The sequence below is a fragment of the Kitasatospora sp. NPDC051170 genome (assembly GCF_044455705.1).
Taxonomy (GTDB): Bacteria; Actinomycetota; Actinomycetes; order Streptomycetales; family Streptomycetaceae; genus Kitasatospora.
This window is the reverse complement of sequence record NZ_JBITFA010000017.1, coordinates 115,344-211,267: the sequence shown is the minus strand read 5'-3', so window position 1 is coordinate 211,267 and position 95,924 is coordinate 115,344. Positions and strand designations below refer to the sequence as shown.

The 95,924-nt window shown below is 73.1% G+C and carries 87 protein-coding genes, 2 tRNA genes and 1 pseudogene (1 of these 90 only partly in view); 41 read left to right on the top strand and 49 right to left on the bottom strand.

Going from position 1 to position 95,924, the window contains the following annotated elements; translation table 11 throughout:
• Positions 1 to 136 precede the first annotated feature (136 nt).
• Positions 137 to 589 (bottom strand): GNAT family N-acetyltransferase, encoded by a 453-nt coding sequence (locus ACIBCA_RS30920; RefSeq protein ID WP_396286339.1) that lies wholly within the window; start codon positions 587 to 589, stop codon positions 137 to 139.
• 149 nt (positions 590 to 738) lie between these two features.
• Here ACIBCA_RS30920 and ACIBCA_RS30915 point away from each other — a divergent pair, with 149 nt between their 5' ends.
• Positions 739 to 1,992: an RNA-guided endonuclease InsQ/TnpB family protein gene (locus ACIBCA_RS30915; RefSeq protein ID WP_396286338.1), complete on the top strand. Its 1,254-nt coding sequence runs from the start codon at positions 739 to 741 to the stop codon at positions 1,990 to 1,992.
• A 27-nt stretch (positions 1,993 to 2,019) separates the two neighbouring features.
• Here ACIBCA_RS30915 and ACIBCA_RS30910 read toward each other — a convergent pair whose 3' ends face one another.
• Positions 2,020 to 2,808, bottom strand: a complete 789-nt coding sequence (locus ACIBCA_RS30910) for a VOC family protein (RefSeq protein ID WP_396286337.1) — start codon at positions 2,806 to 2,808, stop codon at positions 2,020 to 2,022.
• 150 nt (positions 2,809 to 2,958) lie between these two features.
• On the opposite strand from ACIBCA_RS30910, the gene ACIBCA_RS30905 reads away from it, so the two are divergent.
• From ACIBCA_RS30905 to ACIBCA_RS30895, 3 genes are all read left to right on the top strand, one after another.
• Positions 2,959 to 5,193, top strand: coding sequence for an ATP-dependent RecD-like DNA helicase (locus ACIBCA_RS30905; protein ID WP_396286336.1), 2,235 nt, complete (start codon positions 2,959 to 2,961; stop codon positions 5,191 to 5,193).
• 226 nt (positions 5,194 to 5,419) lie between these two features.
• On the top strand, positions 5,420 to 6,709 hold the full coding sequence (locus ACIBCA_RS30900) for a citrate synthase (RefSeq protein WP_396286335.1): 1,290 nt from the start codon (positions 5,420 to 5,422) through the stop codon (positions 6,707 to 6,709).
• Between the two features lie 543 nt (positions 6,710 to 7,252).
• A complete protein-coding gene (locus ACIBCA_RS30895) occupies positions 7,253 to 7,972 on the top strand; it encodes an SDR family NAD(P)-dependent oxidoreductase (protein ID WP_396286334.1) in 720 nt (239 codons plus the stop codon).
• A 54-nt stretch (positions 7,973 to 8,026) separates the two neighbouring features.
• Here the strand turns inward: ACIBCA_RS30895 and ACIBCA_RS30890 are convergent, their stop codons facing one another.
• Both ACIBCA_RS30890 and ACIBCA_RS30885 read right to left on the bottom strand, forming a co-directional pair.
• A complete protein-coding gene (locus ACIBCA_RS30890; RefSeq protein ID WP_396286333.1) occupies positions 8,027 to 10,267 on the bottom strand; it encodes a heavy metal translocating P-type ATPase in 2,241 nt (746 codons plus the stop codon).
• 64 nt (positions 10,268 to 10,331) lie between these two features.
• Positions 10,332 to 10,550: a heavy-metal-associated domain-containing protein gene (locus tag ACIBCA_RS30885; RefSeq protein ID WP_396286332.1), complete on the bottom strand. Its 219-nt coding sequence runs from the start codon at positions 10,548 to 10,550 to the stop codon at positions 10,332 to 10,334.
• Positions 10,551 to 10,687: 137 nt separating this feature from the next.
• On the opposite strand from ACIBCA_RS30885, the gene ACIBCA_RS30880 reads away from it, so the two are divergent.
• Positions 10,688 to 11,857, top strand: coding sequence for a PP2C family protein-serine/threonine phosphatase (locus ACIBCA_RS30880; protein ID WP_396286331.1), 1,170 nt, complete (start codon positions 10,688 to 10,690; stop codon positions 11,855 to 11,857).
• Here ACIBCA_RS30880 and dhaL read toward each other — a convergent pair.
• Together dhaL and dhaK are read right to left on the bottom strand one after the other, a co-directional pair.
• Positions 11,841 to 12,521: a dihydroxyacetone kinase subunit DhaL gene (dhaL, locus tag ACIBCA_RS30875; protein WP_396286330.1), complete on the bottom strand. Its 681-nt coding sequence runs from the start codon at positions 12,519 to 12,521 to the stop codon at positions 11,841 to 11,843. The two genes, ACIBCA_RS30880 and dhaL, sit on opposite strands and share 17 nt — an antisense overlap.
• Positions 12,522 to 12,530: 9 nt before the next feature.
• Positions 12,531 to 13,526 (bottom strand): dihydroxyacetone kinase subunit DhaK, encoded by a 996-nt coding sequence (gene dhaK, locus ACIBCA_RS30870; RefSeq protein ID WP_396286329.1) that lies wholly within the window; start codon positions 13,524 to 13,526, stop codon positions 12,531 to 12,533.
• A gap of 132 nt (positions 13,527 to 13,658) precedes the next feature.
• Between dhaK and dhaM the strand changes: the two genes are divergently transcribed.
• Positions 13,659 to 14,051, top strand: coding sequence for a dihydroxyacetone kinase phosphoryl donor subunit DhaM (gene dhaM, locus ACIBCA_RS30865; RefSeq protein ID WP_396286328.1), 393 nt, complete (start codon positions 13,659 to 13,661; stop codon positions 14,049 to 14,051).
• Positions 14,052 to 14,079: 28 nt separating this feature from the next.
• Here the strand turns inward: dhaM and ACIBCA_RS30860 are convergent, their stop codons facing one another.
• Complete coding sequence (locus ACIBCA_RS30860; RefSeq protein WP_396286327.1) at positions 14,080 to 15,807, bottom strand: bifunctional 3'-5' exonuclease/DNA polymerase; 1,728 nt, start codon at positions 15,805 to 15,807, stop codon at positions 14,080 to 14,082.
• Between the two features lie 139 nt (positions 15,808 to 15,946).
• Between ACIBCA_RS30860 and ACIBCA_RS30855 the strand changes: the two genes are divergently transcribed.
• Positions 15,947 to 17,971, top strand: a complete 2,025-nt coding sequence (locus tag ACIBCA_RS30855) for a M3 family metallopeptidase (protein WP_396286326.1) — start codon at positions 15,947 to 15,949, stop codon at positions 17,969 to 17,971.
• A gap of 102 nt (positions 17,972 to 18,073) precedes the next feature.
• On the opposite strand, the gene ACIBCA_RS30850 is transcribed toward ACIBCA_RS30855, so the two are convergent.
• Entirely contained in the window at positions 18,074 to 18,727 is a 654-nt protein-coding gene (locus ACIBCA_RS30850) for a TetR family transcriptional regulator (RefSeq protein WP_396286325.1), read from the bottom strand.
• Positions 18,728 to 18,952: 225 nt separating this feature from the next.
• On the opposite strand from ACIBCA_RS30850, the gene ACIBCA_RS30845 reads away from it, so the two are divergent.
• On the top strand, positions 18,953 to 20,173 hold the full coding sequence (locus ACIBCA_RS30845) for an acyl-CoA dehydrogenase family protein (protein WP_396286324.1): 1,221 nt from the start codon (positions 18,953 to 18,955) through the stop codon (positions 20,171 to 20,173).
• Positions 20,174 to 20,181: 8 nt separating this feature from the next.
• On the opposite strand, the gene ACIBCA_RS30840 is transcribed toward ACIBCA_RS30845, so the two are convergent.
• From ACIBCA_RS30840 to ACIBCA_RS30830, 3 genes are all read right to left on the bottom strand, one after another.
• Entirely contained in the window at positions 20,182 to 20,802 is a 621-nt protein-coding gene (locus ACIBCA_RS30840) for a hypothetical protein (protein ID WP_396286323.1), read from the bottom strand.
• 107 nt (positions 20,803 to 20,909) lie between these two features.
• Complete coding sequence (locus tag ACIBCA_RS30835; RefSeq protein ID WP_396286322.1) at positions 20,910 to 21,719, bottom strand: enoyl-CoA hydratase/isomerase family protein; 810 nt, start codon at positions 21,717 to 21,719, stop codon at positions 20,910 to 20,912.
• Between the two features lie 12 nt (positions 21,720 to 21,731).
• Positions 21,732 to 22,403 (bottom strand): TetR/AcrR family transcriptional regulator, encoded by a 672-nt coding sequence (locus ACIBCA_RS30830; RefSeq protein WP_396286321.1) that lies wholly within the window; start codon positions 22,401 to 22,403, stop codon positions 21,732 to 21,734.
• A 169-nt stretch (positions 22,404 to 22,572) separates the two neighbouring features.
• Here ACIBCA_RS30830 and ACIBCA_RS30825 point away from each other — a divergent pair, with 169 nt between their 5' ends.
• Positions 22,573 to 24,126, top strand: a complete 1,554-nt coding sequence (locus ACIBCA_RS30825; protein WP_396286320.1) for an MFS transporter — start codon at positions 22,573 to 22,575, stop codon at positions 24,124 to 24,126.
• Positions 24,127 to 24,253: 127 nt separating this feature from the next.
• Here the strand turns inward: ACIBCA_RS30825 and ACIBCA_RS30820 are convergent, their stop codons facing one another.
• On the bottom strand, positions 24,254 to 24,847 hold the full coding sequence (locus ACIBCA_RS30820) for a GNAT family N-acetyltransferase (RefSeq protein ID WP_396286319.1): 594 nt from the start codon (positions 24,845 to 24,847) through the stop codon (positions 24,254 to 24,256).
• A gap of 34 nt (positions 24,848 to 24,881) precedes the next feature.
• Between ACIBCA_RS30820 and ACIBCA_RS30815 the strand changes: the two genes are divergently transcribed.
• Positions 24,882 to 25,496 carry a TetR/AcrR family transcriptional regulator gene (locus ACIBCA_RS30815; RefSeq protein WP_396286318.1) on the top strand — a complete coding sequence of 205 codons (615 nt, stop codon included), beginning with the start codon at positions 24,882 to 24,884 and terminating at the stop codon, positions 25,494 to 25,496.
• A gap of 226 nt (positions 25,497 to 25,722) precedes the next feature.
• Here the strand turns inward: ACIBCA_RS30815 and ACIBCA_RS30810 are convergent.
• Positions 25,723 to 25,798 (bottom strand) — tRNA-Arg (locus ACIBCA_RS30810).
• A 641-nt stretch (positions 25,799 to 26,439) separates the two neighbouring features.
• Here ACIBCA_RS30810 and ACIBCA_RS30805 point away from each other — a divergent pair.
• The 5 genes from ACIBCA_RS30805 (at position 26,440) to ACIBCA_RS30785 (ending at position 31,957) form a co-directional block, all read left to right on the top strand.
• Positions 26,440 to 26,997 (top strand): single-stranded DNA-binding protein, encoded by a 558-nt coding sequence (locus tag ACIBCA_RS30805; protein WP_396286348.1) that lies wholly within the window; start codon positions 26,440 to 26,442, stop codon positions 26,995 to 26,997.
• 325 nt (positions 26,998 to 27,322) lie between these two features.
• Positions 27,323 to 28,768 carry a Cys-Gln thioester bond-forming surface protein gene (locus ACIBCA_RS30800; RefSeq protein WP_396286317.1) on the top strand — a complete coding sequence of 482 codons (1,446 nt, stop codon included), beginning with the start codon at positions 27,323 to 27,325 and terminating at the stop codon, positions 28,766 to 28,768.
• Positions 28,769 to 28,945: 177 nt separating this feature from the next.
• On the top strand, positions 28,946 to 30,610 hold the full coding sequence (ettA, locus tag ACIBCA_RS30795) for an energy-dependent translational throttle protein EttA (RefSeq protein WP_031077191.1): 1,665 nt from the start codon (positions 28,946 to 28,948) through the stop codon (positions 30,608 to 30,610).
• Between the two features lie 127 nt (positions 30,611 to 30,737).
• Positions 30,738 to 31,181: an acyl-CoA thioesterase gene (locus tag ACIBCA_RS30790; RefSeq protein WP_396286316.1), complete on the top strand. Its 444-nt coding sequence runs from the start codon at positions 30,738 to 30,740 to the stop codon at positions 31,179 to 31,181.
• Between the two features lie 38 nt (positions 31,182 to 31,219).
• A complete protein-coding gene (locus tag ACIBCA_RS30785) occupies positions 31,220 to 31,957 on the top strand; it encodes a hypothetical protein (protein WP_396286315.1) in 738 nt (245 codons plus the stop codon).
• Between the two features lie 42 nt (positions 31,958 to 31,999).
• Here the strand turns inward: ACIBCA_RS30785 and ACIBCA_RS30780 are convergent, their stop codons facing one another.
• From ACIBCA_RS30780 to ACIBCA_RS30735, 10 genes are all read right to left on the bottom strand, one after another.
• Entirely contained in the window at positions 32,000 to 32,404 is a 405-nt protein-coding gene (locus ACIBCA_RS30780; RefSeq protein WP_396286314.1) for a globin, read from the bottom strand.
• A gap of 240 nt (positions 32,405 to 32,644) precedes the next feature.
• Positions 32,645 to 33,754: an ABC transporter permease gene (locus tag ACIBCA_RS30775; RefSeq protein WP_396286313.1), complete on the bottom strand. Its 1,110-nt coding sequence runs from the start codon at positions 33,752 to 33,754 to the stop codon at positions 32,645 to 32,647.
• Complete coding sequence (locus ACIBCA_RS30770) at positions 33,751 to 34,668, bottom strand: ABC transporter ATP-binding protein (RefSeq protein WP_396286312.1); 918 nt, start codon at positions 34,666 to 34,668, stop codon at positions 33,751 to 33,753. The genes ACIBCA_RS30775 and ACIBCA_RS30770 overlap by 4 nt, the downstream gene beginning before the upstream one ends.
• Before the next feature lie 180 nt (positions 34,669 to 34,848).
• On the bottom strand, positions 34,849 to 35,919 hold the full coding sequence (locus ACIBCA_RS30765) for an FHA domain-containing protein (RefSeq protein WP_396286310.1): 1,071 nt from the start codon (positions 35,917 to 35,919) through the stop codon (positions 34,849 to 34,851).
• Between the two features lie 82 nt (positions 35,920 to 36,001).
• Positions 36,002 to 37,360 carry a VWA domain-containing protein gene (locus ACIBCA_RS30760; protein ID WP_396286309.1) on the bottom strand — a complete coding sequence of 453 codons (1,359 nt, stop codon included), beginning with the start codon at positions 37,358 to 37,360 and terminating at the stop codon, positions 36,002 to 36,004.
• 103 nt (positions 37,361 to 37,463) lie between these two features.
• Positions 37,464 to 38,855 (bottom strand): protein phosphatase 2C domain-containing protein, encoded by a 1,392-nt coding sequence (locus ACIBCA_RS30755; protein ID WP_396286307.1) that lies wholly within the window; start codon positions 38,853 to 38,855, stop codon positions 37,464 to 37,466.
• A gap of 3 nt (positions 38,856 to 38,858) precedes the next feature.
• A complete protein-coding gene (locus ACIBCA_RS30750; protein ID WP_396286306.1) occupies positions 38,859 to 41,411 on the bottom strand; it encodes a tetratricopeptide repeat protein in 2,553 nt (850 codons plus the stop codon).
• A 5-nt stretch (positions 41,412 to 41,416) separates the two neighbouring features.
• On the bottom strand, positions 41,417 to 42,808 hold the full coding sequence (locus ACIBCA_RS30745; RefSeq protein WP_396286305.1) for a hypothetical protein: 1,392 nt from the start codon (positions 42,806 to 42,808) through the stop codon (positions 41,417 to 41,419).
• Positions 42,809 to 43,071: 263 nt separating this feature from the next.
• Entirely contained in the window at positions 43,072 to 44,016 is a 945-nt protein-coding gene (locus ACIBCA_RS30740) for a glutamate ABC transporter substrate-binding protein (protein ID WP_396286304.1), read from the bottom strand.
• A gap of 18 nt (positions 44,017 to 44,034) precedes the next feature.
• Positions 44,035 to 45,423 carry a hypothetical protein gene (locus ACIBCA_RS30735; RefSeq protein WP_396286303.1) on the bottom strand — a complete coding sequence of 463 codons (1,389 nt, stop codon included), beginning with the start codon at positions 45,421 to 45,423 and terminating at the stop codon, positions 44,035 to 44,037.
• 481 nt (positions 45,424 to 45,904) lie between these two features.
• On the opposite strand from ACIBCA_RS30735, the gene ACIBCA_RS30730 reads away from it, so the two are divergent.
• Entirely contained in the window at positions 45,905 to 46,480 is a 576-nt protein-coding gene (locus ACIBCA_RS30730) for a nucleosidase (protein WP_396286302.1), read from the top strand.
• A gap of 28 nt (positions 46,481 to 46,508) precedes the next feature.
• On the top strand, positions 46,509 to 47,036 hold the full coding sequence (locus ACIBCA_RS30725; RefSeq protein ID WP_396286301.1) for a DinB family protein: 528 nt from the start codon (positions 46,509 to 46,511) through the stop codon (positions 47,034 to 47,036).
• A gap of 10 nt (positions 47,037 to 47,046) precedes the next feature.
• On the opposite strand, the gene ACIBCA_RS30720 is transcribed toward ACIBCA_RS30725, so the two are convergent.
• Positions 47,047 to 47,940: a sigma-70 family RNA polymerase sigma factor gene (locus ACIBCA_RS30720; RefSeq protein ID WP_396286300.1), complete on the bottom strand. Its 894-nt coding sequence runs from the start codon at positions 47,938 to 47,940 to the stop codon at positions 47,047 to 47,049.
• Positions 47,941 to 48,303: 363 nt separating this feature from the next.
• Here ACIBCA_RS30720 and ACIBCA_RS30715 point away from each other — a divergent pair, with 363 nt between their 5' ends.
• From ACIBCA_RS30715 to ACIBCA_RS30705, 3 genes are all read left to right on the top strand, one after another.
• A complete protein-coding gene (locus ACIBCA_RS30715) occupies positions 48,304 to 48,753 on the top strand; it encodes a MarR family winged helix-turn-helix transcriptional regulator (RefSeq protein WP_396286299.1) in 450 nt (149 codons plus the stop codon).
• Between the two features lie 133 nt (positions 48,754 to 48,886).
• The gene (locus ACIBCA_RS30710; protein ID WP_396286298.1) at positions 48,887 to 49,207 is read left to right on the top strand and encodes a DMT family transporter; all 321 of its coding nucleotides are present in this window, start codon (positions 48,887 to 48,889) and stop codon (positions 49,205 to 49,207) included.
• Between the two features lie 46 nt (positions 49,208 to 49,253).
• Positions 49,254 to 49,625 carry a DMT family transporter gene (locus ACIBCA_RS30705; RefSeq protein ID WP_396286297.1) on the top strand — a complete coding sequence of 124 codons (372 nt, stop codon included), beginning with the start codon at positions 49,254 to 49,256 and terminating at the stop codon, positions 49,623 to 49,625.
• A gap of 6 nt (positions 49,626 to 49,631) precedes the next feature.
• Here ACIBCA_RS30705 and ACIBCA_RS30700 read toward each other — a convergent pair whose 3' ends face one another.
• The 4 genes from ACIBCA_RS30700 to ACIBCA_RS30685 all read right to left on the bottom strand — a co-directional run bounded on the left by ACIBCA_RS30700 (position 49,632) and on the right by ACIBCA_RS30685 (position 52,410).
• The gene (locus ACIBCA_RS30700) at positions 49,632 to 50,252 is read right to left on the bottom strand and encodes a histidine phosphatase family protein (protein ID WP_396286296.1); all 621 of its coding nucleotides are present in this window, start codon (positions 50,250 to 50,252) and stop codon (positions 49,632 to 49,634) included.
• Between the two features lie 22 nt (positions 50,253 to 50,274).
• Positions 50,275 to 50,646, bottom strand: coding sequence for a VOC family protein (locus tag ACIBCA_RS30695; protein ID WP_396286295.1), 372 nt, complete (start codon positions 50,644 to 50,646; stop codon positions 50,275 to 50,277).
• A 427-nt stretch (positions 50,647 to 51,073) separates the two neighbouring features.
• Positions 51,074 to 51,667 (bottom strand): LysE family translocator, encoded by a 594-nt coding sequence (locus tag ACIBCA_RS30690; RefSeq protein WP_396286294.1) that lies wholly within the window; start codon positions 51,665 to 51,667, stop codon positions 51,074 to 51,076.
• A complete protein-coding gene (locus ACIBCA_RS30685; RefSeq protein ID WP_396286293.1) occupies positions 51,664 to 52,410 on the bottom strand; it encodes a phosphodiesterase in 747 nt (248 codons plus the stop codon). Before ACIBCA_RS30685 ends, ACIBCA_RS30690 begins: the two co-directional genes overlap by 4 nt.
• Before the next feature lie 104 nt (positions 52,411 to 52,514).
• Between ACIBCA_RS30685 and ACIBCA_RS30680 the strand changes: the two genes are divergently transcribed.
• The 7 genes from ACIBCA_RS30680 to ACIBCA_RS30650 all read left to right on the top strand — a co-directional run bounded on the left by ACIBCA_RS30680 (position 52,515) and on the right by ACIBCA_RS30650 (position 56,134).
• A complete protein-coding gene (locus ACIBCA_RS30680; protein WP_396286292.1) occupies positions 52,515 to 53,120 on the top strand; it encodes an ABATE domain-containing protein in 606 nt (201 codons plus the stop codon).
• A gap of 86 nt (positions 53,121 to 53,206) precedes the next feature.
• The gene (locus tag ACIBCA_RS30675; RefSeq protein ID WP_396286291.1) at positions 53,207 to 53,548 is read left to right on the top strand and encodes a hypothetical protein; all 342 of its coding nucleotides are present in this window, start codon (positions 53,207 to 53,209) and stop codon (positions 53,546 to 53,548) included.
• Positions 53,549 to 53,697: 149 nt separating this feature from the next.
• On the top strand, positions 53,698 to 54,225 hold the full coding sequence (locus ACIBCA_RS30670) for a hypothetical protein (RefSeq protein WP_396286290.1): 528 nt from the start codon (positions 53,698 to 53,700) through the stop codon (positions 54,223 to 54,225).
• A gap of 142 nt (positions 54,226 to 54,367) precedes the next feature.
• Positions 54,368 to 54,751 carry a VOC family protein gene (locus ACIBCA_RS30665; protein ID WP_396286289.1) on the top strand — a complete coding sequence of 128 codons (384 nt, stop codon included), beginning with the start codon at positions 54,368 to 54,370 and terminating at the stop codon, positions 54,749 to 54,751.
• Between the two features lie 240 nt (positions 54,752 to 54,991).
• Complete coding sequence (locus tag ACIBCA_RS30660; protein ID WP_396286288.1) at positions 54,992 to 55,279, top strand: hypothetical protein; 288 nt, start codon at positions 54,992 to 54,994, stop codon at positions 55,277 to 55,279.
• A complete protein-coding gene (locus ACIBCA_RS30655) occupies positions 55,276 to 55,623 on the top strand; it encodes an antibiotic biosynthesis monooxygenase family protein (RefSeq protein ID WP_396286287.1) in 348 nt (115 codons plus the stop codon). Before ACIBCA_RS30660 ends, ACIBCA_RS30655 begins: the two co-directional genes overlap by 4 nt.
• 151 nt (positions 55,624 to 55,774) lie before the next feature.
• On the top strand, positions 55,775 to 56,134 hold the full coding sequence (locus tag ACIBCA_RS30650; RefSeq protein WP_396286286.1) for a hypothetical protein: 360 nt from the start codon (positions 55,775 to 55,777) through the stop codon (positions 56,132 to 56,134).
• Between the two features lie 105 nt (positions 56,135 to 56,239).
• Here ACIBCA_RS30650 and ACIBCA_RS30645 read toward each other — a convergent pair whose 3' ends face one another.
• Together ACIBCA_RS30645 and ACIBCA_RS30640 are read right to left on the bottom strand one after the other, a co-directional pair.
• Positions 56,240 to 58,459 (bottom strand): hypothetical protein, encoded by a 2,220-nt coding sequence (locus ACIBCA_RS30645; protein WP_396286285.1) that lies wholly within the window; start codon positions 58,457 to 58,459, stop codon positions 56,240 to 56,242.
• 39 nt (positions 58,460 to 58,498) lie between these two features.
• Positions 58,499 to 58,924: a hypothetical protein gene (locus ACIBCA_RS30640; RefSeq protein WP_396286284.1), complete on the bottom strand. Its 426-nt coding sequence runs from the start codon at positions 58,922 to 58,924 to the stop codon at positions 58,499 to 58,501.
• 348 nt (positions 58,925 to 59,272) lie between these two features.
• Here ACIBCA_RS30640 and ACIBCA_RS30635 point away from each other — a divergent pair.
• Positions 59,273 to 59,356: transfer RNA gene (locus tag ACIBCA_RS30635), tRNA-Leu, on the top strand.
• A 62-nt stretch (positions 59,357 to 59,418) separates the two neighbouring features.
• Positions 59,419 to 59,943, top strand: a pseudogene (locus ACIBCA_RS30630) (aldo/keto reductase); the annotation flags it as partial.
• A 135-nt stretch (positions 59,944 to 60,078) separates the two neighbouring features.
• On the opposite strand, the gene ACIBCA_RS30625 reads toward ACIBCA_RS30630, so the two are convergent.
• Both ACIBCA_RS30625 and ACIBCA_RS30620 read right to left on the bottom strand, forming a co-directional pair.
• The gene (locus tag ACIBCA_RS30625; RefSeq protein ID WP_396286283.1) at positions 60,079 to 61,362 is read right to left on the bottom strand and encodes an MFS transporter; all 1,284 of its coding nucleotides are present in this window, start codon (positions 61,360 to 61,362) and stop codon (positions 60,079 to 60,081) included.
• 95 nt (positions 61,363 to 61,457) lie between these two features.
• The gene (locus ACIBCA_RS30620; protein ID WP_396286282.1) at positions 61,458 to 61,832 is read right to left on the bottom strand and encodes a hypothetical protein; all 375 of its coding nucleotides are present in this window, start codon (positions 61,830 to 61,832) and stop codon (positions 61,458 to 61,460) included.
• A 77-nt stretch (positions 61,833 to 61,909) separates the two neighbouring features.
• Between ACIBCA_RS30620 and sigJ the strand changes: the two genes are divergently transcribed.
• A complete protein-coding gene (gene sigJ, locus ACIBCA_RS30615; protein ID WP_396286281.1) occupies positions 61,910 to 62,806 on the top strand; it encodes an RNA polymerase sigma factor SigJ in 897 nt (298 codons plus the stop codon).
• A gap of 76 nt (positions 62,807 to 62,882) precedes the next feature.
• Here the strand turns inward: sigJ and ACIBCA_RS30610 are convergent, their stop codons facing one another.
• The 3 genes from ACIBCA_RS30610 to ACIBCA_RS30600 all read right to left on the bottom strand — a co-directional run bounded on the left by ACIBCA_RS30610 (position 62,883) and on the right by ACIBCA_RS30600 (position 65,759).
• A complete protein-coding gene (locus tag ACIBCA_RS30610) occupies positions 62,883 to 63,839 on the bottom strand; it encodes a DUF4232 domain-containing protein (RefSeq protein ID WP_396286280.1) in 957 nt (318 codons plus the stop codon).
• Positions 63,840 to 63,923: 84 nt separating this feature from the next.
• Positions 63,924 to 64,259, bottom strand: coding sequence for a cupin domain-containing protein (locus ACIBCA_RS30605; protein WP_396286279.1), 336 nt, complete (start codon positions 64,257 to 64,259; stop codon positions 63,924 to 63,926).
• Between the two features lie 90 nt (positions 64,260 to 64,349).
• Positions 64,350 to 65,759 (bottom strand): amidase, encoded by a 1,410-nt coding sequence (locus ACIBCA_RS30600; protein ID WP_396286278.1) that lies wholly within the window; start codon positions 65,757 to 65,759, stop codon positions 64,350 to 64,352.
• Positions 65,760 to 65,879: 120 nt separating this feature from the next.
• Here ACIBCA_RS30600 and ACIBCA_RS30595 point away from each other — a divergent pair, with 120 nt between their 5' ends.
• From ACIBCA_RS30595 to ACIBCA_RS30570, 6 genes are all read left to right on the top strand, one after another.
• Positions 65,880 to 66,437: a TetR/AcrR family transcriptional regulator gene (locus ACIBCA_RS30595; RefSeq protein WP_396286277.1), complete on the top strand. Its 558-nt coding sequence runs from the start codon at positions 65,880 to 65,882 to the stop codon at positions 66,435 to 66,437.
• A gap of 88 nt (positions 66,438 to 66,525) precedes the next feature.
• Positions 66,526 to 67,809 (top strand): sensor histidine kinase, encoded by a 1,284-nt coding sequence (locus tag ACIBCA_RS30590; RefSeq protein WP_396286276.1) that lies wholly within the window; start codon positions 66,526 to 66,528, stop codon positions 67,807 to 67,809.
• Entirely contained in the window at positions 67,797 to 68,453 is a 657-nt protein-coding gene (locus ACIBCA_RS30585) for a LuxR C-terminal-related transcriptional regulator (RefSeq protein ID WP_396286275.1), read from the top strand. Before ACIBCA_RS30590 ends, ACIBCA_RS30585 begins: the two co-directional genes overlap by 13 nt.
• A 61-nt stretch (positions 68,454 to 68,514) precedes the next feature.
• A complete protein-coding gene (locus ACIBCA_RS30580) occupies positions 68,515 to 69,576 on the top strand; it encodes an RNA ligase family protein (protein WP_396286274.1) in 1,062 nt (353 codons plus the stop codon).
• A 169-nt stretch (positions 69,577 to 69,745) separates the two neighbouring features.
• Positions 69,746 to 70,108, top strand: a complete 363-nt coding sequence (locus tag ACIBCA_RS30575; RefSeq protein ID WP_396286273.1) for a YciI family protein — start codon at positions 69,746 to 69,748, stop codon at positions 70,106 to 70,108.
• Complete coding sequence (locus ACIBCA_RS30570) at positions 70,105 to 71,400, top strand: RNA polymerase sigma factor (RefSeq protein WP_396286272.1); 1,296 nt, start codon at positions 70,105 to 70,107, stop codon at positions 71,398 to 71,400. Before ACIBCA_RS30575 ends, ACIBCA_RS30570 begins: the two co-directional genes overlap by 4 nt.
• A gap of 10 nt (positions 71,401 to 71,410) precedes the next feature.
• Here the strand turns inward: ACIBCA_RS30570 and ACIBCA_RS30565 are convergent, their stop codons facing one another.
• Positions 71,411 to 72,322 carry an NAD-dependent epimerase/dehydratase family protein gene (locus ACIBCA_RS30565; protein ID WP_396286271.1) on the bottom strand — a complete coding sequence of 304 codons (912 nt, stop codon included), beginning with the start codon at positions 72,320 to 72,322 and terminating at the stop codon, positions 71,411 to 71,413.
• Between the two features lie 103 nt (positions 72,323 to 72,425).
• On the opposite strand from ACIBCA_RS30565, the gene ACIBCA_RS30560 reads away from it, so the two are divergent.
• The 3 genes from ACIBCA_RS30560 to ACIBCA_RS30550 all read left to right on the top strand — a co-directional run bounded on the left by ACIBCA_RS30560 (position 72,426) and on the right by ACIBCA_RS30550 (position 76,232).
• Entirely contained in the window at positions 72,426 to 73,394 is a 969-nt protein-coding gene (locus ACIBCA_RS30560) for a GlxA family transcriptional regulator (protein WP_396286270.1), read from the top strand.
• A gap of 124 nt (positions 73,395 to 73,518) precedes the next feature.
• Complete coding sequence (locus ACIBCA_RS30555; protein WP_396286269.1) at positions 73,519 to 74,517, top strand: diiron oxygenase; 999 nt, start codon at positions 73,519 to 73,521, stop codon at positions 74,515 to 74,517.
• A gap of 44 nt (positions 74,518 to 74,561) precedes the next feature.
• Positions 74,562 to 76,232 (top strand): FAD-dependent oxidoreductase, encoded by a 1,671-nt coding sequence (locus ACIBCA_RS30550; RefSeq protein WP_396286268.1) that lies wholly within the window; start codon positions 74,562 to 74,564, stop codon positions 76,230 to 76,232.
• Positions 76,233 to 76,629: 397 nt separating this feature from the next.
• Here the strand turns inward: ACIBCA_RS30550 and ACIBCA_RS30545 are convergent, their stop codons facing one another.
• The 8 genes from ACIBCA_RS30545 to ACIBCA_RS30510 form a co-directional block, all read right to left on the bottom strand.
• Positions 76,630 to 77,592, bottom strand: a complete 963-nt coding sequence (locus ACIBCA_RS30545; RefSeq protein WP_396286267.1) for an aromatic ring-hydroxylating dioxygenase subunit alpha — start codon at positions 77,590 to 77,592, stop codon at positions 76,630 to 76,632.
• A gap of 8 nt (positions 77,593 to 77,600) precedes the next feature.
• Positions 77,601 to 78,458 carry a class I SAM-dependent methyltransferase gene (locus ACIBCA_RS30540; protein ID WP_396286266.1) on the bottom strand — a complete coding sequence of 286 codons (858 nt, stop codon included), beginning with the start codon at positions 78,456 to 78,458 and terminating at the stop codon, positions 77,601 to 77,603.
• Positions 78,459 to 78,742: 284 nt separating this feature from the next.
• A complete protein-coding gene (gene tgmC / locus ACIBCA_RS30535) occupies positions 78,743 to 79,885 on the bottom strand; it encodes an ATP-grasp peptide maturase system methyltransferase (RefSeq protein WP_396286265.1) in 1,143 nt (380 codons plus the stop codon).
• Positions 79,882 to 80,844, bottom strand: a complete 963-nt coding sequence (gene tgmB / locus ACIBCA_RS30530) for an ATP-grasp ribosomal peptide maturase (RefSeq protein WP_396286264.1) — start codon at positions 80,842 to 80,844, stop codon at positions 79,882 to 79,884. Before tgmB ends, tgmC begins: the two co-directional genes overlap by 4 nt.
• Positions 80,844 to 81,116: a putative ATP-grasp-modified RiPP gene (tgmA, locus tag ACIBCA_RS30525; RefSeq protein ID WP_396286263.1), complete on the bottom strand. Its 273-nt coding sequence runs from the start codon at positions 81,114 to 81,116 to the stop codon at positions 80,844 to 80,846. The genes tgmB and tgmA overlap by 1 nt, the downstream gene beginning before the upstream one ends.
• 155 nt (positions 81,117 to 81,271) lie before the next feature.
• Positions 81,272 to 82,129: a helix-turn-helix domain-containing protein gene (locus ACIBCA_RS30520; RefSeq protein WP_396286261.1), complete on the bottom strand. Its 858-nt coding sequence runs from the start codon at positions 82,127 to 82,129 to the stop codon at positions 81,272 to 81,274.
• 194 nt (positions 82,130 to 82,323) lie between these two features.
• Positions 82,324 to 82,920 (bottom strand): hypothetical protein, encoded by a 597-nt coding sequence (locus ACIBCA_RS30515; protein WP_396286260.1) that lies wholly within the window; start codon positions 82,918 to 82,920, stop codon positions 82,324 to 82,326.
• Positions 82,921 to 82,933: 13 nt separating this feature from the next.
• Complete coding sequence (locus tag ACIBCA_RS30510) at positions 82,934 to 83,374, bottom strand: ATP-binding protein (RefSeq protein ID WP_396286259.1); 441 nt, start codon at positions 83,372 to 83,374, stop codon at positions 82,934 to 82,936.
• 574 nt (positions 83,375 to 83,948) lie between these two features.
• Between ACIBCA_RS30510 and ACIBCA_RS30505 the strand changes: the two genes are divergently transcribed.
• A complete protein-coding gene (locus tag ACIBCA_RS30505; protein ID WP_396286258.1) occupies positions 83,949 to 85,124 on the top strand; it encodes a hypothetical protein in 1,176 nt (391 codons plus the stop codon).
• A gap of 10 nt (positions 85,125 to 85,134) precedes the next feature.
• A complete protein-coding gene (locus ACIBCA_RS30500; protein ID WP_396286257.1) occupies positions 85,135 to 85,656 on the top strand; it encodes a GNAT family N-acetyltransferase in 522 nt (173 codons plus the stop codon).
• Here ACIBCA_RS30500 and ACIBCA_RS30495 read toward each other — a convergent pair.
• From ACIBCA_RS30495 to ACIBCA_RS30475, 5 genes are all read right to left on the bottom strand, one after another.
• Positions 85,637 to 88,156, bottom strand: coding sequence for an FtsX-like permease family protein (locus tag ACIBCA_RS30495; RefSeq protein WP_396286256.1), 2,520 nt, complete (start codon positions 88,154 to 88,156; stop codon positions 85,637 to 85,639). The two genes, ACIBCA_RS30500 and ACIBCA_RS30495, sit on opposite strands and share 20 nt — an antisense overlap.
• A complete protein-coding gene (locus ACIBCA_RS30490) occupies positions 88,150 to 88,896 on the bottom strand; it encodes an ABC transporter ATP-binding protein (RefSeq protein WP_396286255.1) in 747 nt (248 codons plus the stop codon). The genes ACIBCA_RS30495 and ACIBCA_RS30490 overlap by 7 nt, the downstream gene beginning before the upstream one ends.
• A 79-nt stretch (positions 88,897 to 88,975) precedes the next feature.
• On the bottom strand, positions 88,976 to 93,790 hold the full coding sequence (locus tag ACIBCA_RS30485; RefSeq protein WP_396286254.1) for a DNA repair ATPase: 4,815 nt from the start codon (positions 93,788 to 93,790) through the stop codon (positions 88,976 to 88,978).
• Between the two features lie 26 nt (positions 93,791 to 93,816).
• The gene (locus ACIBCA_RS30480) at positions 93,817 to 95,832 is read right to left on the bottom strand and encodes a flotillin family protein (protein WP_396286253.1); all 2,016 of its coding nucleotides are present in this window, start codon (positions 95,830 to 95,832) and stop codon (positions 93,817 to 93,819) included.
• Between the two features lie 54 nt (positions 95,833 to 95,886).
• Positions 95,887 to 95,924: the final stretch of a hypothetical protein gene (locus tag ACIBCA_RS30475; RefSeq protein WP_396286252.1), read on the bottom strand. Its footprint extends 691 nt past the window's final position; the window shows 38 of its 729 coding nt (coding positions 692–729); its start codon lies beyond the right edge, outside the window — the gene reads right to left on this strand; the stop codon is at positions 95,887 to 95,889.

The window sequence follows — 95,924 nt, the reverse complement described above, 5'->3', positions numbered from 1 at the left end:
GGAAGCTAAGCCTCATAGCGCCGATGGTACTGCAGGGGGGACCCTGTGGGAGAGTAGGACGCCGCCGAACAATTCTTCTGAAAAGCCCCTGATCCGATTCGGATCAGGGGCTTTTCGCATGTCCGGGCCCCGCGACCTAGAGCATGAGCTTGAATCCGTAGTGCGAGCGCTCGAAACCCAGGCGCTCGTAGAAGCGGTGGGCGTCGGTGCGGGTCGCGTCGGAGGTGAGCTGGACCAGGGCGGCGCCGAGGTTGCGGGAGCAGGAGACGGCCCACTCGATCAGGTGGGTGCCGAGGCCGTTGCCGCGCTCGTCGGCGTGGATGCGGACGGCCTCGATGGTGGCCCGGCTGGCGCCCTTGCGGGCGAGGCCCGGGGTGACGGTGAGCTGGAGGGTTCCGACGACGCGGCCGGCGCGTTCGGCGACGACCAGGTGCTGGTGGGGGTCGGCGTCGATGCGGGTGAAGGCGACGCGGTAGGGGGTGAGGTCGTCGGGGTCTTCCCGGGTGGCGCCCAGGGGGTCGTCGGCGAGCATGGCCACTATGGCGGGCAGGTCGTTGACGGTTGCCTGGCGGATCGTGAGGTCACTCATGGTCCCGGGAGTCTAGACCCACTCACGTCGGGCGCTCAGGGGCCCTCCAGGGCCGCCATGGACCCCTGGCTCGGAGCCGCGAAGCGGCGGAGCGGGCTTCGGAGGTTTGGACGTGGGCCGTTGTCGGTGGCTCCCGTTAGGTTGACCTCGTGCACCTTCGGTACTCGTATCGCATCTACCCGACGGCTGGTCAGCGTTCTGCGCTGGCCCGGACGTTCGGGTGTGCGCGGGTGGTGTACAACGATGCCCTGGCGGCTCGGAAGCAGGCCCGTAAGGACGGCCTTCCGTATCCCAAGAGCACTGGCTTGCAGAAGCTGGTGATCACAGCGGCGAAGAAGACCGCTGAGCGGGCGTGGCTCGCCTCGGTCGGTGTGGACCCTCTGATCCAGTCCCTTCGGGACCTGGACACCGCGTACCGGAACTACTTCGACTCGGTGTCCGGCAAGCGCCAGGGTCGCCCGGTGGGGCTGCCCCGGTTCAAGTCCCGCAAGGACAATCGGCAGAGTCTCCGTTTCACCCGTAACGGGTTCCGTATCCGGGGCAACGGGAAACTGAACCTGGCGAAGATCGGTGATGTGCGGGTGAGATGGTCGAGGTCGCTGCCCGCCGATCCCTCCTCGGTGACGATCCTGCTCGATCCGTCGGGCCGATACCACGCGAGCTTCGTCGTGGACGTCGAACCGAGCCACCTGCCCGAGTTGGACACCGAGATCGGGATCGACCTCGGCCTGGCCACCTACGCCGTCCTGTCCGACGGCCAGGTGATCGACAACCCGCGTTTCCTGCGCAAGGCGGAGAAGAAGCTCAGGGCCGCGCAGCGGGAGCTGTCCCGCAAGGCGAAGGGGTCGAAGAACAGGGAGAAGGCCCGGCGCAAGGTCGCCAGGGCGCATGCCAAGGTGGCCGACACCCGCCACGACTGGCTGCACAAGCAGACGACCCGGATCATCCGCGAAACCCAAGCGGTGTACCTGGAGGATCTGAATGTGCGGGGCCTTGGTCGTGGTCGGCTGGCCAAGTCCGTCCACGACGCCGGATGGTCCACCTTCCGGCGCCTCCTGGAGGAGAAGGCTGCCCGGTACGGGCGCACCGTCGGCATCGTGCACCGTGCGTTCCCGTCGTCCCAGCTCTGCTCGCAGTGCGGGCACCGGGACGGCCCCAAGCCCCTCGCGGTCCGCGAGTGGGCGTGTGGCGCGTGTGGTGTGCTGCATGACCGTGACCTCAATGCTGCTCGCAACATCCTGGCCGCCGGGCAGGCGGACAGGCTAAACGCCCCTGGAGGGCCGGTCAGACCAGGTGTGGCGATCCCACATCGGGCACGGCCCGATGAACGGGGAACCCACCTCGGCGACCTGCCGCGCACGGATGTCCGTGCCGCAGGCGCGGGAGGAATCCCCGCCCGCTAGGACGGGGAGGATGCCAAGAACGGTCCGTCACCCAGGCTTCTCGCTCGTGATGACCGCGAAGGCGGCGCCGTGGCGGTCGAGCAGCTGGGCGAGGCGGCCCATGCCGGGGAGGTCCGTGGCGGGGGCGCGGACGGTGGCGCCGAGGTGCTGGGCGGTGGCGAGGGCGGTGTCGACGTCCGGGACCTCGAAGTAGGGGAGCCAGTGGGAGCCGGTGCCGCGGGCGGTGTCTTCGGGGTCGAGCTGGACGAGGTCGCCGTGGGCGTCGTCGCTGCCGCTGCCGGCGGGGGTGAGGACGGTGAAGGTGCGGCCTGCGAAGGGGACGTCGTGCTCCTGCCAGTCGAAGACCGTCCGGTAGAAGGTCTTGGCGCGTTCGGCGTCGACGCTGTGGCACTCCGTCCAGCAGAGGCTGCCGGGTTCGTCGACGACGTCCAGGCCGCGGGTGTCGTGGGGCTGCCAGACGGAGAAGTCGGCGCCGGTCGGGTCGGTGCAGTGGGCGGTGCGGCCCGCGGTGAGGACGTCGTGCGGGCCGTGGCGGACGCGGCCGCCGGCGTGGCGGACGAGGTCGGTGGTGCGGTCGGCGTCGGCGGTGGCGAAGTGGAGGGTCCAGGCGGGCGGGGTGTCCGGGGTGGGGAGGGGGCCGAGGGCGGCGGCCGTGCGGCCGTGCAGGTGGAAGAAGCCGTAGTCGCCGGTGCCGGGGCCGTCGGTGGCGTGGGTCCAGCCGAAGAGGGCGGTGTAGAAGTCGGCGGAGGCCCGGGTGTCGGCGGTGGCGAGGTCGAGCCAGACGGGGGCGCCGGGGCGGTAGGTGGTGTCGAGCATGGCGGGTGCTCCCGGAGCGGCGGAGGGGCGGGCCCCGTCCAGCCTGGCACCGGGCCGGGGGCCGTGCACGCGGGGTTCCCGGGGTGTCGGAGGCGGGCGGTACGGTGCGTACCGGATAGGTCCACCCGTACCGGTCGAAGGGGGGCTCGGGTGAGCACGCAGGCGCAGTCGGGGCAGCAGGCCAGCCGCCAGCTGGCGCAGGTCGAGGGCGTGCTGGAACGGATCACGTACGCCAACGAGGAGACGGGCTACACGGTGGCCCGGGTGGACACCGGCCGGGGCGGGAACGACCTGCTGACGGTGGTGGGCGCGCTGCTGGGGGCGCAGGTCGGGGAGTCGCTGCGGCTGCACGGGCGGTGGGGTTCGCACCCGCAGTACGGGCGGCAGTTCACGGTGGAGAACTACACGACGGTGCTGCCGGCGACGATCCAGGGCATCCAGCGCTACCTGGGCTCGGGGCTGATCAAGGGGATCGGGCCGCGGTTCGCCGAGCGGATCGTGGAGCGCTTCGGGGTGGACACCCTGGAGGTGATCGAGAACGAGCCGGGCCGGCTGATCGAGGTGCCGGGGCTGGGGCCGAAGCGGACGAAGAAGATCGCGGCGGCCTGGGAGGAGCAGAAGGCCATCAAGGAGGTGATGGTCTTCCTGCAGGGCGTGGGGGTGTCGACCTCGCTGGCCGTGCGCATCTACAAGCAGTACGGCGACGGCTCGATCGGGGTGGTGCGCAACGAGCCGTACAAACTGGCCTCCGACGTGTGGGGCATCGGTTTCCTGACGGCGGACCGGATCGCGCAGGCGGTGGGGATCCCGCACGACAGCCCGGAGCGGGTGAAGGCGGGCCTGCAGTACGCGCTGTCGCAGAGCAGCGACCAGGGGCACTGCTTCCTGCCGGAGGAGCGGCTGATCGCGGACGGGGTGAAGCTGCTCCAGGTGGACGTGGGGCTGGTGATCGACTGCCTGGCGGAGCTGGTCGCGACCGAGGGGGTGGTGCGCGAGCCGGTGCCGGGGGAGGGCGGGGAGCCGATCACGGCGGTGTACCTGGTGCCGTTCCACCGGGCGGAGATCTCGCTCGCCAACCAGCTGCTGCGGCTGCTGCGTTCGGACACCGACCGGATGCCCTGGTTCGCGGACGTGGACTGGCCGGTGGCGCTGGAGTGGCTGGCGAAGCGGACGGGGGCCCAGCTGGCGCCGGAGCAGGAGCAGTCGGTGCGGCTGGCGCTGACGGAGAAGGTCGCGGTGCTGACGGGTGGCCCGGGCTGCGGCAAGTCGTTCACGGTGAAGTCGATCGTGACGCTGGCGCTGGCGAAGCGGGCCAAGGTGGTGCTGGCGGCGCCGACCGGGCGGGCGGCGAAGCGGCTGTCGGAGCTGACGGGGGCGGAGGCGTCGACGGTGCACCGGCTGCTGGAGCTGAAGCCCGGCGGGGACGCGGCCTACGACCGGGACCGGCCGCTGGACGCGGACCTGGTGGTGGTGGACGAGGCGTCGATGCTGGACCTGATCCTGGCGAACAAGCTGGTCAAGGCGGTGCCGCCGGGCGCGCACCTGCTGTTCGTGGGGGACGTGGACCAGCTGCCCTCGGTGGGTGCGGGCGAGGTGCTGCGGGACATGCTGGCCGAGGGCGGGCCGATCCCCTCGGTGCGGCTGACCAGGATCTTCCGGCAGGCGCAGGAGTCCGGGGTGGTGACCAACGCGCACCGGATCAACGAGGGGCTGGTGCCGCGGACGGACGGCCTGCCGGACTTCTTCCTGTTCGCGGAGGAGGACACGGAGACGGCGGCCGGGCTGACGGTGGACGTGGTGGCGCGCCGGATCCCGCAGCGCTTCGGCTACGACGCGCGCCGGGACGTGCAGGTGCTGGCGCCGATGCACCGGGGCCCGGCGGGCGCGGGGAACCTGAACACCCTGCTCCAGGCGGCGGTGACGCCGGCCCGGGAGGGGCTCGCTGAACGCCGCTTCGGCGGCCGTACGTTCAGGGTGGGGGACAAGGTCACGCAGGTCCGCAACAACTACGACAAGGGGCGCAACGGCGTCTTCAACGGCACAGTGGGAGTGGTGACGGCCCTCAGCGTCGACGACCAGCGGCTGACGGTGCTCACCGACGAGGACGAGGAGGTGGGGTACGACTTCGACGAACTGGACGAGCTGGCCCACGCGTACGCGGTGACGATCCACCGCTCGCAGGGCAGTGAGTACCCGGTGGTGGTGATTCCGGTCACTATGTCCGCCTGGACGATGCTCCAGAGGAATCTGCTCTACACCGCTGTGACCAGGGCCAGGAAACTGGTGGTGCTGGTCGGGTCACGGAAGGCGATTTCGCAGGCCGTGCGGGCCGTCAGTGCAGGTCGGCGGCACGCGGCCCTCGATCATAGGCTCTCGACTGGATGATTATCCAACCGGATGGTTGCCTCTAATGTTCTCTTGACGTGAAGAGATTTACGGCAGAGCCTAGAGTGGTGCCGATCTTGTCCGGTTCGTACCGGCTGCGGCGAGAGGTTTTGTAGGGGCGGGCCCTTTCGGGCCACCCCGGGTGCGCGGTCGTCCTCCGGATGGGGGATCGTGGAGGATGGTCAGGGCACCTTGGAAGAGGATTCATTTCGTCGGTGAGGAAGACGTGAGCGACAACTCGGTAGTACTGCGGTACCAGGACGGCGAGTACGAGTACCCCGTCGTCGAGAGCACTGCGGGCAACGCCGGCTTCGACATCTCGAAGCTGCTCCCGCAGACCGGCCTGGTCACCCTGGACAACGGCTTCGGCAACACCGCCGCCTACAAGTCCGCGATCACCTTCGTGGACGGCGACAACGGCATCCTGCGGTACCGCGGCTACCCGATCGAGCAGCTCGCCTCGCAGGGCGGCTTCGTCGAGACCGCCTACATGCTGATCAACGGCGAACTGCCCAACGCCTCGCAGCTGGAGACGTTCAACCGCGAGATCACCCAGCACACCCTGCTGCACGAGGACGTCAAGCGCTTCTTCCAGGGCTTCCCGCGGGACGCCCACCCGATGGCGATGCTGTCCTCGGTGGTCGGCGCGCTGTCGACGTTCTACCCGGAGAGCCACAACCCGTTCGACGCGGACCAGCGCCACCTGTCGACCGTGCGTCTGCTGGCCAAGCTCCCGACGATCGCCGCCTACGCGTACAAGAAGGCGATGGGCCAGCCCTTCGTCTACCCGCGTAACGACCTGAGCTACGTCGAGAACTTCCTGCGGATGACCTTCGCCGTCCCCGCCGAGGACTACGAGCTCAACCCGGTCATCGTCAACGCCCTGGACAAGCTGCTCATCCTGCACGCGGACCACGAGCAGAACTGCTCGACCTCCACCGTGCGTCTGGTCGGCTCCAGCCACGCCAACCTGTTCGCCTCCATCTCGGCCGGCATCTCGGCCCTGTGGGGCCCGCTGCACGGTGGCGCCAACCAGGCCGTGCTCGAGATGCTGGAGAGCATCCAGAAGGACGGCGGCGACGTCGACGCGTTCATCACGAAGGTGAAGAACAAGGAAGCCGGCGTCAAGCTCATGGGCTTCGGCCACCGCGTCTACAAGGCGTTCGACCCGCGCGCCGCGCAGGTCAAGCAGCTCGCGCACGAGGTCCTCGGCCAGCTCGGCAAGAACGACGAGCTGCTGAACATCGCGCTCAAGCTGGAGGAGCACGCCCTCAAGGACGACTTCTTCATCTCGCGCAAGCTGTACCCGAACGTGGACTTCTACACGGGCCTGATCTACCGCGCCATGGGCTTCCCGACCAGCATGTTCACCGTGCTGTTCGCCCTCGGCCGCCTGCCGGGCTGGATCGCCCACTGGCACGAGATGATCGACGACCCGACGAGCCGCATCGGCCGTCCGCGCCAGATCTACACCGGCGTGGCCATCCGCGACTACGTCGAGCTCGAGCAGCGCTGACCCGGGCGCCCGCCTGACGCACGTCGAAGGGGCCCGGCCGCGAACCGCGCGGCCGGGCCCCTTCGCGTCCGCGCGTGGGCCCGGGGGCTCACGCGCGGACGGAACCGAACGGCGCACGACTCCGGGGCCGGCGTGACCGGGAACGGCCGCTCAAAGCGTTCCCAGTCCGCCGGCAGCCCGGTGCCGTGCGCGAAGGCCGCCGAGAACGACGACCGTCCCGGGGCCCGCCGGAGCCCCGTCGGCGACAGCCGCTGGAAGTGCCGGGACGCGTTGCCGTTCGCCGCCCAGGCCCATCGGAAAAAACTGCCGCACTACCAACCTAAGACGTATCAGGGTGCGAGAAGTTACGCCAGGGGGGTGTGAGCTGCCTCTCGCCACGCTCCGTGTGCACCGCGTTCCGGGCTCATATCACACCTTCCCTCGCGCACGACGTCACCCTCCCCGCAGTCACGGCAACCGAGCGTGATAGGAATCGTGGCATTCCGGTACGGACCGCCGCGCACCCTCGTAGCGCGGCGGCGGAACCAGGGAGGGAGTGCGCGGATGGCCAGGAACGTCGTCGTCACCGGCGGTGGCACGGGAATCGGGTACGAAGTCGCCCGGCGGTTCGTCGAAGAGGGCGAACGGGTCATGATCGTGGGCCGCCGCCGTGCGGTCCTGGAGAAGGCCGCGGCCGACCTCGGGCCGGACGTCACCCCACTGGTGTGCGACCTCGCCGATCCGGACGCCGTGGAGGCCGCGCTCGCCGAACTGCCCGAGCGGATCGACGTGTTGGTGAACAACGCGGGCAGCCGGGAGACCGTCGTCGGGGTCGGGCCGCACGCGCTGCTGGCCCGCTGGCGCGGGGACTTCGAGCGCAACGTGCTCACCGTGGTGCTGCTCACCGAGACCGTCCGAGACCGGCTCGCCCCCGGCTCAGGCCGGGTCGTCACCGTCAGCTCGATCGCCGCCCTGCGCGGGGCCGGCTCCTACGGCGCGGCCAAGGCCTCGCTGCACGCCTGGAACCACTTCCTGGCGGCGCAGTTGGGCACCTCGGGGATCACGGCGAACATCGTGGCGCCCGGGACGGTCAGCGGCACCGAGTTCTTCGGGCCCCGGCTGGACGAGCCCGAGGTGGCCCGCCGGGCGGCGCGCACGCTGCTCGGGCGGATCGGGGACGCGGGGGAGGTCGCGGCGGCGGTGCACTTCCTGGCCTCGGCCGAGGCCGGGTTCATCACCGGCGAGATCCTGCACTGCAACGGCGGCGAGCTGCTGGGGCGTTGAGCTGCGGGCGTCGGGCCCCCGAGGTCTTCGCAGGGGGCCCGACGCATGTCCGGCTCAGGACGGCCGGAAGCGGCGCAGGCGCAGGCTGTTGGTGACGACGAAGACCGAGGAGAAGGCCATCGCGGCGCCGGCGATCATCGGGTTGAGCAGGCCCGCGGCCGCCAGGGGGATCGCGGCGACGTTGTAGCCGAAGGCCCAGACCAGGTTGCCCCGGATGACGGCCAGGGTGCGGCGGGAGAGGCGGATGGCGTCGGCGGCGGTGCGCAGGTCGCCGCGGACGAGGGTGAGGTCGCCGGCCTCGATGGCCGCGTCGGTGCCGGTGCCCATGGCGAGGCCGAGGTCGGCCTGGGCGAGGGCGGCCGCGTCGTTGACGCCGTCGCCGACCATGGCGACGACCCGGCCCTCGGCCTGGAGGCGCTTGACGGTGTCGACCTTGTCCTGCGGCATGACCTCGGCGAACACGTGCTCCGGCGCGATGCCGACCTCGGCGGCGACGGCCTCGGCGACCGCCCGGTTGTCGCCGGTGAGCAGCACCGGGGTCAGACCCAGGGCGCGGAGCCGGGTGACGGCCTCGGCGCTGGTGGGCTTGACGGCGTCGGCGACCTCGAGGACGGCCCGGGCCTCGCCGTCCCAGCCGACCGCGACGGCGGTGCGCCCGGCAGCCTCGGCGGCGGCCTTCGCGGCCAGCAGGGCCGGCGGCCAGACGGTGAGCAGGGCCTCGCGTCCGGCGGTCACCGTACGGCCGTCCACGACGCCCTGCACGCCCAGGCCGGGCAGGCTGCGGAAGTCCCGTACGGGCGGGAGCTCGCCGGTGCGCTCCAGGGCGGCGGCGGCGATGGCGGCGGCGACGGGGTGTTCGGAGGCGTGCTCGACGGCGCCGGCCAGGCGCAGGGCCTCGGCTTCGGTGACGCCCTCGGCGGTGTGGACGGCGAGCAGGGTCATCCGGCCGGTGGTGATCGTGCCGGTCTTGTCCAGGACGACGGTGTCGGCCTTGCGGGTGGTCTCCAGGACCTCGGGGCCCTTGATGAGGATGCCGAGCTGGGCTCCGCGCCCGGTGCCGACCATCAGCGCGGTCGGGGTGGCCAGCCCGAGGGCGCAGGGGCAGGCGATGATCAGCACGGCCACGGCGGCGGTGAACGCCTCGGTGGAGCTGTCGGTGGCCAGCAGCCAGGCGACCAGGACGGCCAGGGCGAGCAGGACGACGGCGGGGACGAAGACGGCGGAGATCTTGTCGGCGAGGCGCTGGGCCGCCGCCTTGCCGTTCTGGGCGTCCTCGACCAGCCGGGCCATCCGGGCCAGCTGGGTGTCGGCGCCGACCCGGGCGGCCTCGACGACCAGGCGGCCGCCCGCGTTGACGGTGGCGCCGGTGACGGGGTCGCCGACCCCGACCTCGACGGGGACGGACTCGCCGGTCAGCATCGAGGCGTCCACGGCGGAGCCGCCCTCGACCACCGTGCCGTCGGTGGCGATCTTCTCGCCGGGGCGGACCACGAAGCGCGTCCCCACGGTGAGCTCCCGGACGGGCACGCGGACCTCGCGTCCGCCGCGCAGCACCGTGACGTCCTTGGCGCCGAGGTCGAGCAGGGCGTGCAGGGCGGCGCCCGCCCGGCGCTTGGCGCGGGCCTCCAGGTACCGGCCGAGGAGGATCAGCACGGTGACCCCGGCAGCCGTCTCCAGGTAGAGCGAGCCGGCCGGGTCGGTGGCGCCGACGGAGAGGGCGAAGGAGTGGTGCATGCCGGGCAGGCCCGCGTGGCCGAGGAACAGGGCCCAGCAGGACCAGCCGAAGGCGGCCAGGGTGCCGAGGGAGACCAGGGTGTCCATGGTCGCGGCGCCGTGCCTGGCGTTGGTCCAGGCGGCGCGGTGGAAGGGCAGACCCCCGTACACCACGATCGGGCCGGTGAGGGCGAAGGCCAGCCACTGCCAGTGGGTGAACTGGAGGGCCGGGACCATGGAGAGCAGGACCACCGGGAGGCCGAGGACGGCGCTGATCAGCAGCCGGTCGCGCAGGGCGTCGGGTTCGCGGGCTTCGGCGGGCTCCGGCTCGGGGGCGGCGGGGGGAGGCGGGAGCTCGGCGGTGTAGCCGGTGCGCTCCACGGTGGCGATCAGGTCCTCCACCGCGACCCCGGGGCCGTACGCCACCCGGGCCTTCTCGGTGGCGTAGTTGACCGTGGCCTCCACGCCGTCCATCCGGTTGAGCTTCTTCTCGATCCGGGCGGCGCAGGACGCGCAGGTCATGCCGCCGATCGACAGCTCGACCAGGCCGTCGGCCTCCAGGCGCGGGGCGGAGGTGGTCATGGGGTGGTGCTCCTTGGGGGAGGAGTACGGTGGGCCCGTCGGCCGGGCCCACCGCGTCCGGGGCTCAGGCGCTGCGGCCGACCAGCTCGTAGCCGGCCTCGTCGATGGCGGCGGCGAGGCGCTCGTCCTCGATCGGGGCGAGGGAGGAGACCGTCACGGTGCCGGCGGCGGCGTCGGCGGACACGGCGGTGACGCCGTCGAGGGCGGAGACCTCGGAGTTGACGGCCTTCTCGCAGTGGCCGCAGGTCATGCCGGACACGGTGTAGGTGATGGTGCTGGACATCGGGCCCTCCCGGGGTTGTCGTTCGGAGTCCCGCTCGGACTCCCGCCTCTGACTCAACCATACCCCTCCCGGGTATTTTCCGCGGGGGTGGGGTGCCCGGATGGGTGGGTGTCCTGATCGTCCCGTATGTTCGATATGTGTTCTTGATCCGCCGCGCCCAGTCCCCCTCCGTCCCCACCGACTCGGGACTGCCGCCGGTCCGGCGACGTGACGCGCTGCTGGTCGCCGACCTGCAGGACATCCCGTTCTGGCGGCGGGCCTCGCCCGCCCTGCTGGCCGTCGTGGTCGTCGCACTGGCCGACCTCCTCACCGGAAAGGACCGCTACCTGGCCCCGCTGATGACCGTCGTCCCCGTCATCGCGGCGCTGACCCTCAGGCCGGGCGAGCTGCTCGCGGTGTGCGTGCTGGGGCTGGCGGCGGTGTTCGGGCTGAGCCACTACGACGAGGTCGACAACATCAACGATGCGCGCTTCCTCTACGGTGCGATGGTCAGCTACGTGGTGCTCTCCCTCTTCTCGGCGTGGGTCGCCAGGATCCGCATGCGGCGGGCCGCGGTGTTCGCGGCCGTCAGCTCCGTCGCCGAGGCCGCGCAGCGGGCGCTGCTGAGGCTGCCGGGGCCCGTGGTCGGCCCGCTGCGCTTGGCCGTGCGGTACGTGTCGGCGGCGGACGCCTCCAAGATCGGCGGGGACCTGTACTCCGTGCTGGAGACGCCGCACGGCACCCGGGTCGCGGTCGGGGACGTCCGGGGCAAGGGGCTGGGGGCGGTGCAGACGGCGGCGATCGTGCTCGGCGCGTTCCGGGAGGCCGCGTACGACGAACCCGGGCTGCGGGGGGTCGCGGAGCGGATCGAGGCGAGCGTCGAACGGCACGTGCCTGACGGGGAGTTCACGACGGCGCTGTTCGCGGAGTTCCGGGCGCCGGGGGAGATGGAACTGCTGCAGTACGGGCACGTGCCGCCGATCCGGGTCGACGCGGAGGGGCGGGCGCATGTGCTGGACGCGCCGGAGCCGTGGGTGCCGCTGGGGCTCGGGCGGCTGGCGACGGGGGAGCCGAGCAGCTGGGGGCAGGAGTTCGGGGCGGAGGACGTGCTGGTGCTCTGTACGGACGGGGTGATCGAGGCGCGGCACCGCAGGAGCGGGGAGTTCTACCCGCTGGCGGAGCGGGTGGGGCCGCTCGTGCGGGGGGCCGCGCGCTCGGCGGGGGAGCTGGAGGCGGCGGTGGGGCGGGTGTACGCGGACCTGCTGGCGCACACGGGTGGGGAGCTGCGGGACGACGCGCTGCTGCTGTTGATCACGCGGACGGACTGAGGGGCTTCGCGTCAGGGGCGGTGACGGTCGCGAGGGCGCGGAAGAGGAGGGCGGTGGAGGTGGCGCCGGGGTCCTGGTGGCCGGTGCTGCGTTCGCCGAGGTAGGAGGCGCGGCCCTTGCGGGCCCGCAGGGGGATGGTGTCGCGGGCGCCCTGCTCGGCGGCCTCGGCGGCGGCGCGCGCGGCCTCGGGGAGGGTGGCGCCGGAGGCGGCCGCGGCGCGGAAGGCGGCGAGGGCGGGGGTCCAGGCGTCGACGATGGTCTTGTCCCCGGGTTCGGCCTTGCCGAGGACCCGGACGGCGTCCAGGCCCGCGGCCAGCGCCTCGGCGAGGGCGGTCGGGCCGGTCAGGGCGGCCGGGTCGGTCGGGTCGGTCGGGCCGGTCAGGGCGGCGCCGATGGCGCGGAACGCCTTGCCGTAGAGGGGGCCGGAGGTGCCGCCGACCTTGGAGATCAGGGTGGTGCCGGTCCTGGTGAGGACGGCGCCGGGGCCGTCCGGCTGGAGGCCGTCGAGGGCGGTGACGGCGGCGGTGAAGCCGCGGTGGAGGTTGCTGCCGTGGTCGCCGTCGCCGATCGCGGAGTCCAGCTCGGTGAGGCGGGCCTGTTCCCGCTCGACGGCCGCGGCGATCGCGCGGACCCAGGCGTCGGCGAGGCGGGTGTCGAAGTCCATCGAGAGGTCCTAAGCGCGCTTGAGGGCGGGGGTGTCGACCGGGGCGTCCCAGAGTTCGAGCAGCTGGGTGTCGGCCTTGGTGAGGGTGAGGGAGAAGCCCGCCATGTCGAGGCTGGTGACGTAGTTGCCGACGAGGCTGCGGGCGACGGTGATGCCCCGCTCGGCGAGGCGGGCGGCGACCTCGCCGTAGACCACGTACAGCTCCAGCAGCGGGGTGGCGCCCAGGCCGTTGAGTAGGGCGATCACCTCGTCACCGGGGGTGAGGTGGTGGTCGGTGAGGACGGTGTCGACCACCTCGGCGGCCAGGTCGCGGGCCGGGCGGAGCTTCTCGCGGCGGCGGCCGGGCTCGCCGTGGATGCCGACGCCGACCTCGATCTCGTCCTCGGGCAGGTCGAAGCCGGGCCGGCCGGCGGCCGGGACGGTGGCCGCGGTGAGGGCGATCGCGAAGGAGCGGGAAGCGGCGTTGACGCGCTCGCCGAGGGCGGCGACCTCGTCCAGCGGGGCGCCGCGTTCGGCGAGGGCGCCGGCCGTCTTCTCGACCAGGACGGTCGCCCCGGTGCCGCGGCGCCCCGCCGTCCAGGTGGAGTCCTCCACGGCGACGTCGTCGTTGACCAGGACGGTGCGGACCTCCAGGCCCTCCTCGGCGGCGAGTTCGGCGGCGAGCTCGAAGTTCATCACGTCGCCGGTGTAGTTCTTCACGATGAAGACGACGCCGGCGCCGCTCTCCACGGCCTTGGCGGCGGCGAGCATCTGGTCGGGGACGGGCGAGGTGAACACCTCGCCGGGGCAGGCGGCGTCGAGCATGCCGGGCCCGACGAAGCCGCCGTGCAGCGGCTCGTGGCCGGAGCCGCCGCCGGAGATCAGCGCGACCTTGGGGCCGGACGGGCGGGTGGCGCGGCTGATCACCCGGTTGGGGATGTCCACCGTCAGTTCGGGGTGGGCGGCGGCGACTCCGGCCAGGGCGTCCTCCAGGACGCTCTCCGGGGTGTTGATCAGCTTCTTCACGACGCATCGCTCCCTCGGGCAGACGGCTGCTGACCCGACGCTACGCCAGACGGGGGGCCCCGGCACCGGGTACGACACGCGGGATCGTCGTCACTCTGCCGGAGCAACGGGATCGGTCGTAGGGTCGGTCGCATGAGCGAACACGTGGGCATCGTCCTGGTCTCGCACAGTGCCACCCTGGCCGCCGGGCTGCGCGAGCTGCTCGGTGAACTCGCCTCGGGCGGGGTGCGGGTGGTGGTGGCGGCCGGGACGGAGGACGGCGGGCTCGGCACCAGCTACGAGCTGATCGCGGGGGCGATCGCCGAGGCGGACGCGGGGGCGGGGGTGGTGGTGCTGCCGGATCTGGGCAGCTCGGTGCTCACCGCCGTGACGGTGCTGGAGGACGAGCCGCGCCCGGACGTACGGCTGGTGGACGCGCCGTTCGTGGAGGGCGCGGTGGCGGCGGCCGTCACCGCCTCGGCCGGGGCCGGGCTGGACGAGGTGGTCGCGGCGGCGGAGGAGGCGCGCTCCTTCCGGAAGCTGTAGCGGGCTCGCCCGGCCTACTCGGCGTCGGCTACTTGGCGTCGGCGTAGCTCTCCACCACGGCGGTGGTGAGCGGGAAGCGGACCGGGGTGTCGCCGAAGACCAGGCGGCGGGCCTCGTCGGCGGCCTCGGTGACGGCGGCGACCACCTCGTCGGCGAGGTTGGCCGGGGTGTGGACCACCACCTCGTCGTGCTGGAAGAACACCAGGTGCGGACGGTCGGCGGGCTGGACGGGCAGTTCCTCGAGGCGGCGGCGCAGGGCGGCGAGCAGGGCGAGGGCCCAGTCGGCGGCGCTGGCCTGGATGACGAAGTTGCGGGTGAAGCGGCCCCGGGCCCGGGCGGCGCGCCCTCCCGCCCCGCCCGCGCCGCCCGTGTCCTCGGCGGTCTCGGCCTCGGTGAGGTCGAGGAAGTCCGAGGTGGCCGGCGGGCAGACCCGGCCGAGGCGGGAGGTGACGACCCCGCCGTCCTCGCCGGTGCGGGCGGCGGCCTCGACGTAGCCCATGGCGGCCGGGTAGCGGCGGTGCAGGGTGTTCAGCAGCGGGCCGATGTCGCCGCTGGTCTGGCCGTACATGGCGCCGAGCAGGCCGAGCTTGGCCTTGTCCCGGTCGCCCTGGAAGGCGCTGGCGGCCAGGGCCTCGTACAAGTCCCCGCCGGCGGCGGTGCGGGCGAGCCCGGCGTCCTGGGAGAGCGCGGCGAGGACGCGGGGTTCCAACTGGGCGGCGTCGGCGACGACCAGCAGCCAGCCGGGGTCGGCGACGACGGCGCGGCGCAGGACGCGGGGGATCTGCAGGGCGCCGCCGCCGCGGGTGGCCCAGCGGCCGGAGACCACGCCGCCGACCACGTACTCCGGTCGGAAGCGGCCGCCACGGGCCCAGGCGTCCTGCCAGGCCCAGCCGTGGGCGACGTGGATGCGGGAGAGCTCCTTGTAGCGGATCAGGAGCTTGGCGGCCGGGTGGTCGATCTCCTTGAGCTCCCAGGCGCGGGTGGAGCCGAGCTGCAGGCCCGCCTCGCCGAAGGCGCGCAGTACCTGGGTGTGCGAGTCGGGGTTGAACGGCTTGACGCCGAGGGCGAGTTGGAGCTCGACGGCGAGGTCGGCGAGCAGCTTGGGCTGGGCGCCGGGGACGGTGGGCCGGGGGCCGAGCAGGTCGGTGAGCAGGGCGTCGTGGACGTCGGTGCGCCAGGGCAGGCCGTCGTGGGCCATCTCGGCGGCGGCCAGGGCGCCGGCCGATTCGGCGGCGACCAGCAGCCGGAGGCGGTGCCGGGCGCCCGGGTCGGCGATCGCGCCGAGGCGGCGCTGCTGTTCGGCGTGGACGGCCACCACGGCCGTCAACGGGTCGGCTCCGGGCGGCAGTTGGAGCCGGTCGGGGGCGAAGAGGGTGTCCTGCCCGCCGTCCGCCTCGGCGAGACCGGGCTCGGGCAGGTCTGGCGGGACGGGCAGGGCGCGCAGCCGGGCCCAGGCGGCGCCCAGCGAGCGGGGCGCGCCGAAGCGGCCCTCGTGCGCGAGCAGCAGCGCTTCGACCAGCCGCAGGTCGTGGCAGCGGGCGAGCCGGCCGGGCAGGAGGGGCAGCAGCGGGGCGTACGCGGAGTCGGTGGCGGCCCAGACCCAGCGGGGGTGGTCGGCGGCCTCGCGGTCGGCGACGGCGGCGGCGAGGTCGGGCACCCGCTCGGGCGGGCCGAGCGGGGCGCCGGCGTCGTCCAGCGGTTGGAGGCGGCCGCCGGGGCCGTGCGGGTCGGGTACGAGGGCGCATCTGGGGGCCATGGCGGTGGTCTCCTTCCCGGGGGACTTGTCGGCGGACTTCCTGGTGGTCGGCGGGTACCGGTGTCGACCGTAGCGGGTGGGCCCGACAATCCCCTCAAAAGTGGATGGCAGCGTGCGGCACACGGCGTAGGTTGGCGCAATGACCGAGAACCCGTTCTTCGAGGCCAGCACCCTGGTCTACGAACTGCCGCCCTTCGCCGAGATCCGTGAGGAGCACTACCTTCCCGCCTACGAGCGGGGGATGGCCGAGCAGCTGGCCGAGATCGCGGCGATCACCGAGTCCCCGGACGCTCCGAGCTTCGACAACACCCTGGTGGCGCTGGAGCGTTCCGGCGAGCTGCTGGGCCGGGTCCGCGCGGTGTTCGTCAACCAGGCGGCCTCGGACGGCACCCCGGTGCTGGAGGAGGTGGAGGCGAAGGTCAGCCCGCTGCTGGCCGCCCACCACGACGCGATCCACCTGGACCGCGCGCTGTTCGCCCGCGTCGAGGAGCTGTACGGGCGCCGCGCCGAGCTCGGCCTGGACGGGGAGTCGTTGCGCCTGCTGGAGCGCCGGCACGCCGACTTCGTGCGCTCCGGCGCCCGCCTGGGCGAGGCCGAGCAGGCCCGGCTGCGCGAGCTGAACGCCGAACTCGCCGCCTTGGGCACCACGTTCCAGCAGAACGTGAACGCCGCGAGCCGGGCCGGCGCGCTGGTGCTGGACTCCGCCGAGGAGCTGGCGGGCCTGTCCGAGGGCGAGATCGCCGCCGCCGCGGCCAACGCCGAGGTGCTCGGGCACCCGGGCAGGTACGTGCTGAGCCTGGTGAACACCTCGGGGCAGCCCGAACTGGCCCGGCTGAGCGACCGGTCGGTGCGCGAGCGGCTGATGAACGCCTCGCTGGACCGGGCCGTCGACACCAACGGCCCGCTGGCGATCCGGATGGCCGGGCTGCGCGCCGAGCGGGCCGCGCTGCTGGGCCACGCGAGCCACGCCGCGTACGTGGTGGCGGACGAGACGGCCGGCACGGTCGGGGCCGTGGACGCGCTGCTGCGCTCCCTGGTGGAGCCGGCCGTGGCCAACGCCCGCCGGGAGGCGGCGGAGCTGGCCGAGGCGGCGGCCGCGGACGGGATCACCGAGCTGGCGGCGCACGACTGGGCGTACTACTCGGAGAAGGTCCGCCAGAGCTCCTACCAGGTGGACGAGGCGGCGCTGCGCCCGTACTTCGAGCTGGAGCGGGTGCTGCGCGACGGCGTGTTCCACGCCGCGGAGCTCGCCTACGGGGTGACGTTCACCGAGCGGCCGGAGCTGACGGCGCACCACCCGCAGGCCCGGGTCTTCGAGGTGTTCGAGGAGGACGGCACGCCGCTGGGCCTGTTCATCGCCGACTTCCACGCGCGCGCCTCCAAGCGCGGCGGGGCCTGGATGGATTCGCTGGTCACGCAGTCGGCGCTGACCGGGCGCAGGCCCGTGGTGCTGAACAACCTTAACGTGCCGAGCCCGGCGCCCGGGGAGCCGGCGCTGCTGACCTGGTTCGAGCTGCGCACCCTCTTCCACGAGTTCGGGCACGCGCTGCACGGGCTGTTCTCGGACGTGCGGTACCCGCAGTTCGCGGGCACCTCGGTGCCCCGGGACTTCGTCGAGTTCCCCTCCCAGGTCAACGAGATGTGGGCGACGCGGCCCGAGGTGCTGGCCAACTACGCGCGCCACCACGAGACCGGGGAGCCGCTGCCGGCCGAGGTGGTCGAGCGGATGGCGGCGGCCGAGGGCTTCGGGCAGGGCTTCCGGACGGTGGAGTACCTGGCGGCGACGCTGCTGGACTGGGCCTGGCACACCGTGGCGCCGGGCGAGGAGATCGCCGACGCCCGGGAGTTCGAGGCCCGGGCGCTGGCCGAGGCCGGGCTGGCGGTGGCGGCGATCCCGCCGCGCTACCGGACGACGTACTTCCAGCACGTGTTCTCCAGCGGGTACAGCGCGGCGTACTACGCGTACATCTGGTCGGAGGTGCTGGACGCCGACACCGTGCGGTGGTTCGAGACCAACGGGCTGTCGGTGCGCGAGAGCGGCGAGCTGTTCCGGCGGGAGCTGCTGGCGCGCGGGTTCAGCCGCGACCCGCTGGAGTCCTTCCGCGCGGTGGTCGGCCGGGAGCCGGACACCGCGCCGCTGCTGGCGCGCCGCGGGCTGGTCTGATCGGTCGATCAGCCGTTCAGCCGTTCACGGTGACCGTCACCGGGGTGCCGGGGCGGGCGTGCGGGAGCCTGACGCGAACGGTTCCCGCGCGCCCGGCGGTCGTCAGCCCGCGGTGGGCTCCGGGGCGGCGGGCGGCGGTGCGGTGGGCAGGGGTGTGGTGGGCAGGGGTGCGGTGGGCAGGTCGGCCGCGGCGGCGAGGCGGCCCCAGAGGAGGTCGGCGAGGGCCTGCACCATGCGGGTGCGGGAGCAGGGTCTGGTCTCCAGCCACCAGTCCCCGGCGGCCAGGACCATGCCGGTGATGCCCCGGCCCCACGCCTCGGCGAGCAGGTCGCGGTCGGCGCCGAGGTCGACCTGGTGCTGGACGGCCCGGGTGATCTCCTCGGCGATCTGCCGCAGCGCGGGGGCGAGGGCGTTGCCGGCGCCGGTCGGGCCCCCGGGGTCGGGGTGGGTGAGCAGCCGGTAGACCTGGGGGCGGGACTCGATACCGGCGAGGTAGGTGTCGAGGACGTGCTCGACGCGGTCGCGGCGTTCCAGGGGTTCGGCGAGGGCGGCGCGTACGGCGGCGAGCAGGCCGCTGGTGTGGCGTTCCGTCAGGGCGCCGATGAGGCCGTTCCGGTCGCCGAAGTGGCGGTAGAGGATCGGCTTGGTGATGCCGGCCTCGGCGGCGATGGCGTTCATGCTGGCGCCGGGCCCGTCGCGCTGGATGACCCGGTCGGCGGCGTTGAGCAGCTGCTCGCGGCGGGGCTCTCGGGACATGCGCTTGGCTCCTTCGGTTCGGGGACGGCTGGCGTTCGGGGACGGCGGGTTCGGGGACGGCCGGCGTTCGGGGGTGGCCGGCGTTCGGGGGTGGCCGGCGTTCGGGGGTGGCCGGGGCGCCCCGGCAGGGGCGTTGACACCGGTTACCAATCAGTAGCAGACTCCCACGGTGTTACCCGGGGTAACACTCCGGTAGGTCGTACCACTTCTGCGGAGGCAGCCACCATGAGCAGCACGTTCTCGCTGGACCCGGGCGCGGACCAGCTCGCCGTACGCGACTGGCTGCACGGCTTCGCCGCCGACGTGATCCGCCCCGCCGCCGCCGAGTGGGACGAGCGCGAGGAGACCCCCTGGCCGGTCATCCAGGAGGCCGCCAAGCTGGGCATCTACTCGCTGGACTTCTACGCCCAGCAGTACTTCGACCCCTCCGGCGTCGGCATCCCGATCGCCATGGAGGAGCTGTTCTGGGGGGACGCGGGCATCGGCCTGTCCATCGTCGGCACCACCCTGGCCGCCGTCGCCGTCCTCGCCAACGGCACCGACGAGCAGATCGGCACCTGGACCCCGCAGATGTTCGGCACCCCGGACGACGTCAAGGTCGCCGCCTTCTGCTCCTCCGAGCCGGACGCCGGCTCCGACGTGGGCGCGCTGCGCACCCGGGCCGTCTACGACGAGGCCAAGGACGAGTGGGTGCTCGACGGCACCAAGACCTGGGCCACCAACGGCGGGATCGCCGCCGTCCACGTGGTCGTCGCCTCGGTGGACCCGGCGCTGGGCACCCGCGGGCACGCCTCCTTCGTCGTCCCGCCGGGCACCCCGGGGCTGAGCCAGGGCCAGAAGTTCAAGAAGCACGGCATCCGCGCCTCGCACACCGCCGAGGTGGTGCTCGACGGCGTACGGGTGCCCGGCAGCTGCCTGCTCGGCGGCAAGGAGAAGCTGGACGAGCGGCTGGCCCGGGCCCGCGAGGGTGTGCGCAGGGGCGGCGGCAACGCGGCGATGGCCACCTTCGAGGCGTCCCGCCCGGCCGTCGGGGCGCAGGCGATCGGCATCGCCCGGGCCGCGTACGAGGTCGCCCTCGACTACGCGAAGACCCGGGAGCAGTTCGGCCGCCCGATCATCGACAACCAGGGCGTGGCCTTCCAGCTCGCCGACATGAGGACCCGGATCGACGCGGCCCGGCTGCTGGTGTGGCGGGCCTCCTGGATGGCGGTGAACAACCAGCCGTTCACGGCCGCCGAGGGCTCGATGTCCAAGCTGTACGCGGGGGAGACGGCCAAGTTCGTCACCGCGCAGGCGATGCAGATCCTCGGCGGGAACGGCTTCACCCGGGAGTACCCGGTGGAGCGGATGCACCGGGACAGTGCGATCTACTCGATCTTCGAGGGGACGAGCGAGATCCAGCGGCTGGTCATCGCCCGGGCGATCTCGGGGATGCCGATCCGGTAGCCGGGCTTCTACCGGGCCAGCCAGAAGGTGAGCCCGGCGGTGAGGCCGCCCACCAGCGCGCCGACGATCGTCTGCGCGAGGGTGTGGTCCCGCAGCACCACCCGGGACCAGCCGATCAGGGCGACCCCCGGGTAGAGCAGCAGCCACAGCGGGCTGAGGGCGATGCCCAGGCAGACCACCGCGCCGCTGGCCACCGCCGTGTGGATGGAGACCTTCCACCAGACGGTGATCACCAGGATCGGGACGAGGGAGGCGAACATCGCCGCCACCATCGCGGTCAGGTCGCGCGGGGCGTCGGCCCAGAGCATCACGGCGAAGCTGAGGGCGACCGAGCCCATGATGAACGGGATGACGGTCAGCCGGCGTCGGCGGTGGCCGACGTGGCGGTCCTCCAGGGTGCCCTTGCGGATGCCGCGCTGGATGAACAGGGTCGGGACGACGGCCGCGAACAGCGCGGCGAAGGCGGCCCAGGCCAGGCCCGTCCAGCCGTAGCGGACGGCGCCCATCAGCAGGCAGACCGCGATGATCACGTTCTTCGGCTCGACGCCGTCGGTGACGCGGCGGGCCCAGAGCGTCCGGCTGGTCGGGGCGGTCGTGGCCTCGGTGGCCTCGGTGGCCTCGGTCGTCATCGGGGGTGCTCCAGGCGGGTCCGGGTGATGTTGGCCTGATGATCGTACGGATCTGGAGCGGTCCCCGCTCCGGCGGGCTCAAGGGGACGGGCGGGCTTCGGGGGGATTCAGAAGCGGGGCGGGCGGCCCTCCAGGAAGGCGGCCAGGCCCTCCCGTACGTCCCCCGCCTCGCGGGAGAGGCGCTCCCAGGGGGCCAGCGCCTCGGCCGCCCGCTCCGGGGCCACGCCCAGGGCGGCCTTCACCCCGCCGATGGTCTGCGAGGAGCGGGTGGTCAGTACCCGGGCGAACTCCAGCGCGGTGGCGTCCAGTTCGGTGGCCGGCAGGACGCGCTCGGCCAGGCCCAGCGGCAGGGCGTCCCGGCCGGGCACCAGCTCGCCGGAGAACAGCAGGTACTTGGCGCGGGCCGGGCCCACCAGCCGGGCCAGCCGCAGGGTCGGCACCGCCGAGTAGACCACGCCGAGCTTGGCCGGGGTGATGCCCAGGCGGGCGTTATCGGCGACGAAGCGCAGGTCGCAGGCCACGGCCAGCTGACAGCCGCCGCCCACGCAGGCGCCGTGCACCACGGCGATCGTCGGGTGCGGGAAGGCCGCGAGCGCCTCCTCGGCCGCCACGTTGACCGCGTGGTAGGCGTCCGCGCTCTCCGGGGTCCCGTACACCTCGGACAGTTCGGCGATGTCCGCACCCGCGCTGAACGTGCCGCCCGCGCCGGTCAGCAGCAGGACGCGTACGCCCTTGTGGCCGGCGAGCTGCTCCAGCACCTTGGGCAGGGCCTGCCAGATCTCCAGCGTCACCGCGTTGCGGCGGTGCGGGCGGTCGAACTCCAGCACGGCGACGCCGTCCTCGCCGACGTACGCGTTCAGGCCCTCGGCCTGGGCGGGCAGGGCGGAGCGGTTCCGTACGAGCGGGGACTGGTCCATGCGCCCACTCTCTCAGGCCGGCGAGGTGCAGTAGTCGCCGAGCCCCCGTTCGAGGAGGGCGAAGGCGCGCTCGGTGTCCGCGAGCGCGGTGGGCAGGGCGTCGGCGGCGCGTTCGCCGGCGAGCATCCGGCGGTGGTTGGCGGCGATCAGCGCCGTCCGGACGGCCAGTGCCTGGGCGGTGGCGACTCGGGCGGTCAGGTCGTCGTGGGCCGGGTCCTGGGAGAGCAGTTCGGCGTGGAGGGCGGCCTGGGCGACCCGGTCGAAGCCGTGGGTGGCGCGGGCGGTCAGGGCCGGGGTCCGGTGGATCAGGCGGACGACGTCCAGCACGACCGGGTCGTCGCTGAGCCCGGCGGAGGGGTCGAAGCGCCGGAGGGCGTCGACGAACTGCTCGCGCAGCGCCGTGACGGCCGAGGTGCCGGGGGCGCGGTCGCGCACCGCCCGGGCCGGCTCGTCGAGGTGCTTCTCCATCGGGGCCATGACCAGGTCTTCCTTGGTGGAGAAGTAGTTGAAGACCGTCATCTTGGACACGTCGGCGGCGGCGGCGATCTGGGCCACCGAGACCTGGTCGAAGCCGCTCTCGGTGAACAGGGCGATGGCGGTTCGGAAGATCCGGAAGCCGGTCTGGATCTTCTTGCGCTCGCGCAGGGGGAGCGCGTCGAGGTCCGTGTTGCGGTCGATCTCCATGAGGGGACTGTACCAGGCTCAAATATTGACCAGGGATAGAAATCAGCCGGGCAGAAAAATGGGTCGGGATGAAGAGTTGACCGGGTACAAAAACGCTGCCATGGTGGTGCCGTGCCGCCGAGCCGCTCCGGCCCGGCCCGAACTCCACGAACCCCGGGGGGACTTGACCATGGCCACCGCCGCACCAGCAGCACCCGACACCGACCTGATGACACCGGGCCGACGCAAGGCGGGCATGATCCTCTGCCTGGTCACGATCGTGCTGGCCGTGCTCGACATGAACATCGTGTCGGCGGCCACCGTGCCGATCGTCCGCGACCTCGACCCCGTCCACGGCGTCGACCGGCTGCCCTGGCTGATCAGCGCCTTCGCCCTCGCCGCCACCGCGCTGCTGCCGCTCTACGGCAGGCTCTGCGACTCCTACGGCGCCAAGCGGGTGCTGCTCGGGGCGGTCGCCACCTTCACGCTCGGCTCCGCCCTGTGCGGGGCGGCCCAGTCGATGACCGAGCTGATCGCCTTCCGCGCCCTCCAGGGCATCGGCGGCGGCGGGCTGATGAGCGTCACCATGGTCGTCATCGCCCAGCTCAAGGGGCCGGGCAAGGGCTCCAGTGCCAAGGGCAGCGCCATGGGCGGCATCGTCGCGGGCCTCGGCATGTCGGTCGGTCCGCTGGCCGGGGCGCTGCTCACCGAGCACGTCAGCTGGCGCTGGATCTTCTACGTGAACCTGCCGCTGTGCCTCGTCGTGCTGGTCGGCGTCGCCCTGGCCGTCCGGCTGCCGAGGGCGGCGGGGCGCGGCGGACTGGACTTCCTCGGCTCCGCGCTGGCCGCCGCCTTCGCCGTCGGACTGCTGCTGGTCACCGAGTGGGGCGGCAAGGACTACGCCTGGACCTCCCCGACGATCCTCGGCCTGGCCGCCGCCACGCTGGCCGCCTTCGGCCTCTTCCTGTGGCGCCAGGCCGTGGCCGCCGCGCCGGTGCTGCCGCTGTCGCTGTTCCGCATCCCGACGGTGCGGCTGGGCTTCGCGATCCAGGGCCTGGTCGGGATGGGCATGATCGGCGCGATCGTCCAGGTGATGCTCTACCTGCAGATCGGCCGGGGCGTCGCCCCGACCACGGCCAGCCTCTACCTGATCCCGATGGCGCTGGGCATGACGGTCTCCGGCCTGGGCGTCGGCAAGCTACTCGCCCGGGGCCACTCGGTGGGGATCTTCCTGCTGGCCGGCGCGGGCTTCTCGGCGGCGGCCCTGCTGCTGCTCGGCCTGAGCGGGCCGGACACCCCGCTGTGGACGGTGATGGCCGAACTCGCCCTGCTGGGCGCCGGGTTGGGCCAGCTGATCGGCCAGCTGATCGTGGTGGTGCAGCAGGCGGCGCCGCCGCAGCAGCTCGGGGTGGCGACCACCGGCATCCGCTTCTTCCAGAACCTCGGCAACGCGCTGGGCGCCGCGCTGTTCGGCACCCTGCTGGCCCGGGTCTACGAGAACGGCGAGCCGGGGCGCTCGATGGGCGCCGTCCGCTCGCTGACCGGGGCGGCGCGGGAGCACGCGGTGGAGAGCTTCACCGACGCGGTGGACGTGGTCTTCCTGACGGGCGGCGGGGTGCTGGTGCTGGTGGCGCTGCTGGTGTGGCGGCTGCGGGTGGTGGCCGGCGCGAGCCTGGACGGGGACGAGGGCGGGGACGGGGCGGAGCAGGCCGCCGCCGAGCAGCGGGTGGCGGTCGCGGCCTGATCGGAGGGCGGCAAGGGTGGCCAGCGCGGCGAGGGCGGCGAGGGCGGTGACGGGCGGCGGGGCCGGGTGGGACACGGGGGTGTCCATCCGGCCCCGCCGCGTCGTCGCGCGCCGGTGGGGGCGGGGCTCAGCCCCGGGCGGCCTTCCACTCGGGGGCCAGCATCGACCAGACCTCCTTGTCGTGGCGCACGCCGTTGTGCGGGAACCACTCGCGCAGCACCCCGTCGAGCTTCATCCCGACCCGCTGCGCGACGGCGCCGCTGCGGGCGTTGACGGTGGAGCAGAGCCATTCGGCGCGGTGCAGGCCCCGGGTGAGGAGGGCGTAGTCGAGCAGCAGGCGGACGCCGGCGGTGATCAGCCCGTGGCCCTCGCCGGCCGGCTCCGTCCAGGCGCCGATCTCGCAGTTGCCGGAGGTGGTGCTGAAGGAAACGAACATCACGCCGCCGACGAGGGTGCCGTCGTGCCAGATGCCGTAGATGCGGCCGGTGTCGGACGCCTGGCGGTCCGCGTAGCCCTGGAGGGTGGCGCGGGCGGAGTCCAGGTCGGTGGAGCGGGTGGCCCAGGGGATCCACGGGTCGGTGTGGGCGCGGGCGCGGTCCATGTGCTCCAGGAACTCGGGGGCCTGCCAGGGCTCCAGCGGGCGCAGCTCGGCGTTCTCGGTGAGGGGGACGGTGAACACGGGCAGGGCCTTTCCGGTGGTGCGGGGTGGTGGACAGGTCATTCATAACAAACGTTTGGTATGTACGATAGCCCCCATGACACCGGCCCGTGGAGACCATGAAGCCCGCCGCTCGGAGGTCTCCGAGGGGGTGTGGCGGGTGCTCTCCACCCGGGGCTTCGAGGGGCTGACGCTGCGCGCGGTGGCCGCCGAACTGGGCGCCTCCACCGGGCTCCTGACGCACTACTTCCCCAACAAGAAGGCGCTGCTCAGCCACGCGCTGGAGGAGCTGGACCGCCGCTCCGGCGCCCGCCCCCGGCGTACGGCGCCCGCGGACGGCAGCGCGCCGCCGCCCGCCGGGATGGCCCGGCTACGGGCGGCGCTGCTGGACGTGCTGCCGCTGGACGAGCCGGCCAGGGCCGGCAACCGGATCTGGGTCGGCTCCTGGGACGTCGCGCTGGCGGACCCGGACCTGGCCGCCGCCCACGCGGGCCGCTACGGGCGCTCGCGGGAGGCCATCACCGCGCACCTGGCGGAGGCCCGGCGGCTCGGCGAGGTGCCGGGGGAGTGCGACCCGGTGGAACTCGCGGCGGCGGCGCAGGCTTTCGTCCTCGGTCTGGTGGTGCAGGCGCTGTTCGCGCCGGCGGAGTTTCCGGCCGAGCGGCAGATCGCGTTGGTCGACGGCTTTCTGGCCGGGATCGCCTCGGCCTGACGCGCTCGTGGCCCGACGCTCTCGAAGAGTGCGGGGGATTCGCGCGGAATTCCGGACATTCGACGATGCGGGCGTATTCGCGACGGTCATGACACGTACGGTCACGCGGTGATTGCGGGGAGTACGGGAAGTGCGGGCGGGAAGCGGCCGGTGCCGGTCGTGACCCGTGGAATCGAAACGACTACGCATCGTCGCGATCGGTATCGCCGCCTGCGGAATTGCATGGTGGCGCCCCCAGCAGGATTCGAACCTGCGACCTACCGCTTAGAAGGCGGGTGCTCTATCCGCTGAGCTATGGGGGCGGGACGGTGCCCGCTTCGGCGGGCGTGACCGTGGCCGGGATCGGATGGCGGGCGCCGGGGCGCGCGTGTCCGTCCCCGTACCGGAGGGTGGGGGTGGGGGTTGGTGGACCCTCGACCTGTCGGGGACAGGATAAGGGTGCCCGGTTGCCGGGTCGGGATCGACAGCACCGTCGTTGGTGTGTCGGTTCGGTGGAGCGGTCCGATAATCGCAGGTGAACGCCGTGTGTGCAGCGGTCTGGGAGTCTTCCGAGCCGGACGTTGTGCAGTCGTTACGGGGCTGCCTCCTCACCCGTTATGGATTCGACACGGAGAATGTCCCGCCCTCCGCACGGGTGGGGGGCCGTATTCGGGTTGTCACGGTCGATTGACGTGCGCGGACGCTTCCCGGGGGCGCTTCCGCCGCTGGCCGACGGGTCCTGGAGCGTGCCGTTTGTTGTCATGGCCGCGAAGACTTTTTGTAGAAGTCACGCCACAAGGCCGAAATTCACCCATGAGAGTGACCGAGGTTTTTCCGGGGGGACGGTTATCCACAGATTTCGGAACGTGATGGCCGGTATTTCCTTCCCCGTGCACTCTCGTGTCACGCACCGATCGATTCCGTACGGTGCATCGGCGAGAACGGAGGGTCCGGCGTGAACGAGATGCAGGTGACGGTGCTCGGCAATGTGGCCGGCGAGGTCAGCTACGGGGAAACCTCCAACGGGGTGCCGATGGCGAACTTCCGCCTCGGCTGCACCGAGCGGCGCTACGACCGCCAGCGGGAGTGCTGGGTGGACGGCGACACCCACTGGCTGACGGTGACGGCCTGGCGGGCGCTGGCGGTGAACCTGATCGGCTCGCTCTCCAAGGGCGATCCGGTGCTGGTGAGCGGCCGGCTGAAGGTCCGTGAGTGGGGCGAGGCCGAGGCGAAACGCACCCGGGTGGAGATCGACGCCCGGTCGGTCGGGCACGATCTCACCCGCGGCACCACGGCGTTCCGCCGGGCGACGGGCGTGCGCGGGCAGCCTCCGGGTGCGGGAGGGCGCTCCGGCGCGGAGCCGGAGGCGGAGGCGGTGCCGGAGTGGATCGTCCGGGCCATCCGCTCGCGCCCGGCGCAGCAGGAGGAGGCGGCGTCCGGTGCGTCCGGGGCGATCGGGGCCTCCGGGGTGTCCGAGGGGGAACGGGGAGGTGGCGGTGAGGTGGCGCTGACCGGGCCGTGAGCCCACGGGCGGAGGCGGGGCGATGGCCTTCCCTGTCGACAAATATGTTGATCGAGAAGGCCATTGCGCCCGCTTCCGCATTCCCGCCCCCCGTCGGAAAACGGCCGGGAATCCGACGAAGTGTCAGTTTGTGTGGGACTTGAGAGGGTTGATAACGATCCAGATACGGAATCGTCCTGATTTCGCATGGGGGTTTCGGTGCCTCGGGAGGTTAATAGGATTCGTCTGGTTTCACACCTCGCAACGGCGCCACAGGGGGCGCGTGCGGCACGAAAGTCTGCGGGCTGCTCATCCAGAGACCAGGCCCGCTCCGGAGGGAATCCTGATGGTCCAGAAGCAGGTGCGGAGCCTGTCCCGCATAGCCACTGTCATGCTCACGTCCAGCCTGGCGCTGGGCGGGGGCCTGTTCGCGACCGGTACGGCGGTCGCGGCGGACAACCCGGGCTCGGGCGTCACCGCGGTCGTCCAGCCGGAGATGTTCGGGGAGCGGGTCGACGTCCAGGGCAAGGACAGCGTCGACGCGGGCCTGTTCACCCTCAAGACGGCCTCGGGCGAGCTGCTGCAGACCTACTGCATCGACTTCGACAACCCGGTCTTCCTGAACAGCAAGGCCAAGTACCACGAGGCCGACTGGTCCGCGAGCTCCCTCAACAGCAACGCGAACGCCCCCAAGATCCGCTGGATCCTGGAGAACTCGTACCCGCAGGCGCCGATCGACGCGCTGCGCAAGGCCATCGGTGACAACGAGCTCTCGGAGAAGGACGCCGCCGCCGGCACCCAGTCCGCGATCTGGAAGTTCTCCGACAACAAGACCGCGACCCCGCGCAACGAGCACGCCAAGAAGCTGCGCGACTACCTGACCGGCGACGCCAACAAGGGCGTCGCGGCCGAGCCGAAGCCCTCGCTGACGCTCACCCCGGACTCCGTCTCCGGCAAGTCCGGCGGCAAGCTCGGCCCGTTCACGCTGAACACCAGCGCCAACGAGGTCAAGCTCGCCGTCTCCGGCGACGCCGCCGACAAGATCAAGCTGCTGGACAAGGACGGCAAGCCGGTCAACGGCACGCTGGCCGGCCCGGTCGCCAAGGACACCCAGCTGTTCCTGGACGTCCCCGGCGGCACCCCGGACGGCAAGGCCGTGCTCAACGCCACCGCCGACACCACCGTCCTCAGCGGCCGGGTCTTCATGAGCGGCCTGGACGACCAGGGCAACCACAGCCAGACCATGATCCTGGCCGGCTCCAAGAAGCTCAGCGTCGCGGCCGCGGGCCAGGCCACCTGGAAGCAGGGGCAGGGCGCGATCGTCGACAGCTCCGCCAAGGAGGAGTGCGCCAACGGCGGCGTGCGCGTCTCCGTCACCAACACCGGCGACCAGCCGGCCGAGGTGACCGTGCAGCCGGGCCAGAAGGTCACCGTGCAGCCGGGCAAGACCGAGACCGTGCTGGTCAAGGTCGCCGAGAAGACCAGGTACGACATCGCCGTGAGCGGCCCGAACGGCTACTCCAAGAAGTTCACCGGCGTCCTGGACTGCAAGACCGGCGTGACCCCGACCGCGGCCCCGTCGACCCCGGCCGCCACCCCGTCCACCGCCACCCCGTCCACCCCGGGTGCCGCCCCGAGCAGCACCACCCCGGGCACCGGTGGCCTGGCCCAGACCGGTTCCAGTGACTCCACGCCGATCCTCGCCGCCGTCGCCGGTGGCCTGGTCGTCGCCGGTGGCGCCGCCGTCTTCGTCCTGCGCCGCCGCGGCCGCCACGGCCGCACCACCGCCTGACGACAGGCCCTGAAGTCACGACGGCCCGGCCCCCGCACCTCGGTGCGGGGGCCGGGCCGTTGCGTCATGGCGAGGAGTGATCGGCGGGGCCGACCGGCGGTTCGGGGTGCGCGGGCGGGTGCGGCACAATGGAAGGCTGCAAGCCGAATACTCCCGACGACGCCGGAGCGATCTCACGTGGCGGAATACATCTACACGATGCGCAAGGTGCGCAAGGCTCACGGAGACAAGGTCATCCTTGACGACGTGACGCTCAGCTTCCTCCCCGGAGCGAAGATCGGCGTCGTGGGCCCCAACGGTGCCGGTAAGTCGACCGTGCTCAAGATGATGGCCGGCCTGGAGCACCCCTCCAACGGCGACGCCTTCCTCTCGCCCGGCTTCACCGTCGGCATGCTGCTCCAGGAGCCGCCGCTCGACGAGTCCAAGACCGTCCTGGAGAACGTCCAGGACGGCGTCAAGGAGATCAAGGGGAAGCTCGACCGCTTCAACGAGATCGCCGAGCTGATGGCGACCGACTACTCGGACGCCCTCCTCGAGGAGATGGGCAAGCTCCAGGAGGAGCTGGACCACGCCGAGGCCTGGGACCTGGACGCCCAGCTCGAGCAGGCCATGGACGCCCTGGGCTGCCCGCCCGGCGACTGGGCGGTCACCAAGCTCTCCGGTGGCGAGAAGCGCCGCGTCGCGCTCTGCAAGCTGCTGCTCGAGGCCCCCGACCTGCTGCTCCTCGACGAGCCCACCAACCACCTCGACGCCGAGTCGGTGAACTGGCTGGAGCAGCACCTGGCCAAGTACAAGGGCACCGTCGTGGCCGTCACCCACGACCGGTACTTCCTGGACCACGTCGCCGAGTGGATCCTCGAGCTCGACCGCGGCCGCGCCTACCCGTACGAGGGCAACTACTCCACGTACCTGGAGACCAAGCAGTCCCGCCTCAAGGTCGAGGGGCAGAAGGACGCCAAGCGCGCCAAGCGCCTCAAGGAAGAACTTGAGTGGGTCCGCTCCAACGCCAAGGGCCGCCAGGCCAAGTCCAAGGCCCGCCTCGCCCGTTACGAGGAGATGGCGGCCGAGGCCGACAAGATGCGGAAGCTGGACTTCGAGGAGATCCAGATCCCGCCGGGCCCGCGCCTGGGCAGCGTCGTCATCGAGGTCGAGAACCTCAACAAGGCCTTCGGCGAGAAGGTCCTGATCGACGACCTCAGCTTCACCCTGCCGCGCAACGGCATCGTCGGCATCATCGGCCCCAACGGCGCCGGCAAGACCACCCTGTTCAAGATGCTGCAGGACCTGGAGACCCCGGACTCCGGCAAGGTCAAGGTCGGCGAGACCGTCAAGATCAGCTACGTCGACCAGTCGCGCGCCAACATCGACCCGAAGAAGACCCTCTGGGAGGTCGTCTCCGACGGTCTGGACTGGATCAACGTCGGCCAGGTCGAGATGCCGTCCCGCGCCTACGTCTCCGCGTTCGGCTTCAAGGGCCCGGACCAGCAGAAGCCGGCCGGCGTGCTCTCCGGCGGTGAGCGCAACCGCCTGAACCTGGCGCTCACCCTCAAGCAGGGCGGCAACCTGCTGCTCCTCGACGAGCCCACCAACGACCTCGACGTCGAGACGCTCTCCTCGCTGGAGAACGCCCTGCTGGAGTTCCCCGGCTGCGCCGTGGTCATCTCCCACGACCGCTGGTTCCTCGACCGAGTGGCCACCCACATCCTCGCCTACGAGGGCGAGAGCAAGTGGTTCTGGTTCGAGGGCAACTTCGAGTCGTACGAGAAGAACAAGATCGAGCGGCTCGGCGCCGACGCCGCCCGCCCGCACCGGGCCACGTACAAGAAGCTGACCCGAGGCTGACATCCAGCTGTCACCACGGCCCGGCAGACTGCCCTCCGGGGCGGCCTGCCGGGCCGCGGCCCGTCGCCGGCCTCCGGCGCCGGACGACGGACACTGGACACAGAACCGGACACCGAGGAGAACACCCGTGGCCCGCCACATCTACGCCTGCCCGCTGCGCTGGTCCGACATGGACGCCTTCGGGCACGTCAACAACGTGGTCTTCCTGCGCTACCTGGAGGAGGCCCGGATCGACTTCATGTTCACCCAGGCCGCCGAGGCCGGCGCCGGGGAGTTCGCGGGCGGCTCGGTGGTGGCGCGCCACGAGATCGACTACAAGCGCCCGCTGGTGCACCGGCCGGAGCCCGTGACCATCGAGACCAGCGTGACGAAGATAGGCAACGCCTCGCTGACCGTCTCGTACGAGATCAAGGACGTGCACGCGGACGGCACCGAGACGGTCTACGTCAAGGCGTCCACCGTGGTCGTGCCCTACGACCTGGCCGAGGGCCGCCCGCGCCGGATCTCGCCCGTGGAGCGGGAGTTCCTCTCCCGGTTCATGGACGAGGAGCCCGTGGTCGCCGCGGTCTGAGACAGCAACCCCCCCACGACGATTCGAGCTGAGCCGCGTTGACCGTCACCGCCCGCCTCGCCCTCACCGACACCCGGGAGGCCGCCGACCTCTCCGCCTTCCTGCTGCGCCTGCTGCGCTTCGACAAGGCGGCGGCGGTGCGGCTCCAGGCGGTCGGCCCCGCGGAGTCCGGCGAGTCGGAGTCCGGTGAGTCGGGGTCCAGCGAGTCGGAGCACGGTGGCGTGCTGGCCGTCTTCGGACGACTGCCGCTGGGCACCTCGGGCGCGCTGGCGATCCGCACCGCGCGGCTGGAGGGCCTGGACGCCTCGGTGGACCTCACCGTCTCGGTCGGGCAACTGCTGGACGGCGTCGACGCGGAGACGGGTGCGCTCGCGCTGCCCGCCCCGGTGACCGGCCCCTCCTGGGCCGGGCTGCTGCCGCCCCGCACGGGCTGGCGCCCGGTCGGCACCCCGCCGCCCGCCGAGACGGGCCGCGAACTGATGGCCGCCGTCCGGGAGTTCCGCGAGCGCAGCGAGGCCGTGCCGCCGCACCACCGCACCCGCGCGGTGCTGGACGCCCTGGCGGACGAGATCTGGTCCCGCCCGGTGAGCGCGCTGCCGGAGCTGCCGCTGCGCGCGGTGCACGCCTCGTACATGATCGGCTTCCTGGCCCCCGGGGCCCCGCTCACCGTGCACCGGGCGGGCGGCTGGCTGCGGTTGAGCTCGCCGACGGGCTCGGTGGTGCTGCGCACCGCCGCCGCGCCGGGCGCGGGGCTCGGGCTGAGCCCGCTGCGATAGCCGCCCGATCAGCCCAGGGTGCCGATCAGCCCAGGGTGCCGATCAGCCCTCGGTGTTGATCATCGAGGCGGCGGCGTACGTCAGGTAGTCCAGCAGCTGCTGCTCCAGGTCGGCGGCCAGCCCCAGGCCCGCGACCGCGGCCCGCATGTGCGTCAGCCAGGCGTCGTGGGCGGCCTTGTCGACCTTGAACGGCGCGTGCCGCATCCTCAGCCGCGGGTGGCCGCGCTGCTCGCTGTAGGTGCGCGGGCCGCCCCAGTACTGCATCAGGAACAGTGCCATCCGCTCCTCGGCCGGGCCGAGGTCCTCCTCGGGGTACATCGGCCGCAGCAACTCGTCCCCGGCGATGCCCTGGTAGAACAGCTGGGCCAGCCGCCGGAAGGTCGGCTCGCCGCCGGCCTGCTCGAAGAAGGTCTCCTCGCTGAAGGTGCCACGCCGGATCTCAGTCACCCGACCATGGTCGCAGACGGCGGCGGGGCCGTACACCGAGACCTTCGGCGTACGACCCCGCGCGGGTTCGGGCGGGCCGAGGGCGTGTCTTTCGGCTCACGTCGGGTCAGCGGGCGTCGTTGGGGTGCGTGCATCGGCGGTGCCGAGGAGGGAGCCACTGCGGAGCATTGGTGACCGACGAGAAGCCGTCGAGGTGCGTGCCCCGGCGGCGACCGCCCGGCGTGAGCCGAAAGACACGCCCTAGTCGTCCTCCCACTTGAAGAGCTTCCAGGCGAGGCCGGTGAGCACCGCCGCGAAGAGGAGCAGGCCGCCCATGGTCGGCAGGGCCTCCACGAGGCCGCCGCCGCGGGTGAGGACCGAGCGGGAGGCGTCGACCAGGTAGTGCAGCGGCATGACCTTCGAGATGGCCTGGAGCCACCCCGGGGCGTTGTCCAGCGGGAAGAACGAGCCGGACAGGAACGACATCGGCAGCACGATGATCTGCGAGATGCCGTTGGCCGCCTCCTCGGTCTTGGCGACCGAGCCGGCCACCAGGCCGATCGACATGAAGGCCAGCGTGGCGCAGGCCACCAGCGGGAGGATCAGCCACCAGTTGCCGGTGAGCTTGAGCCCGAAGAAGCTCGTCGCCACCACCACGAACACGGCGGTCTGCAGGAACGCCGTCAGCAGCGAGACCAGGATGCGGGAGCTGACCACCGTCCCCGCGCTGACCGGGGCCAGCCGCAGGCGGCGCAGCACCTTGGACTTGCGCCAGCCGACGAGGGTCAGCGAGGCGCCGAACACCGCGCCGGTGGCGACGGCCCAGCCCAGCAGGCCGGGGGTGAGGTACTGGATCGGCTTGAGCGCCTTGTCCTCGACCTGCTCGGCCTGGAGGACGTAGGCCGGCTTCTGGCCGGTGGCCTTCTGGTTGGCGCTCTGGACGACCGAGTCGAGGATGCCGTTGAGCGCGCCGGAGCGGACCTGGTCGGCGGCGGTGTAGCGCAGCTCGACCGTGCCGTCCGGGCCCTGCTTGATCATCGCGTCGTACTCGCCCTTGCGGACCTTCTCGAGGGTGCCGGCCTCGTCGTCGGTGCGGGTGATCGTGAGGACCTTCTCCAGGCCCTTGCGGTCCTCGCCCTGGATCGAGTCGAACAGCTTCACCGCGCCGACCTGCGCCACCTTGGCGTGCGGGCTCCCGGAGCCGCTGCTGATGGCGCCGAAGAAGACCAGGAAGACCAGCGGGAACAGCAGGAGGAAGAAGGTCGCGGTGCGGTCGCGCCTCATGCCGAGGAGCATCGCGCGGGACAGGCTCCAGAAGGCGCTGACCCGCTCCCGCCCGCCGGTGGAGGCTTCAGTGGTGGGGGCGGTCATGCGCGGTACTCCCGTCCGGTCAGCTGGAGGAAGACGTCCTCCAGGGTGGCGCCGCGGACCTCGAGGCCGCGCAGCGCGTTCTGGTCGGCCAGGACGCTCAGGACCGGGCCCGGCAGGCGGGTGGAGACCGAGAGCGTAACGGTGTCGTCCTCCAGGGCGGCGATGTCGGCGCCGGAGGCGGTGAGCAGTTCGCGGGCCCGCTCGACGGTCAGCTGGCCGGAGGCGATGCTGATCCGGACGGTGTCGTCGATCTCGCGCACGAGGGCCGCGGGGGCGCCGGTGCGCAGGATCCTGCCGTGGTCCATGACCGAGACCCGGTCGCAGAGGATCTCGGCCTCGTCGAGGTAGTGGGTGGTCAGCACGACGGTGCGGCCCTCGGCGTTGATGTCGCGCAGGAGGTCCCACAGGTTGCGCCGGGCCTGCGGGTCGAGGCCCGTGGTGGGCTCGTCCAGGAAGACGAGCTCCGGGTCGTGGGCCAGCGCGCAGGCGATCGACAGGCGCTGGGCCTGGCCGCCCGAGAGCTTCTCGGTGAGCTCCCCGGCCTTCTCGCTCAGGCCGACCCGCTCCAGCATCGCGTCGGCCCGCTTGGGGCCGACCCCGTAGAACGACGCGAAGGTGTGGATCGTCTCGCGGGCCGTCAGTTTCCGGAAGAACGCGGAGGCCTGGAACTGCACGCCGATGCGCGGCAGCAGTTTCGGATTGCGAGGCCAGGGCGACATCCCCAGCAACTCGACCCGGCCCTCGTCGGCCTTCCGGACCCCTTCCAGGATCTCCATGGTGGTGGTCTTCCCGGCGCCGTTCGGGCCCAGGATTCCGTAGAACTCGCCGGCCTCGACGGTGAGGGACACCCCGTCGACGGCCTGCACATCCCCGTACCGCTGGCGGATGCCGTCAGCGGATATAGCAGCAGTCATGTGGCCTGAGCGTAGGGCCAGTCGGGGTGTCCGTGCACATCCCGGAGGCATGATTTGCGGATTCTTTGAGGAAATAGGGAATGGAACGGGCCGGGTGGGGCGTTGAATTATGCCCCACCCGGCCCGAGTTGGTACTGATGATCCCTCAAAGGGCGTTTTATCAGGCGCGCCCCGGGTTTCTCAGGCCCGGTGCACCGTGATCGTCGTCCAGGCGCCGATGTGGATCCGGTCGCCGTCGTTGAGGGGCACCGCGGTGTGCGGGGTGATCGGCTCGGCGCCGCCGTTGACGGTGGTGCCGTTGGTGGAGTCCTGGTCGACCAGCACCCAGCTGCCGTCCGCCTGTTCGGCGAGCAGCGCGTGCTGGTGCGAGGCGCCCGGGTCCTCCGGCGGCACCGACAGGTCGATCTCCGGCACGGTGCCGCGGTGCTGGCTGCGCCGGCCGATCCGCAGCTGGCCGCGGCCGGTCAGCGGGATGCGCCGCTCGGGGCAGTACGGCGGGAAGAACAGGCCGGACGCCTCCGGGCCGCTGCGGGCCATCATGTCGGTGAAGTAGTCGCGGTCGGCCGCGACGACGGCGATCCAGTTGGTCCGGACGGGGACGGGCTCCGCCGGGGGCTGGGGCTGCGGCGGGGCGAGGTGGAAGGACGTCCCGTAGTCGCCGCCGCGGTTGTTGGGGCCGGGGGCGCCGGCGTAGACCGGCCCGGAGGTCTCCTCGCCGAGGCCGCTGTCGGGGAAGGCGCCCTCCGGCGGCGGGTAGCCGTAGGTGTGCGGGTACGCGGTCTCCGGCGCGGGCTGCCCGGTCACGGGCGGCTGCGGGGCCGAGGGCAGCACCGGGGGCTGCGGGGCGCCGCCGTACGCGGACGGGATGTTCAGCGGCGGCGGGTTGTGCGCGGCCGGCGGGGTGTGAGCGGGCGCCGGCTGCCGGGTCGAGGGCGTGGACAGCTCGTAGTCGTAGCCGCACTCCTCGCAGAAGCGGCCGGTCTGCGGGCTGCGGCAGATCGGGCACAGGGCCAGGCCCTCGGTCAGGCCGGGGTGGGCCGCGGCGGGCGGCTGCGGCGCGACGGCACCCGGGAACGGCGGCGGGGCCACCGGCGGCACACCGGGCGTGCCGGGCGGGGGGTAACCGCCGGGCATCCCCGGGGGCACCTGGTGGGCGCCGGGCGGCGCGGGCGGCGGCGGAGTCATCGGGAATCCGCAGAAGTCGCACCAGTCCTCGGCCTGCGACTCATGGCCCCTCGGGCAGATCGGCATCAGGTCCCCCTCACTTCGAGCGCGTCGAGCCGGTATGGGGCGGCGTCGCGCCGGGCGGTCGGCCCGGCCACGTCTTCAGCGGTCACTTCTTCTTCACACGTACCGTCTTGGTGGACCGGGTCTCAAGGGTCATCGAGTCGGCCTCGCTCACGTTCTTACGGAACCGAACCGTACCCTCCTTCGCGTCGACCACGTCGACCACCTTCTGGAGGAGCTTGTAGGTGCCCTCGTTCCCGGTGGCGTGGGCGATGCGCACGGCGGCGCCCAGCTTGGAGGTCGCCCGGTCGACGTCCCCGGCGCGGTGGGCCTCCAGGCCCTCCTGGATGGAGGAGGCCAGCTCGGCCTGCCCGGTGTAGTGGGCGACCTGGGGGCTGATCCGGGTGGAGGAGGCGAGGTCGTCCGTCCAGACGGCCTTGACCAGGCCCTGGGAGAGCACCTCGGGGGTGCCGCCGGAGATCTGCGGGGGCAGCACCAGGCTGATGCGGGCGGCGAGCATCTCGTTGCCGACGGAGGCGGCCGGGACCTCGACGCAGACGTGGTAGTCGCGGCTCTCGTCGCCCCAGGAGCCGGTCGGGTAGTCGCCGGCGCGGGGGCCGGACTCGCTGCGCCGGGCGGTGAGGTCCTCGACGGCGGGGGCGACCTGCTTGACGAACTTCACGGTGGCGTTGGCCGGGGTCCAGATCCGCAGGGCGACGTCCGCGACCTGCTTGCCCATGGCGCCGGCCATCATCGAGCGGAAGTCCTCGGCGAGGCCGGAGGGCTCGGCGACGATGTCGGTGGTGCCGAGCAGGGCGGAGGAGATCCTGCGCAGCTCGTCGATGCGCCAGTCGGTGCCGACGCCGCGGCAGTCGGCGGTGAAGTGGCCCGAGACGCGCTCGACGGTGCGGGCCAGGTCCTCGGCGGACTCGTGCTCGTTGTTGCCGTCGGTGAGCAGGATGGCGTGGCGGATGGAGACGTCCCGGCGGGTCAGGAAGAGCTGGTCGGCCTTGGCCAGCCAGGTGCCCATGGCGGTGCCGCCGGCGGCGGTGAGGCGGCGCAGCGACTCCTTGGCCTGGGCGCGGGTGGCGGGGGAGGCGGTGGCCAGGGTGCCGTCGCCGGGGTAGATGTCGCGGGCCTCGTGGGTGCCGGCGACGACGGCGAAGGCGGTGCCGTCGCGCAGGGCGTCGATGGCGGCGGCGGTGGCCTCGCGGGCGCCGTTGATCTTGGTCTTGGGGTAGTCCATCGAGCCCGAGCAGTCGACCAGGATCACCACGGCGGCCGAGGTGTCGGCACCGGGGGTGCCCGCGTCGGCGATGTTGAGGGGGCGGCCGCCGGTGGTGCCTCCGCCGGTGGCGGTCACGGTGACGATCGCGTTCACCTCGCGGGCGCCGTCCGCGAGGTACTCGTTCTGGAAGATCTCCACGTCGAACCGGGGCAGGTTCGGCTTCGCCAGTGTGGCCATGGGGCGGTGGCTCCCGTCGGGTGCGTGGTGGATGTGAGCGGGTCTGTGGGGCGGTCCGCCGGGCGGGCGCGGGGCCCGGGGCGGCGGACCGTCGGGTGGTCCGTCAGGCCGTCGGCGGGTGCGGGGGCTGGGGAGGCGGCGGCGGCGCGGTGGGCGGCGCGGCCGGGGCCTGCGCGGGCGGCACCGGGCCGGTGGCCGGGACGGCCGGGGGCGCGGGCGGCGTGGGCGGCAGCGGGGTGGAGTGCAGCGGGGCGGCGGGGGAGCCGATCACCGGGAGGTCCGGCAGGGTCGGCTCGTAGTCCTCCTCGTCGCCGTCGAGGGGCGCCGGGGCGGCGGGCCGCCTGAGGATCGGCAGGTCCAGCGCGGTGGGCGTCTGCTCGGCCTCCTCGACGGCCGCGGGCGGCGGATCGATCGGCAGCACGGCGACGGTGATGTTGTCGTGGCCGCCGGCGGCGACGGCGAACTTCACCAGGGTCTGGGCGGCCGCGAGGGGCTCGGTGCGGGCGTCCGGGCGGACGAAGTAGGCCAGGTCGGTGGCCGCCTCGGCGTAGTTCCACAGGCCGTCGGTGCAGACCAGCAGCACGCCGGGCACGTGGGGGGTGAACACCAGGGTGTGCGGCAGGACCTCCTCGGCGTCGGCGCCGAGCCAGCCGGTGATCGCGTGGGCGCGGGGGTCGGCGTACGCCTCGGCCTCGCCCATCAGCCCGGCCTCGACCATCCGGGCCGCCCAGGAGTCGTCCTGGGTGAGCCGGTAGGGCTCGGCGGCGGCGCGGTCGTCCGGGATCCAGTACGCCCGGGTGTCGCCGACCCAGCCGATGGTGACCCGGCCGCCGGCGGCGATGGCGCTGACGTAGGTGCAGGCGGGGGCGTTGATCTCGGGGCGCAGCGGCGCGGAGCCGTCGGTGGCGAGGTCGGCGACGGCCTTGGCGGCGTCGGCGATGGCCTGGCGCATGGCCTCCTCGTGGTCGCGGCCGGCCTCCAGGGAGGAGAGCAGCGACTCGGAGGCGGCGTCGACGGCCGTCTCGGAGGCTTCGTCGGGGCGGTCCGAGGAGGAGACGCCGTCGCAGACCACCGCGACCACGACCGGCTCACCGCCGGGCAGGGAGGTGGCGGCGACGGTGAAGGAGTCCTCGTTGCGGTGGTGGCGCACGCCGCGGTCGCTGACCCCGGCGACGCCCGCGAGGGCCTTCTCCATGTGGTCGCGCGGGCGCGGCTGGGCGCCGCCGCAGCCCTCGCAGTAGCCGTCGGGGGTGACCCGCGGCTGCCCGCAGTGCACGCAGACCGGACCGCGCTGGGCGGGGACGGCCTCCGGAGGGGCGGCGTTCCGGGCGTTCTGGGTGCTCTGGGTGCTCTGGGCGTTCTGGGCGGAGGCCCAGCTCGCGGGCATGGCGCCCGGAGCCGTCCGCCCGTCCCGGCCGGCGCCGCACCGGTTGCAGAAGGCGTCCTCCTGGTCCATCGGCTCGAAACAGTTCGGGCACTCGGTCTGCTGCGGCATCGGCTACACCCACGTCCTGGGGCGGGCGCGGTTGGCCCGTTCCACCATCTCGATCCTCTTCTCCGCCCGCCCGGCCAGCCGGGCGAGTACCCGGTAGGACTGTTCCAGGGCGAAGCGCAGTTCCCTGTCCACCGCCGGCCGCCCGAGGACGGTCGTCGACCCGGCGTTCTGCCGGGCGCTGGGCGATCCGGCGCCGATCCAGCCGAGCGCGGCCTCCAGCACCTCGACGGACAGCTCCTCGCGGCGCAGGTCGTCCAGCCGCAGGGCGGACAGCTGCGCGGAGCCGGCCGTGAGGTCGGCGGTGAGGTCGTCGGTGGCGGGGCGCTCGCGCAGCCGGGCGCGGACGGCGGCGATCCGGGCGGCCGTGTAGTGGCTGGACGTCGCGGGGACGGACTCCAGCACGGCGACGGCGGCGGACCGGTCGTCCTCGCCCAGCCGGACCCGGGCCAGGCCGAAGGCGGCGCCGAGGTAGGAGTGGTCGGTCGTCCAGACCAGGCGGTGGAACTCGGCCGCGTCGCCGCCGTCGCCGAGCAGTTCGGCGCAGACGGCGAGGGCCAGCTTGGGGGCGGCCTCGCCCGGGAAGGCGTCGTAGACGGCGTCGAAGGCCTCGGCGGCGGCGCGCAGCGCGGGCTCGGGTTCGGCGGCCGCGGCGGCGGCGGTGACCAGGGCGTGCAGGCCCCGGTACCAGACGACCCGCCAGTCGTCGGGGTGCTCGCTCTCCAGGGCCCGGAGGGTCTCCAGGGCCTCGGCCGGGCGGCCGAGTTCGAGCCGGGCGCGCAGCTCGCGCAGCCGCTTCTCGACGGAGTCGCCGAGCGGGGCCAGGGCGGCGAGCGCCTCCTCGGGGTCGGTGGCCAGGAGGGTGGCGAGGAAGCCGGCGTTGGGGTCGCCCGGGTCGACCCGGGGGACGGGCAGGGCCAGGGCGGCGCCCGCCGGGTCCAGCGGGGCCAGGCGCAGCTGCCCGGGCTGCTCGGCGGGCAGGACCAACTCGGTGTCCACGACGCGCAGCTCGGGGCCGAAGAGGGTGGAGAGGGCGGGGCGGGGCTGGCCGTCCTGGAGGGCGAGGATCTCGCGCAGCACGCCGGTGAGCTGGTCGGCCATCTCCTCGGCGGAGGAGAAGCGGCGGGCCGGGTCGGGGTCGGTGGCGCGGACGAGGAAGCGGTAGAAGGACTCGTACCGGGCGAACGCCTCGACCTCCTCCGGGCCGGGCAGGGAGTCGCGGTAGGTGGTGCTGTAGCCCTGGAAGTCGAAGGTGAGCACCGCGAGGGTGCGGGCGACGGTGTAGAGGTCGGAGGCGGGGGAGGGGCCGTCGGTGGCGATCTCGGGGGCCTGGTAGCCGATGGTGCCGTAGATCGCGCCCTCGTCGTCGAAGCGGCGGACGGCGCCCATGTCGATGATCTTGAGCGTGTCGCCGCTCTGGATCGCGTTGTCGATCTTGAAGTCGCAGTAGACCAGGCCCCGGCTGTGCAGGTAGCCCAGCGCCGGCAGCGCCTCCAGGGCGTACGCGATCGCCTGCTCGACGGGCAGCGGCTCGCGGCGCCCGTCCGGGGTGCGGCGCTCGTTGGCGATGTCCTTGAGGGACTTGCCGCCGACGTACTCCATGACGATGTAGCCGTCGGTGGAGCCGGTGCGCAGGTCCGGGTGCTCGGCGAAGTTGATGATCCGCACGATGTTGGGGTGGTCGACCTCGGCGAGGAAGCGGCGCTCGGCGACGGCGGCGGCCAGCGCGTCCTCGTCCCCGGTGTCCAGCAGGCCCTTGAGGACCACCCACTTGTCGTTGACCCGGCGGTCCACCGCCAGGTAGATCCAGCCCAGGCCGCCGTGCGCCAGGCAGCCGACCACCTCGTACTGGCCGCCGACCAGGTCGCCGCGGCGCAGCTTCGGGGTGAAGGAGTACGGCGTGCCGCACTTGGTGCAGAAGCCGTCCGGGCGGCCGGGGCGGCCGTTCTTCTCCCGGCCCACGGGGGACTCGCACTTGGAGCAGTACCGCTTGCGCTCGGGCACCTCGGGGTTGGCGAGGACGGCCTGCGCCGGGTCGGCCGTCGCCACGGTGGGGACGGTGACCAGGCCCGCGCCCAGGCGGTTGCGGGTGCCGACGCTGCCGGTGGGGCGGGTGGAGCGCACCGAGACGGAGCGGCTGCTGCCGGTGCGGGTGGAGCGGTGGGAGCGGGAGCGGCCGGACATCGAGCGGGCCGAGCCGGTGCGGGCCGACATCGAGCGGACGGAGCCGCTGCGGGCGGAGTCGGGGGCGACGCGGGCGGAGGGGATGTAGGGCTGGGTGCTGCCGGTCGTTCCCGCGCCGGGGGCGGTGAGGCCGGGGGCGGTGAGGCCGGGGGCGGTGAGGCCGCACTCGTCGCAGTAGCCGTCCGCGTCGATGGTGCCGGAGCAGTCCCTCGGGCAGGGGGAGCCGGCTCCCGTGCTACTGCTGCCGGTGTTCGTGCCGGTGCTGCCCGTGGTGCCGGTCGCGCCCACGGGCGCCAGGCCGCACTCGTCGCAGTAGCCGTCCGCGTCGATGCTGCCGTTGCCGGAGCACTCCGGACGTACGCAGGTCTCGCCCATCAACCTCAGCCCCCCTGAACCTGTCCGTCGACCGGCGTCCAGCCGGTCGCTTCCCCTGCCTGTGCCGCCTGCTGTGCCTGTTGCGCCTGTGCGTCGGCCTCGGTCTGGGCCGGCCGCAGCGACTGCTGGAAGCGGGCCACCGCGGCGGCCGCCGCCCGCAGGTCGCAGGGCGCGCTCCACAGCAGCCAGCGCGCCTTCTCGTACCGTTCGATCACTTCCGGGTCCTCGGCGACCCGCAGCCGGGCCGCCATGGCCTTGTACGCGTCCAGCCGGCCGCGCAGTTCGGCGCGGACGGCCAGCGGCTGGGTCACCTCGGTGAGCGACTGCCGGGCCCGGTCCAGCTCCTTGGCGGCCGCGTCCTCCAGCGCGTCCAGCAGCGGCGCCAGCCGGCCCCACTGCCCGCTCTGGCGCAACTCCAGCGCGGTGACGATCCGTTCGCGCAGCGCCGAGGCCGGGCCGGGGACGGCGGGGACGTCGCTGGAGGCTATCTTCGCCAGCACCTCGCCGCGTGCCCGGCGGGCCTCGGCCAAGGTGGCGTCGGCCCGCTGGAGCAGGTCGCCGACGCCCTGGAGGCGCTCCTCGGCGTCGTCGCGCAGCCGCAGGACGTCCTCGAGCTCCATGCGGACGCCGTCCAGGGCCCGGCCGGCGTTGTCGAAGCGCTCGGTGTCGACGACGCCGGTGGGCGTGGCGAAGGCCGTGCCCTCCGGGACGGTGCCGCGCTGGGCGGGCACCCGGGCCGGGCGCCACAGCGCCAGCGGGTCCTCGCGGACCTCGGTGCGCAGCGCCGTCAGGTCGGCGGCCAGCGCCGTCAGGTCGTCGCCGAGGGGGTGGCTGCCGGCGCGGACGCCGAGCGAGAGGGCCAGGGTCTGCACCCGGCTGAGCTCGGCCAGCAGCAGGTCGATGCGGGCGGGCAGCGCGGACCAGACGGCGTCGGCGGCGCTGACCACCTCCAGCACGCTGGCGTACCAGGAGTTCATCCGGGTCATCAGCGCGTCCAGGCTGATCCGCTCGACCAGCTTGGCGGGCGCGCCCAGCAGCTGCGGCCCGTCCGGCACCGCGCCGCCGGGGACGGTCACCGCGTCGCCCGTCAAGAGCTCGCTCAGCTCGGCGAGTTCGGGCGCGCCGGGCTTGACCTTGCGGGCCCTGACGGCGCGTGCGGAGGCCAGCGCCTCCGAGTAGCGGTCGAACAGCGCCCACAGCAGCGGCAGGCCCTTTCCGGCGACGGCCCAGCGCTCCTGGGTGCGCCCGGTCAGCTCGGCGCCGTCGAGCAGCCGCAGGCCCGGGTGGTCCTGGAGCGCGAGCAGCGCCGACTCGACCGCGTCGCGCTCCGCGCCGAGGCGGGCGAGCGCGCGGTCCACCTCCTCCCGGCTCAGTACCGGGCCAGCCGATGCCGCCACCGCGGTGTCCTTCCTTCCTCACATGCGGCCGTGCGCCCGCGCGTCGGTGACGCGTGGTCGCACGACAACCCCCGTCGTCGTCCACCACGGGCCTGCCCGCGGTGATCGTCCCGAACCCTAGCCGGTGGCCGTCGGGGCGGCGCGGGCGGTGGGCGTCAAGAGCGCGTGAACGCGCCGCCCGCCCGCGCCGGTCCGAGCCCCGGCCGGTGTTCTGCCCGGTGTCCTGCCCGGTGTTCTGCTCAGTGTCCTGCTCGGTGTCCTGCTCAGTGCTGGCCGGGCCAGTAGCGGTCGGCCTCGTTGACCATGTACGGCTTGAGCCAGCGGTCGTAGGACTGCCGCCAGGCGCCGCTGTTGTAGTAGTCGGCGAGCACCTGGTTGACCCTGGCGGTCAGATCGGGGCTGGTCTTGAGCATCGCGACGCCGATGACCTCCGGCTGGACCTCGCCGTCGAGGATCCTCACGGCCTGGTCCTGGGCGGCCTGACCGGCCGCCAGGCCGTTGTCCGTCATGATGGCGTCGACCTTGCCGAGCTCCAGCTGCACCAGGCAGTCCAGCTGGTTCTCGACCGGGACGAGCTTGGCGGCCGTCGCGTCCTTGGTCAGGAAGGCCTCGGCGGTGGAGCCCTTGGCGGCGCAGACCGTGTGGCCCTTGATCGCCTCCTGGAGCGTCTTCGCCGTCGAGGTCTTCGGCACCAGGATGCGCTGGCTGATGTTGAAGTACGGCTTGGAGAAGGCGACCTGCTCCATCCGCTTGCAGTTGATCGTCATGGTGCGCACGATCAGGTCGACCCGGCCCTTCTGGACGGCGTCGACGCGGTCGGCGGTGGCCACCGGCTTGAGGATCACCTTGTCCGGGTCGCCGATGATCGCGGCGCCGATGGCGCGGGCCAGGTCGATGTCGAAGCCCTCGATCTGGCCGTTGTTCGGGTTGCGGGCGCCCCAGCGGAAGCTGTTCTGGTCCACACCGATGACCAGCTGGCGCTTGGCCTTGATGACCTTCACCGCCGGGCCGTCCTCGGTGCTCGGCGGCACGCTCTTGTACACGTCGCAGTTGTCGTCCGTCACCTCCTGAACGGCCTGCGGCGCGCTCTCGGCGACGGGGGTGGTGGGCGCGGCGCCCGAGGGGCCGCTGCCGGCGAGCACGATCGCCCCGGCGGTCAGCAGCGCCAGCGCGGCGGCCGGCCGGGTGCGTGCGGTGGTCCTTCGCATCTGAGTCCGTCCCCCTCTTTAGCGGTACTCGGCCAGTCGGCGGCCCAGGCCCCGCAGCGCGGAGGCCGCGGCGACCAGGGCGAGCACGGCGGCGGCGACGGCGGCGATCCGCAGGTCGTCGCCGGTGCCCTCGGCGGCGTCGGTGAACAGCTTCTGCTCGGCCGTGGCGGCGCGCTCCAGGGCCTCGTCGGTCTGCTTGAAGGCGGCGTCGGCGGTGCCGGTGGTGTCCGTCTCCGACACGGTGGCCTTCAGCGCGCCGTCGTAGTCGGCCCGGTCGACCTCCAGCGCGTGGGCCACGTCGTGCTTCTGCCGCCACTGGTCGTAGGCCGCGATGGCCTCCTCCAGCGGCTTGGCCGAGGCGGTCGGGCCGATCCGGTACGCCTCCGGGATCGAGCCCTTGCGCAGGGCGAGGCGTACGTCCGGGCCGTCCGTGCCGGCCAGGCGCTTGGTCGCCTCGTCCCACTGGGTCAGGTACTTGCCGGTCGAGCCGCGCGCGACCAGGTGCAGGTTCTCCGACAGCCGGGCCGACAGCACGTCCACCCGGGCCGAGTTGAGCGCCCGCAGCGGCGTCGCGCCGTCGTGGTCGCTGCGCTTGAGCGCTGAACTGGTCGTCATCCCGGTGGTGGTGAGCCAGAGCCCGCCCGCGAGGATCGCGGCGCTGGCTGCCAGCAGGCCGATGTTGAACACCCGGTTGGTGCGGCGGTACAGCTGCCGCTGCACCCAGACCAGCGCCAGCAGGGTCACCAGCGCCAGGCCGTACGCGGCGGAGGGCCAGGACTCGGCCTCGGCGTAGTCCGCGGCCAGCTCCTTGTCCTCGATGTCGCGCAGCCGGGCGGCGGCCGGCAGCAGCACCGTCTGCATCTGCTCGGAGGCGTAGCGAAGGTAGGCGCCGCCGAGCGGGATGCCCTGCCGGTTGTCGGCGCGCGCCGTCTCCACCAGGCCCGCGTAGACGGGCAGTTGCTGGTTCAGCTCGGAGAGGGTGTCCCGGGCGGGGGAGGTGGAGGTGGTGCTGGTGCGGGCGGCGGACTCGGAGAGCAGCCGGGAGGCCGTCCCCAGGTCCGCCTCGTAGCGCTCCCGGACGGCCTTCGGCTCGGCGCCGGCCAGCAGGAAGCCGGAGGCGGAGGTGGTGGCGGCGTCGGCCAGGCTGCGGTGGATCTCGGCGGCGTCCCGGCTCAGCGGCTGGCTGTAGCCCACCACGCGGTCGGCGGCCTGGGCGCGGGTCTCCAACTGCCAGGCGGTGAGGGCGCCGAAGGCGATCGTGAGCGTGGCGAGCAGGGCGCCGGCGATCCGCAGGCGGCCGGGCGCGGTGCGGGTCGCCCGGGACAGCCGGGTGCCGACGCCGGTGGCCAGGGCGACGGGGGTGCGGGGGGCGGGGGGTTTGGGCTGCGTGGTTGCCGTGGTGGCCATGGCGGCGGGTGTGGTGGTCGCGGTGGGTGCGGTGCCCCCCGGTACCGCCAGTGCCGTGCTCGATGCCGGGCTCGATGCCGGGCTCGGTGCCGTGCCGTGTGCTGCGTTCGGCGCAGTGTTCGGTGCCGGTCCTGCGGCGCCAGGTGCGCCGTTGCCTGCTGGTGTCGCCACCCGCCTCACCCTCCCCCTCTGCCGGGCCCGCCCTCGGGCACCCGGCCGTTGCCAGCAGTATGGCCGTGACTCCCCCCGGCCACACCCGACTTGCGTGGATCTTGAGCATGTCGCGCACGGTTCGTGTGCCGTGCCCGCACGGTGTCCCTCCCGTGGCGTGCCGTGGCGTTCCGTCCGACGCGGGCTGCACCCTACGCGGTTCCCTGAACCCGCCGGAACATCGGGGTCCGCAACCCGGTTCTGCAATTCGGCTCCGGGATCCGGCTCCGGGATCCGGGGCGCGGCGGCCCCCGCTCCGTACGATGGCCCCATGCGCCTGCTTGGAACGATCGCCCCCGACCGCCCGCTGCTCGTCGTCGCCGTCCGCGAGGAGGCCGCGTACCTCGACGACAGCCTGCCCGTGCTGCTCACGGGGATCGGCAAGGTCAACGCCGCCGTCGCGCTGGCCACCGTCCTCGCCCAGGGCGAGAAGCCCTCCGAGGTGGTCAACCTCGGCACGGCCGGCGCGCTGCGCCCCGGCCTGGAGGGCACCCACCACATCGCCCAGGTGATCCAGCACGACCTGGACACCCCCGCCCTGTACGCCCTCACCGGCCGTAACTACGGCGCCCCGCTGGTCGTCTCCAAGGGTGACGGGCCGGTGCTCGCCACCGGGGACCTGTTCGTCTCCGAGGAGGCCGCGCGCGAGCGGCTGGCGCGGCACGCGGACCTGGTGGACATGGAGGGCTACGCCGTCGCCACCGTCGCCCACCGGGCCGGGGTGCCGGTGCGGCTCGTCAAGCACGTCAGCGACGAGGCGGGCGACGGCGCCGGGCACACCTGGAAGGAGTCGGTCGACGACTGCGCCCGGCACCTCGCCGACTGGGTCTCCTCCCAGGGGTGGTGACGTCCCGTACGCCCTAGGGTGGGCGCTCGTGACCGATGACACGGTGTTCTTCCGCGGCGGCTCCGATGTGCGCCCGCCCTCGCTCAACGCCGATGAGGCGACGACGCTGCTCGGCTTCCTCGGGTACCTGCGCGAGGCGGTGATCGGCAAGCTGGACGGCCTCTCCGAGGAGGACGCCAGGCGCCCCGGCGTCGCCTCCGGCACCAGCCTGCTCTGGCTCGTCCGGCACCTGACCGTCGTCGAGCTCAACTGGTTCGAGTGGGCGTACGCCGGGCTGGGCGAGCGGCCCGAGGAGTCGGACGAACTCCCGCTCGACGGCTGGACGGTGGTCTCGGCCATCGCCGCCTACCGCGACGCGGCCGCCCGTGCCGACGCGGTGGCGGCGGGCGCTCTCGCCCCGGGCCTCGACCGTCCCGGCGTGCGCTCCCTGCGCCCCGACGACGCCGAGGGGCCCTCGATGCGGTGGGTGCTGGTGCACCTGATCGAGGAGACCGGTCGGCACGCCGGGCACGCGGACATCCTGCGGGAGCAGCTGGACGGTTCGGTCGGGCGCTGAGGGGTTTCCGTCAGCGGAAGGCGGACAGGTCCATCGCGGCCAGGCGCTCCTGATCGGTGATGACCTCGATCGAGGTGATCGAGCCCTCCACGACCGTGAACGCCATGATCGACAGGGCCCGCCCGTTGTCGCCGATGACCACCGCGCCCGCGGTGCCGTTGACCAGCGCCGGGCGGGCGAACGGCGACAGCTTGCCCCACAGCACCGCCTGGCCCGCGACCGTCGCGGCGCCGGCGAGCACCACGGTGTGCCGGGCCATGACGGCGCCGCCGTCCGAGCGCAGCACCACGTCCGGGTCGAGGACGGCGAGCAGCCCGTCCAGGTCCCCGGTGCGGGCGGCGGCGAAGAAGGCGTTCACGGCGGTGCGTTGCCGCCCGAGGTCGCGGTCCGGCGCGGGCGCCTGCCCCTGCACCTTGCGGCGGGCCCGGCTGGCGAGCTGGCGGGTGGCGGCGGCGGTCTTCTCGATCAGCGGGGCGATCTCCTCGAAGGGCAGCGCGAACAGGTCGTGCAGGACGAAGGCGACGCGCTCGGCGGGGGAGAGCGACTCCAGCACCACCATCAGGGCCAGGCCCACCGAGTCCGCGAGCAGCACCTCCTGCTCGGGGTCGACGACGCCCTCGCGGCGCAGCAGCGGGTCGGGGATGCCCGTGCCGGGGTCGAGGGGGTCCTCGCGGCGCTGGGCGCGGTCGCGCAGCAGGTTGAGGCAGACGCGGGAGACGACGGTGGTCAGCCAGCCGCCCGGGTTCGTCACCTCGGAGGTGTCGGTGCGGTCGTAGCGCAGCCACGCCTCCTGGAGGGCGTCCTCGGCCTCGGTGATCGAGCCGAGCATCCGGTACGCGACGGCGCGCAGGTGGGGGCGGTGCTCCTCGAAGAGCGCGGTCCGGGAGGGTCTCGTCTCGTCCACGGTGTGACTTCCTTCGTCGGGGTGGTCGTCTCATCCGACTACGGGGGTGGTGGGGAGATCAACTCCTGGCGTGGGTGGGGGAGGTCACCATCGCGATGGTGTGATCGGACGGGGGTTCGGCGGCGGTGTCCGGTGGCGGCGTCCGGTGATGGGGTGGCGGCCCTCAGCGCCGCCACCCCGTTGGCTTCTCGGCAGCCGGTGGGTCGGGTGTTGAGCCAAACCCCACCTTGGGGTGAAAACTCCGGGTCGAGGTGGCAGAGGTAGTCGTCGCTGGACATCCGCCGGACGTCAGGGCCGGAGGCGGGATGTTGTTTGTATGTGCATGTACTCTGGCGGCATTGTCCACAGTGAGGAGGAGGCGCCATGGCGACGGCACCCGACGCACCCGCGCGCACGTCCGACCAGGCCGCCTGGGGGCGAGTCCTCGCGCTGCACGCGCGTGTGGAGCGGGAGTTGGCCACGGCCCTGCAGCGCCGGCACGGGATAGGGCTGTCGGAGTACCGCTCGCTGGAGCACCTGCACCGCTCCGAGTCGAGCGAGCTGCGCATGCAGGACCTCGCGGACCGGGTGGGCCTGGGGCAGTCCTCGGTGACGCGGCTGGTGGGGCGGTTGGAGGCGGCCGGATTCGCCTTCAAGGACCTGTGCCCGACGGACAAGCGCGGCGTCTACGCCGTCATCACGGACGAGGGCCGCGACCGCTACCAGGTCGCCCGGGCGACGTACGCGGAGGTGCTGTCCTCGGCGCTGAACACGGCCATGGGCGATCCCGAACTGGCGGCGACCGTCCAGGCGTTGCGGGTGGCGCAGAGCTGAGTCCGTCTTGACGAGCTGATGCTTGCTCATGCAAGCTTCTGGTGTTCGGCTGATCGGAGCCTGGGCTCTGTTCGGCCTCCAAGAACATGCACGTACAAGCAACTACATGCTTCTCGTTCCCGGGGGGACACCCATGCAGTGGCTCTACCTCGCCATCGCCGACGTCTTCGAGATCGCCGTCGCCATCGCGGCGGGCAAGGCGGCGGGCTTCAAGCACCGCGGCTGGACGGCCGCGACCCTGATTAGCGGCGCCATCGGCACGTACTTCCTCAGCAAGGCGCTGCTGACCTTCGACGTCGGCGTCGGCTACGCGATCTGGACGTCCGTCGCGGGCGTCGGCATCACCCTGCTGGGCGCGCTGTTCTTCGGGCAGCGCCTGGACTGGCGCAAGGCGCTCGGTGTCGCCGTGATCATCGCGGGCGTCGTCGGGCTGCAACTGAGCGGCGCGGCCTGAGGGTTACGCCCGCTTCCTCGTACGATCGACGAAAGGAACCGTTCCCATGTCCGACACCGCTACTGCGACCGACAGCGTCCGTCGCCCTTCGGTCGACTCCTGGCTCATGCTCCTCCTCGCCGGCGCCTTCGAGGTCGGCTACGCGCTCTGCGTCGGCGGCAGCCACGGCTTCACCCGGCTGTGGTGGTCGCTGGTCGCCGTCGTGTTCTTCCTGCTGACGCTGTGGGCGCTGAGCGCCGCGCTGCGCACGATCGAGGTCGGGATCGGCTACGCGGTCTGGGCCGGGATCGGCTCGGTGGGCGCGGCGCTGCTCGGCCCCGTCCTGTTCGACGAGAGGCTCACGGCCGTGCAGGCCGGGTGGCTCGCGCTGATCATCGCGGGGGTCGTCTGGCTCAAGCTCGCGGACCGGCCGAGCTGACCCCGCTCAGAGGTGGTGGTCGGCAGGGAAGCCCGTCCAGCGCAGGTCGGCGGGCAGGTGCCGCTGATCGTTGTGCAGCAGGACGGCGGGCGGCCGCCCGGGCGTCCACCGCAGCACGGTGAGGCCGGTGTTGGCGTGGTTCAGCCCGAGCCAGCGCCAGCTCGGGGCGCCGAGCGCGTGGCGGACCAGCCAGGCGATGAGGAAGTTGTGGGTGACGAGGAGTTCGTGGCGCACCTGGTCACCCGGCACGGGGCCGGTGAAGCGCTCCACCGCCTGCGCGGCGAGGGCCGGGCCCTGCTCGCGTTCCTCCGGGGTGGTGCGGGAGAGGAACTCCAGGAGGAAGTCGGCACTGTCGGCGGGCAGTTCGGCCCGCTCGGGCACGTACGGGACGTAGTCCCCGGCGCACTCGGAGGCGGAGGGGCTTGCGTCGGGGAGATGCCCGGCGACCAGCCGCGCCGTCTGCGCGGCGCGGGCCAGCGGGCCGTGATGCACGGCGGAGATCGGCCGCCCCGCCAGCCGCCGCCCGAGCAGCTCCGCCTGCCGCTCCCCGCGCTCGGAGAGCCCGCTCTCGTCCGGCAAGGCCTCCCCGTGCCGGGCGAGGTAGAGGTAGCGGGCGGCGCTGCTCATGGGTGGCTCCTGCGGGGGGTGGTCAGGGGTGAGAGGTGTCGATGATGCAGAAACGATTCCCCTCGGTGTCGGCAAGCACGACGAAGTCGGGATCCTCAGGGTAGAGGTCCCAGTCGACGTGCTGCGCCCCGAGAGCGAGCAGCCGCTCGACCTCGGCAGCCTGCTCGGCGGCATCGCCGGCGTACAGATCCAGATGCACCCGGGGGTGCTCCTGCACGGGCGACTCACTGACCCCCAGAGCGATCTGCACCCCGCCGCCCCCCTCCGCCGGCACCAGCACGACCCACCCCTCCTGAGGCGCCTCCCGCGGCACATAGCCCAGCGCCGCCTCCCAGAACGCGGCCGCACGCGGCAGATCGGCGACCCCCAGCACGATGGAACCGAGTCTCAGCATGTGCCGATTATGGGGGAGCGGGCGCAGGAAGTCGGCGTGGCCGACTTCCTGTGCAGAGGCTTCTCGGTATCGGCGCGCTACGGCTCGACCCCACTTCCTGGGCGGCTGGCCTTCTGCCCGAATGCCGCCCACTCGCCAACGGCGGTTGGCTTCGCTGCTCGTGGGTGCGCGGGAAGTCGGCGTGGCCGACTTCCCGCGCAGGGGCCGTCTGCTTGCCCGGCGTCGATCGCCCTCTGGCCTTCGGCCGGGCTGGCTGTTGGCATGTGGTTGCACAGGAAGTCGGCGGCCCGACTTCCTGTGCGAGGGCTGTCCGTTGGCTCGGCGTTGGCTGCTTCCGTTGCCGTGTGGTGCGCGGGGGCGGCGGGGTGGGGCCTTAGAGGGGTGGTGCGCAGGAAGTCGGCCACGCCGACTTCCTGCGCGACCGGGGTCAGGGGATGGCGGTGTGGAGGGCGGTGGTGATGAGGGTGGCGGCGGTGAGGCGGGTGAGGAGGGGGCGGAGGGTGGGGGTGGTGCGGGTGAGGAAGGGGGTCCAGAGGAGGAGCCAGGTGGTGAGGAGGAGGGCCTGGGCGGTGGTGAGCAGGAGCATCTGGGGGAGGACGGGGTGTCCGGGGGTGAGGAACTGGGGGGTCAGGGTGAGGAAGATCGAGGCGGCCTTCGGGTTGAGGACGTTGCCGAGCAGGGCCTGCCGGTAGGTGGAGCGGTCGGTGCGTGCGGGAGGCCGGGGGTGGTGAGGGGTGCCGGCTGAGCGCCAGGTCCAGATGCCGAGGCCGAGGAGGTAGAGCGCGCCGGTGAGGCGGATCGCGGTGAACGCCTCGGTCGAGCGCATCACCAGGGTGGAGAGGCCCAGCCCCGCGAGGGTCGCGTGGACGTACAGGCCCGTGACGGTGCCCAGGATGACGGGTACGGCCGCGCGGCTTCCGTCCGTGCTCACCCGGTGGGTGAGGAGGGCGAGGCTGGTGCCCGGGGTGGCGATGAGCGGGGCTACGGCCGCGAGGTACGCGAGGACGGGCAGGAGCCTCACGGCAGGACCACGCGGAAGTGCGTGGCCAGGCGGTGCCGGTCGTCCAGGATGTGGAAGGCGAGGGCCGGGGGCTGGTCGCGGTCGGCGGGCTGGTCGCCTTCCCAGGGGAGACGCAGGGTCCAGGTGATCGCCGGGCCGACGATGACGGGCAGGCCCGCGAAGGTGGTGGCGGCCGGGGTGTGGGCGTGGCCGGTGAGGAGGGCGGCCACCCCGGGGTGGCGGGCGACGAGGGCGGCGAGGGCCTGGTCGTTCTGGAGCGGGTAGCCGTCCGGGAGCGGGTGGTGCAGCGTGACCGGCGGGTGGTGGAAGGCGAGCAACGCCGGGGTTCCGGGCGGGAGTTCGTCGAGGGTGGAGTCGAGCCAGGCGAGGGTGGTGTCGTCCAGGAGCCCGTCGTCCTCGCCCGGGACGCTGGAGTCGCACATCAGGATCGCCGCGCCGCCGACCCGGTGGAGGCGGTTGATCGGTCCGCCCGAGGAGGGTTCCCCGAGGAGGCCGGTGCGCATCGGCCCCCGGGCGTCGTGGTTGCCCGGGCAGGTGAGGACGGGGAAGGGCGCGGCCAGGAGCCCGGCGGCCTCCTCGTACTCGGCGGGTGATCCGTGGTCGGCGATGTCGCCGGTGACGAGCAGCGCGTCGACGGGGGTCGGCAGGGCGCGCAGGTAGTCCATGACGCGGGTGGCGCGTTCGCGGGCCCGGTCGGTGCCGTCGAGGTGGAGGTCGCTGATCTGGGCGAGGAGGAGGGGCATGGGGTCGCCTTGTCGTCGTACCTAACGGTAAATGGAGGTGAAACCGTTAGGACGATAGACTGTCGCCGACGTGATGATCAAGAGCGCTGGGAGGCGGAAGGACCGTGGCGACGAGTCGGCACCTGGCCCTTGAGCTGGCGGGCACCATCCGGCACGACGGCAACGGCGGCGTCGCGGACGACCTCGCGGAGGCCGGTGGCCTGGCCGAATGGCTCATAGTCGTAAGGGAGTTGCTCACTGCGGAGGGGTACGCCGGGGCGCGCGCCGACGACGGGGACCGGGAGCAGGTGCTCGCCGTACGGGCCGCGCTGCGGGCGCTGCTGGCGCGCGCGGTGAGCCCGGCGCCGCCGAGCCGGGCCGACGCGGGCCGGCTGCTCCCGGCGGACGAGGCGGTGGCCCGCCTGAACGCGGCCGCGGCCGGGTGCCCGGTGGTCCCCCGGCTCGACTGGCCGCGGGACGGTGCTCCGGCGGTACGGCTGCGCCCGGTGGGAGCGGGGGGCAGCGGCCTGGCGGCCGCGTTGGCGCGGGCGGCGATGGCGTTCCTGAGCGGCCCGGACGTGGCGCGGCTGCGGGCCTGTACGGCACCCCGGTGCGTGCGGTACTTCCTCAAGGAGCACGGGCGGCAGGAGTTCTGCAAGGCTTCCTGCAGCAACCGGGCCCGCGCGGCCCGCCACTACCAGCGCCACCACGGGGCGCCCGTCGAGGGGTGAAGCTTGTGCATGCTGATGATCGGATAGGGGAGGGCGTCTCGGCCGAGCTCACGGAGTTCCTCCGGGATGCTGCCGGGGACCGCCCCGTGAACGTCGTCGCCTCCGTGTGCGAGGGGTGCGGCGGGCGCCGGTTCCGCGTGTTCGTCGACGACGAGCAGGGCGCGGCCGGGCGGGTGTGCTGCGCCTGCGACAACCCGGCGTACATCGCCGACAGCGAGGAGGTTTGGGAGGAAGTCGACCCGGGCATGGCCTGCTGCCCTTGCGGGGGTGAGGAGTTCGAGGCGGCGGTCGGGTTCGAACTCGGCGACGACGGTTCGGTCCGCTGGGTGACCGTGGGCCTGCGGTGCCAGGAGGACGGGCAGCCGGGGATCTACGTCGACTGGAAGATCGACTACGCCCCCACCGACCACCTGCTGAGCCTGGCGTAGGGAGGCTCGGCAGCGGACAGCCCCTCTCGCAGATGCGAACGGTCTGGGCTTACCGATCCGGGTATGCCTGGTCGGGGACAGCTCGATCGGCCGGTAGGAGAGGACGCGCATGCTGATGTGCAAGGGCGTTCCGCGAGGGGAGAGTTGGCATGGCGGGGGAATTGTGGGCATCGGCGTTCTCGCTCGCGGGTGTGGTGCTCGGCGGGGCGCTGACAGCGTTCACTCAGCGTGCCGCCCAGCGGTCGGCGGATCGGGCGGAGGAGAGGAGACAGGCGGCAGCGACCGCCGAGACGCGCCGGGCCGAGCAGATACAGGCGATACAGGAGTTCCTCGCGTGCGCCCAGCTCGCCGAGCGGGTGGCCTACGCCCGCCCGGAACCATGGGGTGCCGACGAGGACGGCTGGATGACCAGGGCGCAAGCCGTCATGACCAAGCTCTGGACGGCTGATCGCGGGGTCGTCCTGCTCTGCGACCCGGCTCTGGAGGCGCCCGCCCGCGCTTACGGACGCGCACTCAACCAGGCGGTCTGGCGGGAGATCGGTGACGTGGAGGCCAACGAGTACCTGGAAGAGCACAAGAATGCCTTCATGATCGCAGCCCGGGCGAGCCTGACGAGCGGGGCTGGTCAACTGATCGCGAGCGGCACGGGATCGAGGGGACGCAGCCAGCTTTCCTGACCGGCGGCCCGAGCCCGTGCGTTGCCGCGCTGTCGTTGCGCGCAGTTCGCGCCCGGGAGGGAGGCCGTGCCTGGTGGCCGGTGATTCGTGCGGACGGGCTGGGGGGTGGCGGGGGAGGGGGATGTGGGGGAGGGTGGCGGGCATGGTTTCCGTGGTGCAGAACGTCGCGATTGATTGTGCGGATGCGTATGGGCTGGCGCTGTTCTGGAGTGAGGTGACCGGGCGGCCCTTGGGGGAGGGGGACGGGCCCGGGGATCACGAGGTGCAGGTGGAGCTGGCGGAGGGGCCGGTGCTGTACTTCAGCCAGGTGGCCGAGCCGAAGACGGTGAAGAACCGGCTGCACCTGTGTCTGCGGCCGCTGTCGACGCGGGAGGAGGAGGTCGAGCGGTTGCTGGGCCTCGGGGCGACGCTGGTCGCTGATCGGCGGAATCCGGACGGGTCGGGGTGGGCCGTGCTCGCTGATCCGGAGGGGAACGAGTTCTGCGTGCTGCGCAGCGAGTCGGATCGGGCGGCGATGGAGGCGTAGGGCGCGGTGGGTTGTGGGTCACCGGGTGGCTCGGGTGGCTCGGGTGGCGTTGAGGCGGCATTGGGTGAGGGCGTAGGTGAGGCGGGGGTCGGGGGAGGGCTGTGCGAGGAGGAGTTCGCCGGCGGTGGTGAGGGTGGTCCAGTAGTGGGTGGGGTTGCCGGTGCGGGGGAGGGGTTGGGCGGCGGTGAGGGAGAGGTAGGCGGTGGTGAGGTTGCCGGTGGTGATCCAGCGGGTGAGGCCGTGGAGGTGACCGGCGCGGATGCCGCCGAGGGCGTCGATGGCGGTGTGGAGGAGGTCGACGATGGCGGTTTCGCGGTCGTCGAGTTGTTTGGGGATGTCGAAGATGCCGAGGGCTTCGAGGAGTTCGCCGGTGTCGTGCTCGCTGTTGGGGCGGGGGTCGGCGAGGAGGGCGTGGTAGCAGTCGTCGAGGCGGCGGTCGGCTTCGGCGGCGGGGATGGCGAGAGCCGCGCAGACGGCGCGGGCGGCGCGCAGGGGTTGGTGGGTGCGGCGGGCGAGCTTTCGGCATGACCGTGCCCGTGCCCGCGTCGCTGCCCGAACCGCCGTACTACGCCGTCATCTTCACCGCCGTCCGCACGCCCGGTGACAACGGCTACGCGGAGGTCAACGAGCGGATGTCGGCACTGGCCGCCGAGCAGCCGGGTTACCTCGGCATCGACTCCGCTCGCGGCGCGGACGGCCTCGGGATCGCGGTCTCGTACTGGAAGGACGAAGCCTCGATAGCCGCGTGGCGCGAGAACCTCGAGCACACCCTCGCCCGCGAGGCCGGCCGCGAGCACTGGTACTCCTCGTACTCCCTCCACGTCGCCAAGGTCGAGCGTTCCTACGGCTTCACCCGCCCCACGGACGCGTAAATCGGGGCGACAGGCCCGGGTCGGGCATGCCAGGCTGGGCGCATGATCTTTCTCCGAAAGGGCGATGCCGCGTAGGTCGCCCGGCGCGTTGCGCGCCCAGACGCGGGCGGTCCGGGGCCGACAGGGCCAGCCGTTCAGCCAAGTACGAGGCATGAAGCGAAGCTCCCGGGCCGCCGTACGGCGCCTCGAAGCCGCACGGTTCTCGCCCGGGTGCCTGAGCGAGGCGCTCGGCCGGTACGAGCAGTTCCTGCGACGACCAGGGCGGTGGCTCTACGTGCCGCTCGCCGACTGCCCCTGCCACGACGTGCTCGATGCGCGGGATCAGGTGCAGGCCATGCTCTGCGCTCTACCGCCCTCCGCGCGGCGGGAGTTGAACCGGATCGTCTCCAGGCTCGACGCGGAGTTCGAGCGCCGTACGCTCCCGGACCCGTACGCCACCCGGCGGCTCTTCGGTGGCTGGTTCGACGCTCCCAGGTGGCCCTGGTGGCACCTGAGGCTCACCGGACCCTAGGCTCGCGGGCATCTCCCAACGGGACGCACGTCGAGCCGGTGCTGCATTCCAGTCGTTGAAGCCGCCAGCCGGGTCCGACCCTCGGACCCGGCGGGCCGCTCGGTCCTATCCGCCGCTGCCCTTCGCGTTGACGACGAGGTTGTACACCGCGCCCTTCGAGAAGCCGGTGTCGGCGTCGATCTTGCCCTCGGTGATGAGCGCTTGTACATCCGCCGGGCTGAGGCGGGAGTTGGCCGCAGCATCGGTGATCGCCTGCTGGACCCCGCTGGTGAGGCTGTCGCCGGCGCCGTTGAAGAAGACCTTGCCGTCCTGCACGGCGACCTGCGTGGTGTCGATCTTGTTGGACTCGATCAGCATGGCGAAGAGCTTGTCCGCAGGCGCGGTCAGCTTGTCTCCGTGCGGTACCAGACTGAGCGCCTTGTCGAAGCCGGCCTGCGCGTACCTGCCATTCCTGTCCAGCGCGTCGTTGTACGCCTGGTCGGACGCGATGTGCTGGTCGTGTACGCCGATGACCCGCGATTCGCTGAGGTGTCCGTCCACCACCCCGCTGTAGTACGTGGCCTCCTTGATGTGCGTGACCAGCGACAGATCCGCCTTGTCGGCCCCGGAGATGTACTGCTGGAGGACGGCGGCCGTGTGCCCCTGGTTGGCGTTGGCGACGATGGCGTACGAGTCCGGGTCGCGGCCCAGAGCCTCCAGCAGGCTCTTCGTGGCCGTGGACTCGAAGGCGACGGGGTAGCCGCTGTTGGGGAGGTTGCTGCCGGGGACCATCGCCCGCTGCACGTCCGCGATGTAGTCGGCGCCCATCCGGGCGAGGCTCGGTTTGAGCGCGGACAGCTTGCCGTCGCCGTTCATGATGTCGCCCAGGGCGCCGTCCCCTCCCTGCGTGCCGAAGATGTCGACGACCCGTTTCATCAGGTCGGCCTCGTTCTTGTCGTGGCCGGTGGCCGGCAGGTGCAGCGGGTCGGCCTTCGTCGCGGACTCCAGGGCGCTGCCGAGTGCGGCCACGCCGCGGTTCTTCCGGTTGTCCGGATCGGTGGCGATGTCCTGCCAGTCCTTCTCGTGGACGTAGTAGTCGAGATAGTCGGCGGGCTTGTGCTTGGCGTTCGGAGCCGGATCGACCGTGCCGTCGCTGTGGTAGGCCGTGTGGGCACTGGTGAAGAACTCGTTGGACGCGGCCGGGCTGTGGGCGAGGGCGGTGAGCAGGTCGGTGGTCGGCTGGTCGGTGATCGGGATAGAGCCGGGCGGCATCCCGGCGATGTCCAGCAGCGGCCAGTTGCCCTTGAGCCCCGCGTCCAGCTGGGTGATGTGCTCGGCGACCGGGACGAGGAAGTGCGGGTCGTAGTCGCCGCTGGTCAGCAGCGGGGCGAGCAGCTGGTAGCCCATGAGCTGGGGGTTCGGCGGCGGGTACGGGGTCGCCACCTTCGTGCCCGCCGCGCGGAAGGCGGTGGCCCAATCGTCGGACAGGTGGGGCTCGTTGGTCTGGCGGGTGGCGGTGGCCAGGGCGAGTCCGAGCCGGTCCTGGAGGGAGTTGTAGGCCGCCCAGCGCGGGTCCTTCGGGCCGCCGGGGCGCTTCTTCGGGTCCCCGAGCATGCCGAACAGGGAGGAGGTGAGGCCGTCCGGGCCGAGGTCCTGGTAGAAGCGGGTGGAGAAGGCCGGATCGCGCCAGTCGGTGTCCAGCAGCCTTGTCAGTTCGGCGAGTTCGGTGTCGCTGATGTCCCCGCCCTTGCGCAGGAGCGCGGCCGCGCGGTCGGCGTCCGCGAAGGCGGCGACGGAGTTGAAGGTGTGGGTCGCGTCGGTCTTGGCGTCCGTGGTGAGCAGGGCGGCCAGCCGTTCGTCGGCGGCGGTGGCCTCGGCGACGGCGGCATCGATGGCGTGGCGGGCGGCTTCGGCCTTGGGCTGCCACTCCTGGAGGTAGGCGCTGTAGCCGTCCACGTCGTGCCGGGTGGCGGCGTCGGCGCGCGGCCAGGTGACGGCGCCGGTGTCGGTGACGCCGAGCCCGGTGGTGCGGGCGTCGGCGAGGGTCTTGTCCAACTTGGCGCGGGCGGCGCGGAATTCGGTGGCGGCGTCCCTGAACACCTTGGCGAAGGCGTCGGCCTCACCGGCAGCGGCCGTCAACTGCTGGTTGGTGAAGGCGAGTTTGGGGCGGGCCAGGTCCGACACGGCGCCCGACCAGGTGCCGCTGCCGGCCTCGAAGCGGCTGGTGACCGTCTGCTTCCAGTCCTCGTCCATCGTCCGGAGTTTCTGGGCGACGGTGGTCCAGGCGTTGGCGGCGGTGTCGAGGCTCGCGAAGTCGGCGGTGCTGAGTGTGTGGAAGTCGACCATGAGCGTGTGTGTTCCCCCGTCGTGCGGCTCGCGGTGCCGTCAGAAGGTCATGTGGCGGCGCAGCGCGGCGTCCTGGCGCTGGTAGTTGGCCGCGGTGGCGCGCAGGGCCTGGGAGGTCTCGCCGATGGTCTTCGCGAGGGCGTCGACGCACTGGTCCCAGTTGGTGGCGGCCGTCTTCGCGGCCTTGCCGGTGGCCCAGTCGGCGAGCGCCGTGGCGACCTTGCCGGTGGCCTCGTCGGCGGAGTGGCCGTCGGTGGTGAGGCGGCCGTGGATCTGCTCGGCGTTGCCGGCGGCGGTGGTGAGCGCGCCGGTGTCGGCGCTGAAGCCGGTGCCGGCGCTGCTGCGGGCGGAGTTGAGCTGCGTACGGGCCGTCTCCTGGGCGCGGGCCCGGGCGGTGAGCTCGCCGTTGTCGTCGTAGGCCCACGGGTTCATCATCCGGTCGAACGCGGTCGCGCGGTCGCTCATGTGCCCATCCCCTCGAAGTCCTTCTCGAAGTCGCTGCTGTCCGGGGCGCCGAGCGGTGGTGCGGCAGCGTCCTGCCGGGCCGGTGGTGCGCTCGGTGCGTACCTATCAGGCGCCTGGCGGGTGTCCGGCGGTTGCAGGTGTTACGGGCACGAATTTGCTTGTGCGGGTCAGGAGTTCAGGTACGGGGCGGAGGTGTCCCGCGCTGACCGGGCACCGGCCACCGGCCGGGACGCGGCCTGCTACGGGCCGGTCGACCTTCCGTAGGCCCCGGAGGGACGGGACCGCGGCCATGTCCCCGTGGTCAGAAGCACCCCTGAGCATGGTCTATGCTTAACCCATCACCCAGATGCGCGGGTGGCGGAATAGGCAGACGCGCTGGATTCAGGTTCCAGTGCCCGAAAGGGCGTGGGGGTTCAACTCCCCCCTCGCGCACAGAGAACGGCCGGTCGACTCAACAGTCGACCGGCCGTTTTGCTCTCTCGGTCGGGGGTTTCATGGCGGGGATCGGTCGGTTCGGCAGCGCGGTGACGGGGGTCGAGCTCGGGCTCGGGTTGATCGGGATCGGGCGGCCGTGGCCCCGGCCGGACTCGGCGGTGTGCGGCCCCGAGCAGGCGTGGGCGCTGCTGGAGCGGGCGCTGGAGCTGGGCGTGCGGGTGCTGGACACCGCTGCCGCGTACGGGCGGAGCGAGGCGGTGCTCGGGGAGTACCGGGCCTCGCTGCCCGCGGCGCGGCGCGGGGAACTGCTGGTGGCGACGAAGTGCGGGGAGACCTGGCCGGCGCCGGAGGGCGGTGGGGCGCCGGACCACTCGGTCGGGGCGCTGGAGGAGAGCTACGGGCGGTCGCGGCGGCTGTTGGGGCGGGTCGACCTGCTCCAGCTGCACAAGTGCACCGTCGAGGACCTGCGGGACGAGCGGCTGCTCGGCTGGTTCGAGGGGCTGAGGGGCTCGGGCGAGGTGGGGGCGGTCGGGGTGAGCGTCTCCTCGGAGGAGGCGTTGCGGGCGGCGCTGGACGCGGAGGTCTTCGACACCGTGCAGTTCCCCGCGAACGCCTCCGCGAACGCGAACGGGAACGGGGCCGGGGTCGGGTTCGCGGCCGTGTACGGGGAGGGGGAGCGGGAGCGGGCGGCCCTGCCGTTGCTGAACCGGCCGATGGCGTCAGGGGCGCTGGCGGGCGCCCCGGTGAATCCGTTCGCCTTCCACGCGGGCGCGTTCCGGCGGGCCGTCGTGCTCACCGGGACGACGCGGGTCGCGCATCTGGAGGCCAACGTGGCCGCGCTCGCGGCGGCGCTGGAGGGTGAAGAGGGCGATGAGCGTCAGGGCGGCGGTCAGGCCGGCGAGGAGCATCACCGCTGAGACCCCGGCGCGGTCCACGACGGCGCCCCCGGCGAGCGCGCCGAGGGAGATCGTCGCCTGGAACGAGGCCGTGAACAGGACGGAGGCTTCCTCCGGCGCGTCCGCGGCCGCCCGGGCGAACCACGTCCTGGACGCCACCGGCACCGCCCCGTACGCCACGCCCCACACGACCAGCAGCGCGAGCGCGCCCGCCTTCGAGCCGCCCAGCACCGGCAGCAGCGCGGTGGCGCCCGCCAGGAGGCCCGCCGCGACGGCGAAGCCGAGGCGGGGGCGGCGGGAGACCAGGGCGCCGATCGCGAAGTTGCCGAGGATGCCGGCGGCGCCGTAGAGCAGCAGGAGGACGGTGACCAGGCCCGGGCCCGCGTGGGTGACCTGTTCGAGGAACGGCGTCACGTAGGTGTAGGCGCCGAAGTGGGCCAGCACGATCAGGACGGTGAGCAGCAGGGCGAAGCGGCTGCCCGGGCGGCGGGCCACCGTGCCGATCGCGCTCAGGCTGGTGGTGCCGGTGGGCGGCAGTGGCGGTACGGCCGCGAGGAGGAGGGCCAGGACGGCGACCGACAGGACGGCGAGGACGGCGAAGGCCGTCCGCCAGCCCGCCAGTTCGCCGATGAGGGTACCGGCCGGGACGCCCAGCACCGACCCGAGCGGGACGGCGGCGAAGATCACCGAGGTCGCGCGGGCGACCCGGTGCGCGGGGACCAGCCGCTCGGCCAGGCCCGCCCCGATCGACCAGAAGCCGCCTATGGTGACGCCCACCAGGACGCGTGAGACCAGCATCAGCCAGAAGCCGGTGGCCGCGGCGGCCAGGGCGTTCGCCAGGGCGAGCAGGAGCATGAAGGCGGCCAGCATCCGGCGGCGGTCCACCCGGGCCGTCGCCGTCGTCACCAGCGGGGCGGCGACGGCGGCGAGGAAACCCGGCATGGTCATCATCAGGCCCGCGAGGCCGTCCGAGACGGTGAACTCGGCGCCGATGGAGGTGAGCAGGCCGATCGGCAGGATCTCCGTCGTGACGATGGCGAAGATCCCGAGCATGACGGCGATGACGCCGATGGTGCCGAGCCGATCGGGAAAGGGTGTGCGGGGCATGAACGTCCGTTCTGTGCACGGTGGTTCGGGACCGGCCCAGTGCAGCAGTCCGGACGGGGGGACGGCTGGCGGGTTCGCGCCGTCACCGTTGCGGCCTACCTCCGCTGGGTGCCCGCGAGCGCGAGGACGCTCAGGCCGAACATCAGGACGCCCAGGGGGAGGTGGACCGACGGGACGTGCGCGATGCCCAGCACCACCTGCACGGAGGCGAGCACCAGGAAGCCCGTCGCGTGCCAGACCGGGCGCAGCGGGCCGCCGCCCGGCTTCCAGGCGAGCACGGCCGCCAGGAGGTAGAGCATGGAGGCGGCGTACATCACGCGGGCCCCGGCGCTGTGGAGGGTCTCGCCGTAGTGGGTCGTCAGGAGCAGGCCCGCGGAGACGGCCTGGGTGAAGATCGTGAGGGTCTGGAGGGCGATGGCGAGGCGGAGGAAGGGGAAGGCGCTGCGCGTCGCGGGGGTGGTGGTGGCCATGTCGGGTCCTCTTCCGGGTCGGTAGGGTCGGGCTCTCTCGATCTTTCGACGAAGCGGGCCCGCGAAAGGTAAGGCGGTTGGGTGTGGAGGCTGTCGACGGCCGGATAGCCGGTGAGCGGGGCCGGCTGATCAACATCGGGTACCGCCTGCTCGGATCGCTGGTCGAGGCCGAGGACGCGGTGCAGGAGGCGTACGCGCGGTGGTACGCGCTGCCCGGGGCTCGGCGGGAGGAGATCGCCTCGCCGGGGGCGTGGCTGACGACGGTGACCGGGCGGATCTGCCTGGACGTGCTCGGCTCGGCGCGGGTGCGGCGGGAGCGGTACGTCGGGGCGTGGCTGCCGGAGCCGCTGCCGGGGTGCGTCGGGGACGTGGCCGACGCGGTGGTGCTGGACGAGTCGGTGGGGATGGCGTTCCTCGTCGTGCTGGAGACGATGACGCCGGCGGAGCGGGTGGCGTTCGTGCTGCACGACGTGTTCCGGTACCCGTTCGCGGAGATCGCCGAGGTCCTCGGGCGTACGGCGGCGGCCTGCAAGCAGCTGGCGTCCTCGGCGAGGCGGCGGGTGTCGGCCGCCGAGGGGGCGTCGGTGGCCAAGGGGGCGTCGGTGGCCGTGGACGGGCGGGCGGAGCTCGTGCGGCGGGTGAAGACGGCCTGGGAGGGCGGGGACGTCGCGGCGCTCGTCGCCGTCCTGGACCCGGCGGCCGTGATGACGGCCGACGGCGGCGGGATGGTCGGCGCCGTGCTGCGGCCGGTCGAGGGCGGGGCGCGGATCGCCCAGTACATGGTGGCGATCGCGGACATGGCGCCCGGGCTGGAGCTGGTGGAGCGGCCGGTCAACGGACTGCCGGGGCTGGTGGCGCTGCGGGACGGGGTCGTGGTGACGGTGGCGGCGTTCGACGTGGCGGACGGGCGGGTGAGTCGGATCTGGGTGGTGCGGAATCCGGCGAAGCTGGGGCCCTGGGCGGGGGAGGGTTAGGCCGAACGGGTCACTACGGATGTAGTGCCACTACGCGAGTAGTGGCACTACATCCGTAGTTCCGGGGCTGGAGGGCTTAGCTCGCCGGGGGCCTGGGCGGGTTTGCGGGGGTGTCCGCCTGCCGCTGCCAGGCGCCGATGCCGAGGCGGCCGGTGGTGCCGAGGTCGAACTCGGGGGTGACCATGACGGGGGCGGAGGCCGGGGTGGCGCGGACGCGGGCGTAGGGGGCGTTGACCGGGGTGCCGTCCTGGGTGGTGTTGCGCCAGACGAGAGTGGACTGGGCGCGTTCGCCCGGGCGCAGGATGAATCGTTTCGGCGGGGCGTCGGCGCCGGTGCCGGTGGCGATCTCGGCGCCGCCGGAGAGGAGGCGGACGCCGTCGACGGGCTGGTGCTCCAGGTCGAGGAGCTGGAGCTGGGGGTAGCCGTCGAGGGTCACGGGGGTGGTGCCGCAGTTGTGCAGCAGCAGGCCGACCGCGCGCAGGCCCATCGCGGAATCGCCCTGGTCCGCGTACAGGCGCAGGCCGGACGCGGGGCAGTCGCCGGTGGGCTTCGGGGCCTCGGCGGTGGGGACGCTGCGGACGGTGGCGACCTTCAGGCGGGCGGGGGTGCCGCCGGGGCCGGCGGTGCCGAGGTCGAGGCGGCCGCGGTCGGTGGCGCCGGGGGCGAGGGCGGTCACGGTGTGGGGCAGGCTCGACAGGGCCTCGCCGGTGGCGGTGACGCGGTTGAGCAGCACGGTGACGTCGGCGGGTTCGGTGCCCTGGTTGGTCACCTCGTACGTGGTGCAGCCCGGGCCGCCGAGGGTGAACCGGATGCCGCCGGTGGCCGCGGGGGTGGCCGGTGTGCAGGAGGGGCCGCCGGCCGTCGAGGTGGGCTCGACCTCGGCACCGGCGCTACCTCCGGCGCTGCCTCCGGCACTTCCGGCGCCTCCGGCCCGGACGGTGCCGCAGCCCGCCAGGAGGGCGGTGGCGGTGGCGGCCGCGACCGCCACCGTGGCGGCGGTGAGCGGGCGTCGGGGGCGTGAAGGTCGGCGCATCGGCTGATTCGATCACGAACGGGAGGCCGTGGCTGTGGCGCCCGCCACTCGCTGTGAAACGGCCCTGCAACGGGTGGCGGGCGGTCAGCCCTCGGGGTAGAAGACGAACAGGGTGCAGCCGGTGCTGCTGGACGGCACGTGCCAGGATCCGGCCGGGGCGTGCAGGAACGTTCCGGCGGGGTAGTCGCGGGCCCCGTCGTTGAAGGTGCCGGACACCACGTAGACCTCCTCCGGGCCGGGCTCGTGGACGTCGCGCCCCTCCCAGGTGGAGCCCGCCTCCAGCCTCACCACGTGCGCCGAGGAGCCGCCCGCCCCCTGCCACAGGGTGCGCAGCTCGATGCCGGGGAACAGCTGACGGGCCGGGGCGTCGTCGACGAAGGAGGAGGTGTAGCCCTCCTGCTCAAGGATCTCTGTCTGCATGCCCGTCAGCCTGCCGTGTACGGACCGAAGCGGAACAGGGCCTTCGAAGACAACGTGTGGCGCGATTTCCACCCGGCGGACAGGGGCTGTTCAGCGCGGGTCGACGGGCGTGAAGGTGCCGAGGCGGTCCTCCACCGACTGCGCCGCCGCGAGGCAGAGGTCCTCGCGGAAGGCGGTGCCGACGAGCTGCACGCCGACCGGCAGGCCGTCCTCCGCGACGCCCGTCGGGACGGCGACCGCCGGGAGGCCGAGCAGGGTGGTCACGCTGCACAGGCGCATGGCCTCGGCCACGCGGTCGCGGCCCTCCTGGGAGCGGGACTCCAGGCCGGGCTCGACCGGGGGCTCCGTGAAGACCGGGCCGAGGATCAGCGGGTACTCCTGCATGAGGGCGGCCCACTCGCGGCGGATGCCCGCCGTGGCGCTCGTCATCCGCATCAGCCCGGCCGCGTCCATCGGCGGGGTGCGGCGCATGGTGAAGTCGATGTAGCGGGAGGCCGCCTCGCCGAGCAGCTCGCGCACGGCGGGCCAGGTCGGGGCGAACTCGGTGACGGGGAGGCCGTGGTAGTACTCCGTCGCCTCGTCGAAGCGGGGCAGGTCCGTGAGTTCGCGCACCTCGTGGCCGGCGTCGCGCAGGGCCCCGGCGGCCCGTTCGAGCGCGGCGCGGACGGTGGGGTGGACGCCGTGCCCGCCCGGGTCGGCGACCAGGGCGACGCGGACGGGCCGCTCCGGCGCCGGGCCGTACAGCGGCACCGGGAGGGCGCGCGGGTCGCGCGGGTCCGGGCCCGCCAGGGTCTCGTAGGCGAGCCGCAGGTCTCCGGCCGTACGGGCCAGCGGGCCGTCCACGACGAGGAGTTGGGAGGCGAGCCCCGGGTCCTCCGGGCCGATGACGCGCTGGTCGGCGGGGAAGCGGCCGGTGGTCGGCTTGAGGGCGGCGACGCCGCAGAAGGAGGCCGGGATGCGTACGGAGCCGCCGGAGTCGTTGCCGAGCCCGAGCGGCGCCAGGCCCGCGGCGACGGCCGCGCCGTCCCCGCCGCTGGTGCCGCCGGGGGTGCGGGTGGCGTCCCAGGGGTTGCGGGTGTCGCCGTAGAGCTCGCTGCGGGTGTGCATGCCGGAGACGATCAGGGTCGGCAGGTTGCTGTGGCCGATCGGGATCGCCCCGGCGGCGCGCAGCCGGGCGACGGGGACGGCGTCGGCGCGTGCGGTGAGCGCGGAGAAGCGGCGCAGGCCGAAGGTGGTGGGCACGCCCTCGATCGGGGTGGACTCCTTGACGGTGAAGGGCACTCCGGCCAGCGGGCCCAGAGTCTCGCCCGCCGCGCGGCGCCGGTCGATGTCCTCGGCGGCGGTGCGGGACCGGTCGGCGAGGAGCTGGGTGACGGCGTTGACCTGCGGGTTCACCTCGGCGATCCGGTCGAGGTGGGCGTCGACGACCTCGCGGGCGGACACCTCCCCGGTGCGGACGGCGGCGGCGAGTGCGGCGGCGGGCAGTTTCCAGAGGAGCACGGCCGGGCCCTTTCCTGTCGGTGGTTCTCCTGATGGTGATGCGCTTGCATCGGAACCGTAGCCGAGGAACCGATACACTTGCATCGGAATAATCGATGAGATCGAGGAGGGAGTGCTCCGATGCCCAGACAGGTCGACCACGAGGAGCGGCGGCGGCGGATCGCCGAGGCCGTCTGCGCCCTCATCGACGAACGCGGGCTCGAAGGAGCCACCCTGCGGGACGTGGCCGCCCGCGCCGAGGTGTCGATGGGCGCCGTCCAGCGCTGTTTCCGCACCAAGGAGGAGATGCTGCGCTTCGCCCTCGCCCACATCGGCGCGCGGATCACCGGCCGCGTCCGCGCCCGGCCCGCCGAGGGCGCCCTCGCCCACGCCGTCACCGAGGTGGCGCTGCTGCGCGAGGAGCACCGCGCCGAGGCGCGGATCTGGCTCGCCTTCCTCGCCCAGGCGGCCGTCGATCCGGCGCTGGCGGAGGTGCTGCGCGCCGGGTACGAGGAGTTCGAGCAGGTGCTGCACCGTCTCCTCGCCGAGGCCGGGGCCGCCGACCCGCGCCGCGAGGCCCGTACGCTGCTCGCCCTCGCGGACGGGCTCACGGCGCAGGTGCTGGTGGGGCGGCTCGGGGCGGGGGAGGCGGAGGAACTGCTGGTCGGGCAGCTCGGGAGGGCGGTTCGGGGGCGGTAGGGCCTGTCTTGGCCTTCCGGCTGCGGAGGTTGGTAGCGTCGGCCACCGGGCGAGGCCGGGCCGGGGGAGGCGGAGTGGGGGAGGCGGAGTGGCGGTTCGACGCGGGGTGCCGGGGGTGGACGGCCTGCGGGGGTTCGGGCGGCGGTTCGCGGCCGCGCTGCGGTACGTGCTCGTGGCCGGTGGGACGGGGCTGGTGGCCCTCGCCGGGGTGTACGTGCTGCTCGCCGTGGCCGTGCTGAGCCTGATCGGCCCCGGGCTGTACCTGCTGCCGCCCGCGCTGAGCCGTCTCCGGCGCGCCGCCGACGCCCAACGGCGTTGGGCCGGGCGGTGGTTGGACTGCGAGATCCCCTCCGACCACCGGCCCGCCGAGGGCAGGCCCCTGGCCCGCGCCCAGGCGATGCTGACCGACCGCGCCACCTATGCCGACCTGCTCTGGCTGCCCGTCCACGGGCTGCTCGGCGTCCTCGGCGCCGCGCTGTCGCTGATGCTGTGCGCGGGCGCGGCGAGTTGGCTGACCGTCCCGCTGTGGTGGCAGGCGGTGCCCCGGCCCCCGCAGCTGTTGAGTTGGGAGATCGACTCCTGGTGGGCCGTGTCGGCGGCCTTCGCCCTCGGTCTCGCGTACGCCGTGCTCGCCGGGTGGCTGCTGCCCTGGTGCGCGCAGCTGCACGCGCTGGCCGCCCGGGCACTGCTGCGGCCGCGCCGCCGACGGGTGTCGCTGGCCGCGCGGGTGCAGGAGCTGACCGTCACCCGGGCCGAGGCGCTGGAGGCGCACGCCGCCGAACTTCGGCGCATCGAACGGGACTTGCACGACGGCGCGCAGGCCGGGATGGTGTCGGTGTCGCTGCGGCTGGCCCTGGTGCAGCGGGCGCTGGAGGCCGGGCCGGACCAGCTGCCCGAGGCCCTCGCCATGCTGGAGCGCACCCGCGAGGTGACCGAGCAGGCGGTGCGCTCCCTGCGCGAGGCGGTGCGCTCGATCTACCCGCCGGTGCTGCTCGACCACGGCCTCGCGGAGGCGGCCCGCTCGCTGGTCGCGGCCTGCCAGATTCCCACCGAACTGGACGTCGAGGACGGGACGGTCGGGGTGCGGGCCCCCGTCGCGGTGGAGGCCGCCGCGTACTTCGTCCTCTCCGAGGCGCTCACCAACACCGCCAAGCACAGCGGCGCCGAGCACGGCCGGGTGCACCTGCGCATCACCGCGCGGGCGATCCACCTCGCCGTGCGGGACGACGGGCGGGGAGGCGCCGTGCCCGGGGCCGGCAGCGGGATCCGCGGCATCGAGCGCCGCGTCGCCGCGTTCGACGGCGTCACCGAGCTGGACAGTCCGCCCGGAGGGCCGACCGAGTTGAGAGTGGAGCTGCCGTGCGGATCGTGATCGCCGAGGACAACGCCCTGCTGCGGGAGGGCATTTCGCTGCTGCTCACCGCTGGCGGCCATGAGGTGTGCGAGGCCGTCGAGGACGGCGGCGAGGTGCTGCCCGCCCTGCTGAGGCACCGCCCGGACGCGGCCGTCCTGGACGTCCGGCTGCCCCCGGGCTTCCGGGACGAGGGGCTGCGGGCCGCGGTCGCCGCCCGGGAGCGGCTGCCCGGGCTGCCGGTGCTGATGCTGTCCCAGTACGTCGAACACGCCTACGCCGCCCGGCTGTTGGCCGACGGCGCCTCCGGGGTCGGTTACCTGCTCAAGGACCGGGTCGGCCGGGTGGAGGAGTTCCTGGACGCGCTGGAGCGGGTGGCGGCCGGCGGCGTCGCGATGGACCCGGAGGTGATCTCCCAGCTGATGGTGCGCCGGGTGCACAACGACCCTCTGGCAGCGTTGAGTTCACGCGAACGCGAGGTGCTCGCCCTGATGGCGGAGGGGCACGGCAACGGCGCGATCGGCGGGCTGCTGTTCATCGCCGAGACCTCGGTGAACAAGCACATCGGGAACATCTTCGCCAAGCTCGGCCTGCCCGCCTCGGACGGCGGCCACCGGCGGGTACGGGCGGTGCTCGCGTACCTGCGCTCGATCGACGCGCCGTAGGGCCCGTCCTGCGGTGAATACCCCTTTGCCCGAGGGCGGGCGATCCGGCGAGGATCGGCGGGTGTCCGCTGACGAGAGCCTCGCCCCGTACCCCAAGATCCCCGCGAAGGGGCGCCCCGACGCGCCCGGCAGCCGGGAGTGGACCGCCGCCGAGAAGGTGCACGGCGCGCACTTCGCGGTGGTCTGCGCGGCGGACGGCGCCGTGCGGGCGGCCAAGCGGCGGGAGCTGCTGGGGGACGAGGGGCTGGACGCCTTCTTCGGCGTGAGCCGGATCTGGCCCGAACTCGCCGTGGCGGCAGCGCGGTTGGCCTCCGTACTGCGGGGGGAAGGCGGCGGGGTGGTGACGGTCTACGGGGAGCTGGCCGGTGGGCGGTACCCGCATCCGCAGGTGCCCGCCGAGGCCGGGGTGGAGCCGGTGCAGACGGGCGTCTGGTACGCGCCGGGGCTGCGCTGGCTGCCGTTCGACGCCACCGTGGAGACGGGCGAGGGGCGGCGCTGGGTCGCGGACCGGGCGCTGCGTGGCGCCGCGGACGCGGCCGGGCTGGTCTGCGTGCCGCTGCTCGGCCGCGGGCCGCTCGGCGTGCTGCAGCAGCTGCCGGTGGCGTACCCGAGCAGGGTGCCGGCGCTGTTCGGGCTGCCCGGGCTGGCTGAGCTGCCCGGGTTGGCTGAGCTGCCCGGGCTGGCCGAGCCGGCCGACAACCTGGCCGAGGGGTACGTCCTGAAGCCCGCCGGGGAGTGGTGGGAGAGCGGCGCGCCGGGGGCGAAGGCGCGGCCGGTGCTCAAGGTGAAGCAGCGGGCCTTCGCCGAGGACGAGCGCTACGACGGCGCCCGCCCGTACCTCGTCCCGCCCGAGGGCGCGGCCGGGGTGCCCGGGTGGCTGCTCGCCCGGGCCTCGGCGCTGCTCACCCCGGCCCGGGCGGCGGGGGCGGTCGGCAAGCTGGGGCCGCGCACGCCGCTGGAGGCGGTGGCGGCGGAGATCGCCGAGGACGCGGCGGCCGAACTCGCCGAGGCGCTGGGCGGGCTGGACCGTACGGAGGTGGAGGCGCTGCGGCGCGCCCTCGGGCCGGGCGCGCGCTCCCTGGCGGCGTTCGACGCGCGGGACCGGCGGCGCGGGGGCGGATGATCTTCGGAGTTCCTGGCGGAGTCCCTTTCGGAGTTCCTCTCGGAGTTCCTGTCGGAGGGGATTCCGGAAGAATGTCGTTCGCTGTGTCGAGGGGGCGCCGTCGGCTCCGTCTCCTGGATGAGGGCACACCGACCGGGTGTGCCGCGCTCAGCGGAACGGGAGAACCGGAATGAAGTACGTCGCGATGATCTACGGCAACCAGGCCAAGTGGGACTCCTTCCCGGCCGAGGCATGGCCGGAGGCGATCGCCCGGCAGGAGGCGTTCAACGCCCGCTACCGCGAGACCGGCGAGCTGATCGGCGCGTACGGGCTCGCCGACGCCGCCGCGGCGCAGCTGGTGCGGCGGGCGGAGGGCGCGCCGGTCGTCACCGACGGGCCGTACCTGGAGACCAAGGAGTACCTGGCCAGCTTCTACCTGCTGGACTGCGAGAGCCTGGAGCGGGCCCAGCAGATCGCGGCGGACATGCCGTTCGCGGACGTCGAGCCCGTGGAGCTGTGGCCGATCCTGCACGAGTCGCCGGCGGGCGAGTGACCGGGGGCGGGGGAGTAACGGCCGTCGAGGGGCTGCTGCGCGACCTCGCGCCGCAGGCCCTCGGGGTGCTGGTGCGCCGCTACGGGGACTTCGACCTGTGCGAGGACGCCGTGCAGGAGGCCCTGCTGGCGGCCGCGCTGCACTGGCCCGAGGACGGCCTGCCGGACAACCCGCGCGGCTGGCTGGTGACGGTCGCGAGCCGCAAGCTGCTCGACCAGGTGCGCAGCGACTCCGCCCGCCGCCGCCGCGAGGAGGCGCTCGCCACGGCCACCCCGCAGTCCGCGCTGCTCGCGCCGCCCGCCGACTCCGGGCCCGACGAGGGCGCCGCCGACGACTCGCTCGCGCTGCTGTTCCTCTGCTGCCACCCGACGCTGTCCGCGCCGAGCCGCATCGCGCTCACCCTGCGCGCCGTCGGCGGGCTGACCACCGCGCAGATCGCGGCCGCCTTCCTGGTGCCCGAGCCGACGATGGCGCAGCGCATCAGCCGTGCCAAGCAGAGCATCCGCGCGGCGGGTGGCGGCTTTGCGCCGCTGGAGGGGGAAGGGGCCCTGGCGGCGCGGCTGGGCGAGGTCCGGCAGGTGCTGTACCTGATCTTCAACGAGGGCTACACGGCCAGTGACGGCGAGGAGTTGACCGCGCCCCGGCTCGCGGGCGAGGCGATCCGGCTCACCCGGCTGCTGCTGCGCCTGGTGCCCGAGGACGCCGAGACGGCCGGGCTGCTCGCCCTGATGCTGCTCACCGACGCCCGCCGGCCCGCCCGCACCGGGCGCTACGGCGAGCTGGTGCCGCTGGCGGAGCAGGACCGGCGGCTGTGGCGGCGCGAACTCCTGGAGGAGGGCCTGGAGTTGATCGCCGCCGTGCTGCCCGGTGGGCCGGTCGGTCCGTACCAGGTGCAGGCCGCCATCGCGGCGGTGCACAGCGAGGCGGCGAGCGCGGAGGAGACGGACTGGCCGCAGATCCTGGTCCTGTACGACCTGCTGCTCGCCTTCGACGCCAACCCGGTGGTGGCGCTCAATCGGGTCGTCGCCCTCGCGCAGGTGTACGGGCCGGCGGTGGGTCTGGCGGTGCTGGACGGGGCCGGCGGAGGCGCGGACGGCACGGAGGCGCTGGCCGCGGACAAGCGCCTGGCCCGCCACCACCGCCTCCTCGCCGTCCGCGCCCACCTGCTCGAACAGGCGGGCGCGGAGCCTGCGGTGGTCGCACAGGCGTACCGGGCCGCCGCCGCCCGTACGTCCAGCGCCCCCGAGCGGCGGCACCTGAGCGAGCGGGCGCGGCGGGCGGCCGGGGCGTGAGGGGGCGGCCTCAGGCGGAGGCCATCTCCTTGAGGACCACGTCGAGCGGCGTCGGTTCGAGGCCCAGGGCTGCGGCGGTCTCGGAGGCGTCGAGGAGGTTCGGGCGGTCGTAGAGGTAGAGCATCTCGGGGAACTCCGCCATGACCGAGTCGGTCCGCGCGACCTCCTTCAGCTCCGCGCGGGTCATCCGCCCGAGGCGCGGCGCGGGCGCCCCCGCCGTGCGGGCCAGCTCCTCGGCGAGCTCGCGGACGGTGGCCTCGGAGGTGGACGGCACGTGCCAGGCCCGGCCCCAGGAGCGGTCGTCGCGGGCGGCGGCGATCAGGGTGCGGGCGGTGTCGACGGTGTAGGACCAGCTGTGCGGCGCGTCCAGGTCCCCCGGGTAGGCGACGGGGCCGCCGGCCAGGACCTGGGCGCCGACCATGATCGTGAACGGCGAGTAGGCGCCCGCGCCGAGGTAGTCGCTCGCCCGGATCTCCGTCACCCGGACCCGTCCGGCCCGGTGGGCGGCGAGCGCGTCCTCCCACATCCGGGCCCGGACGGTGCCCTTGACGCTGCTCGGCGCCATCGGGAGGCCCTCGGTGGCCGGCCCCTCGACCGGCCCGTAGCCGTAGGTGTTGCCGAGCATCACGTAGTCGGCCGAGGCGCGTTCGGCCGCCGTCAGCAGGGCGGCGGCCAGTGGCGGGAAGTCGGCCGGCCAGCGGTCGTAGGCGGGCATGGCGCAGTTGAGCAGCACGTCCGCGCCTCGGAGGGCCTCGGTCAGCCGGCCGGTGTCGGTGGCGTCCAGCGGCATCCGCTCGATCCCCGGGTGGTCGGGGCCGGAGCCCCGGCGGGTGAGGAGGCGGACGCGCTCCCCGGACTCGGCGAGCAGGCGCGCGGTGGCCGCTCCGGTGGCTCCGGCGCCGACGACGACGTACGTGGACACGGGTGTACTCCCGGGTGGTGGAGGGGGGTTGGCCGTTCCAGCTTCGGGGGCGGAGGACCCGTAGGGTAGTGGCCCGAATGCCAGACATCCGGAGGTTCGGGCCATGTCCGTCTCGCAGCCGGCCGCACACCGCGTCGTCGTCGCCGTTCCCCCCGCCACCACCTTCGACCTGTCCATCCCCGAACTCGTCCTCGGCGCCACCGCCGTCGACGGCCGCCCCGGGTACGAGGTGCGCATCTGCACCGCCCGGCCCGGCCGGATCGCGACGAGCAGCAGCATGGTGGTCACCGTCCCGTACGGGCTGGAGGCCGTCGAGGACGCCGACACCGTGATCGTGACCGGCACCGCCGCCCGCGAGGAGATCGAGCCCGCCGTCCTCGCCGCGCTGCGCCGGGCGGCCGGGGGCGGCAAGCGCGTCGCCTCGATCTGCACCGGCGCGTTCGTGCTCGCCCGGGCGGGCCTGCTGGACGGGCGCAGCGCGACCACGTACTGGGCCAAGTCCGAGGAGTTCAGCGCCCGTTACCCCGAGGTGCGGCTGCGCCCGGACGTGCTCTACGTCGAGGACGGTAACCTGCTGAGCTCCGTCGGGCTCTCCGCGGGCATCGACCTGTGCCTGCACCTGGTGCGCTCCGACTACGGCGCCGCCACGGCCAACGCCACCGCCCGGCTGGTGGTCGCGGCTCCCGTACGACCGGGCGGGCAGGCACAGTTCATCGCCACGCCGCTGCCGCCGGAGTCCGGCACCTCGCTGGCGGGGACGCGGGCGTGGGCCCTGGACCGGCTCCACGAGCCGCTCACCCGGGGCGAGTTGGCGGCGCACGCGGCCACCAGCGTCCGGACGCTGACCCGGCGCTTCCACGAGGAGACGGGCCTGAGCCCGTTGCAGTGGCTGCTGCACCAACGGGTCATCCGGGCGCAGGAGTTGCTGGAGACGACGGAACTGCCGATGGAGCAGGTGGCCCGGCTCAGCGGCCTGGCCACCCCCGACTCGCTGCGGCGCCACCTGGCGGGGCGCACGGGCCTGACGCCCAGCGCGTACCGGGCGGCGTTCACCCGGCGGCCCCCGGCGTAGGGCCCCCGGCGTAGGGCCCCTCGTAGGCGCGCGCGGGGGGTTCTCGGGCGGGCGCTCTTATTGTACTGTCCGTCTAATAAGCGGGTGAGCGGGCATCCGCAGGAGCAGGCACCAGGAGGCAGCCATGGCTCTCACCGACCCGGTGGCGCGGCAGCGGGACCGGCAGGACCAGCGGGACCGGCAGGACCGGCAGGACCGGCAGGGCGGGACCCACCGGAATGACCGCCGGCACGAGCAGCGGCACACCACGGCGGACGACGACGTCTCGAAGCGGCTGCTCGAGTCGGCCGCCACCCTCTCCTACGACCCCTCGGTCGAGATCGACTGGGACGCGCCCCTGCCGCCCGAACACCACGGCCTGAACCCGGAGTGGAGCACCCTCTACGGCACCCGGCTCTGGGACGAGATGAGCGAGCAGCAGCGGGTCACGCTCACCCGGCACGAGGTCTGCTCGATCATGAACACCGGCATCTGGTTCGAGATGATCCTCCAGCAGATGGTGCTGCGCGACCAGTACCTCAACGACCCGGCCAGCGCCGAATTCCGCTTCGCGCTCACCGAGATCGCCGACGAGTGCCGCCACTCGATCATGTTCGCCCGCGCCTGCGAGAAGATGGGCGTCCCCGCCTACCGGCCCAACAGGCTCATCGCCCAGGCCGGGCGCCTCTTCAAGTCCCTCGCCAGGGGCGAACTCGCCTACGGCGGCATCCTGGTGGCCGAGGAGGTGCTCGACGTCATGCAGCGCGACTGGATGCGCGGCGAGAACGTCCTCGACATCGTGCGCGGCACCTCCCGCATCCATGTGGTCGAGGAATCCCGGCACATGAAGTTCGCCCGGCAGGAGATCCGGGAACGGATGCGCCACGCCGGCCCCGCCCGCCGCCGCCACGCCGCCGCGGGCATCGCCGTCTGCGCGTACATCATCGTCACCAGCATGGTCCACCCCGGCGTCTACCGGGCCGCGGGCCTCGACGTCGACCGGGCGCTCGCCGAGGCCGCGGCCAACGAGCACCGCAAGGCGATGATGCGCACCAGCTCCCGGCACCTGATGGCCTTCCTCGCCGAGACCGGGCTGCTCACCAGGCGATCGGCGGCCATCTACCGCCGCTTGCACATGCTCTGACGGATCGTCACTTCACTCATCACAGCGAGGACCCCACCCCCGCCATGGCCTACGCGATCACCCGGAACTGCTGCAACGACGCCTCCTGCGTGTCCGTCTGCCCGGTCAACTGCATCCACCCGACCCCGGACGAACCGGAGTTCGGCACCACCGACATGCTCTACATCGACCCGGTGGCCTGCATCGACTGCGGCGCCTGCGCCGACGCCTGCCCCGTCGACGCGATCTTCCCCGTCGACCGGCTGCGCGGGCCCGACACCGCGTTCGGCCCCATCAACCGCGACTGGTTCCGCGACAATCCCAGCGACCACGCCTGGGGCGCGCCCAGCTTCCCGCGCAGCCTGCCGGGAGGCGTGGGCCCGCTGCGGGTGGCCATCGTCGGCACCGGGCCGTCCGCCGGGTACACCGCGCAGGAACTGCTGCGCTCCACCGGCGCCGAGATCACCATGATCGACCGGCTGCCCGTCGCCGGCGGGCTGCTGCGCCACGGCGTCGCACCCGACCACCAGTCCACCAAGCGGATCGCGGAGAGCTTCGCGAGCGTCTTCCACGACCCGAGGCTGCGGATGCACCTCAACGTCGAGGTCGGCACGGACGTGACCCACGAGGAACTCGCCGCCCACCATCACGCCGTCGTCTACGCGGTCGGCGCCGCCGCAGACCGGCGCCTGGACATCCCCGGCGAGGACCTGCCCGGCAGCCTGCCCGCCACCACCCTCGTCCGCTGGTACAACGCCGAACCCACCGTCCCGGCCGGGGCCGTGCGGCTCGACGTCGAACGGGTCGCGGTGATCGGCACCGGCAACGTCGCCGTCGACATCGCCCGGATCCTCCTCACCGACCCGGACCGGCTCGCCGCCACCGACATCGCCGACCACGCGCTCGCGGCGCTGCGCGGCGGGCGGGTGCGGGAGGTCGTCCTGCTGGCCCGGCGCGGGCCCGAGCAGGCGGCGTGGACGAGGGCGGAGTTCCTGGCGCTGCGCGAACTGCCGGGCGTCGAACTGGTCGTCGAGGACCATCCGCAGGTGCGGGCCGCGATCGAGTCGGCCGCGCCCGGCTCGCGGGCGGCGCTGCTCGCGGGGCTGCGGTTCGTCCCGTACGGGGCGGGGGCGGGGGCGGACGCGGAGTCGGCGGAGGGGCGGCGGATCGTGCTGCGGTTCCTGTCGGCGCCGGTCGAGCTCGTGGCGGGCGCGGACGGGCGGGTGGCCGGGGTGACGGTGCAGCGTACGGCGCTGGGTGATGATGCGGTGGCGGCGACGGGCGAGCGGGAGACGTTGGCGGTGGGGCTGGTCGTGCGGTCGATCGGGCATCGGGGCGTGCCCGTGCCCGGGCTGCCGTTCGACGAGGCGGCGGGGACGGTCGCGCACGAGGGCGGGCGGGTCGTGGACCCGGCCGGCGGACGGCCGCTGCCCGGCGCGTACGTGGTCGGGTGGGCCAAGCGCGGCCCGTCCGGCGGGATCGGCGCCAACCGGGCCTGCGCCCGGGAGACCGTCGACGCGCTGCTGGACGACGCCGAGGCCCGGGCGCTGTCCACCCCGGTGGGGAGCGGGCGGGACTTCGGGAAGCTGGTGCGCGCGCGGCGGCCGGACGCCGTCGGGCTCAAGGAGCTGCGGGCGGTGGAACGGGCGGAGCGCGCCCGGGGCGAGGCCGAGGGGCGGCCCCGGGTGAAGCTGGCCACCGTGCCGGAGCTGCTGGCGGCGGGGCGTCGGCGCTGAGGTGGGATGTGCCTTAGGGCGTGCACGAGAAGTCGGCCCGTCCGACTTCTCGTGCGTGCCCGATGGGGGTGCGGGCCACCCGTACGTGTGGCTGACGGGGGCGTTGCCCGTTGACGCGGCCGTGTCCAGGGGCGGGTGGGGTCCGTTGGGCGGGTGTGAGTGGATTTGGGGTGATGCCGGTACCGCGGCGATGGCGGCGACCGGTTGAGGAAACGATCCTGCATGTGCTGGAGCGCTCTGCGGAACGTCCGGTGGAGCGGCCGACGGAGCGCCCGCCGGCCGAGGATCCGGAGGTGCCCATCTACGCCGAGCTGGCCCGGCGCTGGCAGGCCGAAGGACGGTCCGTACCCGGGCTGCCCGACCCGGTGTGGGAGGCCCTCGCGGCGCCGGGCGAGACTTAGTGCGCGTCCTGCGGGTAGAACTGGCGGGCCCAGCGGCGGAACAGGCCGATCGACCGCTCCCCGGGCACCAGATGGGGGTGCGGCAGGTAGCGCTTGTGCTCCAGTACCGGCCGGTCCTGCTTGATGATCCGCACCGACGCCTGCAGGGCCAGCCAGGAGGCCGCCCGGTCGACGGCCTTCAGCGAACCGGGCCCCGGCACCGATCCCGGCATCGATCCCGGCAGCGGCACCGTGCTCGTCACCGCGAACCGCACCCGGGTGAGCCACGGGCCGAGCGGTGTCGGCATCACCCACACCCGCAACGTGGTCCCCAGCTGCGGGAGTTCGGCCGTCAGCCGCATCAGGCCCAGTCCCGCCAGGGCCACCGGCTGCTCCAGGCTGACCGCGCCCAGCCCTGGGAAGCGGGTGACGGTGCGCTGGTGGACGGTGAACAGCGGGCCGTCCACCTCCGGCGGGGCGGTCTCCCGGGTGTCCAGGTCGTGCAGAACCACCGTGTGCCGGAAGTCCACGCTGTTCTCCATCACCTCCTGCGGGTGCGAGCGCAACTCCCCGCTCCACCAGGCGAGCGGGCGCACCCCGACCGGCGGCGGCAGCTCCCAGGAGGGCGCCCCATCGCCGCACCAGACGAACAGGATGCCGTCGCGCTCGGCGAAGTGACGAAGCGTCAGTGCGGCGCGCAGTCGAGTGCCGTCCGGGGCACCGAGGCAGGAACCGTCCAGAGCGAAGGCGAACCCGTGGAACGGGCACACCAGTTCCTCGCCCCGGACCCGCCCGCCGGCCCCGAGGTGCGCCCCCAGGTGCGGGCAGTGCGGCCCGACCGCCCGCGCGGCGCCCCGGCGGGTCCGGTACATCACCACGTCCTCGCCCGCCAGGCGGGCCGTCCGCACCCGCCCCGGCGGCAGGTCGCGGGCGCGGCCGACGCAGAACCAGCCGGACGGGTAGGGGAGCGGGGAAGCCATGGCTCGGGTCACCTCGCGGGCTTGACGGCGGTGTGAACGTACCAGGCGACGCACTCCCGTACGTCGTACATCTCCACCGTGGAACGGAGATTGAGCCACCGCGCCGGATCGCCGCAGCGGCGCAGCACCTCCCACGGCAGGCGGAAGGCGGTGTGCACCGCCTCGGCGGTCGGCGCGTAGTACGCGCTCGCGTCCAGGGCCTCCTCCACCTCGAACCCGGCCTCGGTGAGCAGCCGCGACAGGTTCCCGGCGTGGAAGACCCGGGCGCCGGTCATCGCCATCGCGTCCAGGAACGGCTCCAGCAGCTCGCGCTTGCCGGGCGGCAACTCCTCCAGCGGGCCGGTGGCCATCGGGCCCAGCAGGACCAGCTTCCCGCCGGGGCGCAGCACCCGGTGGAACTCCGCGAGAGCGCGGGGCGGGTCGTAGGAGTGGACCAGGGTCTCCATGGCGTAGGCGCCGTCGAACTCACCCGTCGCGTACGGGAGATCGTGGTAGTCGGCCCAGGTGAAGACCGTACGGACGCCCAGCGCGGCGCGCTCGCTCAGGCGGCGGGCCTCGGCGAGGTGGAAGTCCAGCACGTCCACGCCGTCCACGACCAGCCCGAACCGCGTGGCCATCGCCCGGGCCACCACCCCCGCCCCGCACCCGGCGTCCAGCACCCGCGCGCCCGGCCGCAGGGCGAGCCTGCGGCCCAGCACGTCCTGCAACTGCCGCTGCGCGCGCCACAGCCGCCACTTCGACTGCCCCGGTTCCGTCCACCCCCAGTGCCGGGCGTTGCGCGCCACCCAGGTGTAGAACAGCCGACTGCCCGTCCGCCCGTACACCCGGCGCAACCCGGCCAGATCCAGTCCCTGCACGACGCCCATGCGGCCACGCTAGCGGCGGGGCGCCGCCCGGCCCGCTCATGCCACGCGCGGGGGGTGGTTGTGTGCTCGTATGCCTAGGTGCCGGGTGAACACCCGCGCATCATCCGCTTCGCTGAGGAGTTCTTCCGCCGTTCCCCACCATCCACCCCCCACCCGCCTTCCGGCGGGTGCCCGCCCCCGGCCTCGGCGTGCCCCGCCCAGCCGGGCGGGGCACGCGGAGCCTGATCCCGCCCGGGCGGGCAGGTCCAGCTGCGGCGTGTGGTCTGGGTGGCGCAGGCCCGATATCAGATCGGGAGGTCCCACCCGGGGCCGTCCTCGGAGCCGAGCCATACGCGCTGTCCGGCGGCCGAGACCGTGATCCCGAACTGTTCCTGGCGCGGCTCGTCGGCGGCATGCCACTGCTGCACGGCTCGTTCCACCCGGTCCCACAGACACACGGGGCCGCGTTGGACGACGGTCCACCCGCCGTCAGGGTTGGGGGTCGTCCGGGCCTGCGAACCGGTGGCCACGTCCCAGAGGATCTGTTCGGCCCCTGCCCCCATGCGTTCGGCGGAGGGGGCCGCGAGCTGGGCGACCCAACCGCCGGTCCAGTCGTCGAGCTTGGCGGGGTCGATCTGACTCGGACGCTCCTCTCCGGGGAGCAGGGCCAGCGTCGGACGGGGCGGCCGGTCGTGCGGTCGGGCGATCATGAAACTGGTGCACCCGGGGAGGAAACGGCCCGTGGCCTCTCCGGGGCCGGTCACGTCGAGCAGCGCCAGAGCGCTCGCGTAGCTCCACCCGGAGAGGGTGGCCAAGATCTTCCCACCGGGCTTCACCTGGTGCAGCCAGGGCAGCGGGACGTACCGGACCGAACAGGTGGCGATCAGCCGGTCGTACGGCCCGCCCTGAGGGTCGCCGCGCAGCCCGTCACCGATGATCAGCCGGGGCGAGAACCCGGCCGTCTTGAGCGCCGTGGCGGCTGCTCCTCCGACCACCGGGTCGTACTCGATGCTGGTCAGGTTGGCGTCCCCGAGGCGGTGCGCGCCGAGGGCGGTCGAGTACCCGGTTCCGGTGCCGATCTCCAGCACCCGGTGACCGGCCTCCGCGCCTAGTTGCTGCCACATCCGCAGCACCAGGGACGGCAGGGTGGACGATGATGACGGGGAGCCGGTCACGGCGTCCTCGGTCACGTCGTCGGGCCTGACCCGGCCGTCCAGTTGGGTGATCAGCGTCTCGTCGGAGTAGACGCCCTCCAGCCACCCGGGATCGCCCTCACGGACGGGCCGGTAGCTGGTGGGGACGCTGCCCGCCACCGGCAGGAGGTAGGCCCCCGTGAACAGCTCGCGGGGAACCGTGGTGGCTGCGCTGCGCCACTCGGGTTCGGTCAGGGTGCCGTCCTCGGCGAGTCTGTCCGCCAGGGCGCTGCGAAGCCGAGCCGATGTGCTCACGTGTCGGGGCCTTTCTCCAGTTGGTCGGTGAGAGCTCGGGCGATGGCGGCGGTGGTCTGCGCCGGCTGCCAGGCCCACTGGCCGTTCGGGTTGCACTCAAGGAAGTACCAGTCACCCGCAGGGGTCACGGCGAAGTCGAACGCGCCGTAATGCAAACGGAGTTCGGCGAGATAGGCCGCAACCGCACGCGAGACCGGCGCGGGTGCCGCGATCGGTGTGCACGTCATCAGGTCTTGACGGTAACGCCAGTCGAGATCGGGGCTGTCGATCCGGACCCCGAACAGTCGGCGGCCCACAGCGGTCACCCGCACGTCGAACGCCTTGTCCACCTTGGCCTGGAACATGTGGGGGCAGACGGACACGGCGTCGGTGATCTCCGCCGCGTGGACCTCCCGAACCCATACGCTGTGCGGCTGATCGTCCGCGCGGTAGCGCGAGTTCCACACGGGTTTGTAGACCACTCCGCCGGACTGCTGCGCGGCGAACGTCCGCGCCTCGTCCGGGTCGTCGGTGATCACCGTACTGGGCACCAGGAACCCGCAGCGCTGCGCGGTCGAGAGCTGCGCGGGCTTGAACTCGCCGGCCCGGTTGCTCCACGGATGATTGACGTAGTGCGCGCCAGGCAGTGACGCGAGGATGCCCCCGGCGCCCCACAGGGCCTGCTCTGCGGCGAACCGGCGGTCCTGGCCGGTCAGATCGGGCGGTCCTTCGTAGGGCGAGGGCCTGCGCACCCACACGGACCGGATCCGCGTGGTGTCGATCTCCCGGCTCGCCGTGCGCAGGGTGCCCCGCTGATCGCCTGTACCGTACGTGGCGGTCAGCGAGGCACCCGCGTGCAGGTCGGTGCCGGGGTCGAGACGGACGACGGGAACCCGGCGCTCGGCGAGAAGCCGCAGCACCACGTCCGCAGTCACGTCGTAGGGGTTGGTCAGCACCAGCACCGACCTGCTGTCACGCATCAGCCGGAACTCTGGTCCTGGTCGTACGACTCGGTGCTGTCCGCGTCGGTGGCGCCACCCGGGCTGGACCCGTCACCCGGGGCGGTCGTGGTGGGCGTCAGGCCGCTCGTGCTGGTGCCGTGGCTGCCCAGTTCAACGGTTCGGCCGTGCTCGTCCACGATGACGGCGATCTGCGTCTCGGGGTCGATTACGGGGGTGTGCGCCGGGAGCGTGGTGGTGGCCGCGTACGGCCCCATCCTGCTGATGCCCCAGGGCGCGGGGGTTCGGGTCATGGGTCCTCCTTGTTCTGACAACCCGCCGCAGTCGGGGCGGGAGTTTGGGTGGTACAGGAAGTCGGCCGCGCCGACTTCCTGCGCAGTGCCGGTGATTCTCGGGACTCTGTTCGTCGAGAAACCACGCTAGGGGTGTCGAGTTTCGGGGTCCATGGTCAGTCGAGCTTCCGCATGAAATCGTCCGCGCATTTTCGGAGGAATGCAGAGGAATCCGCACCTGTGAGGGCATGGCCGAGGAACATGTCGAACAGTTCTGCATGGTGATCGATGTCCTGCGGGTTCCGTAGAACCACCTCGCCGGAGAACAACTCAACCGTGACCAGGCGATCGTCATAGATCACGAAGATATTCATCGGCGTGCCACGGACCGGGACGCCTTGCGGGATGATCGAGATCTCCACGTTGGGCTTCTCGGAAACCGCAGCCATGTGGAGCGCCTGGGTCGCCATCACCGGCAGGCTTGCCCGTTGCCATCTGACAGCTTGCTCGGTCAACAGGAACACGAAGTGGCGGTCAGGGTCGTCCAGGATTGACTGCCGGTCCAGTCGTGCCTGCACCACCCTGGCCACATTCCTTGCCGGAGCGCTCCCGACGGTCGGAGTCAACGTCTCCGTGGCGTACTCGCGCACGTGGAGGAGCCCGGTAGGGATCGCCGGGAGGAAGTGCCGCATCAGACGTGACGACTCTTCCAATGCCTTGAGTTCGGCCTGCTTCTGGTAGAGACCGAGCCTGGCGTAGGTGCGCCAGGCGACGTAGTCGACGTTTGCCGCTCTGGCGAGGTTGAGCAGTTCCCCGGCCACCTCGGGTGGAACGCCCTCGAAGGCTGAGAGGATCAATTGCACGTCGACGACTGTGGGAAGAGTCCTCCCGGTTTCTATCCGACTGATTTTCGACTGGCTCATGTTGCAGCGCTTCGCGAGCCGCTCGCCGGAAAGCCCGGAAGCCTTGCGGAGGCCCCTCAAGGCTTCCGCAAGGTCTTTCCGCTGGCGCCTTTGATGTTCAGGTTCGAGCACTGTTCCACTCTGCGAATTCCCCACTCGGAGTGGTGTGGCCAACGTCGTGTCCCTGTACGGCGATTGTGCCTCGATCGGTGACGAAGACGGTCGGGTAGTCCCCACTGCCACTCCGGTCACCGAATGCGCCGAAAGGACCGCCTGCGATCACAGTCAGCTTCACTGTGCCCCCTCTTTAGGTGGTGCACGACAAGCTACGGACCGTGGCCGTAGCGGAACAAGGGCGGACGCGCCCTCAGTCGCGTTCCCGCATAGACCCACAGCACTGGAAGTAGCGCGCGGATGCTTCTGCCGTCCCCACCTGGTGGTGTGCAGGGCGGGGATGGGGAGTTCGGGGTGTGATCAGGGGTTCGTCGGACGGGGCTCAGGGGGCTGGCGGCGGTGAGGGAGAGGTAGGCGGTGGTGAGGTTGCCGGTGGTGAACCAGCGCTCCAGGCCGTGTTGGTGTCCGGCGCGGATGCCGCCCATGGCGTCGATGGCGATGAGGAAGAGATCGACGATCGCGAGTTCGCGGTCGTCGAGTTGTTTGGGGATGTCGAAGATGCCGAGGGCTTCGAGGACTTCGCCGGTGTCTGCCTCGGTGTTGGGGCGGGGGTTGGCGAGGAGGGCGTCGTAGCAGTCGTCGAGACGGCGCGTGGTCTCCGCAAGAGGGATGTCGAGGGCGAGGCAGACGGCGCGGGCGGAGGGCAGGGGCTTGCGGCTTCGGTGTGCGAGGAGGGCGTAGGTCTCGGCGGGGGTGCTACCCCGGGCCAGGGCGTGCTTGGCGAGCATGGTGAGGCGGATCGAGGGCATCGGCAGTGGGCTCTCAGGTGGTGACGAGGGAGTGAGCGGAGGAGAAGGAGGGTGCGACGAGCGCCCAGACGAACTTGCCCACCCCGCCGGCACGCGGGCAGCAGCCCCAGCGCTCGGAGAGTTCGCTGACGAGGAAGAGCCCGCGTCCGCTCTCGTCGTTCGGGTGGGCGGCGCGGAGGGTCGCGCGGCCGCCTCCGGCATCGTGGACTTCGAGTCGGAGGAGGTTGCCGATGAGGGCGAACCGGACCTCGATGAGCCGGTCATCCTCCGCGTCGGAATGCTGCACGGCATTGGCGAACAACTCGCTCAGGAGGAGTTCGGCGACATCGCGGAAACGGTCGCCGGCGGGGAGGGCGGAGAGGTACGCACGGAGCAAGTTCCGCGCGAGGGACGTGGATTCGACGCACGAGTCGAGACGCGCGGCGAAGGCACGGGGGCGGCAGGCTTTGGGCACGGGGCACCTCAGAGGGGCGAAAGGGAGCACGCGAGGTGAGCAGGTTTAGACTGCGCGCTCTCGACTGGCGTCGTGCCTTCGCGGCACGCCAGGGGTTGGAATGGCGGCTCTCGCTGGCCAGGGGCAGCGAGAGCCGCCACAGCACACCCCGGTCATGGGTAGCCGTCAGAGTGTGAGCTACTCGGACTTCTGCTCGTCGCCGTTGTGGTCACCGGACCCGTTGTTGGTGCCGTTCTTCTCATCCATGTCGTGGACTCCTCTCGGTTCGTCTTCGCGTTTGCAGAGGTAACCGACACACCGACGCACCGACTGAAGCAGCCAGTGACACGGCGCGACGGGTGCCATCAGCGAGATGTGACGATGAGTAGTCCCTTCGTCACGCAGAATGGCTGGGCACCAGTTGACCGCCATTGCAAGATCAATGGCGAGGGAGGGGCGGACTTTTCGACGGACTTTTCCGTCCGCCGAGGTCTGCACGGCCAGCAGCCGGCGCGTTACCGTCTGCGATGTGGATACACAATTCACTCGCCTGTGCAACGAGTTCGGTTGGGGTGGCCCTGCGAGATTCAGGCAGGTGTACGCGGCAACGGCGCGCAAGCTGGGCGAGAACGAGGAGGTGAGTGATCGCCAGTTCCATCGCTGGCGGCAGCCGCTGCCTCCATGCCCACAGCCAGGGCGTCAGCGCGTTCTCGAGGCGATGCTGGGTATCCCGTTGGAGCAAGCGGGCTTCACCGTCCCCGACCATCGCAGATCAGGAACCGTGCCGACACCGAGAGAGGAGTTGGGAGAAGACGTGAACCGCCGATCGTTCCTAGCTATGGCCGGTGGCGCTGCCGCTGCCGCTGCCGTTCCCGCAGCCCGAATCGGCACCGAGACCGTCATGGACCTGCGATCTGGTCTCGCCTCCCTCTACGGCCTGGACGATCGGTTCGGCGGTGCCACCGTCGGTCCTTTGGCGCAGGCCCACCTAGCACGTGCTGAACGGCTCATCGCCACGACCGTCTATCCCGGTACGATCGGCAGGCAACTCCGACTGATTGCCGGGGAGACAGCTGAGCATGTTGCGTGGCTGTCCTTCGACGCTGGAGACAATGGCCGCGCTCGGACGTACTGGCGCCACGCCCTCGTACGCGCTGAGGAGTTGCAGGACGACTCGCTCGAGGTCGTGGTGCTGGCCTCGATGGCGCTGATGAACCTCCGCGAGCGCGAGCCGGCACAGGCTCTCGAACTGACCCGCCGTGCTCAGGAGAAGGCCAGGGCGTGGGCCCCACCCTCGCTGACTTCGATTCTGATGACGAGGGAAGCGCGAGCACTGGCAATGCTCGGTGACCACGTCAGCGCGCGCTCGACTCTCGCGCAGGCCGCCCGATGCTACGAGCAGGAGCGCGGAACACGGTCGGTACCCGACTGGGCCGTCTTCCATGGTCCTGCGGAGCTGGCGCTCGCGCAGGCGTCATTGTTCACCGAAGCCGGGCATCACAAGGCGGCTGTTCAATGGCTTAGGCGCTCGCTCGGCAACCAGGAGACCAACTACGCGCGAAACGAGGCGCTGGTGCGCTTCAACCTGGCCGGAGCGCTCGCACAAGCGGGGGAAGCAGAGGAAGCCGCTCACGAAATCGCGTCGGGGGCTGTGCTGCTGAGTGAGGTCTCCTCGGGCCGAGCTCGGACTTCGATGCAGGAGGCACACTCCCGCCTCCAAGCCCTTAACCCTGCTCTGGCCGCCGCCAGTACTGCCCACTTGATCGCCTAGGAGGAGAGCCGTGGAGAATCCCGACTTCGAGATTGTCACCGGTGCCGCCAGCGCGGCGCGGGCGCTGGACGAGATCGCCCCGCTCTATGAGCGGGTGTTTGCGGAGCCGCCTTATTTCGAGGGGCCGCGTGACCTGGCGGACTTCCTGGATGGTTACGAGAGGTTCCGGACGATGCCGGGGTTCCGGCTGGTTCTCGCGCGGTCCGGCGGGCTGGTGGGGTTCGCGTTCGGGGTGCTTCTTCAGTCGGGGAGTCGGTGGTGGGACCGTCTCGGGCTGGATCCGGAGTTCACGCGGGAGGACGGGCGGCGCACGTTCGTGGTGCGGGAGATCGCGGTCGCTCCGGAGTACCGGCGTCGCGGGCTCGGACGGGAGTTGCACGCGGCCGTCATCGAAGGGATCGATGCCGAGCGGGTGACCCTGGCGGTCCGGCCGGAGGCTGAGGCGGCGGTACGGATGTACGAAGCTCTGGGATACCGGGACGTCGGTGCCATGACGCCGTACAGGTGCATGGTCAGGCGGCTTCGAGGGTGATCGGCTGGCCTTCGCGGGGGCGGAGGGCGAGGGTGGTGGGGAGGAGGGTGGCGAGGAGGGCGATGAGGGCGCAGGCGGCGGCGAGGGTGGCCATGACCGTCCAGGGGATGACGGCGGGGGTGGGGCCGACGAGGTCGGTGAGGGTGGACCAGGAGCCGCCGATGCTGATGAGGGTGCCGAGGATGCCGAGGACGGTGCCGGCGGCGACGGACAGCAGGGTCTCGACGGCGACGGTGCGCAGCACCTGGGTGCGGGTGGCGCCGGCGAGGCGCATCAGGGCGAACTCGCGGCGGCGGTCGGTGACGGTCATGACGAGGGAGTTGGCGAGGGCGACGGCCGCGTAGCAGATGGTCAGGCCGAGGATCATCAGCAGGGCGTTCCACGCCTCCTTCTCGGTGGCGTCGGCGCCGGCGGACCAGACCTCCTCCGGGGTGGCGAGCCGGGCGCCGAGCCCGTCGACGGCGGCGCGCAGGGCGTCGGACGCCTGGCGGGGGTCGGTGCCGGGCAGGAGGCGGATGTCGATCTGCTGGGCGAGGGCGGGGCCGGTGATGCCGGAGGTGACGGCGTCGGGGGTGGTGACCCAGGCCTGGGTGGTCTCGGCGCCGGTGGCGAGCCGGGCGGCGACGCGCAGGGTGCGCGGGGTGCCGTCGGCGAGGAGTACCGGGATCTGGTCGCCGACCCGGGGCGAGCCGGGCCAGGTGCGGCTGAGGACGACCGAGCCGGGCCGCAGGTCGGCGAGGGAGCCCGCGACGAGGGGCAGGCGGTCGACCTCGGCGAGGGCGGCCGGGTCGGCGGTGGCGGCGCGGAAGGGGACCAGGGCTGCGCCGTCGTCGGTGTCCGCCATGAGGGCGGTCGGGGTGACGGCCACCGCCCGTACGCCTGGTACGGCGCTCACGCGGTCGACCACGGCCCGGTTGAGGCCGGGCGTGCCGGCCGGGGTGACGACGAGGTCGGCGGCGGCGAGGCGGCCGCGGACCTCGGAGACCTGGGAGCGGTTGACGGTGTCGATGCTGCCGAGCAGGCAGCCGGCGAAGGAGACGATCAGCACGACCGGGGTGGCGGTCGCGGCGGTGCGGCGGAAGGCGGTGAGGGCGCTCTGGCGGGCGGTCGTCCAGACGACGCCCCGGGCCGCGATGGCGGGAAGCGTGAGCAGCCGGATGACCGGCCCGGCGAGGACGCTCGCCAGCAGGACGCATCCGGCGACGACGCCGAGCAGCAGGGCGAGCGAGTCGGCGGCGTTGGCGGGGGCGTCGGGCCAGTAGTGGGCGACGATCCAGACGGCGGCGGTCGAGGTGCCCAGGACGCTGAGCCCGGAGATCCAGCGGAGGGTGAGCACGACCCGCGAGCGGCGTTCGGTGTCCGCCTCCACCAGCGCCTCGGCGGGGCGGACGAGCCCGGCCTTGAGCGAGGAGAGGACGACGCCGCCCATGGCGGTCAGCAGTCCGGTCAGGGCCGCGGCCAGCAGGCCCCACCACGTCACGGGGACGGTGAAGTCGGCGGGCACCATGTCGTGGTCGATCAGCCAGCGGGCGGCGGGGGCCACCCCGGCGGCGCCGAGCGCGCATCCGGCGGCGGAGGCCAGCAGGCCGACGACCAGGGCCTCGCGGTGGACGAGCGCGCGCATCTGCCGCCGGGTGGCGCCGACCAGGCGCAGCAGGGCGAGTTCGCGGCGGCGCTGGGCGATGGAGAGGGCGAAGGTGCCACCGACGACGAACACCGCGGTGCCGCTGGAGACGGCGGCGGACAGGCCCAGCGGGGTCTGCACGTCCTCCAGTCGGTGGCTGACCTCGGCGTAGTGCGGGTCGGTCTGGCGGCGCTCCGCGCCGGTGAGCACCCGGGCGACCTTCTCGCCCCCGGCGGCGTCCACGACCCGGCGCACGTCCTCGGCGGGGCCGAAGGCGGCCAGCACGCCGACGGCGGGGCAGAACCGGGCGGCCTGGGCGTCGGCGAAGAAGACGGCGTGCTCGAACGCCTCCGCCTCGGTGACGCCGGAGACCGTCGCGGTGTGCGGGCCGTCGGCGGTGACGAACCGGACGCGCTTGCCGACCTGGTCGGGGCTGCCGCCGCCGATGACGATCTGGTCGTCGGCGGCGGGCGCGGTGCCCGCGGCGAGCCGGTAGCCGCCGAGGGCGGCGGCGGACCAGGCGCGGCCGACCTGGGAGCGGGGGCCGTCGGCGAGCTGGGTGTAGAAGGTGCGGTCCTCGACGGTGCGGCCGGTCTGCGCGAGGGAGGCGAGGAGCGGGACGGGCAGGCCCGGCTGGGTGGCGACCTGGGTCGGCTCGGTCTCGCCGTGAGTGGTCGGGTGGTCGACGCTCAGGTTGGCGGTGACGAGGACGGGGGCCTCGGAGAAGCGCTGGCGGCCCTGGTCGGGCACGGTGGCGGTGGCGGCGATCACCAGGATCGAGGTGGCGAGCAGGGCGACGCCGAAGGCCAGGGCGACGAAGCTGCCGACGAAGGAGGCCCAGCGCAGCCGCAGGCCCGCGATGGCGAGGGTCAGCACGGCACGGCCTCCAGCGCGGTCATCCGGGCGGCGACCTGCTCGGCGGTGGGCCGCTCCAGCGAGCCGGCCAGCCGGCCGTCGCGCAGGAAGACGACGCGGTCCGCGTAGGAGGCGGCGACCGGGTCGTGGGTGACCATGACCACGGCCCGGGTGGGGTCGTCGGCCATGCCGCGCAGCAGGGAGAGGACCTCGCGTCCGCTGGCGGTGTCCAGCGCGCCGGTGGGCTCGTCGGCGAGGAGGACGGCGGGCCGGGTGATCAGCGCCCGGGCGATGGCCACCCGCTGCTGCTGGCCGCCGGAGAGCTCGCCCGGGCGGTGCCGGGCCCGGTCGGCGAGGCCGACGGCGGCCAGGGCGGCGGTCACCTCGGCGGGGGTGGGGCGGCGGCCGGCCAGCTTGGCGGGGAGGGCCACGTTCTGGGCGGCGGTCAGGGCGGGCAGCAGGTTGAAGGACTGGAAGACGAAGCCGATCCGCTCGCGGCGCAGCACCGTCAGCGCCCGGTCGCGCAGGCCGTTGAGCGCGGTGCCGTCGACCAGCACCTCGCCGCCGTCCACGGCCTCCAGGCCCGCGGCCGAGCGCAGCAGCGTCGACTTGCCCGAGCCGGAGGGGCCCATGACGGCGGTGAAGGTGCCGAAGGGGAAGCCGATGCTGACGTCGTCGAGGCCGACGACCGGCTCGGGGCCGCGCCGGTAGGTCCGGCGGACGGAGCGGAGTTCGACGGCGAAGCCCGTGCTGCTGTTCATGATCATATTTCAGCAGGAGCGGAGGGTCCGGCTCAATGGACGTCGCTTCACGAATGGGGGTGTACCTGGCTACACCCCCTCACCTCTTCCAGGAAGCCTTCAGCTCCTCCCACCGCCGGCCCTGCTCCGGCGTCAGCGCGCCCCGCAGCTCCGCCAGCTTCAGCAGCTGCGCCTCCGCGTCGGCGCCCAGCGGCTGGGCCTCGGCGCGGTAGTGGTCGGTGAGCAGGGCGTCGAGCTCGGGCCGGGTGAGGGCCGGGTCGAGGCGCTGGGCGAGCTTGGCCATGTTGCGGTAGGAGCCCTGGAGCAGGAACGGCGGCTCGGTGCGGGCGCGGTCGTCCTGGGCGGCGGAGGCGAGGTAGGCGCGGTTGACGGCGAGGACGGTGCCGCGCAGGTGGAGCAGGCCCGCCAGGACGGCCGTCATCCGCTCGACCTCGGCGCCCGGCCAGGCGGCCGTGAGCTGTCCGCCGGGGGTGCCGGAGGCCCGGGCGATCAGGGTGTCCAGGTCCTCCCGGGAGGCGTTGGCCAGCGGGGCGAGGTGCGGGCTGGCGGGCAGGGCGTTCTCGACGAAGCTGAGCGCGAACAGGTCCTCGCGCCCGGCGACGGCGTCGCCCAGGTTCCACACGTCGGCGCGGTTGGCGAGCATGTCGGGCAGCCGGAACAGCCGCCCGGACTCGGTGTACGGGTTGGCGGCCATGACGACGGCGAAGCGCTTGCCGCGCAGGTCCCACTCGCGGGCCTCGCCGTCCCAGACGCCGTCGACGCGGCGCTGGGCGTCGCACAGCGGGATGAAGCGCTGGAGGAACTCGGGCGAGGTGTGCTGGACGTCGTCGAGGTAGAGGAGGACGTTGTCGCCCGCGTGGAGGGCGAAGTTGAGCTTCTCGACCTCGCGCCGGGAGGTGGCGTCGGGGGCCTCGCCCGGGTCGAGGGAGGTGACCCGGTGGCCCAGGGCCGGGCCGCTGACGGAGACGAGCAGCAGGCCCAGGCGCTCGGCGAGGTACTCGACGAGGGTGGTCTTGCCGTAGCCGGGCGGGGAGACGAGCAGCAGCAGTCCGCTGCGGTCCACGGGCCCGCCCGTCTGCGCCCCGCCGGCCTCCGCCGTGCCGAGCTGCTTGGCGAGGTTGTCGCCGACGAGCGGCAGGTACACCTGGTCGATCAGCCGGTTGCGGACGAAGCCGTTGAGCGGCGCGGGCCGGTAGGTGTCCAGGCGCAGCCGGTCGTGTTCGGCGGCGAGCAGGTCGGTGCGCAGCCGCTGGTAGGCCCGGTAGCCGGGCATCTCCACGGCCTCGAACTCCCGTACCCGGGCGAGCAGTTCGTCCAGTCGCAGGTCCAGGACCCCGCCACGGACGCGCGGATGGTCGCCGAGCAGCCCGCCCACCCGGACGCCGACGGCGCCCTCGGCGGCGCGGCGCGGCAGCGACGGGCAGAGCAGGGCGGCGGCGGCCTCGGCGCGGTCGCCCGGATCGGCGTCGGCGGCGGCCGACTCCAGCCAGGCGTCGGCGAGTTGGCGCCGTACGGGAAGCAGCCCGGGCTCCTCGGGCAGGGCGGCCAGCGCCTCCGTCAGCCCGGCCGACGCGGGGTCGGCGCGGAACTTCTCCAGCAGCGCCGAGGCTCCTGCCGAGTACGCGAACGACGGTACGGGGGAGGCGAGTTCGGCCGCCAGATAGGCGCCGGACCCCGCAGATCCGGGCGTGAACGCCTCGATCGCCGCCTCCAGCTCCGCCGCCAGCGCCGCGAGCGCCGGTGACGCGGCCCCGAACGCCTCCCGGGCGAGGCTCAGCGAGCGTGCCCGGGTGTGCCAGACCAGCCGTCGGCGCTCGTCGGCGCCGTACGCCCAGTACAGCTGGGCCGCCGCCCGGGCGGGCGCCGGGTGGCGCAACAGGCCCGCCCCGGCGTCGAGTTCGAGCAGGGCGCGCAGCAGCAGCGCCGCGTCGTGGTCGTGGACGCCGCGCTGGTAGCCCTCGTCGGGTCGCCGTTCGGCGGCCAGGCGGACGTGCTCCAGCAGGTCCGGCAGGCCCGGCAGATCCGGCAGGCCCGGTAGGCCCGGCAGGCCCGGCAGGTCGGCCTCCGGCGCGAGCGATCCCGGTTCGGCGGCCAGCAGCAGGGCGGCGGCGAGGTACTCGGCGCGGTAGAGGGCCGGGGTCTCGGAGGGCAGGGGCCGCGACCAGTACCGCTCGGTGGCCGCGAAGGCCGGGTCGGTGACGGGCGAGCGGTAGTCGGTGCCGGTGAGGGTGAAGGCCGGGCGGCCCTTCCAGGGCAGCAGGGTGAGTTCGGGCCGCTGGGTGGTGACGGCGAACAGGTGCCGGCCCAGCCGCAGGGTGCCGGGGCCGTCCCCGGCGAGTTCGGCGCGGTCGCGCAGTGCGCGGTGGGCGCGGCTGCGGGCGGCGCGCAGTCGTCCGGTCAGCTCCTCGGCCCGGACGCGGTCGCCGAGCTCGGCCAACTGCCCGGCGAGTTCACGGAGTTTGACGGCCGTCGGGTCGGCGGCGAAGGCCGCGTCGATCTCCTCGGCGCTGCCGACGGCGGTCAGGCGGCGGTGCAGGGTGTCGAGGATGCGGGTGGCGGAGGCGGCGAGCCGGTCGGCGCGGCGGGCGCGCTCCTCCAGGAGGTGCTGGCGGCGGGCGGTGAGCGCGTCGTGGATCTCGGTGCGCCGCTCGGTGAGCTGCTCGGTCAGCGCCGGGTCGGCGTCGGCGAAGCGGGTCTCCAGCTGCTCGACGCGCAGCAGGAGCCGGCCGAGCTGGTCGTCGCAGTTCTCGGGGGTGTCGGCGGCGGCGAGGGCGGCGGTGACGGCCTGGGCGAGCAGGGCGGTCTCGGCGGCGAACTCGTCGGCGGCCTCCCGGGTGCGCAGCTCGCGGCGGCGTACGGTCAGGGTGGCCCGGGCCCGGTTGAGCAGGCCCAGGACGTCGGCGAGCCGGTCGAGGATGGCGGTGCGGGTGGTGGCGTCGGCGAGGTCGAGGGTGCCGACGAGTTCGGAGACGGTCTGCAGGGCTTCGCTCTGCCCGCCGATCCGCTCGAACAACGGGTCGGCCTCGGCGGCGGTGGCGATGTCCGCGCAGCGCGAGGCGAGCTCGGTGGCGCGCTCCCGGTGCGGCTCGAAGGCGCCCGGCTCGGCGAGCTGGCCCACGGCGCGGGCGGCGGCCTCGGCGAGCCCGGTCACCAGCTCCTCGGCGAGCGCCTCCACCCGTTCGGCGTCCACGCGCGGCAGTTCGCGCAGCGCCTCCACCCGGCCCTGGGCGCGGCGCAGCCCGGTGAGCCGGTCCACCCACTCGGCGGCGTCGGCGAGGGTCTCGCCGCGCGCGGTGCGCAGCAGGCCCTCGACGTGCTCGGCGGTCTCCGCCACGCGAGCGGCTGCGTGCGCGGTGAGCTGGGCGATGGCCTCGTACTCGGCGACGACCCGCCGGGCGGTGTCGCGGATCTCGGCCAGCGGCGCGGCGAGGTCGCCGAGCCCGGGCTGCCCGAGCCAGTGGTGCCGGTCGGCGGTGCGGGTGCAGGCGGCGAGGACGGCCTGGTGGCCGGCCGGGGTGTCGGCTCCGGCGGCGGCGAGGCGGGCGAGGGCGAGGCAGTCGGCCAGGCCCCGGACCAGGTCGGCGTTGCCGATCCTCGCCAACTCGCCGGTGCCGGGCGGCTGTTCGGCGGCGTAGCGCTCGCTGGTGAACGGGGTCGTCCAGATCTGGACGGGGTGCAGCCGGCTGGGCCCGTCCTCGGCGGGGCGCAGGGCGATCAGGGTGCCGTCCTCGAGCAGGGCGTAGCCCTGGCAGGCGAGCGGGGCGGCGGCCTCCTGGCGCACCGAGTTGTACGGCTGGAGCAGGGCGCGGCCGTCGGCGGGGGAGCGGAACTCGTACAGCACGTCCTCGCCGTTGGGCGAGACGACGGTGCGCTCGTACGCGAGGCCTTCCACGGGCTGGTCGAAGGTGCGCACGGTGCCGTCGGCGAGGTGGCAGCCGCCGGGGAAGGCCACGCCCTGGTCGGCGGGCAGCCGCAGGCACGCCTGGCCGAGGGCGTCGATGCGGGTGACGGCGCCGGTGGGCAGGTGGACGACCAGGTGGCGGACGGTCTCCTCCTGGTACGGGCGCACCCGCACCAGCAGCAAGGTGGCGAGGCGGGCGTGGGCGATCTGCGCGTCGGCGAGGGTCTGGAGGGCCTCGGCGAGCGGTTCGCGGTGCAGCTCGCGGCCGTCCGGGGCGAACAGGCGCAGCCGGCCGCCGTCGACGGAGACGTGGAGCTGCCCGGCGAGGTCGGCGCGGGGCGCGCTGCCGGGGGCGGCGGGCAGCTGGTCGTCGCGGGTGAGCGGCGTCCAGGCGAGCTGCTGGCCCTCGGCCGGGGTGTGGTCGCGCTCGCCCCGGCCGTCGTGGTAGGTCGGCTGCCCCTCGCCGGAGTCCAGCCAGCGCAGCACCCGGACGTCGGCGGCGGCCGGGCCGGTGCGGAAGACCGCGAGCAGCCGCCCGGGCGTCGGGCGCAGCCGCTCCAGGCGGGCGTCGCGGAAGTAGCGGCGCAGGTCGTCGAGGTCCTGGCGCAGCCGGGGGTCGTCGAGGAGGGTGCCCTCGGCGGGGGCGGGGGAGAGGTCGGGGTGGTGGACGGTGAGGACCTCGGCGAAGTCCTCCGCCCTGTCGGTGAGTTCGACCGGCCGGGTGCCGAGCAGCAGCAGCCCGCCGACGGCACTCAGGTCCTGCGGCAGGCAGGCCCGGGTGGTGGTGAGCCGCCCGGTGCCGGTGAGCCGCAGCTCCCCGCCGCCGAACTCCTCGACCCTGCGGGCGTTCAACGCCTGCGCGCGGTCGGAGAGTTCGGCGGCGGCCCGGGCGAGCCGGCCGCGCAGGACCTCGTAGGTGCCGGCGTCGAGCCGGGCGTCTGTCCGGGCGGCGGGGGCTGAGGCGGGGGCTGAGGCGGGGGCTTCCACGGTCATGTTCCTCAACTAGCGGGATCGGTGGGTCACTTGGAGCCGTTGGCGGCCGCCAGGGCCCCGATCGGCGTCTCCGCGATGCCCAGCTTCTTGGCCGAGTCCAGCAGTTGGCGCAGCTGCCCGGCCTGCTCGCCCCCGCCGCCGATCAGCTTCATCAGCAGCGCGGAGACGGTGAGGTTCTGCACGTCGGCGGTGGAGACGGAGGACAGCACCCGGGTGAGGTCCTCGGTGAAGCTGGCCCGTCCGTCCAGCCAGGGCCCGGCCAGCATCTGGGCGGTCTGCGAGCGCTCGACGAAGGCGTCCACGCTCTTGGCCGCCGAGACGGACTGCACCAGGCGGTCGAAGAACACCGAGTCCCCGCCGACGATGTCGATCTTCGCCTTCTCCAGCCCGGCCGCGACCAGGGCGGCCTGCGCCTCGGCGATCTGCCGCTGGGCGTCCAGGCCCGCGAGGCGGATGTCCTTCTCGGCGGCCAGGCGCAGCCGGTACTCCTCGTGCCCCCGCGAGGCCTCGTCCAGCTTGGCCATCGCCGCGGCCTTCTCGGTGAGGCCCTCGGCCTCCGCCTTCAGCTTGGCGCCGACCTCCAGCGCGGCGGCCTTCGCCTTCTCCGTCTGCACGACGGCCTCGGCGCGGCCGATCTTCTCCACGGCCGCCGCCTCCTGCTCCCGCACCTGGACCCGGGCCAGCCCCTCGGCGGCCGCCTCCGCCCGGATGCCCTCGGCGAGGCGGACCTTGGCGGAGGCGTCCAGCTCGGCCGCCTTCTGCCGGGCCTCGGCCAGCACCAGCGCCTCGCGGGCCTTGTGCGCGGAGGCCTGCTCGGCGGCCTCGGCGGCCTTGATGTCCTTGACGAGCCGCTCCTGCGCCTCCGCCTCGGCCTGGATGACGACGGACTTGCGCACCCGCTCGGCCTCCTCGACGGCGCGCAGTGTCTTGACGGCCTCCTCCTGCTCGGCGACGGTGCGGTCCACCGCGATGCGCTCGCGCACCACGTCGGCCACCTCGCGCCGGCGGGACTCGACCTCCTTCTCCTTGGCGATGGCGGCGAGTTCGGTCTCCCGCTCCCGGCCGACGACCTCCAGTTGGCGGTCCTTCTCGATCCGCTCGTTCTCCACGGCGATCACCCGCTCGCGGTTCTTCTGCGCCACCGCGACCTCGCGGGCCTGGTTCTCCCGCTGCACCCCGAGCAGTTCCTCGGTGCGCAGGAACGCGGTCTGGGCGTTGAGCCGCTCCTCCTCCTGCACCCGGGAGATCACCGCGTCCTCCTTGGCCCGCAGCGTCTCGATCTCGCGGCGCTGGCGGATCTCGGCGTCGGCCTGGCGGCGCTGCAGCTCCAGGACCGTCTCCCGGGCGTCGACGTTCTGCCGGGTGATCTCCTTCTCCTCGGTGCGCTGGAACTCGTTGGTGCGCACGTGCTCGATCGCCGTCAGCTCGGTGATCTTGCGGATGCCCTGGGCGTCGAGGATGTTGTCGGAGTCCAGCTGGCTCATCGGCGTCTGCTCGAGGTGGTCGATCGCCGCGTCCTCGAGGGTGTAGCCGTTGAGGTCGGTGCCGATGATCTCGATGATCTGGTCGCGGAACTCGTGCCGGTGGGTGTAGAGGTCGGTGAAGTCCAGCTGCTTGCCGACGGTCTTGAGCGCCTCGGCGAACTTCGCGGCGAAGAAGTCCTGGATCGCCTGCGGGTCACTGGCCCGGACGGTGCCGATCGACTGCGCCACCTTGATGACGTCCTCGACGGTCTTGTTGACGCGGACGAAGAAGGAGATCCGGATGTCCGCCCGGATGTTGTCCCGGCAGATCAGCCCGTCCCGGCCGGCCCGGTGGATCTCCACCGTCTTCGCCGTGATGTCCATCAGCTCGGCCTTGTGGACGACCGGCAGCACGATCGCCCCGGTGAAGGTGACATCCACCTTCTTCGTCCGGGAGATGATCAGCGCCTTGCCCTGCTCGACCTTCTGGAACAGACGGCCGACGAAGAGCAGGACGGCGAGCAGGATGAGCAGCACGACGGCGACGAGCACGCCGAAACCCACGGCGATGGTGTCCATCACGGAGTCCTTCTTGACGAGGTGGTGCGAGAGGTGAGAGATGCTGACGAGACGTCAGATGCCCGGTGGTGAAGGGTCGAAGGGCGCGACCA

Coding starts and splice junctions, on each gene's coding strand:
- ACIBCA_RS30920 (WP_396286339.1), bottom strand. CDS start 589: ATGAGTGACCTCACGATCCGCCAGGCAACCGTCAACGACCTGCCCGCC.
- ACIBCA_RS30910 (WP_396286337.1), bottom strand. CDS start 2,808: ATGCTCGACACCACCTACCGCCCCGGCGCCCCCGTCTGGCTCGACCTC.
- ACIBCA_RS30895 (WP_396286334.1), top strand. CDS start 7,253: ATGGCCAGGAACGTCGTCGTCACCGGCGGTGGCACGGGAATCGGGTAC.
- ACIBCA_RS30890 (WP_396286333.1), bottom strand. CDS start 10,267: ATGACCACCTCCGCCCCGCGCCTGGAGGCCGACGGCCTGGTCGAGCTG.
- ACIBCA_RS30885 (WP_396286332.1), bottom strand. CDS start 10,550: ATGTCCAGCACCATCACCTACACCGTGTCCGGCATGACCTGCGGCCAC.
- dhaL (WP_396286330.1), bottom strand. CDS start 12,521: ATGGACTTCGACACCCGCCTCGCCGACGCCTGGGTCCGCGCGATCGCC.
- dhaM (WP_396286328.1), top strand. CDS start 13,659: ATGAGCGAACACGTGGGCATCGTCCTGGTCTCGCACAGTGCCACCCTG.
- ACIBCA_RS30860 (WP_396286327.1), bottom strand. CDS start 15,807: ATGGCCCCCAGATGCGCCCTCGTACCCGACCCGCACGGCCCCGGCGGC.
- ACIBCA_RS30855 (WP_396286326.1), top strand. CDS start 15,947: ATGACCGAGAACCCGTTCTTCGAGGCCAGCACCCTGGTCTACGAACTG.
- ACIBCA_RS30850 (WP_396286325.1), bottom strand. CDS start 18,727: ATGTCCCGAGAGCCCCGCCGCGAGCAGCTGCTCAACGCCGCCGACCGG.
- ACIBCA_RS30845 (WP_396286324.1), top strand. CDS start 18,953: ATGAGCAGCACGTTCTCGCTGGACCCGGGCGCGGACCAGCTCGCCGTA.
- ACIBCA_RS30840 (WP_396286323.1), bottom strand. CDS start 20,802: ATGACGACCGAGGCCACCGAGGCCACCGAGGCCACGACCGCCCCGACC.
- ACIBCA_RS30835 (WP_396286322.1), bottom strand. CDS start 21,719: ATGGACCAGTCCCCGCTCGTACGGAACCGCTCCGCCCTGCCCGCCCAG.
- ACIBCA_RS30830 (WP_396286321.1), bottom strand. CDS start 22,403: ATGGAGATCGACCGCAACACGGACCTCGACGCGCTCCCCCTGCGCGAG.
- ACIBCA_RS30825 (WP_396286320.1), top strand. CDS start 22,573: ATGGCCACCGCCGCACCAGCAGCACCCGACACCGACCTGATGACACCG.
- ACIBCA_RS30820 (WP_396286319.1), bottom strand. CDS start 24,847: ATGACCTGTCCACCACCCCGCACCACCGGAAAGGCCCTGCCCGTGTTC.
- ACIBCA_RS30815 (WP_396286318.1), top strand. CDS start 24,882: ATGACACCGGCCCGTGGAGACCATGAAGCCCGCCGCTCGGAGGTCTCC.
- ACIBCA_RS30805 (WP_396286348.1), top strand. CDS start 26,440: ATGCAGGTGACGGTGCTCGGCAATGTGGCCGGCGAGGTCAGCTACGGG.
- ACIBCA_RS30800 (WP_396286317.1), top strand. CDS start 27,323: ATGGTCCAGAAGCAGGTGCGGAGCCTGTCCCGCATAGCCACTGTCATG.
- ACIBCA_RS30775 (WP_396286313.1), bottom strand. CDS start 33,754: ATGACCGCCCCCACCACTGAAGCCTCCACCGGCGGGCGGGAGCGGGTC.
- ACIBCA_RS30770 (WP_396286312.1), bottom strand. CDS start 34,668: ATGACTGCTGCTATATCCGCTGACGGCATCCGCCAGCGGTACGGGGAT.
- ACIBCA_RS30765 (WP_396286310.1), bottom strand. CDS start 35,919: ATGCCGATCTGCCCGAGGGGCCATGAGTCGCAGGCCGAGGACTGGTGC.
- ACIBCA_RS30760 (WP_396286309.1), bottom strand. CDS start 37,360: ATGGCCACACTGGCGAAGCCGAACCTGCCCCGGTTCGACGTGGAGATC.
- ACIBCA_RS30755 (WP_396286307.1), bottom strand. CDS start 38,855: ATGCCGCAGCAGACCGAGTGCCCGAACTGTTTCGAGCCGATGGACCAG.
- ACIBCA_RS30750 (WP_396286306.1), bottom strand. CDS start 41,411: ATGGGCGAGACCTGCGTACGTCCGGAGTGCTCCGGCAACGGCAGCATC.
- ACIBCA_RS30740 (WP_396286304.1), bottom strand. CDS start 44,016: ATGCGAAGGACCACCGCACGCACCCGGCCGGCCGCCGCGCTGGCGCTG.
- ACIBCA_RS30735 (WP_396286303.1), bottom strand. CDS start 45,423: ATGGCCACCACGGCAACCACGCAGCCCAAACCCCCCGCCCCCCGCACC.
- ACIBCA_RS30730 (WP_396286302.1), top strand. CDS start 45,905: ATGCGCCTGCTTGGAACGATCGCCCCCGACCGCCCGCTGCTCGTCGTC.
- ACIBCA_RS30715 (WP_396286299.1), top strand. CDS start 48,304: ATGGCGACGGCACCCGACGCACCCGCGCGCACGTCCGACCAGGCCGCC.
- ACIBCA_RS30710 (WP_396286298.1), top strand. CDS start 48,887: ATGCAGTGGCTCTACCTCGCCATCGCCGACGTCTTCGAGATCGCCGTC.
- ACIBCA_RS30705 (WP_396286297.1), top strand. CDS start 49,254: ATGTCCGACACCGCTACTGCGACCGACAGCGTCCGTCGCCCTTCGGTC.
- ACIBCA_RS30700 (WP_396286296.1), bottom strand. CDS start 50,252: ATGAGCAGCGCCGCCCGCTACCTCTACCTCGCCCGGCACGGGGAGGCC.
- ACIBCA_RS30695 (WP_396286295.1), bottom strand. CDS start 50,646: ATGCTGAGACTCGGTTCCATCGTGCTGGGGGTCGCCGATCTGCCGCGT.
- ACIBCA_RS30685 (WP_396286293.1), bottom strand. CDS start 52,410: ATGCCCCTCCTCCTCGCCCAGATCAGCGACCTCCACCTCGACGGCACC.
- ACIBCA_RS30670 (WP_396286290.1), top strand. CDS start 53,698: ATGGCGGGGGAATTGTGGGCATCGGCGTTCTCGCTCGCGGGTGTGGTG.
- ACIBCA_RS30665 (WP_396286289.1), top strand. CDS start 54,368: ATGGTTTCCGTGGTGCAGAACGTCGCGATTGATTGTGCGGATGCGTAT.
- ACIBCA_RS30655 (WP_396286287.1), top strand. CDS start 55,276: ATGACCGTGCCCGTGCCCGCGTCGCTGCCCGAACCGCCGTACTACGCC.
- ACIBCA_RS30650 (WP_396286286.1), top strand. CDS start 55,775: ATGAAGCGAAGCTCCCGGGCCGCCGTACGGCGCCTCGAAGCCGCACGG.
- ACIBCA_RS30645 (WP_396286285.1), bottom strand. CDS start 58,459: ATGGTCGACTTCCACACACTCAGCACCGCCGACTTCGCGAGCCTCGAC.
- ACIBCA_RS30640 (WP_396286284.1), bottom strand. CDS start 58,924: ATGAGCGACCGCGCGACCGCGTTCGACCGGATGATGAACCCGTGGGCC.
- ACIBCA_RS30625 (WP_396286283.1), bottom strand. CDS start 61,362: ATGCCCCGCACACCCTTTCCCGATCGGCTCGGCACCATCGGCGTCATC.
- ACIBCA_RS30620 (WP_396286282.1), bottom strand. CDS start 61,832: ATGGCCACCACCACCCCCGCGACGCGCAGCGCCTTCCCCTTCCTCCGC.
- ACIBCA_RS30610 (WP_396286280.1), bottom strand. CDS start 63,839: ATGCGCCGACCTTCACGCCCCCGACGCCCGCTCACCGCCGCCACGGTG.
- ACIBCA_RS30605 (WP_396286279.1), bottom strand. CDS start 64,259: ATGCAGACAGAGATCCTTGAGCAGGAGGGCTACACCTCCTCCTTCGTC.
- ACIBCA_RS30595 (WP_396286277.1), top strand. CDS start 65,880: ATGCCCAGACAGGTCGACCACGAGGAGCGGCGGCGGCGGATCGCCGAG.
- ACIBCA_RS30575 (WP_396286273.1), top strand. CDS start 69,746: ATGAAGTACGTCGCGATGATCTACGGCAACCAGGCCAAGTGGGACTCC.
- ACIBCA_RS30560 (WP_396286270.1), top strand. CDS start 72,426: ATGTCCGTCTCGCAGCCGGCCGCACACCGCGTCGTCGTCGCCGTTCCC.
- ACIBCA_RS30555 (WP_396286269.1), top strand. CDS start 73,519: ATGGCTCTCACCGACCCGGTGGCGCGGCAGCGGGACCGGCAGGACCAG.
- ACIBCA_RS30550 (WP_396286268.1), top strand. CDS start 74,562: ATGGCCTACGCGATCACCCGGAACTGCTGCAACGACGCCTCCTGCGTG.
- ACIBCA_RS30545 (WP_396286267.1), bottom strand. CDS start 77,592: ATGGCTTCCCCGCTCCCCTACCCGTCCGGCTGGTTCTGCGTCGGCCGC.
- ACIBCA_RS30540 (WP_396286266.1), bottom strand. CDS start 78,458: ATGGGCGTCGTGCAGGGACTGGATCTGGCCGGGTTGCGCCGGGTGTAC.
- tgmB (WP_396286264.1), bottom strand. CDS start 80,844: ATGCGTGACAGCAGGTCGGTGCTGGTGCTGACCAACCCCTACGACGTG.
- tgmA (WP_396286263.1), bottom strand. CDS start 81,116: ATGACCCGAACCCCCGCGCCCTGGGGCATCAGCAGGATGGGGCCGTAC.
- ACIBCA_RS30515 (WP_396286260.1), bottom strand. CDS start 82,920: ATGCCCTCGATCCGCCTCACCATGCTCGCCAAGCACGCCCTGGCCCGG.
- ACIBCA_RS30490 (WP_396286255.1), bottom strand. CDS start 88,896: ATGAACAGCAGCACGGGCTTCGCCGTCGAACTCCGCTCCGTCCGCCGG.
- ACIBCA_RS30485 (WP_396286254.1), bottom strand. CDS start 93,790: ATGACCGTGGAAGCCCCCGCCTCAGCCCCCGCCTCAGCCCCCGCCGCC.
- ACIBCA_RS30480 (WP_396286253.1), bottom strand. CDS start 95,832: ATGGACACCATCGCCGTGGGTTTCGGCGTGCTCGTCGCCGTCGTGCTG.